Origin of the sequence: Microbacterium sp. NPDC090281 (assembly GCF_044769635.1) — a bacterium.
Lineage (GTDB): Bacteria > Actinomycetota > Actinomycetes > Actinomycetales > Microbacteriaceae > Microbacterium.
In genome coordinates, this window is sequence record NZ_JBIVYH010000002.1 from 761,941 (window position 1) to 876,532 (window position 114,592).

99 protein-coding genes (1 of these 99 cut by a window edge) are annotated in these 114,592 nt (G+C 68.3%); 39 read left to right on the top strand and 60 right to left on the bottom strand.

Annotation, left to right across the window (positions count from 1 at the left end; genetic code table 11):
• Positions 1-150: 150 nt before the first annotated feature.
• The 7 genes from ACIQTX_RS17825 to ACIQTX_RS17855 form a co-directional block, all read right to left on the bottom strand.
• Positions 151-1,197 carry an NAD(P)-dependent alcohol dehydrogenase gene (locus ACIQTX_RS17825; protein WP_402974688.1) on the bottom strand — a complete coding sequence of 349 codons (1,047 nt, stop codon included), beginning with the start codon at positions 1,195-1,197 and terminating at the stop codon, positions 151-153.
• Between the two features lie 182 nt (positions 1,198-1,379).
• On the bottom strand, positions 1,380-3,446 hold the full coding sequence (locus ACIQTX_RS17830) for an acyl-CoA dehydrogenase (protein WP_402974691.1): 2,067 nt from the start codon (positions 3,444-3,446) through the stop codon (positions 1,380-1,382).
• Positions 3,447-3,567: 121 nt separating this feature from the next.
• Positions 3,568-4,806, bottom strand: coding sequence for an HTTM domain-containing protein (locus tag ACIQTX_RS17835; RefSeq protein ID WP_402974694.1), 1,239 nt, complete (start codon positions 4,804-4,806; stop codon positions 3,568-3,570).
• A complete protein-coding gene (locus ACIQTX_RS17840; RefSeq protein ID WP_402974697.1) occupies positions 4,803-5,621 on the bottom strand; it encodes a DUF5819 family protein in 819 nt (272 codons plus the stop codon). Before ACIQTX_RS17840 ends, ACIQTX_RS17835 begins: the two co-directional genes overlap by 4 nt.
• Before the next feature lie 78 nt (positions 5,622-5,699).
• Positions 5,700-10,901 carry a choice-of-anchor G family protein gene (locus tag ACIQTX_RS17845; RefSeq protein ID WP_402974700.1) on the bottom strand — a complete coding sequence of 1,734 codons (5,202 nt, stop codon included), beginning with the start codon at positions 10,899-10,901 and terminating at the stop codon, positions 5,700-5,702.
• Positions 10,902-11,176: 275 nt separating this feature from the next.
• Positions 11,177-12,931: a glycoside hydrolase family 3 protein gene (locus ACIQTX_RS17850; RefSeq protein ID WP_402974703.1), complete on the bottom strand. Its 1,755-nt coding sequence runs from the start codon at positions 12,929-12,931 to the stop codon at positions 11,177-11,179.
• Between the two features lie 2 nt (positions 12,932-12,933).
• A complete protein-coding gene (locus ACIQTX_RS17855; protein ID WP_028503188.1) occupies positions 12,934-14,232 on the bottom strand; it encodes an MFS transporter in 1,299 nt (432 codons plus the stop codon).
• Positions 14,233-14,367: 135 nt separating this feature from the next.
• Between ACIQTX_RS17855 and ACIQTX_RS17860 the strand changes: the two genes are divergently transcribed.
• The gene (locus tag ACIQTX_RS17860) at positions 14,368-15,642 is read left to right on the top strand and encodes a TetR/AcrR family transcriptional regulator (protein ID WP_402974706.1); all 1,275 of its coding nucleotides are present in this window, start codon (positions 14,368-14,370) and stop codon (positions 15,640-15,642) included.
• 14 nt (positions 15,643-15,656) lie between these two features.
• On the opposite strand, the gene recQ is transcribed toward ACIQTX_RS17860, so the two are convergent.
• Positions 15,657-17,714: a DNA helicase RecQ gene (recQ, locus tag ACIQTX_RS17865; protein WP_402974709.1), complete on the bottom strand. Its 2,058-nt coding sequence runs from the start codon at positions 17,712-17,714 to the stop codon at positions 15,657-15,659.
• A 241-nt stretch (positions 17,715-17,955) separates the two neighbouring features.
• Between recQ and ACIQTX_RS17870 the strand changes: the two genes are divergently transcribed.
• A complete protein-coding gene (locus tag ACIQTX_RS17870; RefSeq protein ID WP_402974712.1) occupies positions 17,956-18,300 on the top strand; it encodes a GNAT family N-acetyltransferase in 345 nt (114 codons plus the stop codon).
• Positions 18,297-19,232 carry a pirin family protein gene (locus ACIQTX_RS17875; protein ID WP_402974716.1) on the top strand — a complete coding sequence of 312 codons (936 nt, stop codon included), beginning with the start codon at positions 18,297-18,299 and terminating at the stop codon, positions 19,230-19,232. The genes ACIQTX_RS17870 and ACIQTX_RS17875 overlap by 4 nt, the downstream gene beginning before the upstream one ends.
• Positions 19,233-19,409: 177 nt before the next feature.
• On the opposite strand, the gene ACIQTX_RS17880 is transcribed toward ACIQTX_RS17875, so the two are convergent.
• The 9 genes from ACIQTX_RS17880 to ACIQTX_RS17920 form a co-directional block, all read right to left on the bottom strand.
• Positions 19,410-20,867 carry a cation acetate symporter gene (locus ACIQTX_RS17880; RefSeq protein ID WP_402974719.1) on the bottom strand — a complete coding sequence of 486 codons (1,458 nt, stop codon included), beginning with the start codon at positions 20,865-20,867 and terminating at the stop codon, positions 19,410-19,412.
• The gene (locus tag ACIQTX_RS17885; RefSeq protein ID WP_105527502.1) at positions 20,864-21,238 is read right to left on the bottom strand and encodes a heavy metal transporter; all 375 of its coding nucleotides are present in this window, start codon (positions 21,236-21,238) and stop codon (positions 20,864-20,866) included. The genes ACIQTX_RS17880 and ACIQTX_RS17885 overlap by 4 nt, the downstream gene beginning before the upstream one ends.
• On the bottom strand, positions 21,235-21,972 hold the full coding sequence (locus ACIQTX_RS17890; protein WP_402974722.1) for a LytR/AlgR family response regulator transcription factor: 738 nt from the start codon (positions 21,970-21,972) through the stop codon (positions 21,235-21,237). The genes ACIQTX_RS17885 and ACIQTX_RS17890 overlap by 4 nt, the downstream gene beginning before the upstream one ends.
• A 5-nt stretch (positions 21,973-21,977) precedes the next feature.
• The gene (locus tag ACIQTX_RS17895) at positions 21,978-23,159 is read right to left on the bottom strand and encodes a sensor histidine kinase (RefSeq protein WP_402974725.1); all 1,182 of its coding nucleotides are present in this window, start codon (positions 23,157-23,159) and stop codon (positions 21,978-21,980) included.
• Positions 23,160-23,167: 8 nt separating this feature from the next.
• Positions 23,168-24,403 carry a type II toxin-antitoxin system HipA family toxin gene (locus ACIQTX_RS17900; protein ID WP_402974728.1) on the bottom strand — a complete coding sequence of 412 codons (1,236 nt, stop codon included), beginning with the start codon at positions 24,401-24,403 and terminating at the stop codon, positions 23,168-23,170.
• Positions 24,400-24,687: a helix-turn-helix transcriptional regulator gene (locus tag ACIQTX_RS17905; RefSeq protein WP_028503178.1), complete on the bottom strand. Its 288-nt coding sequence runs from the start codon at positions 24,685-24,687 to the stop codon at positions 24,400-24,402. The genes ACIQTX_RS17900 and ACIQTX_RS17905 overlap by 4 nt, the downstream gene beginning before the upstream one ends.
• 101 nt (positions 24,688-24,788) lie before the next feature.
• Positions 24,789-25,034: a YbdD/YjiX family protein gene (locus tag ACIQTX_RS17910; protein WP_081663144.1), complete on the bottom strand. Its 246-nt coding sequence runs from the start codon at positions 25,032-25,034 to the stop codon at positions 24,789-24,791.
• Positions 25,035-25,050: 16 nt separating this feature from the next.
• Complete coding sequence (locus tag ACIQTX_RS17915) at positions 25,051-27,306, bottom strand: carbon starvation CstA family protein (protein WP_402974732.1); 2,256 nt, start codon at positions 27,304-27,306, stop codon at positions 25,051-25,053.
• A gap of 185 nt (positions 27,307-27,491) precedes the next feature.
• The gene (locus ACIQTX_RS17920; protein ID WP_402974735.1) at positions 27,492-30,713 is read right to left on the bottom strand and encodes a S8 family serine peptidase; all 3,222 of its coding nucleotides are present in this window, start codon (positions 30,711-30,713) and stop codon (positions 27,492-27,494) included.
• 167 nt (positions 30,714-30,880) lie between these two features.
• On the opposite strand from ACIQTX_RS17920, the gene ACIQTX_RS17925 reads away from it, so the two are divergent.
• From ACIQTX_RS17925 to ACIQTX_RS17945, 5 genes are all read left to right on the top strand, one after another.
• Positions 30,881-31,426: an ECF transporter S component gene (locus ACIQTX_RS17925; RefSeq protein ID WP_402974738.1), complete on the top strand. Its 546-nt coding sequence runs from the start codon at positions 30,881-30,883 to the stop codon at positions 31,424-31,426.
• A 77-nt stretch (positions 31,427-31,503) separates the two neighbouring features.
• Positions 31,504-33,204, top strand: coding sequence for an ABC transporter ATP-binding protein (locus ACIQTX_RS17930; protein ID WP_402974741.1), 1,701 nt, complete (start codon positions 31,504-31,506; stop codon positions 33,202-33,204).
• Complete coding sequence (locus ACIQTX_RS17935; RefSeq protein ID WP_402974743.1) at positions 33,201-34,019, top strand: energy-coupling factor transporter transmembrane component T; 819 nt, start codon at positions 33,201-33,203, stop codon at positions 34,017-34,019. Before ACIQTX_RS17930 ends, ACIQTX_RS17935 begins: the two co-directional genes overlap by 4 nt.
• A gap of 10 nt (positions 34,020-34,029) precedes the next feature.
• Entirely contained in the window at positions 34,030-34,905 is an 876-nt protein-coding gene (locus tag ACIQTX_RS17940) for a siderophore-interacting protein (RefSeq protein ID WP_402974746.1), read from the top strand.
• Positions 34,902-35,480 (top strand): ECF transporter S component, encoded by a 579-nt coding sequence (locus ACIQTX_RS17945; protein ID WP_402974748.1) that lies wholly within the window; start codon positions 34,902-34,904, stop codon positions 35,478-35,480. Before ACIQTX_RS17940 ends, ACIQTX_RS17945 begins: the two co-directional genes overlap by 4 nt.
• Before the next feature lie 311 nt (positions 35,481-35,791).
• On the opposite strand, the gene ACIQTX_RS17950 is transcribed toward ACIQTX_RS17945, so the two are convergent.
• The gene (locus ACIQTX_RS17950; RefSeq protein WP_402975583.1) at positions 35,792-36,034 is read right to left on the bottom strand and encodes a DNA translocase FtsK 4TM domain-containing protein; all 243 of its coding nucleotides are present in this window, start codon (positions 36,032-36,034) and stop codon (positions 35,792-35,794) included.
• Positions 36,035-36,040: 6 nt separating this feature from the next.
• Here ACIQTX_RS17950 and ACIQTX_RS17955 point away from each other — a divergent pair, with 6 nt between their 5' ends.
• The gene (locus ACIQTX_RS17955) at positions 36,041-36,835 is read left to right on the top strand and encodes a 2-keto-4-pentenoate hydratase (protein ID WP_402974751.1); all 795 of its coding nucleotides are present in this window, start codon (positions 36,041-36,043) and stop codon (positions 36,833-36,835) included.
• A gap of 10 nt (positions 36,836-36,845) precedes the next feature.
• On the opposite strand, the gene ACIQTX_RS17960 is transcribed toward ACIQTX_RS17955, so the two are convergent.
• The gene (locus tag ACIQTX_RS17960) at positions 36,846-37,253 is read right to left on the bottom strand and encodes a hypothetical protein (RefSeq protein WP_402974754.1); all 408 of its coding nucleotides are present in this window, start codon (positions 37,251-37,253) and stop codon (positions 36,846-36,848) included.
• Between the two features lie 397 nt (positions 37,254-37,650).
• Here ACIQTX_RS17960 and ACIQTX_RS17965 point away from each other — a divergent pair, with 397 nt between their 5' ends.
• Complete coding sequence (locus ACIQTX_RS17965) at positions 37,651-38,343, top strand: GNAT family N-acetyltransferase (RefSeq protein ID WP_402974757.1); 693 nt, start codon at positions 37,651-37,653, stop codon at positions 38,341-38,343.
• Positions 38,274-38,819, top strand: coding sequence for a sterol carrier protein domain-containing protein (locus ACIQTX_RS17970; RefSeq protein ID WP_402974760.1), 546 nt, complete (start codon positions 38,274-38,276; stop codon positions 38,817-38,819). The genes ACIQTX_RS17965 and ACIQTX_RS17970 overlap by 70 nt, the downstream gene beginning before the upstream one ends.
• Before the next feature lie 231 nt (positions 38,820-39,050).
• On the opposite strand, the gene ACIQTX_RS17975 is transcribed toward ACIQTX_RS17970, so the two are convergent.
• The 3 genes from ACIQTX_RS17975 to ACIQTX_RS17985 all read right to left on the bottom strand — a co-directional run bounded on the left by ACIQTX_RS17975 (position 39,051) and on the right by ACIQTX_RS17985 (position 42,506).
• On the bottom strand, positions 39,051-40,148 hold the full coding sequence (locus tag ACIQTX_RS17975) for a serine hydrolase domain-containing protein (protein ID WP_402974763.1): 1,098 nt from the start codon (positions 40,146-40,148) through the stop codon (positions 39,051-39,053).
• Between the two features lie 110 nt (positions 40,149-40,258).
• Positions 40,259-41,422 carry an acyl-CoA dehydrogenase family protein gene (locus tag ACIQTX_RS17980; protein ID WP_402974766.1) on the bottom strand — a complete coding sequence of 388 codons (1,164 nt, stop codon included), beginning with the start codon at positions 41,420-41,422 and terminating at the stop codon, positions 40,259-40,261.
• A gap of 154 nt (positions 41,423-41,576) precedes the next feature.
• A complete protein-coding gene (locus tag ACIQTX_RS17985) occupies positions 41,577-42,506 on the bottom strand; it encodes a M15 family metallopeptidase (protein ID WP_402974769.1) in 930 nt (309 codons plus the stop codon).
• 74 nt (positions 42,507-42,580) lie between these two features.
• On the opposite strand from ACIQTX_RS17985, the gene ACIQTX_RS17990 reads away from it, so the two are divergent.
• Together ACIQTX_RS17990 and ACIQTX_RS17995 are read left to right on the top strand one after the other, a co-directional pair.
• Positions 42,581-43,684 (top strand): Rv2578c family radical SAM protein, encoded by a 1,104-nt coding sequence (locus ACIQTX_RS17990; protein WP_402974772.1) that lies wholly within the window; start codon positions 42,581-42,583, stop codon positions 43,682-43,684.
• Positions 43,685-43,730: 46 nt separating this feature from the next.
• Positions 43,731-44,270, top strand: coding sequence for a YaeQ family protein (locus ACIQTX_RS17995; protein WP_105527517.1), 540 nt, complete (start codon positions 43,731-43,733; stop codon positions 44,268-44,270).
• Between the two features lie 8 nt (positions 44,271-44,278).
• Here ACIQTX_RS17995 and ACIQTX_RS18000 read toward each other — a convergent pair whose 3' ends face one another.
• Both ACIQTX_RS18000 and ACIQTX_RS18005 read right to left on the bottom strand, forming a co-directional pair.
• The gene (locus tag ACIQTX_RS18000; RefSeq protein WP_402974775.1) at positions 44,279-44,932 is read right to left on the bottom strand and encodes a response regulator; all 654 of its coding nucleotides are present in this window, start codon (positions 44,930-44,932) and stop codon (positions 44,279-44,281) included.
• Positions 44,929-45,789 (bottom strand): sensor histidine kinase, encoded by an 861-nt coding sequence (locus ACIQTX_RS18005; protein WP_402974778.1) that lies wholly within the window; start codon positions 45,787-45,789, stop codon positions 44,929-44,931. Before ACIQTX_RS18005 ends, ACIQTX_RS18000 begins: the two co-directional genes overlap by 4 nt.
• Before the next feature lie 131 nt (positions 45,790-45,920).
• Between ACIQTX_RS18005 and ACIQTX_RS18010 the strand changes: the two genes are divergently transcribed.
• The 3 genes from ACIQTX_RS18010 to ACIQTX_RS18020 all read left to right on the top strand — a co-directional run bounded on the left by ACIQTX_RS18010 (position 45,921) and on the right by ACIQTX_RS18020 (position 48,165).
• Positions 45,921-46,652, top strand: a complete 732-nt coding sequence (locus ACIQTX_RS18010; RefSeq protein WP_402974781.1) for an ABC transporter ATP-binding protein — start codon at positions 45,921-45,923, stop codon at positions 46,650-46,652.
• The gene (locus ACIQTX_RS18015; protein WP_402974784.1) at positions 46,649-47,443 is read left to right on the top strand and encodes an ABC transporter permease; all 795 of its coding nucleotides are present in this window, start codon (positions 46,649-46,651) and stop codon (positions 47,441-47,443) included. The genes ACIQTX_RS18010 and ACIQTX_RS18015 overlap by 4 nt, the downstream gene beginning before the upstream one ends.
• A gap of 134 nt (positions 47,444-47,577) precedes the next feature.
• On the top strand, positions 47,578-48,165 hold the full coding sequence (locus ACIQTX_RS18020; RefSeq protein WP_402974787.1) for a hypothetical protein: 588 nt from the start codon (positions 47,578-47,580) through the stop codon (positions 48,163-48,165).
• A 213-nt stretch (positions 48,166-48,378) separates the two neighbouring features.
• On the opposite strand, the gene ACIQTX_RS18025 is transcribed toward ACIQTX_RS18020, so the two are convergent.
• The gene (locus ACIQTX_RS18025) at positions 48,379-50,697 is read right to left on the bottom strand and encodes a DEAD/DEAH box helicase (protein WP_402974790.1); all 2,319 of its coding nucleotides are present in this window, start codon (positions 50,695-50,697) and stop codon (positions 48,379-48,381) included.
• Positions 50,698-50,954: 257 nt separating this feature from the next.
• Between ACIQTX_RS18025 and ACIQTX_RS18030 the strand changes: the two genes are divergently transcribed.
• The gene (locus ACIQTX_RS18030) at positions 50,955-51,851 is read left to right on the top strand and encodes an aldose 1-epimerase family protein (protein ID WP_402974793.1); all 897 of its coding nucleotides are present in this window, start codon (positions 50,955-50,957) and stop codon (positions 51,849-51,851) included.
• A 78-nt stretch (positions 51,852-51,929) separates the two neighbouring features.
• Here the strand turns inward: ACIQTX_RS18030 and ACIQTX_RS18035 are convergent, their stop codons facing one another.
• From ACIQTX_RS18035 to ACIQTX_RS18080, 10 genes are all read right to left on the bottom strand, one after another.
• Positions 51,930-55,142, bottom strand: coding sequence for an efflux RND transporter permease subunit (locus tag ACIQTX_RS18035; RefSeq protein WP_402974796.1), 3,213 nt, complete (start codon positions 55,140-55,142; stop codon positions 51,930-51,932).
• A gap of 16 nt (positions 55,143-55,158) precedes the next feature.
• On the bottom strand, positions 55,159-55,746 hold the full coding sequence (locus ACIQTX_RS18040) for a TetR/AcrR family transcriptional regulator (RefSeq protein WP_402974799.1): 588 nt from the start codon (positions 55,744-55,746) through the stop codon (positions 55,159-55,161).
• Positions 55,747-55,819: 73 nt separating this feature from the next.
• On the bottom strand, positions 55,820-56,794 hold the full coding sequence (locus tag ACIQTX_RS18045) for a DMT family transporter (RefSeq protein WP_402974802.1): 975 nt from the start codon (positions 56,792-56,794) through the stop codon (positions 55,820-55,822).
• Positions 56,791-57,972, bottom strand: coding sequence for a Gfo/Idh/MocA family protein (locus ACIQTX_RS18050; RefSeq protein WP_402974805.1), 1,182 nt, complete (start codon positions 57,970-57,972; stop codon positions 56,791-56,793). The genes ACIQTX_RS18045 and ACIQTX_RS18050 overlap by 4 nt, the downstream gene beginning before the upstream one ends.
• 41 nt (positions 57,973-58,013) lie before the next feature.
• The gene (locus tag ACIQTX_RS18055; RefSeq protein WP_402974808.1) at positions 58,014-59,072 is read right to left on the bottom strand and encodes a LacI family DNA-binding transcriptional regulator; all 1,059 of its coding nucleotides are present in this window, start codon (positions 59,070-59,072) and stop codon (positions 58,014-58,016) included.
• 3 nt (positions 59,073-59,075) lie between these two features.
• Complete coding sequence (locus ACIQTX_RS18060) at positions 59,076-59,969, bottom strand: carbohydrate ABC transporter permease (protein ID WP_402974811.1); 894 nt, start codon at positions 59,967-59,969, stop codon at positions 59,076-59,078.
• Positions 59,962-60,921 (bottom strand): carbohydrate ABC transporter permease, encoded by a 960-nt coding sequence (locus tag ACIQTX_RS18065; RefSeq protein WP_402974814.1) that lies wholly within the window; start codon positions 60,919-60,921, stop codon positions 59,962-59,964. The genes ACIQTX_RS18060 and ACIQTX_RS18065 overlap by 8 nt, the downstream gene beginning before the upstream one ends.
• Positions 60,922-60,925: 4 nt before the next feature.
• The gene (locus ACIQTX_RS18070) at positions 60,926-62,194 is read right to left on the bottom strand and encodes an ABC transporter substrate-binding protein (protein ID WP_402974817.1); all 1,269 of its coding nucleotides are present in this window, start codon (positions 62,192-62,194) and stop codon (positions 60,926-60,928) included.
• 110 nt (positions 62,195-62,304) lie between these two features.
• Positions 62,305-62,664 (bottom strand): fluoride efflux transporter FluC, encoded by a 360-nt coding sequence (locus tag ACIQTX_RS18075; protein WP_402974820.1) that lies wholly within the window; start codon positions 62,662-62,664, stop codon positions 62,305-62,307.
• The gene (locus ACIQTX_RS18080) at positions 62,661-63,035 is read right to left on the bottom strand and encodes a fluoride efflux transporter FluC (RefSeq protein ID WP_402974823.1); all 375 of its coding nucleotides are present in this window, start codon (positions 63,033-63,035) and stop codon (positions 62,661-62,663) included. Before ACIQTX_RS18080 ends, ACIQTX_RS18075 begins: the two co-directional genes overlap by 4 nt.
• 87 nt (positions 63,036-63,122) lie before the next feature.
• Here ACIQTX_RS18080 and ACIQTX_RS18085 point away from each other — a divergent pair, with 87 nt between their 5' ends.
• Positions 63,123-64,649: an FAD-dependent oxidoreductase gene (locus ACIQTX_RS18085; protein ID WP_402974826.1), complete on the top strand. Its 1,527-nt coding sequence runs from the start codon at positions 63,123-63,125 to the stop codon at positions 64,647-64,649.
• Here ACIQTX_RS18085 and ACIQTX_RS18090 read toward each other — a convergent pair.
• The 3 genes from ACIQTX_RS18090 to ACIQTX_RS18100 form a co-directional block, all read right to left on the bottom strand.
• A complete protein-coding gene (locus ACIQTX_RS18090) occupies positions 64,618-65,457 on the bottom strand; it encodes a nitroreductase family protein (protein WP_402974829.1) in 840 nt (279 codons plus the stop codon). The two genes, ACIQTX_RS18085 and ACIQTX_RS18090, sit on opposite strands and share 32 nt — an antisense overlap.
• A gap of 5 nt (positions 65,458-65,462) precedes the next feature.
• Positions 65,463-65,834: a hypothetical protein gene (locus ACIQTX_RS18095; RefSeq protein ID WP_402974832.1), complete on the bottom strand. Its 372-nt coding sequence runs from the start codon at positions 65,832-65,834 to the stop codon at positions 65,463-65,465.
• 145 nt (positions 65,835-65,979) lie between these two features.
• Entirely contained in the window at positions 65,980-66,777 is a 798-nt protein-coding gene (locus ACIQTX_RS18100) for a MerR family transcriptional regulator (RefSeq protein WP_402974835.1), read from the bottom strand.
• A 177-nt stretch (positions 66,778-66,954) separates the two neighbouring features.
• Here ACIQTX_RS18100 and ACIQTX_RS18105 point away from each other — a divergent pair, with 177 nt between their 5' ends.
• Positions 66,955-67,794, top strand: a complete 840-nt coding sequence (locus ACIQTX_RS18105) for a DUF4097 family beta strand repeat-containing protein (protein WP_028503152.1) — start codon at positions 66,955-66,957, stop codon at positions 67,792-67,794.
• Positions 67,791-68,417: a PadR family transcriptional regulator gene (locus ACIQTX_RS18110; RefSeq protein WP_028503151.1), complete on the top strand. Its 627-nt coding sequence runs from the start codon at positions 67,791-67,793 to the stop codon at positions 68,415-68,417. Before ACIQTX_RS18105 ends, ACIQTX_RS18110 begins: the two co-directional genes overlap by 4 nt.
• 78 nt (positions 68,418-68,495) lie before the next feature.
• Here ACIQTX_RS18110 and ACIQTX_RS18115 read toward each other — a convergent pair whose 3' ends face one another.
• Positions 68,496-69,041 (bottom strand): universal stress protein, encoded by a 546-nt coding sequence (locus ACIQTX_RS18115; protein WP_402974839.1) that lies wholly within the window; start codon positions 69,039-69,041, stop codon positions 68,496-68,498.
• A gap of 147 nt (positions 69,042-69,188) precedes the next feature.
• On the opposite strand from ACIQTX_RS18115, the gene ACIQTX_RS18120 reads away from it, so the two are divergent.
• From ACIQTX_RS18120 to ACIQTX_RS18140, 5 genes are all read left to right on the top strand, one after another.
• Positions 69,189-69,374, top strand: a complete 186-nt coding sequence (locus ACIQTX_RS18120; RefSeq protein WP_028503149.1) for a DUF3073 domain-containing protein — start codon at positions 69,189-69,191, stop codon at positions 69,372-69,374.
• 129 nt (positions 69,375-69,503) lie between these two features.
• Complete coding sequence (locus ACIQTX_RS18125; protein ID WP_402974842.1) at positions 69,504-70,325, top strand: MOSC domain-containing protein; 822 nt, start codon at positions 69,504-69,506, stop codon at positions 70,323-70,325.
• Between the two features lie 193 nt (positions 70,326-70,518).
• Positions 70,519-71,832, top strand: a complete 1,314-nt coding sequence (locus ACIQTX_RS18130) for an extracellular solute-binding protein (protein WP_036274517.1) — start codon at positions 70,519-70,521, stop codon at positions 71,830-71,832.
• A gap of 92 nt (positions 71,833-71,924) precedes the next feature.
• Positions 71,925-72,902 (top strand): carbohydrate ABC transporter permease, encoded by a 978-nt coding sequence (locus tag ACIQTX_RS18135; protein ID WP_028503146.1) that lies wholly within the window; start codon positions 71,925-71,927, stop codon positions 72,900-72,902.
• Positions 72,899-73,819 (top strand): carbohydrate ABC transporter permease, encoded by a 921-nt coding sequence (locus tag ACIQTX_RS18140; protein ID WP_402974847.1) that lies wholly within the window; start codon positions 72,899-72,901, stop codon positions 73,817-73,819. The genes ACIQTX_RS18135 and ACIQTX_RS18140 overlap by 4 nt, the downstream gene beginning before the upstream one ends.
• Positions 73,820-73,824: 5 nt before the next feature.
• Here the strand turns inward: ACIQTX_RS18140 and ACIQTX_RS18145 are convergent, their stop codons facing one another.
• The 4 genes from ACIQTX_RS18145 to ACIQTX_RS18160 all read right to left on the bottom strand — a co-directional run bounded on the left by ACIQTX_RS18145 (position 73,825) and on the right by ACIQTX_RS18160 (position 81,900).
• Positions 73,825-74,223, bottom strand: coding sequence for a type II toxin-antitoxin system VapC family toxin (locus tag ACIQTX_RS18145; RefSeq protein ID WP_402974850.1), 399 nt, complete (start codon positions 74,221-74,223; stop codon positions 73,825-73,827).
• Positions 74,220-74,453, bottom strand: a complete 234-nt coding sequence (locus ACIQTX_RS18150; RefSeq protein ID WP_155946126.1) for a FitA-like ribbon-helix-helix domain-containing protein — start codon at positions 74,451-74,453, stop codon at positions 74,220-74,222. Before ACIQTX_RS18150 ends, ACIQTX_RS18145 begins: the two co-directional genes overlap by 4 nt.
• A gap of 205 nt (positions 74,454-74,658) precedes the next feature.
• Positions 74,659-79,851: an endo-alpha-N-acetylgalactosaminidase family protein gene (locus ACIQTX_RS18155; protein WP_402974854.1), complete on the bottom strand. Its 5,193-nt coding sequence runs from the start codon at positions 79,849-79,851 to the stop codon at positions 74,659-74,661.
• A gap of 228 nt (positions 79,852-80,079) precedes the next feature.
• Positions 80,080-81,900 (bottom strand): beta-galactosidase family protein, encoded by a 1,821-nt coding sequence (locus ACIQTX_RS18160; RefSeq protein WP_402974857.1) that lies wholly within the window; start codon positions 81,898-81,900, stop codon positions 80,080-80,082.
• A gap of 94 nt (positions 81,901-81,994) precedes the next feature.
• Here ACIQTX_RS18160 and ACIQTX_RS18165 point away from each other — a divergent pair, with 94 nt between their 5' ends.
• Positions 81,995-83,029, top strand: coding sequence for a substrate-binding domain-containing protein (locus tag ACIQTX_RS18165; RefSeq protein ID WP_028503141.1), 1,035 nt, complete (start codon positions 81,995-81,997; stop codon positions 83,027-83,029).
• A gap of 3 nt (positions 83,030-83,032) precedes the next feature.
• Here ACIQTX_RS18165 and ACIQTX_RS18170 read toward each other — a convergent pair whose 3' ends face one another.
• A complete protein-coding gene (locus ACIQTX_RS18170; protein WP_402974862.1) occupies positions 83,033-83,503 on the bottom strand; it encodes a DUF2231 domain-containing protein in 471 nt (156 codons plus the stop codon).
• A gap of 71 nt (positions 83,504-83,574) precedes the next feature.
• On the opposite strand from ACIQTX_RS18170, the gene ACIQTX_RS18175 reads away from it, so the two are divergent.
• From ACIQTX_RS18175 to ACIQTX_RS18185, 3 genes are read left to right on the top strand one after another with little or no spacing between them, the layout of a single operon-like run.
• Entirely contained in the window at positions 83,575-84,081 is a 507-nt protein-coding gene (locus ACIQTX_RS18175; protein ID WP_105527732.1) for a sigma-70 family RNA polymerase sigma factor, read from the top strand.
• The gene (locus tag ACIQTX_RS18180; protein WP_402974865.1) at positions 84,078-84,770 is read left to right on the top strand and encodes a zf-HC2 domain-containing protein; all 693 of its coding nucleotides are present in this window, start codon (positions 84,078-84,080) and stop codon (positions 84,768-84,770) included. The genes ACIQTX_RS18175 and ACIQTX_RS18180 overlap by 4 nt, the downstream gene beginning before the upstream one ends.
• 29 nt (positions 84,771-84,799) lie before the next feature.
• Positions 84,800-85,360, top strand: coding sequence for a hypothetical protein (locus ACIQTX_RS18185; RefSeq protein WP_402974868.1), 561 nt, complete (start codon positions 84,800-84,802; stop codon positions 85,358-85,360).
• A gap of 15 nt (positions 85,361-85,375) precedes the next feature.
• On the opposite strand, the gene ACIQTX_RS18190 is transcribed toward ACIQTX_RS18185, so the two are convergent.
• The 4 genes from ACIQTX_RS18190 to purM are packed head-to-tail and all read right to left on the bottom strand — an operon-like array spanning position 85,376 to position 90,654.
• Positions 85,376-86,713 (bottom strand): Fic family protein, encoded by a 1,338-nt coding sequence (locus ACIQTX_RS18190; RefSeq protein WP_402974871.1) that lies wholly within the window; start codon positions 86,711-86,713, stop codon positions 85,376-85,378.
• Positions 86,714-86,734: 21 nt separating this feature from the next.
• Positions 86,735-88,048 carry a CynX/NimT family MFS transporter gene (locus ACIQTX_RS18195; protein WP_402974874.1) on the bottom strand — a complete coding sequence of 438 codons (1,314 nt, stop codon included), beginning with the start codon at positions 88,046-88,048 and terminating at the stop codon, positions 86,735-86,737.
• Positions 88,045-89,517 carry an amidophosphoribosyltransferase gene (gene purF, locus ACIQTX_RS18200; protein ID WP_028503134.1) on the bottom strand — a complete coding sequence of 491 codons (1,473 nt, stop codon included), beginning with the start codon at positions 89,515-89,517 and terminating at the stop codon, positions 88,045-88,047. Before purF ends, ACIQTX_RS18195 begins: the two co-directional genes overlap by 4 nt.
• A gap of 6 nt (positions 89,518-89,523) precedes the next feature.
• On the bottom strand, positions 89,524-90,654 hold the full coding sequence (purM, locus tag ACIQTX_RS18205; RefSeq protein ID WP_028503133.1) for a phosphoribosylformylglycinamidine cyclo-ligase: 1,131 nt from the start codon (positions 90,652-90,654) through the stop codon (positions 89,524-89,526).
• Between the two features lie 86 nt (positions 90,655-90,740).
• Here purM and ACIQTX_RS18210 point away from each other — a divergent pair, with 86 nt between their 5' ends.
• On the top strand, positions 90,741-91,346 hold the full coding sequence (locus ACIQTX_RS18210) for a zinc-binding alcohol dehydrogenase (protein ID WP_402974878.1): 606 nt from the start codon (positions 90,741-90,743) through the stop codon (positions 91,344-91,346).
• 128 nt (positions 91,347-91,474) lie between these two features.
• Here ACIQTX_RS18210 and ACIQTX_RS18215 read toward each other — a convergent pair whose 3' ends face one another.
• Together ACIQTX_RS18215 and ACIQTX_RS18220 are read right to left on the bottom strand one after the other, a co-directional pair.
• Positions 91,475-91,789 (bottom strand): potassium transporter Trk, encoded by a 315-nt coding sequence (locus ACIQTX_RS18215; protein ID WP_105527727.1) that lies wholly within the window; start codon positions 91,787-91,789, stop codon positions 91,475-91,477.
• Positions 91,790-91,987: 198 nt separating this feature from the next.
• Positions 91,988-96,139, bottom strand: a complete 4,152-nt coding sequence (locus ACIQTX_RS18220) for an HtaA domain-containing protein (protein ID WP_402974881.1) — start codon at positions 96,137-96,139, stop codon at positions 91,988-91,990.
• Between the two features lie 161 nt (positions 96,140-96,300).
• Here ACIQTX_RS18220 and ACIQTX_RS18225 point away from each other — a divergent pair, with 161 nt between their 5' ends.
• The 3 genes from ACIQTX_RS18225 to ACIQTX_RS18235 are packed head-to-tail and all read left to right on the top strand — an operon-like array spanning position 96,301 to position 99,247.
• Complete coding sequence (locus ACIQTX_RS18225) at positions 96,301-97,407, top strand: hemin ABC transporter substrate-binding protein (RefSeq protein ID WP_402974883.1); 1,107 nt, start codon at positions 96,301-96,303, stop codon at positions 97,405-97,407.
• Positions 97,404-98,477 (top strand): FecCD family ABC transporter permease, encoded by a 1,074-nt coding sequence (locus ACIQTX_RS18230; RefSeq protein WP_402974886.1) that lies wholly within the window; start codon positions 97,404-97,406, stop codon positions 98,475-98,477. The genes ACIQTX_RS18225 and ACIQTX_RS18230 overlap by 4 nt, the downstream gene beginning before the upstream one ends.
• Positions 98,474-99,247: a heme ABC transporter ATP-binding protein gene (locus tag ACIQTX_RS18235; protein WP_402974888.1), complete on the top strand. Its 774-nt coding sequence runs from the start codon at positions 98,474-98,476 to the stop codon at positions 99,245-99,247. The genes ACIQTX_RS18230 and ACIQTX_RS18235 overlap by 4 nt, the downstream gene beginning before the upstream one ends.
• Positions 99,248-99,266: 19 nt before the next feature.
• On the opposite strand, the gene ACIQTX_RS18240 is transcribed toward ACIQTX_RS18235, so the two are convergent.
• Positions 99,267-99,716, bottom strand: a complete 450-nt coding sequence (locus tag ACIQTX_RS18240) for a MarR family winged helix-turn-helix transcriptional regulator (protein ID WP_402974891.1) — start codon at positions 99,714-99,716, stop codon at positions 99,267-99,269.
• Positions 99,717-99,778: 62 nt separating this feature from the next.
• On the opposite strand from ACIQTX_RS18240, the gene ACIQTX_RS18245 reads away from it, so the two are divergent.
• From ACIQTX_RS18245 to ACIQTX_RS18255, 3 genes are all read left to right on the top strand, one after another.
• Entirely contained in the window at positions 99,779-100,147 is a 369-nt protein-coding gene (locus ACIQTX_RS18245) for a VOC family protein (RefSeq protein ID WP_402974894.1), read from the top strand.
• Between the two features lie 78 nt (positions 100,148-100,225).
• Positions 100,226-101,002, top strand: coding sequence for an inositol monophosphatase family protein (locus ACIQTX_RS18250; RefSeq protein WP_402974897.1), 777 nt, complete (start codon positions 100,226-100,228; stop codon positions 101,000-101,002).
• Between the two features lie 101 nt (positions 101,003-101,103).
• The gene (locus ACIQTX_RS18255; RefSeq protein WP_402974900.1) at positions 101,104-101,550 is read left to right on the top strand and encodes a hypothetical protein; all 447 of its coding nucleotides are present in this window, start codon (positions 101,104-101,106) and stop codon (positions 101,548-101,550) included.
• A gap of 10 nt (positions 101,551-101,560) precedes the next feature.
• Here ACIQTX_RS18255 and ACIQTX_RS18260 read toward each other — a convergent pair whose 3' ends face one another.
• From ACIQTX_RS18260 to ACIQTX_RS18295, 8 genes are all read right to left on the bottom strand, one after another.
• A complete protein-coding gene (locus ACIQTX_RS18260; protein ID WP_402974902.1) occupies positions 101,561-103,261 on the bottom strand; it encodes a dihydroxyacetone kinase family protein in 1,701 nt (566 codons plus the stop codon).
• A 1-nt stretch (position 103,262) separates the two neighbouring features.
• Positions 103,263-104,336 carry an aminopeptidase gene (locus ACIQTX_RS18265; RefSeq protein ID WP_402974904.1) on the bottom strand — a complete coding sequence of 358 codons (1,074 nt, stop codon included), beginning with the start codon at positions 104,334-104,336 and terminating at the stop codon, positions 103,263-103,265.
• A complete protein-coding gene (locus ACIQTX_RS18270) occupies positions 104,336-105,823 on the bottom strand; it encodes an FGGY-family carbohydrate kinase (RefSeq protein ID WP_402974906.1) in 1,488 nt (495 codons plus the stop codon). Before ACIQTX_RS18270 ends, ACIQTX_RS18265 begins: the two co-directional genes overlap by 1 nt.
• Before the next feature lie 24 nt (positions 105,824-105,847).
• Positions 105,848-106,945, bottom strand: a complete 1,098-nt coding sequence (locus tag ACIQTX_RS18275; RefSeq protein WP_258131448.1) for an ABC transporter permease — start codon at positions 106,943-106,945, stop codon at positions 105,848-105,850.
• A gap of 2 nt (positions 106,946-106,947) precedes the next feature.
• Complete coding sequence (locus ACIQTX_RS18280; protein WP_402974909.1) at positions 106,948-107,976, bottom strand: ABC transporter permease; 1,029 nt, start codon at positions 107,974-107,976, stop codon at positions 106,948-106,950.
• Entirely contained in the window at positions 107,973-109,511 is a 1,539-nt protein-coding gene (locus ACIQTX_RS18285) for a sugar ABC transporter ATP-binding protein (protein WP_402974912.1), read from the bottom strand. Before ACIQTX_RS18285 ends, ACIQTX_RS18280 begins: the two co-directional genes overlap by 4 nt.
• A 64-nt stretch (positions 109,512-109,575) precedes the next feature.
• Positions 109,576-110,610, bottom strand: a complete 1,035-nt coding sequence (locus ACIQTX_RS18290) for an autoinducer 2 ABC transporter substrate-binding protein (RefSeq protein WP_402974915.1) — start codon at positions 110,608-110,610, stop codon at positions 109,576-109,578.
• A 172-nt stretch (positions 110,611-110,782) separates the two neighbouring features.
• Complete coding sequence (locus ACIQTX_RS18295; RefSeq protein WP_028503122.1) at positions 110,783-111,556, bottom strand: DeoR/GlpR family DNA-binding transcription regulator; 774 nt, start codon at positions 111,554-111,556, stop codon at positions 110,783-110,785.
• Between the two features lie 125 nt (positions 111,557-111,681).
• Here ACIQTX_RS18295 and ACIQTX_RS18300 point away from each other — a divergent pair, with 125 nt between their 5' ends.
• Positions 111,682-112,500 (top strand): BtpA/SgcQ family protein, encoded by an 819-nt coding sequence (locus ACIQTX_RS18300; protein WP_402974919.1) that lies wholly within the window; start codon positions 111,682-111,684, stop codon positions 112,498-112,500.
• Positions 112,501-112,575: 75 nt separating this feature from the next.
• On the opposite strand, the gene ACIQTX_RS18305 is transcribed toward ACIQTX_RS18300, so the two are convergent.
• Positions 112,576-112,944, bottom strand: a complete 369-nt coding sequence (locus ACIQTX_RS18305) for a sterol carrier family protein (protein WP_028503120.1) — start codon at positions 112,942-112,944, stop codon at positions 112,576-112,578.
• Between the two features lie 49 nt (positions 112,945-112,993).
• Between ACIQTX_RS18305 and ACIQTX_RS18310 the strand changes: the two genes are divergently transcribed.
• Positions 112,994-113,668 carry an NUDIX hydrolase gene (locus ACIQTX_RS18310; RefSeq protein ID WP_402974922.1) on the top strand — a complete coding sequence of 225 codons (675 nt, stop codon included), beginning with the start codon at positions 112,994-112,996 and terminating at the stop codon, positions 113,666-113,668.
• Between the two features lie 43 nt (positions 113,669-113,711).
• Positions 113,712-114,592, top strand: the 5' portion of a protein-coding gene (gene purD, locus ACIQTX_RS18315; RefSeq protein WP_402974925.1) for a phosphoribosylamine--glycine ligase. Its footprint extends 397 nt past the window's final position; only the first 881 of its 1,278 coding nucleotides appear in the window; it begins with the start codon at positions 113,712-113,714; its stop codon lies beyond the right edge, outside the window.

A 114,592-nucleotide genomic window follows, 5' to 3' on the forward strand; every position in this document is an offset into this window, starting at 1 on the left:
GCCGGTGTTCTCCACCCCCCCCGGCTCCGGGGGGGGGCCCCCCCGCGGGGGGGGGGGGGGGGGGGGGGTGGGCCCCCCCCCCCCGCGCGGCCCCCCCCCGGGGGGGGGGGGGCGCCCCCCCCGCCCCCCCCCCCCCCCCTCTCTCTGCGTTCAGCCGGCGAAGGTGGACGCGTCGATCACGAAGCGGTACCGCACGTCGGAGGCGAGCACGCGCTCGTAAGCGGCGTTGATGTCAGAAGCCGGGATGGTCTCGATCTCGGCCGCGATACCGTGCTCGGCGCAGAAGTCGAGCATCTCCTGGGTCTCGCGAATGCCGCCGATGTTGCTGCCGGCGAGCGAGCGCCGTCCGCCGATCAGCGACATCACACCGACCTCGAGGGGCTCGCCGGGAGCACCGACACACACCATGGCTCCGCCGACGTCGAGCAGGCTCAGGTAGGAGCGCAGATCGATCACGGCACTCACGGTGTTGAGGATCACGTCGAACGACGACCGCAGCTCGCGGAAGGTCTCCCGGTCGCTCGTGGCGCGGTACTGGTCGGCTCCGAGCCGCAGGCCGTCGTCCTTCTTGCTCAGCGTCTGCGAGAGCACGGTCACCTCGGCGCCGAGCGCGTGCGCGATCTGCACGCCCATGTGCCCGAGGCCGCCGAGACCGACCACGGCCACCCGGGTGCCCGGACCGACGTTCCAGTGCCGCAGCGGCGAGTAGGTCGTGATGCCGGCGCACAGCAGGGGAGCTGCGACGTCGAGCGGCAGGGCGTCGGGGATGCGCAGGACGAAGCCCTCCGTGACGACGACCTGCTCGGAGTAGCCGCCCTGGGTGACGGTGCCGTCGCGGTCCGTGCTGCCGTAGGTGAGCACAGCACCCTGCGTGCAGAACTGCTCTTCGCCGCGCAGACAGTTGCGGCACTCGCCGCACGAGTTCACCAGGCATCCGACGCCGACTCGATCGCCGACCGCATGCCGGGTGACGCCCTCTCCGACCGCAGCGACCGTGCCGGTGATCTCGTGACCGGGAGCGAGCGGGTACTGCTGCGGCCCCCAGTCGCCGCGCACGGTGTGGATGTCGGAGTGGCAGATGCCGGCGAAGGCGACGTCGATCAGCACGTCGAGCGGTCCGAGCTCACGGCGTTCGATGACGGTCTTCTCCAGCGGGGCGGCTTCGCTGGGGGCGGCGTATGCGTTGACACGGGTCACGGGGACTCCTTCTTCCGGGGCTCGGTCCACACTACGCACCCACGCGAAGCCCCGGCCGCGCAGGAGCCGCCTCCGTCGGGTACACCTGTCGGGAGGATGCACGCCCGTCGGGAGAATCGCGCGGATACGGGCGTGCGCTCGACGCGAACTCCCGACAGGTGAGGCTTTTCTCGGACGCGCGCTCAGCGCTGCTTCTTCTTCAGCGCCTTCTCCTGGATCGGAGCCTGGCCGGTCGCTTCGAGGTCTGCGTAGTAGGCACGGGCCTCGTCCTGACGCTGCTTCTCCAGCCCGCTCGCGATGGGCGCACGCACGTGCTCCGGCTCATAGCCGAACGCGTTCACCAGGTCGAGCGAGTACGGGCGCAGTCGCGCGCACAGGCGGTCGATGTAGCTCGACACGGCCGCGGCGCGCTGGGTCGATAGGCGTCCGTTGATCAGGTGCCAGGCGAGGTGCTTCTCGATGAGCTGCAGACCGAACAGGTCGCGCAGCCAGGTGAGCAGCTTCTTGGTGTCGGCATCGTCGATCTGGTGCACGGCGTCGGTGAACGCCTCCCACTGCAGCAGCTCTCCGTGTGCACGGGCGGCTTCGATGAGCTCGGCCTGGTTCTCGTTGAACAGGCGAGCGCCGAGTGCCTTGTCCTTCGCGCCGGGGCGCAGGCGAGAGGCGATGTCGGCCACCATCTGCTGCACGCGGCCGGCGAGCAGATCGTGCTGCTGCTCCTCGCGCAGGCCGCGCTCGACCGAACGGCCCACCTGACCGAAGTCGGAGACGGCCTGACCGAGCTGGCGCAGTCCTGCGCCGTGGAACAGCTTGCCCGCGGTCATGCCGACGGCGAACTTCGCGAGTGCCGCGGCGTCCTTGCCCTGGAACTGCTTGGCGTAGTCGGTCAGCAGACGCTTGCCGACGAGCTGCAGCAGCACGTTGTTGTCGCCCTCGAAGGTCACGTAGATGTCGAGGTCGGCGCGGAGTCCGACCAGACGGTTCTCGAACATGAAGCCGGCGCCGCCGGTGGCCTCGCGGGCCTCCTGCAGCGTGTCGAGCGCGTGCCAGGTCGACAGCGGCTTGAGGGCTGCGGCCAGGGTCTCGAGGTCTTCCCGGTCCGACGGGGTGTCGGTGCGACCGGAGAAGACGCCGTCGAACTTCTGCAGGAACTCGTCGTGCGCGAAGATCTGCGCATACGTGGTCGCAAGTCGCGGGAGCAGACGGCGCTGGTGCTTGCCGTAGTCCATGAGCACGACCTCCTGCCCGTCCGCACCGTCGAACTGGCGGCGCTGGGTGGCGTAGGTGATCGCGATGTGCAGGCCGAGCGCCGAGGCCCAGGATGCCGCGCCGTCGAGCGACACGCGCCCCTGCACCAGGGTGCCGAGCATCGTGAAGAAGCGGCGGCCAGGGCTGTCGATCGCGCTGGAGTAGGTGCCGTCGACCGCAACGTCGCCGTAGCGGTTGAGCAGGTTGGTGCGCGGGATGCGCACGTGGTCGAACGAGAGGCGGCCGTTGTCGATGCCGTTGAGTCCGCCCTTGAGTCCGTCGTCCTCGCGGCCGATGCCGGGGAGGTCGACGCCGTCCTCGCCACGCAGCGGCACATAGAAGCAGTGCACGCCGTGGCTCACTCCGTTCGTGATCAGCTGCGCGAACACGGTCGCTGCGACGCCGTGCAGCGCCGCGTTTCCGAGGTACTCCTTCGTCGCCGCGCGGAACGGGGTGTTGATGACGAATTCCTCCGTCTCGGGGTCGTACGTCGCGGTCGTGCCGACTGCCGCGACGTCGGAGCCGTGCCCGATCTCGGTCATCGCGAAGGCGCCGGGGATGGAGAGGTCCATCACGCCGGGGAGCCACTTCGCGTGGTGCTCCTCGGTGCCCAGCTGCAGGATCGCCGAACCGAAGAGCCCCCACTGCACGCCCGACTTGATCTGCAGGCTGGGGTCGGCCACCACGAGCTCTTCGAAGCCCGCGATGTTCGCGCCGTTGTTCTCCTCGCCGCCGAGCGACTTGGGGAAGGCGCGATGCACGGCCTTGTTCTCGACCAGGAGGTGCAGCTGGCTGAGCACGCGCTCACGGTGCTCGTCTTTGCCGAGCTCGTCCTTGCGCCAGAACGCGGAGTCCTTGATCATCTCGCGCGCCTGACGACGCACATCGCCCCACGTGCCCATCAGGGCGTCGTTGATGCGGGCGACATCGACGTGCAGGTCCGCATCCGCGGCATCGGTGTGGGTTCGAGTCGTCTTGGGACGGACGGCGGCGTCGACCATGAGCGTTCCTCTCAGAGGGAAAGTGGGGATACTGCCATGGTAGGTCTGCCACAACCACAGACGAACTGCTCTGTCTGCATCCTCCAACGACCGGCGGGCACATCTCCCCGCCCCGTTGTCGTCAGACCACAGTCCGGACCGACGACGTCGGTTCCGGCGTCGCCGACGGTGGTGCGGCAGCCGCCTCCCGCCACCGCCGCTTCGTCCCGGCGCTCAGACGCCCCCAGGTCCGGTCGCGGATGAAGATCGAGTCGATCGCGATCATCGTGAGCGAGAACCACGGCAGCCCCATGAGCACGGCGATGCCGATGTGGAAGGAGAGGATGCCCAGCAGGCCGATCAGCCGGGTCGGACGCGTCAGCAGCATCAGCGGGAACGCGACCTGCAGGATGATCGATCCCCAGCTCGCAGCCGTGACCATCGGCCCCCACGTGGTGACGAGATCGCTCAGCACCGGCCACGTTCCGAACCGTGCCGTCTGCAGCGGGTTGTAGACCGCGTACCCCTCTTCCCACGGCGCACCGCCCGCCTTGTACAGCGCGCCGGAGGCGTAGACGAAGCACACCTGCGCGGTGAGGGCGACGAGAGTGAGGTTGTGGAACATCGTCCCCAGCAGCGCCGGTTGGCTGTTCGGGTCGAACCACTCCCCCGACTTCGCCCTTCGCCTCGCGTCCAGCGACCACCGGGCCGCCGGGTCTGCGAAGAACAGGAGAAACAGGGCGATGCGGAACATGTTGTCGCCCTGGTCGCCCACCATGTCGTTGGCCTCGATGAAGCCCACCCAGAGGCAGAAGAAGATCGGGAGCACGATCCGGAATCGCCAGCCGAGGACGAACAGCACCGCGAGCACCCCGAGGAGCAGATAGAGCGCCGTGTAGAGGGCATCGTTCCCCATCGCGGCGTGGAACGCGCTGAACACCCAGATCTTCGGGAACTCGCTCACCGGCTCCGCGAGCTCGCCGTTCCAGGCCGAGCCGGATCCGAAGGTGTAGAGACGGGTGGTGAAGTTGGAGACGAGCAGACCGATCGCGGTGACGCCGAAGAGGATGCGCGTGACGGCGAGCCCGTAGAGCGCCTTCTTGCCGTTGAAGAGCCAGTCGCCGACGAATGCCGAGATGCGGTCGACGGCCGAGAGCACCATCGCCCAGAGGCCGCCGATCATCGACGAGACGAACGTCAGCAGTCGGGTGACGAATGATCGCGGAGGCACAGTGCTCGCCGGGGTCGGGACAGGTTCGCGAGGAGGAGCGGGAGGGGTCGACACCGGGGAGGGCGCCGTCGTCGTCGTGCTCCGCGGCGCAGCATCCTTCCTCTTCTTCGCCTCCGCCTTCGGCGCCGCGGTCTTGATCGGGGCGCTCACGGCTGGATCCTCTCGAACTGCCCGCGGAAGGTGTTCGCGAAGTTCTCGCGGCTCTGGCCTTCCTCTTCTATGGGGAGGCGCCATCCGGTGGTCGAGAACGTGGGATCGGGACGCTGTGCGCTCGGATCGTTGCGGTCAGCGTAGGGGACGACGTTCTGACGACTCACGCGGTACTGCACCTTGACCACGGCATCGGCTCCCCAGATCGCGTAGGCCACCTGGGTCGCGTATGCGGTGGAGAGGTGCTCCTCGGCCATGTACTTCTCGGTCGACGGGTTGTCGCCCTCGAGCTCGTCGAAGGAGCGCACCATCCACTCTTCCCAGTCGTCTTCGGCGAAGTCGAGTCCGGCCACGGCCTGCTGGTCGGCGTTCAACTTGTTGTAGGCGTTCATCTGTCCGCTCGCCACTTCACTCGACTGGATGCCGGCGCGCGGCGGGAACAGGTTGTAGCGGATCATCGAGAGTTCGACATCGGTGGCACTCACCCAGCCGGTCTCGACCTGCTCACCGTCTTTCTCGATGACGGCGCGGACGTTGAAGTGGTAGTCGCCGTTGATGGGCTCCGGCGCGAAGACGCTCCACGACTGCCCGAACATCGGCAGCATGTAGCCGGCCAGCACCTCCTGCGTGGGGATCTCCCGGAGCGCCGAGTACGGGGCGATCCACAGGAACGAGGCGCCTATGTGCCACAGCGTCAGGAGGCAGGCCGCGAAGGCGATGAGCTTCACCCACCAGGTCGGACGCGGACGCACGGCGGCCGCTGCCTTCGATGCAGACACATCGAGCTCCGGTGAGGACTCGGGTTTCGTGCTCATTCACTTCCCTCCGTACCGCCGAGGGTCGGGACCGCCGTGGGGAAACGGTCCCGACCACTCAGCGTTCTTGCATCGCGATCACTCCGTCTGAACCAGTCGTCGTCGGGATCTCGCGAGTCTCATCGCCCCCAGGCCGAGCATCAGAAGCAGCGCGGCCAGAGCGATCCATCCGCTCTGCACCTGTCCGCCGGTCGTGGCCAGGCCCGATGCCACCACCTGGAACGAGGCCGACACGCTGCCGGAGCTCGCACCGGTCAGCGTCACGGCGTGCGTTCCGAGATCGGTGGCGGACGGGATCGTCCAGGTGAAGGTGACCGTGCCCTGCGCGTTCGCGACCTGGCTGCCCAGCGCGATCGGGTCGGAGGCCATCACGCCGGTGACCCTCTCACCGGGCTGGAAGCCCGTGCCGACCGCGGTCTGCTGCTTGCCCCGCTCCAGCACCGGGGACTTGAGCGCGATGGCGATGTTCCCGGTCGGATCGGCCGCTGCGTCGGCAGATGCCGATGCCGTGGCCGAAGCGGATGCCGCAGCCGTCGCCTCGGCCGAGGCATCAGCGGCTGCCGATGCGGAGGCCGTGGCCGACGACGAGGCGTTGGCCGCCGCAGCCGCCGAGGCGTTCGGGTCAGCGTCGGCCGAAGCCGAGGCATCAGCCGCACTCGTGGAGGTCGCGTCGTTCTGCGCCGCAGCCTGCGCCGCCGCAGCGGCCGAGGCGTTGGCGGCCGTGGTGGCGGTCGTCGAAGCATCCGTCGAGGCGTCGGTGGTAGCCGCGGCCTGAGCGGCAGCAGTGGCCGACACATCCGCCGCAGCAGATGCCTGACTGGTCGCGTCCGCGAGAGCCGCCGCCACAGCCGCCGCCTCAGCTGAGGCGTTGCTGTCGTCATCGGCCTGCGCAGAAGCCGATGCCGACGCCGAGGCGTTCGTGTTGATCTCCGCAGATGCGTCCGCAGAAGCGACCGCATCCGAAGACGCATCGGTCGAGGCGTTCGCGATGGCTGCCGCGCTCGAATTCGAGGCCGCACTCGTGCTGGCATCCGACGTCGCCGAAGCCTCGGCCGCAGTGTTCGTCGTCGCGTCGGCCAGTGCCGCCGCCTGGGCTGCGATCGCCGCACCGGCGTTCGCCTCCGAGGTGGCATCCGCCGTCGCCGCCGTCGACGACGTCGCCGTCGCCGTCGCCGCCGATTGCGACGCGGCCTCAGCAGCCGGATCAGCAGCAGCCGATCCCTCGGCCGTCGCATCTGCGAATGCCGCCGCCTGGGCCGAGGCCTCAGCGACCGCATCGGTGGAGGCGTCGGCGTTCGCCGAGGCGGAGGCGGATGCGGCGGCGTTCGTGTTGGCTGCGGCCTCGGAAGAAGCATCCGTGGACGAATCCGTGGTCGCTGCCGATTCCGACGAAGCCGACGAGTTCGCGTTCGCCACGGCCGAGGCCGCGGCATTCGTGTCATCCGAGGCATCCGCCTGCGCTGCCGCCTGAGCAGCCACTGCCGCCGACGCGTTCGCCGTCGAGGTCGCATCCGTCGACGCTGTCGTCGAGGCGTCGGTCGTCGCCGCCGCCTGAGCGGCCGCCGTGGCATCGGCCGTCGCTGCGGCAGAGGCGGAGGAGGTCGCATCGGCGAGAGCCGCAGCTTCCGCAGCAGCCTGCGCCGACGGGTCGCCGTCAGCGGTGGCATCAGCCGAAGCGGATGCCGAGGCTGCCGCGTTCGTGTTGACGTCGCCGGGAGTGCCCGCAGTCACCTCGGTGGTGTCCGATCCGGTGACCGCCCCCGCTGTCGCGGTGAGCGTGTACCCCGTGCCGGGCGTCGTGCCGATCGGGACCGGATAGCTCGCCGTGAAGGCGCCGGACGCGTCGGTGGACGCGGTCACCGGACCGCCGACGTTCGCGCCGCTGCCTGGTGCCGTCAACTGCAGCGACACCGTGGAACTCACCGGCCAGCCCGTGCCTGTGACGGCGAGGTTGGTTCCCGCAGGAACCGTCGGTGCCGCATCGACCACGACCGGAGCCGCGGTGACCTCCGTCGTGTCGGTCGCCGTCTGGGTGCCCACAGAGGCCGTGACCGTGTAGCCGGTCCCCGCAGGGGTGCCGGCCGGTACCGGGTAGTCGAGCGTGAACGCTCCGAGCCCACCCGTCGTGGCCGTCCGAGGTGTGCCGATGACGGCGCCACCGGGAGCGGTCAGTTGCACCGATACCTCGGTGTCCGCCGGCCAGTTCGTCCCCGCGACGGGCAGATCGCTACCCGCCTGCACGGTCGCCGCCGCATCGACGGTCGCCGCCGCGGTCACTGCCGTCGTGTCGGTCGCCGTCTGCGCGCCGACGTTCGCGGTCACCGTGTACCCGGTGCCGGGCGTGGCTGATGCCGGCACCGGGTAGTCGAGCGTGAACCCACCGGATGCGTCGGTCGTGACGGTCTCGGGACCTCCGACGTTCCCGCCGCCGGGAGCCGTAAGCTGCACCGACACTTCGGTGGTCGCCGGCCAGTTCGTGCCCGTGACCGGAAGGCTTGCACCCGCCTGGACCGTCGCCGCCGCATCGATCGCCGCCGCGGCCATGACCTCGGTCGTGTCCGTGGCGATCTGAGTGCCCACGGTCGCCGTCACGGTGTAACCCGTGCCCGGTGTCGCGGATGCGGGAACCGGATAGTCGACGGTGAAACCGCCGGAGGCGTCTGTCGTGACCGTCACCGGGCCACCGATGTTCCCACCGCCGGGAGCCGTGAGCTGCACCGAGACCTGCGTCGTCGCCGGCCAGTTCGTCCCCGTCACCGGAAGACTCGTCCCCGCCTGCACGGTTGCCGCCGCATCGACGGCCGCAGCGGCCGTCACCTCGGTGGTGTCGATCGCCGTGATCGCACCGGCCGTGCCCGTGACCGTGTAGGCGGTGCCGGGCGCAGCGGATGCCGGAACCGGGTAGTCGAGCGTGAACGCACCGGATGCGTTCGTCGTCACGGTCTCCGGACCGCCGATGTTCGCGCCGCCACCGGGTGCGGTCAGTTGCACCGACACTTGCGTTGTCGCCGGCCAGTTCGCGCCCGTGACCGGGAGGGTCGTGCCTGCCTGAACTGTCGCCGCCGCATCGATCGCCGCGACCGGCGCATCCGTCACCTCGGTGGTGTCGGTGGCCGTCTGGGTCCCGACCGTCGCGGTGACCGTGTAGCCGGTGGCGGCGGGGGTTCCTGCCGGGACCGGGTACGCGAGGGTGAACGTGCCAGACGCGTCGGTGGTCACGAGCTCAGGGCCGCCGATGTTCGCGCCGCCGCCGGGAGCCGTCAGCTGCACCGACACCTGGGTGGTGGCGGGCCAATTCGTTCCCGAGACCGCGAGGTCGGTGCCTGCCTGCACAGCGGGCGCGGCGTCGATCGCCGCGGCGGCCGTGACTTCGGTCGTGTCGGTCGCCGTGACCGCCCCGGCGGTCGCCGTGGCCGTGTAGCCCGTGCCCGGTACCGCCGATGCGGGAACCGGGTAGGAGAGCGTGAGCCCACCGGACGCATCCGTGGTCGCCGTCACCGGATCACCGACCGCTGCACCCCCCGGCGCCGTCAGCTGCACCGTGACGTCGGTGGTCGCCGGCCAGCCGGATCCGATGATGGGGAGACTGGTACCCGCCTGAACCGTGGCGGCCGCATCGATCGCGGCGACCGCGGCGGCTGCCGCCTTCACCGTCGAAGACCCGAGGTCGAGAGAGACTCCACCGCCGACGGCAGGGAGCAGATTCACTCCGAGGGCCCGAACGGTGAAGCTGCCCCCGGGGATGTCGCCCGTCGCCGGCTGTTCGTTGATCGTGATGGTCGCGACCCCCGCCAGCACTCCCTGGAGCACGGGGTCGAGCGTCGTGAGCACGGGACCCGTCAGCGCGGCGAGCGCCGGCTGCACGAGCGGGATCACGCTGTTCAAAGCGGTGTTCACGAGCGGACCCGTCGTGGTGGCGACCGCATTCGTGACCGCGGCGACCACGGGGTTGAGGAGCAGCCCGATGTTGAGGCCTGCGAGGGTGATGTCGGTCGTGACCACGGGGACCGGAGTGGCGGTGCCGGCGAACTGCGCGAGCGAGCCCTTGACGGTCACGTCACCCGAGACGAGCGGAGTTCCGGTGAGCGGAACCGTGAGGTCGACCCCCACGGTCAGCGTCACCTGGAGAGCGTCGAGCGTCGACTTCAGGATCGTGGAGACCTTGCCGTTGAGGCTGTTCGGGTGGGTACCGGTGAGGGCAGAGGTGATTCCCTGCTGGATCGCGGAGATCGTCGTGGCCGAGAGCACCGGGGTGTTCGCCGGCAGGGAGTTGAGGTCGGCGCCCGCCCCGGTCTCGACGAGGATCTTGGCGAGGTCGACGGAGACCGTCCCGGTGCTCAGGTCGACGAGCACCGAACCCGTGGTGTTCTCGAGCGGGGTCTGCAACACCTGGGTCGTCACGGTCTGCCCGACCGTGTCGAGTCCGGCGATCCCGACCGTTCCTCCGGTCGCGGTGAAGGCCGCGAGGAGCGGCACATCCGGGATCGCGTTGATCGTGTTCACGAGGGTCGTGACGAGTGCCGTCAGAGCCCCGCCGGGACCGGCGAGGTTGCTCACGGGTGTCACCGTGCCCTGGATCGCCGCGGCGAGCGTGCCCGAGAGCCCGGCGACCAGGTTGCTGTGCAGATCGAGGTTCAGATCGGCGATGCGGTACTCGGACGTGACGGTGCCGGCGTTCGACTCGGCGCGCGATGCGAGCGCGCCGATGCCGACCGAGGCCTGATCGAGGACCGCGTCGGTGAGGCCGGCCACGTTGAGCTGGTCGAAGAGATCGGTGAGTTCGAGGGTGCCGGGGTTCACGCTGCCGTCGATGGCGCCGGTGTCGATCGCTCCACCCGAGGTGATGGTTCCCGAGGATGCGATCGACTGCGTCTGCGTCGGCGACGAGCTGAAGCTCTGCGCAGCCCCCAGGTCACCGAGCTGCAGCAGACCGGGCGTGGTGCCGTCGGTCAGTAGCGCGATGTTCAGTGTCCCGACGTCGATGTTGAGCGCTTCGAGCAGCCCGACATCCAGCCCGCCGAGCTCGGAGCCCGGGGCCGCGGGGTTGCTGGTCAACGTGTGACCGAGCGCCGCGATGTCGAGTCCGCCGAGCAGTGCGGCGGGCAGCTGGATGATCTGCCCCTGCGCGACCGACGGATCATTCGGATTCGCCGCGTCCAGCGCATTCGCCGCAGTCGGCACCAGTGCACTCGCGAGGATCACCGCGCCGACCGTGACGCCGGCGAGGCCTCCTCCGATGGCTCTGCGCCTGCGCAGAGTCGTCTTGTCCTGCTGTTCCATTCGCTACTCCCGTGTGATGCGATCTTCCGCGTCACATGGCCCCCCCACGGGTCGACACCTGTCGGCCGAGCGATGTTGCGGTTATTCTTACGGGATCGCGAATGAGAAGTCCAGCATTCGTCCAGAAATCATTCGGCGACCGCCATCGCGGGAGACATTTCGAAACTCGGCGACCGCCCGGCCGCGCGGAGTGCGGCCCTCGAGCCGTCCCGGGGACGACGAAACCGCCCCGCACGCCGAAGCGTGCGGGGCGGTTCTTGAACGTGCTCCGCGGGCTACAGCGAGAGCCCGTGGCCGAAGCGGAACAGCGGGTCGGCGGTGTCGAACGGCACGTCGGGACGCGAGGCCTCGACGGCGGCCATCGACCGCGGCAGGTCGAAGGGCAGCTTGCCTCGAGCCGCCACCGTGCCGCTCAGGACGTCGAGCAGAGCTGCGCCCGATGCACCCCAGTTCACGGTCACTGCGGCTGCGACCTCGGCGATCGGTGTCAGGATCGGCGGGCGGTCGGCGAGCACGTCGACCACGGTCGGCACGGCGGCTGCGACTTCGCGAACATGCGCGATCACCTCGTCCGAGAACGCGAGCGAGCCCGCATGGAAGAAGTTCTCGAACATCGTCGCGCGCTCCTCGAAAGGAGCTTGCAGGCGGATGATCGCCAGGTCTGCCTCGCTCGGCGTCTCGACGATCTCCCCGAAGGACGCAGCCACCTCGGCGTCGATGCCTTCGATGTAGATCTTCCGGCCGCGGGCGAACGGCAGAGCACCGTCGTTCGCGAGCACCGTGATCGATGCGCGCTGGGCGTCTTCGCCGGCGGTGCGGAACTCGGCGCGACCGACGATGTCGTCGGCGGCGTCCTCGTCCACAAACGGGTTCTCGAACAGTCCGAGCTCGAACTTCTCGCGCAGGATGCGTCGCGCCGAGACGTCGAGACGGGCCTCGGTCACCTCGCCGTCAGCGATGAGCTCGAGAAGCAGCTCCGGGTTCGCCTCGCCGCCGAACTGATCGGCACCGGCATCCAGCACCTTCTTCATCCGCTCACGCGGCGTGAGGTCTTCGACGCCCCAGGCACGTGCCGGGAAGGGCTGGCCGAAGATCTCGGAGTCGCTGATCAGACCCCAGTCGGTGCACACGAGACCGTCGAAGCCGTAGCGCTCACGCAGCAGGCCGGTGATCACGGACTTGTTGAACCCGAATCCCACCTCCTCATACTCGGTGCCGACGGGCATCCCGTAGTACGGCATCATCTGCCTGGTGCCCGCGGCGAGCGCGTCTTCGAACGGCTTCAGGTGAAGCTCGAACTCGCCGCCAGGATAGACCTGCTCCCGGCCGTAGGGGAAGTGCGGGTCTTCGCCGTCCTTCTGCGGTCCACCCCCGGGAAAGTGCTTGGTCATGGTCGACACCGAGCCGGGGCCGAACGATGCGCCCTGGAATCCCCGGATGTAGGCCGCGCCGAGCTTGCCCGACAGCTCCGCGTCTTCGCCGAAGGTCGCCGTCTGCCGCGCCCAGCGTGGCTCGGTCGCGAGGTCGACCTGCGGGTGCAGAGCGACCCGCAGCCCGACCGCCGTGTACTCCTGACGGGCGATGTCCGCGAAGCGCTCGACGAGCTCCTCGTCACGGGTCGCGGCGAGGCCGAGAGTCTCCGGCCACTGCGAGAACGGGCCGGCCAGGATCGACGCGCCGGGGTTCTCACTGAACGAGTGCCGCGGATCGGTCGACAGCGTGACGGGGATGCCGAGGCGCGTGGATGCCGCGAGCCGCTGCAGCGCGTTCTGCCATGCCGCGATCTCCCGGCCGGTCGGCGCCGCACCGAGCAGGTTGAAGTGCGTCATCCGCTTGGTCTCGAGGAACTCGCGGGCGGAGGGCGTCGCGAAGATCGGGTTGGGCTCTTCGAGGTCGCCGATCGCGATCATGGTGTGGAAGAAGAGCCCGGCCTTCTCCTCGATCGTCATGGCGTCGAGCAGCAGCTGCACCCGCTCGTCGACGGAGAGGTCGGCGTCGAGCCAGGGGCGCGCGGTGGTGGTGTCGGTCATGGTCACTTGACTCCCTTGATGCGGTAGACGAGAACGGCGCCGGCCAGCGCGACGACAGCGCCGAACAGGTACCAGGTGGTGTATCCCCCGAGCGGGGTGGCGGCGCCGATGGCGATGATGCCGGGAGCGATGGCGGGGGCGATCGACTGCGGCAGGGCGTTGGCGATGTTCAGCACACCGAGGTCCTTCGCCACGTCGTCGGGGTTGGGCAGCACCTCGGTGGCGAGGGCGAGGTCGACCGAGAGGAAGGATCCGGCTCCGAGGCCGATGATCGCCTGCGCGATGATGACGGTCGTGACGTCGGGAGCGACGGCGAGGATGACGAGGCCCACGACCATGATCACGCCGGCGATCGCGACGAACGGACGACGCTTGCCGATCTTGTCGGAGAGGAATCCGCCCAGCGGCGACGAGATCGCCATCGCGGCCATCGAGGCGAGGTTGGCGGCCAGGATGATGCCGACCGCGCCCTGCTCGTCGAGACCGAACTTGGTGATGAGGTACAGCGGCAGGAATGTGGCGATGCCGGCATAGCCGAACATCACGAAGAACTTGGTCAGCCAGGTCCAGCCGAAGTCGGGGTGCTTGCGCGGGTTGAACACGAAGGAGCCGAAGAACATCGCGACCGTGAACTTCTCGGCGGGCTTCTCGGTGAGCCGGCGGTCCTTGAGGGTGAGCACGAACACGATCACGAGGATCAGCGCGATCACGCCGGGCACGACGAAGCGCTCGAAGTCGCCGGGCAGGAAGTTGACCAGGAGACTGCCGGCGAGGATGCCGATCGGGGTCGTGATGCCGATGATGCCCGACACCTTGCCACGGCTGGTGACCGGCACCTGATCGGGCAGGGTGGCGTTGGCCGCGGCGAGCACGGCGTTCATCGAGGTCTGCACGAGGCACCAGGCGAGCAGCACCATCCAGACCGAGGTCGCAGAGCCGATGAGGACGAATCCACCGACACCCACGATCGCGCCGCCGAGGATCCACGGGCGACGCATACCCCACCGCGAGGTGGTGCGGTCGGAGAGTCGGCCCACGAGCGGGTTCGCGATGAGGGCGAAGATCGCGCCGACGCCCATCACGAGCCCGAGGCTGCCCTCGGTGTTGACCGGGTCGATGTGCTGGATCTTGAACGCCATCGAGACCATGACGGGCGTGAGAAGGGCGAGATAGACGCCGAAGTTCACGGCGGCGAGGCCCGGCGTGTAGCCGCGCGGGGTCTTCGGCGGCGTGGTTCCGGGGGCCTTGAACCCGGTGGTGCCGACCGCGGCCGCAGCGGCGGCGGATGACAGCTCTGTCATGACAGTCCTTTCGATTCACCGCACGTCTTCGGGCGACGCGGTTCTGGGATGACGATACACCAATATCGACCATCTGGTAACTGAAAGTAGACCGGTTGGTAATGAGCGAGGATAGGATGCAGAAAGGAGGATGCGATGACGACGACGACAGCGACCGGCTCACGGCATGATCGCGCCGCAGCGACACGGCAGCGCATCCTCTCCGCCGCGCATGACCTGTTCGTCACCCGCGGCTACCGCTCGACCTCGCTGCGCGACATCGCCGCAGCCGCATCCGTCAGCCACCCCGGCCTCCTCGGCCACTTCGCCTCGAAGGACGATCTGCTCGCCGAGGTCGTCGCGGGACTCGAGGCCGACAACGAGACGGTCTTCAGCGCGATCGCCGCGGCATCCGAACCAGGCGAGCTGGTCTTCGCCGGCATCGCCGAGCGCAACGCACACACCGAGGGCTACCTCGAACTCTTCGCTGCGCTCACGGGCGAGGCCTCGGCCCCCGGCCACCCCGCGCACGAGCGGATGCGCGATCGGTACTGCCGCCTGCGTGCACTGAGCATCGACGTCCTGGAAGACGCGAAGTACCACGGTGTGATCGCGGCGGACCGCGACGTCGATGGCGAGACGGTGCGGCACACGGCAGGCTGGGATGGGCTGCAGCTGCTCTCGCAGTACCTTCCGGATCGGGTCGACGTGGTGGAGATGCTCCAGGAGCGCGAGAACCTGTGGGCTCTGCCGCTCGCCTGGCGCGACCCGGACGACGAGACCGGATCCGATGCCCCGTCAGGGCCCATTCCCGAGCTGCGCACCGCCGTCGCACCGGACACCGACCCGGGATACGCGGTCGGCCGGCGTCGCCGCGCGCAGATCCTCGCCGACGCGATGCGCTTGTTCTCTCGCGACGGCTACGGCGACACCAGCCTGCAGGACATCGCGACGGCGGTCGGCGTCTCGAAGTCGACGCTGCTGCACCACTACCCCTCGAAGGAGGTGCTGCTCAGCGCCGTCCTCACCGAACGCGACAGCGCCATCAACGAGAACAAGGGGTTCACCGGCGCCGCCTCCGCTGGCGAGGTGCTCCGCGGAATCCCGGACGGCGCCGAGCTCGGCGCACTCGAGCAGCCCGGCCTGATCGAGGTCTACGCCGTGCTGTCGTGCGAAGCCGTGCCCTCGACGCACCCTGCGCACGAGTACTTCGCCACGCGGTTCGCGAACGCTCTCGAGTACTTCACCGAGCTCTTCCGCCTCGCGCAGATCGATGGCGACCTGCCTGCGCACCGCGACCCCGCGCACGAGGCCACCTGGCTCATCGCGATGTGGGACGGCCTGCAATACCAGTGGTTGTACGACAGGGAACGGCTCGACATCGCCGCCCAGCTGCGCGCACACCTCGAAGACGTGCTGCCCCAGCACTGACTCGGCAGGGAGGCTCAGGCGGCGGCGATGACCGCCAGCACGCCTTCGCCATAGGCCTGGCGCTTCTTCTCGCCGATGCCGGTGATGCCCTCGAGGTCGGCGAGCGAGGCCGGACGATGCTCCGCGAGCGCACGCAGCGTGGCATCTCCGAACACGATGTACGCCGGAACGCCCTGCTCCTTCGAGGTCTCGGCCCGCCAGGCGCGCAGCGCCTCGAACAGACCGCGATCCCCCGCATCCAGAGAGTCGGCGGCGCTGGCCTTGCGAGCCCGCGTCGACGAGGCCGGGCGCCCGATCGTGTCCTTGCGCAGCGGGACCGCGGTCTCGCCGCGCAGCACTCCGGCCGCCTGCTCACCGGGAGCGAGAGTGCCGTAGTCGCCCTGCGCCACCAGGATGCCCCGGGCGAGGAGCTGCCGCACGACGCTGCGCCAGTCCTGGTCGGAGAGGTCATTGCCGATGCCATAGGTCGCGAGCTTGTCGTGCCCCTGCTGCCGGATGCGCTCGGTCGAGCCGCCGCGGAGGATGTCGATCAGATGACCGGCGCCGAACGACTGGTTGCGCTCGCGCTTCAGACGCACGATCGTCGAGAGCAGCTTCTGCGCCGGGACGAGTCCGTCGAAGGTCTCGGTGTCTTCGAGACACGTGTCGCAGTTGCCGCACGGCTGCGACTCCTGTCCGAAGTAGCCGAGCAGGTTCTGCCGGCGGCACTCCACGGTCTCGCACAGCGCGAGCATCGCGTCGAGGTGCTGCCCCATCCGCATCTTGAAGGTGCGGTCGCCGGGGCTCTGGTCGATCAGGCGGCGCTGCTGCACGACGTCACCGAGGCCGTATGCCATCCACGCCACCGCAGGCTCGCCGTCTCGACCCGCACGACCGGTCTCCTGGTAGTACCCCTCGACCGACTTCGGCAGATCGATGTGCGCGACGAAGCGCACGTCGGGCTTGTCGATGCCCATGCCGAACGCGATGGTCGCGACCATGACCACGCCGTCTTCACGGAGGAAACGCGACTGGTTGGCCGCACGCACTTCGGCGGGCAGACCCGCGTGATACGGCAGCGCGTCGAGCCCCTGCGCCGCGAGATAGGTCGCGGTCTGCTCGACCGACTTACGACTGAGCGCATACACGATGCCAGCGGGCTGCGCGCCGTCGTCGGTCACCGGGGTCTGCGACTTGATGAAGGTCACCAGCTGCTTGCGCGGATCGACCTTCGGTACGATGCGGTACTGGATGTTCGGGCGATCGAAGCTCGCGACGAAGTGCTTCGCTGCCGCTCTTCCCCCCGCACCGTCGAGGCGCAGTCGTTCGGTGATCTCCTTGTGCGTCGCGGCGGTCGCGGTGGCCGTGAGCGCCATGCGCGGAACACCGGGGAACCGCTCGCCGAGGTCGCCGAGCGCGAGGTAGTCGGGCCGGAAGTCGTGCCCCCACTGCGACACGCAGTGCGCCTCGTCGATCGCGATCACGCTGAGAGTGCCGCGCTGCAGCAGCGCCGTGGTCTGCGCGTTCGACAGCCGCTCTGGGGCGACATAGATGAGGTCGAGCTCGCCGGCGACGTAAGCCCGCTCGACTTCGCGACGCTCATCGATCGCCTGCGTGGAGTTGAGGTACGCGGCGTTGACACCATTGGCCCGCAGCGCGTCGACCTGGTCGTGCATCAGTGCGATGAGCGGGCTGATCACCAGCCCCGTGCCCTCGCGCACGAGCGCCGGCACCTGGTACGTGATGCTCTTTCCGCCACCGGTCGGCATCAAGACGACGGCGTCTCCGCCCGCGATGACCTGCTCGACGATGTCGGCCTGATCGCCGCGGAACTCGTCGTAGCCGAAGACCGTGTGCAGGGCCTCGCGCGCGGTCGGGTAGCGGCTCGGCGTCGCTCGGCGCACGGTCGATGCCGCGGCCGCGGGCGTCACCGGCGTGACCGGCCCCTGGCCCCAGTCGAGCGGTGGTTCGAAGCCCGCGCCCTGCGGTTCCCAGTCCATCGGCTCCGGCGGGACGGAAGACTCCCAGCCGTCGTCGTAGGGCTCGTCGGCGTACGGCAGGTCCGCGTACGGGTCACGGGGAGTCTGCGGCATCCCTCCAGCGTAACGACCCCCGCAGACGCGGGAGGCGCTTCATCCACAGGCCGCCCTAAAGTGGGCAGCGTGAGAGGTGAGCGGGCGAAGGTCTCGGAATCGGGCATCTCTCTCGTGCTGATCGGGGCGGCCGTCGCGTTCCAGGTGAGCAACATCGCCCTGCCCGTGCCGTAGCCCCGCGCTCGCCCCACCCTTTGCACGCGGGCGTAGGTTGGAGGCATCCCGTTCGAAGGAGCATCCGATGACCGACATCACCGTGACCCGCAACGACGAAGAGTCGCGCTACGAGATCCGCTCCGACGACGTGCTCGCCGGTTTCGCGGCGTACGATCTGCGGCCCGGCTCCATCCGGTTCATCCATACCGAAGTCGACCCTGCCTTCCAGGGTCAGGGACTGGCGGGGAAGCTGGCATCGGCTGCGCTGGCGGATGCCGCTGGTCGTGGTGACGCGATCGTCCCGCTATGCCCGTACATCGCGAAGTACCTCGAGACGCACGAGGTCCCGGGCGCCGAGATCCGCTGGCCGAAGACCCCGTCGGGACCCGACGGCGCCGCGGACGAGGACCCGACGGGCCGAGCGGAATGATCGGGCAGCACCGCCTCATCCTCGAGCCGCGCGAGGTGCCGCTGGGCGGAGTGCGCGGCATGAACGTGCTGCGCGCACTGCCGCATCGCAACCTGCCGACGATCGGCGCCTGGTGCTTCCTCGACCGATTCGGTCCTGCTGACACCCGGATGCGTGTCGAACCGCATCCGCACATCGGTCTGCAGACCGTGACCTGGCCCCTCGTCGGCGAGATCCGTCACCGCGACTCGCTCGGCAGCGACGCCGACCTGCGCCGCGGGCAGCTGAACCTGATGACCGCCGGCAACGGCATCTCGCACTCGGAGTACTCGATCGGCGAGGATCCCATCCCCCTCGATGCGCTGCAGTTCTGGGTGGTGCTGCCCGATTCCGCCCGCCACGGTGCCCCCGGTTTCGAACGGCACACCGAGCTGCCCGCGCTCGCACTCCCCGCCGACGAGGGAGCGGATGCCGAGGCCACGGTCGTGCTCGGCGAACTCGCGGGCGTGCGCTCGCCCGCCACGGTGCACACCCCGATCGTCGGCGCCGAGATCGTCCTCGCCCCCGGTTCGCGCGTGCGCCTGCCGCTGCGTTCCGACTGGGAGCACGCACTGATGCTCGTCGAGGGCGATGCCGTGGTGGCCGAGCATCCACTCGACCGGAACGGACTTCTCTATCTCGGCGACTCCCGCGACGTCGTCGAGGTGTCGAGCACCGAGGGCGCCCTGCTGTTCCTGCTCGGCGGCGAGCCGTTCGAGGACGACATCGTGATGTGGTGGAACTTCGCCGGCCGCACGCACGACGAGATCGTCGAGGCGCGCGAGGAGTGGGAGGCGGAATCCGCGACGGGCACGGCGCCCACGCGCTTCGGCGCGGTCGAGGGTCACGACGTGCGCATCCCCGCCCCGCCGCTGCCGCCCGTGCGGCTCATGCCCCGCAGCCGGAAGCTCTGACGCCCGGTCCCTGATCGGTTGCGGTCGCAGTTCCTGCCGCGCCGAACGCGTTCCGGACGGCAGCAAGTGCGACCGGAACGAGGTTGGCGGGGGTGGGGCGGGTGGGGGCGGAACGGACGGACGGGCGGGCGACGGGCGGAGCGGACCGGAGCGGACGGACGGGGCAGGAGCGGGGGCTCAGCCACGCTCGGGCGTATGCACCCGGGCGAGGAAGCGGTCGGTGCGCGGCGACGGACCTCGCGGGTCGAGGAGCGAGACGATCACGGTCACTGCCGTCGCGAGCGGGATGGTCCACGCGGCCGGCTGCGCGAGGTAGGGAGCCGCGACCCCGACGCCCCCGACCGCCGCATGCACCAGCAGTGCGAGTCCGGCGGCGAGTCCACCCGACACCATTCCGGCCACGGCGCCGCGAGCGGTGAGCCCGCGCCACCACACCCCGAGCAGCACGACCGGCGACAGCGTCGACGCCGCCACCACGAACACCACGCCGACACTCGATCCGAGTCCCGCAGGCGCCGTGAGCAGCGCCACCGCGAGGGGTACCAGCGCGCAGAGCACCGCCGACAGTCGGAACGAGCGCACGGACCCTGAGAACACGTCCTGGCTGATCACGCCGGCGAGCGACACCACGAGGCCCGCCGAGGTCGCGAGGAAGGCCGCGAACGCTCCGGCGACGATCAACGCGGTCAGCAGTTCGCCGAGCACTCCGGGGAAGACGCGCGACGGCAGCAGCAGCACCACCGTGTCGGCGACGCCGGGCACCGCCAGGTCGGGAGCGGCGATGCGCGCCAGCAGCCCCATGGTGCTCGACACGGCGTAGAACGCGCTGACCATGCCGATCACGATCACGGTCGTACGCCGTGCGGACACCCCGGTCGGGCTCGTATAGAAGCGCACCAGCACATGCGGCAGGCCCATGGTGCCCAGCAGGAGCGCGAGCAGGAGCGATGCCGTCTCGTAAGCGTCGAAGCCTGCGGGGCCGGCTTCGACCGGGAAGACGAGTGCGGGGTCGAAGTCGTGCGGACCCCCGCTGAGCGCGAACGCGATGAACACCACGGGCACGAGGAGTGCGGTGAGCTTGAGCCAGTACTGGAACGCCTGCACGTAGGTGATCGCCCGCATGCCGCCCGCGGCGACAGCAGCGGCCACGAGAACCGCGACGGTGACGGCACCCACCCATTCCGGCAGACCGGCCACGACCAGGAGGGTCAGCCCTGCACCGTGCAGCTGCGGCACGATGTACAGCCAGCCGATCACCAGCACCGCGATGCTCGTGACCCGCCGGGCCGAGGTCGACTCCAGCCGCGCCTCGATGAAGTCGGGGATCGTGTACGCACCGCTGCGTCGGAGCGGTGCGGCGACGAAGGCGAGGACCAGGAGGTAGCCGGCCGCGTATCCGATCGGGAACCAGAAGCCGCGGGCGCCGTCGAGCAGCACGAGTCCGGACAGGCCGAGGAAGGTGCCGGCCGAGAGGTACTCGCCGCTGATCGCCGACGCGTTCCACACCGGCCGCACCGTGCGCGACGCCACGAAGAAGTCGCCGGTCGTGCGCGAGATGCGCAACCCGTAGACGCCGATCAGCAGGGTCGCCACGATGACGAGCGCGACGCCGATGAGGTCGAGCACGGCGTTCATTCGCGGTCCCGGAGTGCCCGATAGCGACGCTCGTTGCGGGCGGCCGTGCGCACGTAGAGCACCGCGAACACGAGGATGATCGGATAGAACGCGTATGCCTGCAGCAGCCACGACAGCGGCAGGCCCCAGACCACGACCTGGCCGATCTCGGGGATGAGCGCGATCGCCAGGGTGAGCGCGATCACGACGACGACGAACCCGGCGACGGTTCCGAGTGCGAGTCGGAGCTGGCTGCGCATCAGGGCCCGCGCGTAGACGGCATCCGCCTCGTCCACGGGAGCGCCGGGCAGCGCGATGCCGCGGGTGAAGGTCGCCGGCCGGCGGTCGGGCAGATCGGCCGTCACGCGCACGCGCTTGGGCTTCTCGGTCATCCGGCGCCCTCTCCGCGCATCAGGGCATCGCGCACCGCGGGCACCAGCCGTCGACTGACCGGAAGCGAGACCGCGCCGATCGACACGGCGGGCTCCGCACCCGAGAGACGCGCCTCGGTCACCGCCGACGTGCGCACGAGCGAGGAGCGATGGATGCGCAGGAACCCGGCATCCGTCCACCGCGTCTCGAGCTCGGAGATCGGGATCCGCACCAGATGCCCCGAGCCGTCGCCCGTGTGCAGCCGCGAGTAGTCCCCCTGCGCCTGCACCCAGCGCACGTCGCTGCGACGCACGAACCGTACGACGGATCCCACCGTGACCGGCAGCATCTCGTCGTCTCCTGGCGCTGCGGTATCGCCGAGCTCGACCACCCGGTCGACCGCCTGGCGCAGCCGCTCGGCGCGCACGGGCTTGAGCAGGTAGTCGGCGGCCCTCAGTTCGAACGCCTCGACGGCTTTGGCGTCGTCGGCCGTGACGAACACGACCGCCGGCGGTTCGGCGAGGGTCAACAGGGCCCGCGCGAGCTCGGTGCCGCTGAGCCCCGGCATGTGGATGTCGAGGAACGCGATCCGCACCGCCCGCTCGGACAGCAGCCGCAGCGCCTCCGCACCTGATGACGCCGAGAGGATCTCGCCGATACGGGCATCGGTGCGCAGCAGGTGGACCAGCTCGTCCAGAGCGGGCTTCTCGTCATCCGCGACGAGCACATCGATCGGGGGCGCACTGTTCGTCATGATCGTCAGTCGTTGTCCGGGTCGTGCTGCGGCTGGGATTTCGGGACCCGCATGCGCACCAGGGTACCGGCGCCGGTGTTCGTCTCGACGACCAGGCCTCCATCCGCACCGTAGAGCTGGCGAAGGCGGGTGTCGACGTTGCGGAGGCCGACGTGAACGCCGTCATCGCCCGCGGTGAGGGTCGCCCGCAGGCCTTCGGGGTCCATGCCCACGCCGTCGTCTTCGACCGTGATCTCGGTGTGGGTGCCGTCGTCGCGTGAGACGATGCGGATCTCCCCTCCGCCGACGCCGGGCTCGAGGCCGTGACGGACCGCGTTCTCGACCAGCGGCTGCACCGAGAGGAACGGGATGACCGTCGCGAGCGTCTCCGGCGCGATCTGCAGTGTGACCCGCAGCCGGTCGCCGAAGCGCGCACGTTCAAGTTCGAGGTACGAGTGGATGCTGCCCAGCTCCTCGGCGATGGTGGTGAACTCCCCCTGGCGGCGGAAGGAGTAGCGGGTGAAGTCGGCGAACTCGAGCACCAGCTCCCGCGCACGCGTGGGGTCGGTGAGCACGAACGAGGCGATCGCCGTGAGGGCGTTGTAGATGAAGTGCGGGGAGATCTGCGCCCGCAGCGATCGCAGCTCCGCCTCGGCGAGCTGCGTCCTCGACGCATCGAGTCCGCCGAGTTCGACCTGCGCCGCGCACCAGTCGGCCACCTCTTCCGCCGCACGCACGAGCGCGGCCCTGACGGGGGCGGCGAAGGCCACGACGACCCCCACCACCCGGCCGTCGACGAGGATCGGAGCCCCGACGGCCTCCAGGTCGTCGTCCCTCCCCGGCGCCGGGAACACCTGCCTCCGACCCGAGCCGCTGACCTGGGCGGCGATGCGGCGGGCCGCGGATTCCAGTCCGTCGGAAGGCCCGTCGAACGACACCGCGCCCTCGACACTCACGATCGCGACGGCAGCACTGCCCAACAGCACCCGCAGGTGCCGTGCAGCCTTCACGACGTCGGGGGCGGAGAGTCCGGCCCGCAGGTGCGGTGCCGCCAGGCTCGCCTGGTGCAGCGCGGTGAGAGCTGCCTGTTCGGCGTCGCTTCCGAGGTCGGCGGCCCCGCGCGCGAGTCGGCGTGCGAGCAGGAGGAGCACCGAGAGGACGATGCCGCCGAGCACGCCGAGGATCGCAGCGAGAACGACGTCGGTCATGCTTTCAGCTACTTTCGCCCGGCCGCGGCCACGAGATCCAGCCTGGGAGCGATCGACTCGCCCATGCGTGAAATCTCCTTCTCGGCTATGCGATTGCGTCGCGCGCGATCCGGCCACGAGGAGAGCGTCTCGGAAATGCTCGCCATGCGCTCTCGCGCCCGGCTCTGCGTGAGGTCGCAGTCGTCTGCGAGCGCGAGGAGGCCCTCGATCTCCGTGTCGTAGGTGTCGGCTCCGGCGATCGATGTCGACCGGCTCCTGGCGAGATCAGGATTCGGATTGACGTCGAAAGCGGGGCTGAGTGTCCAGGCGTTGCCATCGCGGAGAAGACCATGGTTGCGCAGATGGTCGTCCGTGTTGCCGAGCGCGACGTTGACGATCACTCGGTCGTAGAGGTCGGCGAGCGCGGCACGAGGGGAGCGAGCGATGTCGCGGATGGCATCGGCGATCTCGACATAGTCGTGATGCTCGCCGTCCGTGGCCCCGATCGCGGTCATGGCACTGATGTATCCGACACGCTGCTGCTTCGCGTCCCGGTCGAAGCGACGCAGGATGAGAACGCAGCGCTCCCCCAGGCGTGTGAGACGGAACTCCGGCACGGCGATTCCACAGTCCGACAACAGACCGAGACTGGTCGCCTCCCACGCCATGACGTCCCATCCGTCGCTGGGATGCGGGAACTTGGCGAACCCGAGGGCTCCGTCCTCGAGACGCACGGACGCCTTCGGTCGCGCACCCCCGAGGCCGGTGGTTCCGGTGTCGAGCAGTTGCTTGACCGCCTCGGTGTAGTCATCGTCGCCGGCGAGTTCATCGCTTCGACGCAGGAGATTCGGAAGTTCGACGATCGCAGGGACATGGGCCTCGGCACCGAGGAAATCCTCGGCACCGAGGGCACGGAAGCGCAGCGCGCCCTGGCGGGTGTCGTCGCTGACGCCCAGAAGGTAGCTGACCTCGTCGAGGCTCCTCGCCCCGCGACCAGCCTCGCGGGCGGCTATCCGCTCACCCTTGCCGATGAGATTGCGGCCCCAACGGTCCGGCGAGCTGTCGGAGAACGCCCGCAGCATCCCGGATTGGTACTGGGGACCGGGGACGAGCTGCAGCGACGGATCGATGTTCACGCCGCCGCCGGCGAGATACGCGGCGTCATAGAGGAAGGTGGTGGCAAACGACCTGCCGCTGATGAAATGCGCCTGCCCCACCAGCTGCATCTCGCCACGGTCGTCACCGTAGACCTCGTAGTCACTCATCGAGCGCGCGTCTTCTCGAGGCTCGAGGCTCGGAGCCGGCCGATGTCGGTGCGCAGTGGATCGGCGGCGTTCACGACTGCCTCGAGGATGCCGAGCGCCCGCAGCACCTGAGCGACGTTCTCGAACGTCACCGACGCATTGCCGTTCTCGATCCGGCGCAACGTGTCACGCGAGATGTTCGCTCGCTCCGCCACTTGCTGAGCCGTCAACCCCAGCACCATGCGCCATCCGCGGATGTGATCGCCGAACGTCTCGATGTCCCGTGTGATTCGATATCCGGCCATGCGTGCCACCTCCACAACCTCGTTATGACGAACACGCTAGCCATAACGCATCATTATGACTAGCCTACTCGTCATAGTGGCCCCGCAGGCTGACCCTGCGATCAGCAGCAGCGGGCACCGGGGTTGCGATCCTGGTCGTCCATCCGCTGCCGCCAGAACTGCCGCTCGGTCAGCGGCTCATCCTCCGGATGCTGGCGACGGTGATGAGCGACGTAGGTCGCATAGGCGGTGTCGCCCATCAGCGTCGTCACGTACCAGCGGATGCCGCGGCCAACCCGCCCCGCGGCGCCGAAGAGCGTCCGCAGGAGGGTGGTCGCGGCATCCGTCCGACTCATGGTGTCGGCCATCTCAGTGCGATCGACATCAGTGCGACGACGCCTTGCGCTCGTCGGCGAGGATCGGCTCCCACTGCTTCTCGAGCTCGCGTTCCTCGGCGCTCGGCAGGAATCCGGCCGGCGCGAAGCGGCGCGAGGCCACGGGCGGATCCTCGGTGTTCTCGCCGCCACCGTTGCGGATGGCCTTGCTCGTGACGATCACGGCCATGACCATCACGATGATCGCGAGGGTCACGAAGATGATCGACAGCGTGCCCTGCACGGCGGTGTTGCGGATGACCGCATCGAGCACCTCCGGGTCGCCGAGCGAGGTGTCTCCGCTGTCGCGGGCGGCGACGTACTTGAAGTGGTTCGCCCAGTAGCCGATCGCCGGCACCGGCGAGGCGATCTTGTAGAGCGACGCCGTGATGGTGACGACCGCGGTGAACGCGAGCGGCAGAGCGATGATCCACAGCCACTTGAAGTAGCTCCGGCCGCGCTTGGCGACGATCGCCAGCACCACGGCGAGCGCGATCGCGGCGAGCAGCTGGTTCGCGATGCCGAACAGCGGGAAGAAGGTGTTGATGCCGCCCAGCGGGTCGGTGACACCGAGGATGAGGATCGCTCCCCAACCGGCCACCATGATCGCGGTGCAGATCCAGACGCCGGGGCGCCACGAGACGTCGCGGAACTTGGGGAACCAGGCTCCGATCGAGTCCTGCAGCATGAAGCGGGCGACACGCGTGCCGGCATCGACCGCGGTGAGGATGAACAGCGCCTCGAACATGATCGCGAAGTGGTACCAGAACGCCATGAGCGCCTGCCCGCCGAGTGCCTGCTGCATGATGTGCGCGAGGCCGAGCGCGAGTGTCGGAGCCCCACCCGTGCGCGACACGATCGACTCCTCGCCGACTGCGGCCGCCGTGCTCGTGAGCATCTCCGGTGTGAGGTTCACCCCCGTCAGCCCCAGCGAGTTCACGAAGGCCACCGCACCTTCGACCGTGCCCCCTGTCGCGGCAGCCGGTGCATTCATGGCGAAGTAGATGCCCTGGTCGATCGAGATCGCGGCGACGAGGGCCATGATCGCGACGAACGACTCCATGAGCATGCCGCCGTAGCCGATGAAGCGCGTCTGGCGCTCCTTCTCGATGAGCTTCGGCGTGGTCCCGGAGGCGATCAGTGCATGGAACCCGGAGAGCGCCCCGCACGCGATCGTCACGAACAGGAAGGGGAAGAGAGGACCTGCGAACACCGGGCCCATGCCGTTCTCGCCGAAGATGCTGACCGCCGGGACCGTGATCTCGGGGCGCACCAGGATGATGGCGCCGGCGAGCATGACGATCACGCCGATCTTCATGAAGGTCGAGAGGTAGTCGCGCGGGGCGAGCAGCAGCCAGACCGGGAGCACAGCAGCGATGAAGCCGTAGATGATGATGCCCCACGCGATGGTGGTGCGGTCGAGGTGGAAGATCGCCTGACCCCAGTCGGTGCCGGCGACCCAGCCGCCGCCGATGATGGCAGCCATCAGCAGCACGAAGCCGATGATCGAGACCTCGGTGACCTTGCCGGGACGGAGGTAGCGCAGGTAGACGCCCATGAAGAGCGCGATCGGGATGGTCATCGCGACCGAGAAGACACCCCAAGGGCTCTCGCCGAGTGCGTTGACCACGACGAGGGCGAGGATCGCGACGATGATGAGCATGATCAGCAGCGAGGCGATGATGGCCGCGGTGCCGCCGATCTTGCCGAGCTCCTGACGCGCCATCTGGCCGATCGTGCGTCCGCCACGGCGCATCGAGAAGAAGAGGACGGTGTAGTCCTGCACGGCCCCGGCGAGCACGACGCCCACGATGATCCAGATCGTGCCAGGCAGGTAGCCCATCTGCGCGGCGAGCACCGGACCGACGAGGGGTCCGGCACCGGCGATGGCCGCGAAGTGGTGACCGTAGAGCACGCGGCGGTCAGTGGGGACGTAGTCCTTGCCGTCTTGCTTGACCTCGGCGGGGGTGGCCCGGCGGTCGTCCGGCCGGGTGATGTACTTCTCGATCACCTTCGAGTAGAAGCGGTAGCCGATCAGGTACGTGCAGACCGCCGCGAACACGAACCAGATCGCGTTGACGGTCTCGCCGCGGACGATCGCGAGCATGGTCCAGGCGACGGCGCCCAGCAGGGCGATCGCGGCCCACAGGATGATCTTCGGCAGGGTCCAGCGGTTCGACTTCTCGTGGTGCTCCTCGGAGAGCGCGACGGAGGGGAGTCTCGGATCGGTGACGATGACGGGTTCGGTGCTGCCCGGTGCGGTCATGGGGGTCTCCTCGGGATACGCGACGTTGCGTTCCCCCACGTTAGGAAGCCGGCGCCGCGGGAAGGAGCCGAGAGAGGGGGTGCTGCGACGAGCGGCGCCGATCACGCGATGAACGGATGGGCGCACACAGCACAGCACCCCGCGGTCATGCGACCACGGGGTGCTGTGCTGTCGTGCTTCCGGGGCTACGGCCGCTTCTCCCCTCGGGGCGCCGGAGTCTCCGGTGCCGGCGTCTGAGGCGCGGGCGTGGCCGGCGCGCTCGACTCGGGTGCCGGAGTCTGGGGCGCCGGGGTCTCGGGTGCCGAGGTCTCCGGTGCCGGTGTCTCCGGTGCCGGGGTCTCGGGTGCCTTCGTCTCCGGTGCCTTCGCCTTCGGCACGTCGACCGTCAGGACGGTGCGGACGTCGGACTCGCCGTACTGCACGAGACCGAGGTAGCGGGTGCCGGCGGTCAAGCCGGTCCAGCTGAGGTCGAACGACGTCTGCTTGCCGCGGACGGCGGCGAGCGGGTTCGGCGTGGCGGTGAGCTCCCCCTCGCCGTCAGGCAGCACGTTGGCGTAGGTCATGTCCCACGTCATCGGACCCGTCGTCGAGTAGATGTTCGCCACCACGAGGTACGTACCCGCCGTCGGCGAGGGGATCGTGACCTGCTCGTCTGCCGAGCCGGTCGCCGAACGCCACCGCTGGTAGTACTGCAGGTCGTCCGGGCTCACCACGCGGTACACGGTGAGGTCGAGGTCGCTGCCCTTGTCGTCGGACGAATCGAGGTCGAACCGCGAGAGCGTCGTGCCCTCCGGAACGTTCACGATCCACGACACGTCCTTGTTCGCATCTCCCGACTTCTCGTCACCCGAGTGGCCCTCGACGGGGTTGTCCGCATCGGCGAGCAACTCGAACGGAGTCAGGCCCGAGAGCCCGAGCGCCAGGTCACCGGTGAGACCGGGGGTGATGTCCACCGACGTGCTGCCGTCGACACCGGTGCCCGTGACCTCTGCCGGAGCATCTGCCGTGACCGGGAACAGTGCGATCGGAGAACGCACCGTGTTCTTCGCGCTCGTCCACGTCAGCGAACCGGTGGCCCACGTCTCCACCGGGGCGCTGGCGTTGTCGAACGTCACCGTGAAGGTCTTCGTCTGACCGGGGCGGTCGAACTTGAGCTGCTGAGGGGTGACCTTGATGTTCACTCCCGGCACGGAGGCCTTGGCGGTGAAAGTGCCCTTCTCTGTCGAGGTGACCGAGCGGGTGACGGTCTGCGTGCTGGTCAGTGAGCCGATCGAGATCGAAGCCTGGTTCAGATCGCTGCCGTCGATCGGGTCGATGCCGGGGAAGTCCGACAGGCCCTTCCCGTCGAGGAACGCAGCCCAGTCCTTCACACCGTTGAGGTAGAGCAGACCCGGGTTCAGGTACCGCTTCGGGTCGACCTGACCCGCACCCTGCTCGAACGGGTTCGTATTCTTCGATCCGTCGGGCAGCACGGTGTCGTAGGCGGTGGTCATCATCGCCGACTTGATTTCGGCAGGTGTCGCCTTGGGGCGCTCGCCGAGGTAGAGAGCCGCGAGGCCCGCGACATGCGGCGACGCCATGGACGTGCCGGAGAGGATGCCGAAGGTCGGCTTCTCACCCGGGGCGTTCTCGGTCGCCGCGAGGATCGCGACACCGGGAGCCGCGACATCCGGCTTCATCACGTCACTGCCGTCCGCCAGCATCGGCCCGCGGCTCGAGAAGCCCGCGATCTGCGGCGTCGGGGTGGTCACGCCCGTGGTGTTCTCACCGACGAGGGTGATCGGACGATCCACACCGCCCTGCACGTAGGCGAGCACGGCCGCGCGGTGCACGGCGTTCAGGTGCACGGTCGGCACCGAGTGGAAGTCGTTGTCGAGCGAGTCGGCGCCACCGGGCACGTTCACGAGGACCATGCCCATACCGCCGGCGTCCTTGACCACCTGCGACTTCTCGGCACGAGCGTTGCCACCGCGATCGCAGACCACGATGTGTCCGGCGACCTTGGCCGGGTCGAGAGCGCCCGGCGTGCAGAGCTGCGGGTCGACTGCTCCGGCGGCCGCGGCATCCACCGCAGCGATCGACGGGCCGGTGACCTCCGTGCCGAACGGCACACTCACCGAAGCTCCGGCCTGCTGGAACCCGTCGAACTGCACGGTGCCCTCCCAGGTCGGGATGGTGGATGCGGCGACGGTCGTGTACCAGGGCGAAGCGTGGTCGGCCGTGACCGGGTCGGGGCCGTCGTTGCCCGCGCTGGTCGCGACGAAGACGCCGGCGGCTGCGGCGTTGAAGAACGCGAGGTCCTCCGGTGCCATCACGGTGCTGGCGGCTCCTCCACCGATGGAGTAGTTGATCACGTCGACGCCGTCAGCGACGGCCTGATCGATCGCGGCGATGAGGTCGCTCTGCGCGCAGACGTCGTCGGTGGTGACCGTCGTGTCAGGGCCGACGTAGCAAGCCTTGTAGGCCGAGATCTTCGCACCGGGCGCGACGCCCGAGATGGTCCCGAAGTCGACGTCTTCGATGGCCGCCTTGACCTTGAAGTTGCCGGCAGCGGTGCTCGCGGTGTGCGATCCGTGCCCGTCGCCGTCACGTGGTGAGAGGTAGTCGTACTGGAAGTCGAAGCCTGAGGCCTCGGCTCCGGAGTAGAAGTACTGTCCACCGATGAGCTTCGTGGAGTAGTCGCTCGCGTCCCAGTCCTGGCCTTCGACCATCGCGGCCTGGAATCGACTGCCGTCCGACTTGTCGAAGTAGACGTACGTGCCGTCAGTGTAGGGCTGGCCGCTCTTCTGCTTCTTCTGCTTCTTGAGCTTCTTGCCCTCGAATGAGGGGTGCTCGGGCGCGATCCCGGTGTCGATGACGCCCACCACGACGCCCTCACCGGCCTTCTCGACCCCTCCGGTCTGCTGCCAGACGCCGCCGCGTCCCTTGCGGTCATCGCCGAGTCCGAGGTAGTCGGTCGAGGTCTGTGCATCGGGGTGACGGATCTCATCCGGGTACACGCCGAGGACATCTTTCGAGGCCCGAAGCGCGTCGACCTGCTCGCCGCTGAGGTCGGCGCTGAACCCGTTCAGCGCGACCTGATAGGTCGTGTCCGGGGTGACGCCGAGATCACTGACGAGGTCGGTCTGCTCGGTCTGGAGGTGCTCCACATACCGCTGCGAGTCCTGCGACTGCGCCTCGAGCTGCTCGCCCTCTGCGGGTTTCGTCGCCTTCAGTCCCTTGACATCGCCTTCGTAGGTGGCGAGCGGATCCGCCTTCATGACCACGATGTAGTGACCTGGGGTGCCGGCGACGGGGACGGGAGTTGTCACCTCCTCCGTCGCTGCGTAGCCGGTGGTTGCCGTCGATGCGATGAACAGCGTAGCCAGGGTGGTGGCCGCTGCCATCCGGAGGGGTGTTCGACCCATGTGGTGCTCCCGATGATCACGGTGCAACCGCGTTGCTGCACCGCGGCCAACATAGCCCCGCCCTCGGCGCTCGACGCGAGATCTGGCCGATCGACCAATCGGCCTTCGCCGATCGGCCAGGGTTATCCACGGCCTGCCTCCCGATAGGTCGACAGTAAGCTGGAGAGGTGGCCCGTACCTCCATCCTGTCGACGCGAGTACTGCTCGTCTGCGCAGCGATCGGAGTCGCGACCGGAATCCTCGCGGGCATCGCCGGGTGGATCACTCCCGTCCTGTTGGCAAGCCCGCTGCTGTTCCTCTACGGACTCGTGCTCGGCTCGCACGTCCTGCCGGGGATCATCGCCCAAGAGGTGCTGCGCCTTCCCCTCGTCGCGCTGATCACGCACCTGTTCGCCGCCTTGATCGCAAGCGCCTTCAACCCGGCGTGGTCGCTGCGCTTCATCGGCACGGCTCTGCTGTTCGGCCTGATCCAGGAGGGCGTCGCTGCTCTCACCCGCTATCGCTCCTGGGGGCCGCTGCGCTTCTTCATCTCGGCGGCAGTGATCGGTGTTCTCGTCGCCGTCGTGGTGTTCTTCGCCGCCCACCTCGCGGTCATGCCGCTGTGGGCGCAGATCCTGTACCTCGCGATCTCGGTGCTCGGGCCGATCGCGTGGACCGCAGTGGGCCTCGCGATCGGCTCCGCACTCAGGCGTGCCGGCGTCGCCCGTCGGTAGTTGAATCTCACGCGTGGCGAATCAGGTAAGGCTCAGCTAAGTTAGACGGGTACGATCCGCCGACCCGGGACTCCGCCGTGCGCCCATCCGCGCCCCTGCTCCGCGTGCGTGAGCTCTCTCTCACCCACGCCGATGCCGCGCACCCCTCGCCTCGCGATGTGACGTTCGACATCGATGCCGGCGAGGTCGTTCTGCTGCTCGGGCCTTCCGGTTCCGGCAAGTCGACGCTCACTCTCGCGCTCAACGGGTTGATTCCGCACGCCCTGCCCGCGAGCATGGTCGGCACGGTCGAGGCCGGCGGCATCGACACGGCGAGCGCGCAGACGGCCACGCTGAGCACGCAGGTCGCGATGGTGTTCCAAGACCCGGATGCGCAGATCGTCACCGGCAGCATCTACGACGAGGTCGCGTTCGGCCCTGAGAACCTGCTGCTGTCGCTCGACGACGTCCAGGGTCGCGTCGAGGAGGCGCTGCGCCGGGTCGGACTCTGGGAACGACGAGACGAGAACCCCGACCACCTGTCCGGCGGCGGACGGCAGCGACTCGCGATCGCGTGCGCCCTCGCGATGGGCTCTCCGCTGATCGTGCTCGATGAGCCGACGGCCAACCTCGACCCCCAGGGCATCGACGACGTCTACGCCGCGCTCGCCGAGGTCGTCGCCACCGGCGACCGTGCCATCCTGCTCGTCGAGCACAACCTCGATGCGGCGATGGACTTCGTCACGCGGACGATCGTGCTCGACCGCGAGGGCCGAGTCGTCTTCGACGGACCAGCGGCCGAGGTGATCCGAGAGCACGCTGATGAGCTGGTCCGGATGGGGGTGTGGCTTCCGGCAGCGACGCTGGCGGCCCTCCGTCTTCGGGATCAGGGACTCTCCCTCGTGCCGTTGCCGCTGACGCCGCAGGAACTCGGCCATGCTCTCGAACAGGAAGATGTCTCGTCTCGCACCGCTCGCTCGACGCCCGAAGGCACCCCGTCGTCGGGCCGGGAACGCGACGACGAGACGAAAAGTGGCGAGCCGATCATCCGGGCCCGTGGGCTGATCGTCCGTCGGCGTCGCACCGAGATCCTGCACGGCATCGATCTCGACCTCGACGCCGGCAGTCTCACCGCGATCGTCGGCGCGAACGGTGCGGGGAAGACGACCCTGATCCAGGCACTCGCGGGCGTCGTACCGCCGCCACGTGGTCAGGTGTCCGTCGACGGCATCGACCCGGGAACGGCCTCGCCCCGCGACCTCGCCGCACGCATCGGTTTCGTCTTCCAGAACCCGGAGCATCAGTTCATCGCTCCGACCGTGTTCGACGAGCTCGCGCACGGTCTGCGGCTGCGTCATGTGCCGGATGCCGAGATCTCGACACGTGTCGACGAGATGCTCACCCGCTTCGGACTCGATCACAAGGCGGACGTGCATCCGTTCCTCCTTTCCGGCGGCGAGAAGCGACGCCTGTCGGTGGGCACGGCCCTGATCACCCGGCCGCGGGTGCTCGCCCTCGACGAACCCACGTTCGGGCAGGACCGCGCGAGGGCAGCCGAACTCCTCGACCTGCTGCGGAACCTGCGCGCCGAGGGCACGACGATCGTGATAGTCACCCACGACCTCCAGCTCGTCGCCGAACACACCACCCATGTCGTGGTGCTCGCCGACGGACGCGTGCGCGCGGTCGGCCCCACCGCCTCCCTGTTCCAGGACGAGCAGCTGTTCGCAGATGCGGGGCTGCGTCTGCCGGCACTGCAGCGAGTGCTGGCCTCCGCCGGGCTCGGGGTGACCTCATGACGGCCACCGTGTTCGACCCGTACGCACGGATGACGGTGACGTCGCGACGACAGTTCCTCTACTCCTTGAACCCACTCGCGAAGGTCGCCGGCTTCGTCCCGGCGATGCTGCTGCTCGTCTTCGTACGGGATCTGGCGACTCCGACGGCCTTCCTCGTGCTCGCCTACGCCCTGATCCTCGTCGGCGCGCGACTCACGGGGCGACTCCTCGCCCTGCTGCTTCTCGCGCTCCCGGCGGGGATGCTGCTGATCGGGGTGGGCTTCTCCCTGTGGGTCGATTCCGCGCTCGTCGATGACAGCAAACCGGTCGTGCAGATCGGCGACTGGACGATCTACAGCGGGGCTCTGCTGATCGGTTTCGCGACCGCACTGCGGCTCGGCTCGATCATCGCCCTCGCGCTCGTCGGCGGGCTCACCACCAGCGGGCCCGATCTCGTGCGGGCCAGCGTTCAGCAGCTGCGGGTGCCCTACCGCATCGGCTACACGGCACTCGCGGCATTCCGATTCGTGCCGCGGTTCGGGCACGAGCTCGCGGTGATCCGTGCGGCCCACCGCGTGCGCGGCTACCACGGCGGGCGCGGGCCCTTCGCGCGCATCGCCCGCGGGTGGGGGTACATCGTGCCGCTCCTCGCCGGAGCCATCCGGCATGCCGAACGCGTTGCTCTGGCGATGGACTCCCGCGCCTTCGGCGCCCACTCGACCCGCACCGAGCGGCATCTCGTTCCGTTCCGCACCCGGGACACCGTCTTCACCGTCGCGACGCTGCTGGCCTCCGCTGCCATCTTCGTCGCGTTCTTCCCCTGGCAGCTTCCCTGAAAGGCACCCGATGGCATTCAGCAAGATGGTCAAGCCCGAGACGACCGAGCTCATCCACCTGGTGGTGCTGCGCACGGAACGGCTGTCGGCGCACTGGATCAGGGTGACGCTCGGCGGTGGCGAGATCGAGAAGTTCCGGCCGATGGGGTTCGATCAATGGTTCCGACTGTTCCTGCCGATCGGCGGTGACGCGGGCCTGGATCGGGTGCCCGCGAAGGCGAACAAGATGTTCGGGTATCTGAAGTTCCTGCGCATCCCCGACGGCGAGCGGCCGGTGATGCGCAACTACAGCGTGCGCGCCTACCGTGCGGCGACCGCGGATGCCGGCGCCGAGATCGACGTGGACTTCGTGCTGCACGGCTCGGCAGCCGACGGCACGGCAGGTCCGGCGTCGCGGTGGGCCGAGACGTGCCAGCCCGGCGAGCACGTGCTCATCATCGATGAAGGGCTCACGTTCAATCCGCAGCGCGGCACTGACCGCGTCCTGCTGGTCGGCGACGAGACAGCGCTGCCGGCGATCGCCTCCATCTGCGCCTCGCTGCCCACGGATGCCGTCGGCAGCGTGATCATCGAGGTGCCGAGCGAAGAGGACGCGCTCGAGTTCGCGCATCCGTCCGGTATCGAGGTCGCGTGGATCGTGCGCCCTGACGACGTCGCGCCCGGCATCTTCGCGCTGGAGGTGCTGGGAGGCACCGAACTGCCGGATGCGCCCTTCCACGCGTATGCAGCGGGCGAGCAGGCACTGGCATCGGGCGTCCGCAAGCACCTCGTCGGCGAGCGCGGGGTGGACAAGAACGCCGTGAGCTTCTGCGGATACTGGAAGATCGGTGCGGCCTCCCCCGCGTCGAAGGCCGCTCGCGAGAGCGCAGCGGAGCCCCTCGCATGAGTGGGACGGATGCGCCGGCCCGGAAGCCCCGCACCGGCGGACGGTTCCGCTTCCCCACCGCGATCCTCCTGACCTGTGCGGCGCTCGGCGTGGCGGGCGGCCTGCTTCTCGCTCCCGCGAACTGGGTGTCGACGATCCTGTTTCCCGGACTGCCGTTCGTGAGCGTCGCGCTGGCCGGGCTCTGGCTGCTGCCCTCGGTCGTCGCTCTCCGGCTGCTGCGTCGACCGATGGTCGGAATGCTCGTCGGCCTGCTCGCCGGTCTCGTGATCGTTCCGTTCTCCGGCTATGGGTTCGGCAGCGTCGCGACCAACCTCTGGTGGGCGGCGTTCACCGAGCTCCCGTTCCTCTTCGTGCTGTGGCGGTACTGGGGCACCTGGATGCACTACGTCGGTGCCGTGGTCGTCGGCCTCGTGTACCCGGCGCTGGCCTGGGCCTCCTTCAATCTCGGCGACTTCACGCTCGCAGTCCAGGTGCTGTTCTTCGTCATCACGATGGCCAGCTGCGTCGGTGCCACGGCCCTCGGAATCCTGATCGCTGACCGCCTCCGGAAGGCCGGTGTCGGCGGACGCCGCTGACCTCTGAAGCCCCGTCGTCTCTTCAGAGCAGGATCGACGTCCTTCACACCGATGTCAGGCCGTCGAACGCCGCTTCTCAGGCCCTGACGTGCGTCGCGCTCAGGAGCCGAGGGGTGCTGCTCGCGCCGATAAACTGGCTATCGCCTCTCTCCAAGCGCACCGAACCCGTTCATCGCAAGGGTGCCATGACGAGCCAGCCGCAGCGAGCACCCGAGCGCTGTTCCAATCTCCTCGACTCCGCCCGGCTCATCTTTGCGTAGCACGTTGGGGGCGCCTGACATAAAAGCTCGAGGACCGAACTTCGCAACGCATCAAGGCGTAGGCGACTCTTGATCCATCCGAATTGGGCACGCACGGTCGCGGACCAAACGCCAAAGAGGGATTGAGCAGGCCACCAGAACCGCAGCGGCAAACAGCAGGCACGCGGTCGTTCCGAGAAAACTAATGAGAATCCCCGCCAATGTCGCTCCCAGGACCCCCGCGGCACCCGAGGCAAAGGACCTGATCGTCGAGGTCGCCCAGGCTCTACACGTACGCTCACGTTCGCATCGGATTGTCTCGTGACTTCAGAGTTCCATATCGGGGATTTCGCGAGGCGGCTACGGACGGCTCGGAGCGAACTCCGCGCAATCGACCATCTTTCGACCCAGCAGCCGAATCTCTCACTTGACGATGCCTATCTGATTCAGTCCGAGATTCGACGCCTAGATGTTGAAAGCGGAGCAGTGATTCGAGGGCACAAGATCGGGGCGACGAGCCTAGCGATTCAAGAGATGTTCAACATCTCCCACCCGGATTCTGGGTACATCACAGATCGAATGCTGCTCGCAGACGGTGACGAGCTCGAACTATCCTTGTTGATCTCGCCACTCCTCGAGGGGGAGATCGCTTTCATCATGGATGAAGACCTTGCCGGGCATCGCGTCGACGAAGGTGACGTCCTAGCAGCAGCTTCAACTGTTATGCCTGCGTTTGAGGTGCTTGATACCCGATTTCGAGATTGGGAGCTAACAATCGTGGACACAGTCGCAGACAATGCCTCATGCGCCTTGGTCGTTTGCGGTGCCCCCGTTTCACACCTGGGAATGGACCTCGCCTCGGTGCGCTTGGAGTTCGATACACCGGAAGAAAAGCTCACAGCGACAGGGGCGGTCGTCATGGGGCATCCCGCAGAGGCCGTGGCCCACCTGGTGAGGTTGCTCGCTGAGCGAGGCGAGGGGTTGAATGCCGGGGAAATCATACTTGCGGGTGCGTGGACGCGGGCTGTACCGATCGCCGAAGGGAGGACGTACAGAGCGGACTTCGGTGGGATCGGGAGTGTGTCCCTTCGAGTGAGCGATAACCAGGCGAACTGAGGTGCACACCTTACGGGGTTCCGTATTCGCGAACCAAAGCATCAAGGTACTCGGGGCAGCGTTTTTGTGCTGCAAGATCCCCGATCTGTCGGGCCGTCAGCAGGAACAGTCGATCGAACTCTTGAAGGTGGCTTTCGGTCGCAGTCAGACTAGCGGGGGTCGTCGGCCGGTGCACGGAGAGGAGAGTCTCGTTGAGTCGAGGCGCTTTGAAGAAGAAGCCAAGGTTTCCGTTCGAGACTTGGTACGCGGACAGCGCTTCAAGCGCTCCCGCTTGAACCCGAACCCCCGTTTCCTCCCACAACTCGATGGCAGCGTGGTTTTGCAGGAACTCTACGGAGATGTCGGCACCATCCGCGGGCGGCTCGACGACGCCGCCCGGAAACTGAATATTGTTTGGGGAGCTGGTCCAGCTGGCCATTCTCCCAGCCAAGAAACGTCCGTCGACGGCGGGTTGCATCACGCAAACGAAGATAGACGCGACAGGTGGGGCCCCCGGGAGATCGCGAAGAGTGCGATACCTATACGTTGCGCGGGACCAACGCACTTCCAGTGCATTCGACGTGTTAACGTCGCAACCTCCGAAGAGGGCGACAGGTCCGTCGAAAGCAGCCGGATTGCGCGCGACATGCCGATGCCACATTCGATCCATCGCATGTCGCATCTCGGCGGTGAGCTCAGGGGGCGGCACTTCTCGGAAGACGACTTGATGCGCGTTCAACGAGTAACTAGCGACATACCGTCCGGTCGGACTCATCCGCCCATCTTAGAGTCAGTAACTGAGTGTTAGCTTGAGCCAGATCCGACGAAGGGTGAGAATGCAATCTTTCAGTTTCGAGAAGGCCGTTGGTGCGGTCATAGATGAATACGCGGCGCTAGCGGAGCGCAGCTATGGGCACCCGGTACGTGATCTCACAGATCTGCGCGAGGTGGCAGACATACGAGTGGCTCTCCGTTCGGGGAGCGTGGTCGCTGGCGGGTTGGGGCTGCTCGTTCCCCAGTTCTTTGGTGGTTCCCCCGTTCTGAGCGCGTGCCTTGGCGCTGGGGCCGTTGCACCTGAGGAGCGGGGCGACAGGCTTGCGAGTCGGTTGGCGGGAGAGCGCGTGCAAGCTCTTCAAGATCAAGGAGCGGTCATTTCGTCGATGTGGACTGCATCCACCGGATATGCACGCTTTCTCGGGTGGGAGGCTCCAGTGGGAACACTTGCATGGTCGGTACCGGCTGAAGCGCTAAAGCGCTCGTTTGGCGCGGATGGCTCCGACCATGAGATCCGTTTTGGACTCACTGAAGCTGGGCGTGAACTCCAGCGGCTCATGGCCCGGCGGTGGAACGGACCTGTCGATCGCCCGTCATGGTGGATCGATTGGAAGCGTCGCAAGGCCAACCTGATGTACTACGAGTTCGTCGATCAGGGAGAAACAGTGGGCCTGCTCGGCTGCGTATGCGCAAGCACGAAGTTCACGGCATGGAGCTCTTTGTCGAAGATTTCTGGTGCGGATCTAGTCAAGTAGAGAGGGCGATGCTCGCCTTCCTCGGGGCTCACAGCACGCGGCTGCGCACAGTGCAGTTTCGACGCGCTTCGATGCCACCAGGAGGCTTCCCCGCTCGATACCTGCACCGTTTCGACGCGCAAGCGGAAGCATGGCATCCATGGATGCTTCGCCTGCTCTCGGTCAAAGGTGCGCTCGAGGCTCGAGGCTGGGGCGAGGAAGTCGCGCTCGTCACGCATGTGGGACTCCTCGAAAACGGCCGGACCCAGAACGTGTACATGATCGAGATCTCCTCAGGGCATGCACAGGTCACTCCATCACCGAAAGAGCCCGATGTTTGCCTGAGTCAGGGGCAATTGGCGGTCTGGTATGCCGGCGGTTATCGGTCCGCCAACAGCGCGCGCTCCGCCGGTGTTTACTCGCGAACCGAGCAGGCCCTCAGGGCCTTCGTAGCGGCAACATCAGCGTCCGAGCCGTGGATACCTGACCTCTTCTAATAGCGCTGACACGGGGCGCGCACGATCTGGCGCCCAACTGACCGCGCGTCATCAAGGCGGGACTTCGCCTCACGCAGCGCGGTCGTTCGCGACATACTCGATTTTCACCGCGCGAGCGCGACATTCGGAGAGTCGTTCCAGCCAATGTCGGGGAGACCAGCAAGTCGAAAACACTGAGCGGCACCGCGTAAGCGACCGTATCTGTGGCGGGAGCCGCATATGGCACGACCGTCATTGAGTATCGGCGAACAGCCCCATGACCTCGGGGCCCATCTCGACCTGACTCAGCACGATCCCGAAGGAGCCGTCGGGGTCGATCCAGAAGTCCGTACCCTGCCCACCCGACCAGCCGTGGCGGCCGGCGTGCTCCCCCTCGGTCTGAACCGCGACGCCGAAACCCCACCCCGTGCCCTCCCAGAATCCCGGGAAGAAGCTGTCATCGGTCTTCGCGGTGGACGGCACCTGGTCGGAGCGCAGCAGCGCGAGCAGCTCGGGGTCGACGATGACGTTCCCATCGTGCCGTCCTCCTGCGGCCAGCATCCCCGCGAAGGCGGCATAGTCGGCAGCGGTCGAGACGAGTTCCGAGTGGCTGAGGTCGAACGGAGCGGGCGCGACGGAGAAACCTCCGGCGGCCGGCTCGATCTCGACCAGCGTCCCGCCATCGTGGCGATAGGCGGCGGGCAGCCGGTGCGCCTGGTCGAGGGGCACCGTGTACCCGGTATCGACCATGCCGAGCGGGCCGAGGAGATCGCGTTGCAGGTGCTCCTCCAGCGCCCCGTCGACCACTCGCGAGAGCAGGATGCCGAGGATGCCGAAGGAGTGGTGGTATCGCCAGCCGGTGCCGGGTTCGAATGCGAGCGGCAACGCGGCGAGTGCGTCCAGCCACTCCTGAGCCCCCATCGCGACCGGCTCCTGTCCCGCGGCCGTCCGGTTCACGATCATCGCCTCCGCCAGCGGCGACGGGACGACCTGCACGCCGTACCCGGAGGTGTTGGTGAGCAGGTGCCGCAGCGTGATCGGCGTCGTTGCGGGCTCGACGTCATCGAGCGCGGCATCCGGCGAGCGCAGTACCCGGCGGTCGGCGATCTCCGGCAGCCACCTCTCCACGGGATCGTCGAGATCGAGGTGTCCGTCCTGCACGAGCCGAAGGGCGGCGACCGCGAGGATCGGCTTCGTCATCGACTGGATGCGCACGATCGCATCCGCCGGCAGGTCGCCGGACGTGACGACCTCGACCCTCCCGCCTGGAGCGCCGCGCACTCCGATGATGCCGGGTGCGGTGCCCTGCGCGACGTGGTCATCCAGGATCTGCGGGAGCGTGGGCGTCATGCCCTCGATTCAACCGGGCAGCAGCACCGCTGTCCAGGCCTCGATGGCGATCGGGCAGAGACGAGAGGAGGCCCAGGAAATGCATCCGGGGCCTCCTCGAGAGCAGAGCGTCAGCGCTTGCCGGCGATCTGACGGCCGACGAGATCGCGCATGATCTCGTTCGTGCCGCCGTAGATGCGGTGCACCCGAGCATCGGTGAACGCGCGGGCGATCGGGTACTCCATGATGTAGCCATAGCCACCGTGCAGCTGCACGCCCACGTCGAGCACCTCCCACTCGCGCTCGGTGGCCCAGAACTTGACCTTCGCGGCGTCTTCGGCAGTGAGCGTGCTGTTCTTGTAGGCGAGCAGCGCGCGGTCGATGTATGCCCACATCGCATCAGTGGTCGCCGCCATGTCGGCGAGCCGGAAGCGGGTGTTCTGGAAGTCGGCGATGCGCTCGCCGAACGCCTCGCGGTCCTTCGTGTAGGCGACTGTCCAGTCGAAAGCGGCCTGCGCGGCTGCGGCTGCGGCGACACCGATCGAGAGACGTTCGAGCGGCAGGTTCAGCATCAACTGGATGAAACCCTGACCCTCCTTGCCGCTGATGAGGTTCTCGTCGGGGACGAACACGTCGGTGAAGCTGAGCTCGGCCGTGTCCCAGCCGTGGAAGCCCATCTTGCTGAGCTTCTTGCCCTGGTCGAAGCCCTCCATGCCCTTCTCGACGAGCAGCAGGCTGAACGCGTCTGGACGGTTGCCCTCACCGGTCTTGACGAAGGTCACCACGACGTCGGCGGTCGTGCCCGAGGAGATGAACGTCTTCGCGCCGTTGAGGATGTAGCCGCCGTCGACCTTCTTGGCGTTGGTCTTGATGCCACGCAGATCAGACCCCGCGCCCGGGTCGGTCATGGCGAGCGCGCCGAGCACTTCGCCCGTGGCCATGCGAGGCAGCCACTTCTCCTTCTGCTCCTGCGTCCCCATGTGCACGAGGTAGGGCACGGCCAGGTCGTCCTGGATGCCGAAGGCACCGGCCAGCGAACCGGCCCCTGCGGCGATGACCTCTTCCATCACGATCGTGCGGAAGCGGTAGTCCTGCAGCATCCCGGCGCCACCGAACTCCTCGGGGACCGACAGTCCGATCAGACCCGACTCGCCGGCAGCCAGCATGGTCGCCCGGTCGATCTCACCCGCGGCATCCCACCGCTCGATCGCCTCGCCCGTCACGTGGCGCTTGACGAAGTCCTTGACCAGGTCTCGGAATGCCTCGTGATCCTCGTCGTAGATGTCGCGTTCCATGCCGTCCTCCTGAACGTCTCATGCATCATTGCTCCGGCGATTCTACGTCGCCGGAGAGGGAGGGGACAGGACGTTGTGAGAATGCATCCCATAATCCGTGACACTGGGTACCGCGGTTGTCGGATGCCGCAACCGGGGCGTTCCTCCCCCCGATTCAGTGCGAGTAATCGGGGGCGGCAGGCAGCGCGAAAAACTCCTCGAGCGTGTGGAATCCGCCCTCGTGATACGCCGCGGCGAGGTCGACTCCGACGTAGCGGAGGTGCCACGGCTCCGGCGCGTAGCCCGTGACCGGAGTGCCGACCTGCTCGTAGCGCACGATGAATCCGTACTCCCAGGCGTGAGCTGCGACCCAATCGCTCTGCGCCGTCCCACCGAAGCCGTCGAGGCCCCCGCAGCCCGTGCCGCACGCCACCACATCGAGCGCGAGACCCGTCTGATGCTCGCTGTGACCGGGACGCGCGGAGCCCGCATCCGCATCCGCCTGCCCCTGCGAGCGCACGTGGGAGCCGTAGGTCGTGACCTGCAGTCCGTAGGAGCGGTAGCCGTTGTTCGCGCCGATCCGTCCCACGCCGGCAGCAGCCGCAGCATCCGCCATCTGACCGACGGCACCGGCGACATCGGAGCGCACCCGCCCCGACGGTGTCGTCAGCTGCAACGGTATCGAGGCGAGGTTCGCCGGTTCGTACTCGGGCGGGTTCAACGGCAGCGATTTGTTCACCACGACCCAGAGGCGCGCAGGATCAGTGAGCGAGATACAGGGAGCATTCCCCGCGACGACCGCGTCGCGGAAAGCCGCACCGCCGCCGAAGCCCGCGATCGTGCCCGCATCGTCACCGTTCGCGATCGCCTGCTGCACCGACGGCTCGGCGCACGGGTCGGCCGCGGTCGTCGCAGCGACCTTGACCGACGGCACCTGCATGACGGCTACGGGCACGGGCATGGGATCGGCACCCGGAGAGGGCATCGGACCGGACCCGATCGAGAGCAGGATCCCTACGGCGGTCAGGGCGACGCCGATCGGCAATGCGGGCCCGCGGATCGGGGACCGCGGAGCCGCATGCTGAGCGTGCGGCAGGAAGGGCATTGGTCCATCTTCTCATTCGAAGATAAGTAGCAGTCTCGCTTGCGTTAAGATCGTCCTTCTGTTCGAATGGTCGAGTGAGGTGGCAAGGACAGAAGCTCGGAGAGACAGACACGGCGGCACTGCCCGGTCTGGAAGATCGGTCGAGCGTGCTGCGCTCGGTGACGACCCCCGAGTTCGCGGGCATGACGTTCCACGAGGTGCTGTCGAAGTCGGCGCTGAATCATGTTCCCGGCGCCTCCCGCATGCCGTTCGCGTGGACGATCAACCCCTACCGTGGGTGCTCGCATGCCTGCGTCTACTGCTTCGCCCGCGGCACGCACGAGTACCTCGACCTCGACGGCGGGTCCGACTTCGACTCGCAGATCGTCGTGAAGGTGAACGTCGTCGAAGTACTCGAACGCGAGCTGCGCAAGGGCAGCTGGGAGCACGAGACCGTGGCGTTGGGCACGAACACCGATCCGTATCAGCGGGCCGAGGGGCGCTACAAGCTCATGCCCGGCATCATCGAGACGCTCGCGGCATCCGGCACCCCGATCTCGATCCTCACGAAGGGCACGCTGATCCGCCGAGACATCCCGCTGCTCGTGAAGGCCGCGAAGCGGGTGCCGATCGATGTGCAGATGTCGATCGCGATGTACGACGATGAACTGCAGAAGGCGATCGAGCCCGGGGCGCCGACGACGCAGGCCCGGCTCGACACCGTGCGGGCACTGGCCGATGCCGGATTCCCCGCGACGGTGTTCCTCATGCCGATCATGCCGCACATGACCGACTCGCTCGCCGCGATCGACAGCGCCCTCGTTCGCATCAAAGAGGCGGGGGCGCGCAACGTCATCTACGGAGCCCTGCACCTGCGACCGGGTGTGAAGCCGTGGTTCTTCCAATGGCTCGACGCGAATCGCCCCGACCTCGTCTCGTCGTACCGGGGGCTGTATCCGGGGGCTTCGGCCGAGGCACCCAAGGGGTACCGCCAGTGGCTCGCCAAGCGGACCCGCCCGCTCATCCGCACGCACGGACTGGATGGCCGCCACGAAGATGATTACTCCCGCCGCGGGTTCCGACCGGGGCAGGGCCACGTGCAGACGAGTGCCGCGACCGCAGCAGCGGCGGCAGCAGCGGTGAGATTCACACCCAGTGCCCGAGCCGAGGCACCGCCCGCGCAGCCGATGCTCTTCTGACCGGACGGTCGGGCTCCCCTCCCGCGGCCGCGTAGGCTCGGGGATCATGGCGATCGGTTCCACAGTCCACACATTCGAAGTGCAGCTCGCTGACACCGATCGCGGCGTCTACGAGGACTACTCGCTGCGCGTGGCGCGGCATCCGTCCGAGACCGATGCCTACATGCTCACCCGCGTGCTGGCCTACGGGCTCGAGTTCGCCGAGGGAATCGCGTTCGGCGGCAGCATCTCGTCGACCGAAGAACCCGCGGTTCTCGTGCGCGACCTCACCGGACTCATCACGGCCTGGGTCGAGATCGGGGCGCCCGACGCCGAGCGACTGCACTACGGCAGCAGACTCGCCGAACGCACCGTGGTCTACACCCACCGCGACCCCGCCAAGGTGATGGCGCAGTGGACCGACAAGCGCATCCACCGCCGCGAGGACATCCGCGTCTACAGCTTCGACCCCGGGTTCATCGAGACCGCGGCCGCCCTGATCGAGCGCCGCAACACGATGACCCTCACCGTGACCGAGAGCGTGATCTACCTCGACCTCAACGGCACGAACCTGACTTCCGCCGTGCACGTGCACGAGCTGGCCTGACCCGACCGTCAGCCGCCCACAAGCCCCTGCTCGTACGCCGCGATCACGAGCTGCGCCCGGTCCCGAGCAGCGAGCTTCGACAGCAGACTGCCGATGTGGGTCTTCACCGTCGCCATCGAGATCGTGAGCGCCACGGCGATCTCGGAATTCGCGAGGCCCCGACCGACGAGGGTGAGCACCTCGGTCTCCCTCGCCGTGAGTACCGCGAGCGGGCGGCCCGCCGGTCGATTCACGCCATCCAGGAAGTGCTCGACGAGACGGACGAGGATGCTCGGCGCGAACAGCGACTCCCCCTCGTGCGTACGGCGGATCGCCTCGACCAGCTGCTCGGGACGCACGTCCTTGAGCAGGAAACCGCTGGCTCCGGCGCGCAGGGCGCCGTCGACGTACTCGTCGAGCTCCAGCATGCTGAGCACGAGGACGCGTGTGCTCGGGAAGGTCGTCGTGATGGCACGCGTCGCGCTGATGCCGTCGAGCCCCGGCATCCGGATGTCCATCAGCACGACATCCGGCCTGATGGCACGAGCCAGCTCGACCGCCCCCGCGCCGTCAGCGGCCTCGCCGACCACCGCGAGCCCATCGGCGCCGGCGATGATCAGCGCGAGGCTGTGTCGCAGGAGAGCCTGATCGTCCGCGATCAACACGCGGATGCCGTCGCTCATGACCCCGCCTCGAATGGCAGTCGCGCCTCGACCCGGAAGCCCGCGCCCAGGCGCTCACCCCTCAGTGTTCCTCCGAGCGCGTGCACGCGCTCCCGCGCACCCTGCAGGCCGTGGCCCGCTCCGGGCTGCGGCACCCATCCCGTGGCAGGGCCCTCGTCGACGATGATCACGCGGACGTCGTCTGCGTCTCGCTCGACCACGACGACCGCCGGCACCGGGCCGGCGTGACGACCGATGTTCGACAGCGCCTCGCGGATCGTGGCGCAGACCGCTGCCTGCACCGCGAGAGGCACCTCGCCCAGATCGTCCACCCGCAGAGACGCGCGCACGCCGAATGCCTCGGCGGCGGCGGCGATCCCCGGCACATCGGCGAGTCGCGCCGGCGGATGCAGGGGCACCTCGTCTCCCGGCTCGCGCAGCACGGTCAACATGCGCCGCAGCTCGGACATCGCGGAACGGCCGGCCTCCTCGATGTCGACCAGCGCGCTTCGGCGCTCGGCATCTCCCGCGGTGCCGGTGAGCCCGGCGACCGCGGCCGCACGCATCGTGATCAATCCGAGCCCGTGCGATGCGAGATCGTGCAGCTCGCGGGCGATCCGGAGCCTCTCCTGCTGCGCGGCCCTGTCCGCCGCCCACTCCGTGAGGCTGCGTTCGTACTCCCGACGTTGTCGCTGCGACCTCACCGTCGCCCAGCCGAGCACGCCCAGCACGACGGCCCCCGCACACGCCAGCACGACCGTGAGGCTCTGCGGCCCGTCGAGTCCGAGCATGCTCAACAGCGCCACCAGCAGCGCGATCATCCCCGCGGCGGCGATCCATGTGCGCGAACGCCAGGTCGGGCGGGGCGAAGCATCCATCCGCCCGAGTCTAGGCATCCGCGCCCCGGCGCACATCAGACCACGGGCTGAGGGACTCGGGACGGAGGACCCTACCGGGTTCCCTCCTGAGGACCGATGCCCCGCACGCTCCGGACGGCTGGGATCGAGGGATGCTGAAGATCGAATCACTCACGAAACGGCGGGGCGCCCGAACCGTGCTCGACGCCGTCGCCTTCGAGGCGCGGCCAGGGCGTGTGACGGCCTTCCTCGGCGCGAACGGAGCGGGGAAGTCGTCGACCCTGCGCATCCTTCTCGGACTCGACCGCCCGTCAGGAGGGCGTGCGCTGATCGACGGCCGCCCCTACCGCGAACTGCGCGATCCTCTGCGCACCGCGGGGGCGATGCTCGACGGTTCCGGCGCGCACCGCTCGCGTACGGCCCGCGGCCACCTGGGCTGGATCGCCACGGCGGGCGGCATCGCACGCCATCGCGTCGACGAGGTGCTCGAACAGGTCGGGCTGACCGACGCCGCGCGCACGAAGGTGGGCCGCCTGTCGCTCGGGATGGGGCAGCGGCTAGGCCTCGGGGCCGCGCTTCTGGGCGAGCCGCCGACGCTGATCCTCGACGAGCCCGTGAACGGACTCGACCCCGAGGGCATCCGGTGGATGCGGGAGCTGCTGCGCGGGCAGGCGGATGCCGGAGGGACCGTGCTCCTCTCGAGCCACCTCATGGGAGAGGTCGCCGGAGTCGCCGACGACCTCGTCGTGATCGCCCAGGGCAGGATCGTCGCCACCGGCACCGTGGATGAGGTCACGCACGGGCACGCGGATCTCGAAGCGGCATTCTTCGCCCTGACGCGCGGAGACGGCTCCACCCCGGCGGACGGCGGGCAGACCCGATGAGGTTCCTCCGAGCCACCGCCGCCGAGACGGGCAAGATCCTCACCCTCCCGGGCGTGTGGGCGGGGATCATCGCGAGCGTCCTCGGCACCATCGCGATCACGGCGATGAACGCGGTGCAGGCCGCATCCGCCCTGGACGAGGGAGAGGCCGACCTCTTCGGCCCGATCTCGGTGTTCGAGACCGCGTTCGCCGCCGCACCGCTGGGCACGATCGGCGCGATCGTCGTAGGCGTGCTCGCCGTCAGCAGCGAGTACGCCCCGAACAGCCCGGACGCGGGAGGCTCGCGTCAGATCACCAGCACCCTCGTCGCGATCCCCGGGCGCATCAGGATCGTCCTGGCGAAGACCACCGCCGTGGTGGCGATCACGATCCTCACGGCCTTCGTGGCCTTCCCCTCGTGCCTCGCTGTCGCGCAGCTGCTCCTCGGCGACCGTGCGCCGGAGTCCGTCGACGGCGAGCAGGCGCTCTGGCGCCTCGCCGGTGCCACGATCTACTGGACGCTCACCGCCCTCTTGGCGCTCGGGATCACCCTGATCACCCGCAGTGCCGCGCTCCCGCTGATCATCCTCATCCTTAACAGCTCCGTCGTCTCGATCTCCCTCCTGCTCACCAAAGTGACCTCGCTCGCGCACTGGCTTCCCGACATGGCCGGACGCAATCTGTTCGGGTTCGACGCGGAGCTCGTCCTCCCCGGAGGGCTCGACGCCGTAACCGGCGGGCTCATCATGGCCGCGTGGGCGGCGGCCTCCGTCGTCGCGGGAGCCATCGTCTTCGCGCGGAGAGATGCCTGATGACGCGGGCCTGGAGAGCCGAGCTCTCGAAGCTGCTCACGCTTCCGCTCGTGGCATATGCCGCCGGGGGCATAGTGGCTCTCGGTGCAGTCCTCGCAATGACTTTCGCGGCGCTCCGCCCGAATGGAGGGGACGTGGTGTCTCCCGTCGCCGCCGCACTCGGCGCCGTGCCCTACGTCCAGGCCGGCGCGATCCTGCTCGGGGTGCTGCCCGTGTCGCAGGAGTACGCAGGACGACAGCTCAGCACGACGCTCACGGCGGTTCCGCATCGTCTGCGGATCGTCGTCGCGAAGACGTTCGCCGCGGTGGTGCTGCTCGCCCTCGCCGCGGTGGCGACCGTCGCCGCCGCCTGGCTCGTCGCCGAGGCGACGCTCCGCGCCACGGATACGCGCGTCGCCTCGGCAGTGACGGAGGATCTGAGCCGACTCGGCGGCGCGGTCCTCTACCTCGTGCTGATCGGGCTGCTCGCCCATGCCGTGACGCTCGTGCTCCGACACCTGGTCGCAGCCCTGGTGTCGATGCTCGTGCTGGTGTTCATCCTGCCGTTCGCGGTCACCGCGCTCGGGGAGCACGCCCGATGGCTGCCCACCCGCGCCGGGGTGCAGCTGTTCGCGCACGATGACGCGGTCCTCACGGCTGTCACCGGCGGCTTCGTGCTGCTCGGCTGGGCGGTCGTGATCGGCGCCGCCGGTGCGGTGCGCTTCGCACGCGCCGACGCCTGATCGCCCCCATCTCCACCCGCACCCCCTCTCCACCGCCGCCGAGTGCACGGGTTCTCGCCGAACGCACGGCTTCCACACGCACACATCCCGTGCACTCGACGGCATCCCGTGCACTCGACGGCAAGAGAGGCGAGGGGGCCTCGACGCGAGGGCGCGCGGGGACGCGAAAGGCCCCGCCCGCAGAAGCGGACGGGGCCTTCATCACGAGAGCGCTCAGGCGGTCAGGTCGGCCGCGGTCGGCACGCGACCGGCGATCTCCTCGATCACGTCGTCGTCGAGACGCGCATTCTCGAACGGTGCGTCGATCTCGGCACGCTCGAGCAGCTCGGTCATGCGACGCTGGCGCTGACGCGTGATCAGCGTGACGACACGGCCCGAACGGCCTGCGCGACCTGTGCGACCCGAACGGTGCAGGTACGTCTTGTACTCGTCGGGGGCGTCGGCCTGGACGACCAGGTCGATGTCGTCGACGTGGATGCCGCGGGCTGCGACATCGGTGGCGACGAGCACGCTCACGCGGCCCGAGGTCAGACGCTCGAGGTTGCGCGTGCGCTTGGCCTGGTTCAGGTCACCGTGCAGCGAGACGGCCGGGATGCCGGCATCGTCGAACTGCTCGGCGAGCATGTCGGCGTAGGCACGGGTGCGAGCGAAGACCAGAGTCTTGCCTGCACGGTCGACGAGCGAGGTGAGGATGTCGGCCTTGTCGCGGTGCTCGATCACGAGCACGCGGTGCTCGATCGTGCTGGAGTCCTGGTCTTCACCGGCGACCTCGTAGACGGCCGGGTCGACGAGGAACTCATCGACGAGCGCCGCGACCTCACGGTCGAGCGTGGCCGAGAACAGCAGCTTCTGGCTGCCGTCTGCGGTGTGGCGCAGGATGCGCTGCACGGGCTCGACGAATCCGAGCTCGCACATGTGGTCGGCCTCGTCGAGCACCGCGATGCGGCAGTCAGAGAGGTCGAGCTTGCCCTGGTTGATGAGGTCTTCGACGCGGCCGGGGGTGCCGATCACGATGTCGACGCCCTTCTTGAGCGCACCGACCTGACGACCCTGCGGCACACCACCGTAGATCTGCGTGGTGAACAGGCCGACGCTGCGGGCGATCGGCTGGATGGTGCGGTCGATCTGCAGCGCGAGCTCACGCGTCGGAGCGAGGATGATCGCGCGCGGCGACCGACCGAACTCACGGCGCTTGCCGGCCTGCGACTGCAGCACGCGCTCGACGAGCGGGGCGCCGAAGGCGATGGTCTTGCCGGAGCCGGTGCGGCCGCGGGCGAGCACGTCGCGTCCGGCGAGGACGGCCGGGATGCTGGCGGCCTGGATCGCGAACGGCGAAGCGGCGCCCATTCCGACGAGGGTCTCGACGATGTTGGAGCCGAGACCGAGGTCGCCGAACGTCACGCCATCGACCTCGACGGCCGCGACGGACTTCGCCTCGAGGCGCTCGTGCACGACGTCGTCACCGGGTGCGAACTTCGCTCCTGTCGAGGCGGGACGGCTGGTGGCGTTCCAGTCATTGCGACTCGGACGCTCGTTGCGGGCCGGACGACCGCGGGTGTCGGAGGTCAGCGGACGGGGACGCTCGGTGCGGTACGCGCCACCGGTCGACGGGCGCGAACGCTCGTCGCGGCCGCCCTCGAAGGAGCGCTGCGTGCGATCGCGGTCGAAAGCACGGCGGGCGCGGTCGGCGTCGAACGAACGCTCCGGACGGTCTGCGCCACGGCTCGGTGCGCCGGCGCCACGGTCGTCACGGTCGTCACGACGCGGACGCTCGTCACGGTCGAAGCGCTGTCCGCCACGGTCGTCACGGTATCCACCGGTGCCCGAGGGACGCTGACCACGACGGTCGTCGCGCACGGGGCGTCCACCGTCACGGTGGTCGTTGTCGCGGAAGCCCTGACGCTGGGTGCCCGCACCGCGGTCGTCACGGCGCGGACGCTCGTCGCGCTGGCCACCGCGCTCGTCGCGGTAGGTGCCGGGGCCGGTCGGCCGCTGGCCGCCACGGTCGTCACGACGCGGGCGGTCATCGCGATCGAAGCGAGGACGCTCGGCGCCGCGGTCGAAGGAACGGGGACGCTCATCGCGGCCACCCGAACGGGCCGGGCGCTCGTCGAAGCGGCGCGCACCGGTGGAGGGGCGGTCGTTGAAGCGCGGGCGCTCGGTGCGCTCGTCGCTGCGGTGGTGCGGAGCCTCGCGGCGTCCCGACTCTGCACGGTTGCGGATGCCGCGGGCCTCGTCACGGCCGGCGCGCTCCTGCGCGTTCCAACGCTGCTTGGGGGCACCCGTCTCGGCCTCGGCCGGGCGGTATCCGCGGTGGCTCGCGCTGCGGCTCCCGGGACGACGGTCGTAGCCGCCTGCTGCGGGGGCTGCACGGCGGTCGCCGGCATCCGATCGTCCACCGCGCTCGTCGCGCGCACCGTCACGGGCAGGCGCACTGTGGTGACGGTCATGGAAGGAAGTCTTGTTCGCGCCGTATCGCGGCTCGAAATTGCGGGCGGGTCGACCGCCCTGGGGCTTCTTGCTCTTCGGCATGGAGGTATCTGCTTTCGTTCTCGCACGAGAACAGCACTGCGCGCACAGGCGCACCGTGAGCTTTGCTCAGGGGGCCGGTTGGGACGAGCCGGGGCTATTCATGTGATGGTTCATGTGCGTCGATGGACGCTCACCATCGGCCCCTGGACTCACACTTCACACACATAAAACGTCCGCGCCTTGCGCGGGTGTCCGAAGCCGACCGCACAAGTGTAGCCGACGCACCTGAGAGAGTGCCCAGCCCCTACGCTGATGGAGTGATCTCCGTCTCCCCCACCGGCACCCAGATCGTCCTGCAGCTCGGCGACCTCACCGCGCAGATCGCACAGGTCGGCGCATCGCTGCGCGCCCTGCGCATCGGGGGTGTCGACCTCGTCCCGCCCTACCCTGCCGACTCCGCGACGCCCGCCTGCTCCGGTGTCGTGCTCGCGCCGTGGCCGAACCGGGTGCGCGACGGCGAGTGGGACGACGACGGCACCACCAGACAGCTCGCGATCACCGAGCCGAAGCTCCACAACGCCAGCCACGGGCTGCTGCGCTTCACCGCCTACGAGATCGCTCAGACCGAGACGGCAGCCGTGCTGCGGGCGACGATCGTGCCGCAGACCGGGTACCCGTACCTGATCGAGACCTCGGTCACATACACCCTGACCGCCGACGGTATCGATGTCGCACATTCGCTCACGAACCGTTCGCCGAAGCCTGCACCTGTCGCCCTCGGCACGCATCCCTTCGTCACGATCGGCGACGTCGACCCGCACGATCTGGTGCTGCAGGTGCCCGCTGAGACCGCGTTCGAGACCGACGAGCGGATGCTGCCGACCGGCACCCGTCCGGCCGATGCAGCGCTGCGTGCCGGCGTGCGCCTGGGCGATATCGAGCTCGACACCGGATTCACCGAACTCGCACGCGACCCCGACGGGCTCGTGCGGCACTCACTCACCGCGCCTGATGGCCGCCGGGTCACGCTCTGGCAGGGTGAGGGTTTCGACTACGTGCAGGTGTACACGACGCCCGCCTATCCGGGGCAGACCCTCGCGGTGGCGATCGAGCCGATGACCGCGCCGGCCGATGCGCTCAACAGCGGCCTCGGCGTCCGGCGCCTGGCCCCCGACGAGACCTGGACCCTGCACTGGGGCATCACGCTGAGCTGATCCTCTCCTTCGAATCGCGCAGATGGCCCCATTTCCTTCCAGAAAGGGGCCATTCGCGCGATTCGACGCAGCGTGCGGCTACTCCCCGCGGTCGCGGAGCTCGCGCCGCGTGAGCTGCGGGGCATGCGGCAGGCCCGAGGCGTCGATCAGCACCGGCTGAGCCGACGCCACGGCGGCACCGGACGCAGGAGGGCCGACCGGGGCATTCGGCTTCGGCGTCTCGCCGGCACCCGAGCCACCGGCCTTGCGCGCTGCACGCCGCTCCTTGGCGCCTTCGACGAGGTTGTAGAGCGTCGGCAGCACGATCAGCGTCAGCACGGTCGAGGAGATCAGCCCGCCGATCACGACGATCGCCAACGGCTGCGAGATGAACCCGCCGTGGCCCGTGATGCCGAGGGCCATCGGAGTGAGCGCGAGGATCGTCGCGAGCGCGGTCATCAAGATCGGCCGCAGACGCTTCTCGCCACCGGCCTTCACCGCCTCGATGGTCGACAGACCCTTCTCCCGATACTGGTTCACGAGGTCGACGAGAACGATCGCGTTCGTCACCACGATGCCGATGAGCATCAGCACACCGATCAGCGACGCGACACCGAGCGGCACCCCCGTCGCGATCTGCAGCAGGATCGCACCGGTCGCCGCGAACGGCACCGACACGAGCAGCAGCAGCGGCTGGCGCAGCGACTTGAACGTCGCGACCATGACCACGTACACGATCAGGATGGCCGCGAGCATCGCGAGGCCGAGCTGCGAGAACGAGTCAGCCTGCTGTGACGCGACACCGCCGACCTCTGCGGATGCGCCGTCCGGCAGGTCGACCGCCGCGAGCGCTTCGTTCACCGACTGCGTGGCCGTGGCCAGGTTGTCGGATGCCGGCGGCACCGTGATGGTCGAGGTGCGCCGCCCCTGCTCGGTGGTGATCGAGGTGGGTCCGTTCTGCTGCTCGACGGTCGCGATGTCCTGCAGTTGCACGATGCCGGCCGGGGTCGGGATCGAGAGCGCCTTGAGCGCGTCGACCGTGGTCGGCGGGTTCGGGGTGACGATGTAGACGGTCAGCGCGGTGTCGTCGATCTCGACCGAGCCGGCCTGCTGCGGGCGCATGGTGCCGGAGACGATCGAACCGACTGCGACCTCGGAGAGTCCGCGCTCGGCGGCGGCTTCCCGGTTGACCACGACGGCGATGTACGGCAGCGAAGCCGCGAGGTTGTCGGTGACCTGGCCCACACCATCGCGCCCGTCGAGCTCCTTAACGAGAGAGTCCGTCGCGGTCTGGAGATCGTCGGCGTTCGACGCGCTGACCGTGATCTCGATGTCGCTGGATCCGAAGCCGGCCGATGCCGACACGGCCACGTCGCCCACCTCGTCGCCGAGGCCGTCGATCGCATCCTGCACATCGGCGCGGAGCTTCTCCTGGTCGGCATCCCCATCGGTCAGCACGGAATACGTGACACCCGCACCGCCGGAGAAAGCGTCGCTGAGAGCCGAGCCGCTGGTGCCGATCGAGGCCTGCACGTGCTCGATGCCGTCGACGTCGAGCAGTGCGTCTTCCACGGCGACCGCGGCATCCGACTTCGCCTGCAGGCTCGCTGTCGGGCCGAGGTCCTGCGTGATGGTCATGGTGTTCTGACCCGAGTCGCCGAGGAAGTTGACCTTCATCAGGGGCGCCGCGGCGAGGGTGGCGCCGAGCACGACGACCGCGAGGATCACGGTGATGCCGGAGTGCTTGAGCGTCCACCCCAGGATCGGACGGTACTGCCGCTGCAGCCACGTGGGCGGGGCGTCAGGGTGCTCGGGGTCGATCGCGTTGCCGTGCTCGTCGAGCAGGGGCTTGCCGGGCTTAAGGAACCAGTACGCCAGCACCGGCACGATCGTCAGGGCGACCAGGAGCGAAGCGACCATGGCGATGGTCACGGTCATCGCGAACGGACGGAACAGCTCCCCGACCATGTCGCCGACGAACATGATCGGCAGGAACACCGCGACCGTGGTGATGGTCGATGCGGTGATGGCCGTGGCGACCTCGCGCACGGCGAGACGGATCGCATCGCCCTTGTCGGCGTCACCGACGTAATGTCGCTTGATGTTCTCGATCACGACGATGGAGTCGTCGACCACTCGACCGATCGCGATCGTGAGCGCGCCGAGAGTGAGCACGTTGAGCGAGTAGCCGAACGCCTGCAGCCCGATGAACGTGATGAGCACGCTGGTCGGGATCGAGATCGCGGTCACGAGTGTCGAACGGACCGACAGCAGGAACAGCAGGATCACGAGCACCGCGAACACCAGCCCGAGCAGACCCTCGGTGGCCAGGGTCTCGATCGACTGCACGATGAACGGCGCCTGGTCGAAGATCACCGTGAATTCGGCGTCGGGGAAGGCCTTGCCGATCGTGTCGAGGGCGGCGATCACGCCGTTCGACACCTCGACCGTGTTCGCAGCCGGAAGCTTGGTGATCGAGATCGAGAGCGCATCCTTGCCGTCGACCCTCGAGATGGAGGTGACAGGGTCGGACTCTTGCACGACCGTCGCCACGTCGCCGATGGTGACGTCGGTGCCGACCAGCGGAAGCGCGGCGATCTCCTCGACGGACGTGATCTTCGCTCCGGTCTGCACCGTGAGCGTCTGACCGTCCTGGGTGATGTCACCGCCGGGGAAGAGCGTGCCGTTCTGCTCCAGCGCATCGCTGATCGCCTTCGTGCTCTCGCCGGCGGCTGCGAGTTTCGCCACGTCAGGCGTGATGCTGATGCGCTGCCCCACCCCACCGACGATCTCGGCCGCGTTGACACCGTCGACGTCTTCGAGTTCGGGGATCGCGACGGATTCGAGTTCGGCCTGCGCGTTGTCGGCATCCTCGAACCCTGTGACGGCGACCTGGATCACCGGGAAGTCGTCGATGGAGACCGACAGCACCTGCGGGGTCACATCCTCCGGCAGCTGCGACGAGATGCGGTTGATCGCCTGCTGGATCTTCTGCTCGGCCGTGGCGAGATTCGTGCCGTAGGCGAACATCGCCTGCACGATCGACGCGTTCGTGGTGCTCGTCGCCGTGGTGGACTCGAGCCCAGGCACACCCTGGATCGCCGCCTCGACCGGCGTGGACACGTCGTTCTCGACCACCTCGGGAGAGGCCCCGGGGTAGGTCGTCATGACGACGAGCGCCGGCAGCTCCAGCGACGGGATCAGCTCCTGCTTGAGGTTCGTGAGCGCGAGCCCACCGAACACCGCCGCGACGATGGTGATGAGGGCGATGAGCGCACGGTTCTTGAGGCTCAGGATGGCGAGTTTCGACAAGGCGGTTTCCTCGGTGTCAGGGTGTGGCTGTCGCTGCGGAGGGAGTGGAGACGGAATCTCCGAGGATCCGCGCCAGTGCGGTCTCGATGAAGGACTGTTCGAGGCGGGCATCGCGGATCTGCATGCTCCACATGACACCGTCGATGAAGATCATCGCCGCTTGAGCACGATCTGCGCCATAGGTCGGCTGGAGAAGTTCGACAAGTCGATCAGACATGTGGCGCGCGAGATCCCGCAGGCGGGGGTCGTGCACGGCGGCGGTGACCACGGCACGGTCGGCCTGCACTGCATGGTGGTCGTCCAAGCTCTCGAAAACGAGTGCGGCGATCACGTCGGGGCTGTCACCGCGTTCGGCGATGGTCTGCCGGACGCCGTCGAGACGTGCGTCGACCTCTTCGGCGAGCGCCCGGAAGGCCGCGGCACGGAGGTCGTCGAGGGTGTCGAAGTACTGGGTCGTTGCGCCGAGGGGCACTCCTGCGCGAGCGGCGACCATGCGATGGGTGACGGCATCGGCGCCCACTTCGACGATGAGCTCGGCGGCGGCGGTCACGATCTCCCGACGGCGCGCTTCAGGGTCACGTCGACGACGCGCACCTTCCCCCATCGAGCACCTCCTGGACATCCGTACATGTACGTTTGTACATTTCCGGATTGTGAGGATGCTGGGAGTGCTCCCCTCAGCCCTTCGCCATGGGGCTCCGAAGCTTCATCCGGATCACGACGAGCATCCCCGCGAGCGTGAGCGCGATGCCCCACACCTGCATCGGCCCTGGCGGCACAGAGAGCCCGAGGACTGCGGAGGCGACGCCGACGAGCGGCGGGACCGCAAGCCCCAGGAGCGCGGCGAACGAGGGCCCGGCTGACAGTATGACGCGGTGCTGCAACAGGTATGCGGGCATGTAGACGCCGAGACCGAGCAGCGCGAGCACCCCGATCGTCACGAGGTCGACCTGCGTGCCGGAGCTCGACTCGACGACCGCCCAGAGCACCAGCGGAACACTCCCGAGGGCGAAGATAGGCAGGATGCGCGGCGTCATCGGCCCGCGGTATCCCCGGTTGACGTGCGCGAAGAGCAGTCCGTAGCCGGCCATCGAGAGCATCGCCGCGACCGCGGCGAGCACGCCCCAGCCGGCACTGGCCCCCGATGCGCCACCGACACGAGGAACGATGTAGAGCGCGGTGCCGGCGATCGCCACTCCCGTCGCGAGGAGAACGAGTGGCGGCACTCGCACTTTCGTCAGAGCGCTCTCGAGCAGCAGGACGACGACCGGAGACAGCGCGAGGATCAGGCTCGGGATCGCGGGACCGGCGAGTGCGATCGCGACGGTCGAGAGCAGGGTGTACCCCGCGACGCCGGTGACCGAGAGCACGCCCAGTTGCCACCATCGGTAGCGTCGGACAGTGACCGGCGGATAGACCGGAACGGAACGTGTTCCCGGGCGATGCGAGAGCACCACCAGCAGGAACAGTCCGAGCGCCGCGAAGCCCGTGCGCCCCGCTGACACCACGCCGACGCCAGCGCCCTGCAGCGCGATCCCTGCGATCACCCACGTCGCGGCGAGCAGCACCACGAGCACGAGCGACTCCAGCGCGAGCCGCCGGCGCCCGGTCTTCGACGAGACCGACGACGCGGCACCCCGCGAGGAGTTCATACCAGCGCGGCCTCGACCTGCCCGCGCTCGAAGTAGGCCACGAGCTCGGGATCGAGCGGCGGGATCTCGATCGCCGAACCGTCACCCCGCAGCGAAGCGGTGGCGAGGATTCCGGCGGCCACGGCCTCACGCGCAGCGACCGGCGACGTCTCGGTCAAGCCGCCGTCCTTCACGAAGCGCAGGAACTCGGCCACGAGCAGTGCGTCGGCACCGTCATGTCCGGCATCCGGCACCTCCGGCACGATGAAGGTCTCGTCGGCCGCCGCGGCTCCCGCATGCCGCCGATTCCACAGCCCGACCTCGCTGCCGGCCACGTCGCCGAAGTTCTCGATGCGCCCCTCGGTGCCGATCACCGTGTAGTTGCGCCAGTAGTCGGGGGTGAAGTGACACTGCTGGTACGACGCGAAGATCCCGCCCTCCAGCTGCATGTTCACCATCGAGATGTCCTCGACGTCGACCACCGGGTGCAGCCCCGTGAGCGCGGTCGGCGGCCAGTTGTCCATGCTGAACCAGTCCGGCATCCGCTCCCCCGTCCGGTCACGCCGGTCGGTGATGTCGCCGTACACGCTCAGCGCTCCCATCGCGGAGACCCGCTCGCTGTAGGCACCGGCGAGCCAGTGGATGATGTCGATGTCATGGGCGCCCTTCTGCAGCAGCAGCCCCGTGGTGCGGCGACGATCGGCGTGCCAGTCCTTGAAGTAGAAGTCGCCGCCGTGGCCGACGAAGTGCCGCACCCAGACCGCCTTGACCTGGCCGATGCGTCCGCTCTGGATCAGACCGCGCATCAGCGTGATCACGGGCATGTGTCGCATGTTGTGGCCGATGTAGAGGCCGGTGCCGGTGCGCCGGGCGGTCTCGAGCATCGCGTCGGCATCGGCGAGATCGATCGCGAGCGGCTTCTCGCAGAACACCGGCACGCCTGCTTCGAGGGCGCGGATGCTGAGCGCTGCGTGCGTGTCATCGGGTGTGAGCACCATGACGGCGTCGACGCCCGAAGCCAGCAGCTCGTCGAGCGAGTCGGTGATGAGCGCGTCCGGCACGAGGGCGCGGGCGTCTTCCCGAGCGCGCGGAGCGAGGTCGCACACGGCGCTGATGCGCGATCCGTGCCCCGGACGATGCACCTCTTCCTGGAGGGTCGAGCGCGCGCCGAAGCCGATGATGCCGATCTGGAGATCCACGATGGTCCTTCTGTGTGATGAGTCTGTGCGGGATGCCGAGGTCAACGGGCCCGCGGTGCGGGGGCGTCGAGGTCGGTCGAACCGCCGGGGAAGAGCGTCCACGCGAAGTCGTGCAGGCGCCCGGGGGTGGGGTCGGTCTCGAGGGCGCGGTCGACGATGATGCGCGCCTGTCGCTCGTAGAAGTCGGTCGGACCGACGGTCGTGAGGGTGGGCGCGATCAGGCGGGCGTCCGGGGTGTTGCCGACGCCCACCACCGCGACATCGTGCGGCACCCTGAGGCCGAGCATGTGCGCGGCGTTGATCGCGGCGATGGCGGCGAAGTCGGTCGTGGCGTACACCGCTCGGGGCCGGTTCTCGCCCGACAGCAGCTCGACCGCGGCGGTGAAGGCGCTCGCCTGGGTGTCGGCGTACGTCACCGTCCAGCTCGGGTCGGGCTCGATGCCGGCGGCCGCCAGCTTCTCGACGTAGGGCGTGTAGCGCGTGACCTGCTCGCCGGCGAGGCGCACGGCTCCCTCTGCGGCGATGCATCCGATCGCGCTGTGCCTCTCCAGCAGGTGATCCATCGCGATCTCGCATCCGGGGATCGCGTCGGAGCGGATCACATCGAAGCCCTCGGGCTCGAGGTGCTCGGAGAACACGACGAGGCGCTGTCCACGGCGCACGAGGTCGGCGAGGTTCTGCCGCGCCGCATCGTCGAGCCCCACACCGTCGAGGTAAGCCACATCGCTCTCGACCCGGTCGAGGGCGGCGTGCCAGTCACCGTCGGCGAGGATCAGCGTGGTGAGCCCGTGCTTGTTTGCCTCGGCGTTCACCGCATCGGCGACGGCAAGTGACCACGGGTCACTGAGCATGTGCAGCGACAACTGCACCATGCCGCTGCGTCCGGTGCGGATCGCGCGCGCCGCGCTGTTCGGCCGGTAATTCAACTCGTCAGCGGCTGCCAGCACACGCGCGGCCGTGGCCTCGGCGACCCCGGCACCTGATGCCGCACCCGCCCGCCCGGAGAACACGTACGAGACGGTCGCCGTCGACACGCCGGCCCGTTCGGCCACCATGCGCAGGGTGGGGCGCCGGGGCACCTGGTGCTCGCTCTTCGCCATGACTCAGCCCTTCGATCCGCTGAAGGCGATGCCCTGGATGAACTGCCGCTGCAGGACCATGAAGGTCACCAGCATCGGCAGCGTCGCCAGCAGCGCGCCCGCCATCAGCACCGGGTAGTCGGTGCCGTGGATGCCGACCAGCTGCGAGAGCCCGACCGACAGCGGCATCTTCGCGGGGTCGGTCGTCACGATCAACGGCCAGAGCAGATCGTTCCAGGACCACAGCACGGTGAACACCACAAGTGCGATGATGCCAGGCTTCGCGAGTGGAACCATGATCCGCCAGAAGGTCTGCCACGGATTGGCTCCGTCGATGCGGGCGGCCTCCTCGAGTTCGGCGGGCATCGACATGAAGAACTGCCGCATCAGGAAGGTGCCGAACGCGCTGAAGATGCCGGGGACGATGAGCGCCTGCAGCGTGTTCAGCCAGCCGAGCGACTGGATGATCTCGTACTGCGGCAGCAGGTAGAGCTGCGAGGGCACCATGAGCACCGACAGGAACACCACGAACAGGGCGTTGCGGCCGGGGAACGGGATGCGTGCGAACGCGTAGCCCGCCATGGTGCACAGCACCACCTGGCCGACCGTGCGTCCGACCGTGAGCCAGACGGAGTTCAAGAACATCTGCGCGAACGGCATCGAGTCGAACACCTCGGCGAAGTTCGTGAACACCCACTCGCGCGGCAGGAACGACGGCGGCACCTGCACAGAGTCGGAGAGCGTCTTGAACGAGGTCAGCAGCTGCCAGACGAAGGGGAAGACCATCAGCACCGCACCGAGGGCGAGCACGAGATGCACGATCCAGAGTCCGCGGTTCTTCGGCTTCCCCGCCCTCGTGCCGGAGCGGCCGGCCGGGGCGCCGACCACGGCGCGCGTGTCGAGCGAGACGTCACTCATAGTGCACCCACTTCTTCTGCAGACGGAACTGCACGACTGTGAGGATCAGGATGATCACGAGCAGCAGGAAGGCGATGGCGGCCGCATAGCCGCGATCGTTGTCGAGGAAGCCCGCTTCGTAGAAGAGATAGACGACCGTGCGAGTGTTCGGCATCGCGGGGTTGCTGCGGCCGAGCATCATGTAGATGAGGTCGAACACCTGCAACGCACCGATCACGCTGATCACGCTGACGAAGAAGATCGACGGCGACAACAGGGGGATCGTGATGGAGAAGAACTTGCGCACGGGGCCCGCGCCGTCGAGGTCGGCGGCCTCCATGATCGTGTCGGGGATGCCCTGGAGCCCGGCGAGGAAGATGACGATGTTGGTGCCGAGGCCTGCCCAGATGCCGACGACGGCGATCGCGATCAGTGCGGTGTTCGGGTCGGTGAGCCAGCTGCGGCCGTCGATTCCGATCGCACCGAGTGCGGCGTTGAGCACCCCGTAGTCGCCGTTGTAGATCATGCGCCAGACCAGTGCGATCGCGGCGGGCATGGTGACGACGGGGATGAAGTAGAGCGTGCGGTAGGCGCTGCGGCCTTTGAGCCCTGCGGTGTTCAACAGAGCGGCGATCCCGACCGCGAGCGGGATGCCGATGAGGGCGATGATCGTGTAGATCGCGGTGTTGCGGAGGGCCCCGATCAACTCCGGGTCCTGGAACAGGCGCGTGTAGTTCTCGATGCCGACCCACTCGGATCCGCCGAACGGGCCGGACTTCGTGAACGAGATGATGAGGGTGCGGACGGTCGGCCAGAGGTAGAAGACGGCGATGCCCAGTGCGGTCGGTCCGAGGAAGACCAGCGCCCACAAGGGTGAGGCTCCTGGACTCCGCCGGCGGCGACGGATGCCGGGGCTCTTCGCCTCCGGCATCCGCTCCGCCGTCTCGACCGCGCGCGGCGCGATGACGGTCATGCGATCACTCCTGCTCGGCGTCCAGTGCCGCCTGCATCTGGTCGGCGAGGTCCTGGAGGCCGTCCTTCGGGGCAACCGCTCCCGACCACACCTGGGAGAGCACCTCGCTCTCGATGCTCGTCCACGCCGAGGTGTTCTTCGACACCGGGTACGGCACGGCACCCTCGAGCGCGTCGATGTAGACCTGCAGGTCGTACTGCGGCAGAGCATCGACCCATTCCTGCTGCGTGCCGTCGAATGCGGGGATCACGGTGCCGGTCTCGGCCTGGATCTTCGCTGCCTGCTCGCCTGAGGCGAACTCGGCGAATTCCTTGGCCTCGGCGAGGTGCGCACTCTTCGCGTTGGCGACGTTTCCGACGCCGTGGATCACGCTCTGGTTGCCCTCTGCTCCCGCGGGAAGCGGGGCCACGTCGACGCTGCCGCCGATGTCGGCGTTGTCGGCGTAGGCGATGGCCGCCCACGACCCGTTCTGGAACATGGCGACCTTGCCGGAGAGGAAGAAGTCCTCGGGGTTGGTGTCGGTCATCTGCTGCGCCGTAGGCGAGGAGCCTGCCGCGATCAGGTCGGTCCACAGCTCGATGCCGGCGAGCGCCTCGGGCGAACCGTATCCGCTCTTCGTGCCGTCGGCGGAGATCACCTCACCGCCCGCCTGAGCGATCGAGTTGTAGAAGTTCTCCTGGCCGTACTGGCTGGCCGCCACCCCGAACTGCCCCTTCGAGGGGTCGGTGAGCTTCGCGGCTGCCGCGGTGAAGTCGTCCCACGTCCAGTCCGCGGAGGGGTATTCCACCCCGGCCGCGTCGAACAGCGCCTTGTTGTACCAGAGGGCGACGGTGTCGAAGTCCTTCGGAGCGCCGTAGAGCTTTCCGTCGTAGGTGTACAGGTCGATCAGGCCCTGCGGGTAGTCGGCGGCATCGATCCCGCCGTCATCGAGCGGCGCGAGCTGCCCGTTGGAGGCGTACAGCTGGAAGTTCGGGCCGTTCATCCAGAAGACGTCTGCCGCCGAGCCGCCGGTCGCGGCGGTCTGCAGCTTGGTGAAGTACTCCTTGTACGGGGTGACCTGGATGTCGATCGTGACGTTCGGGTTCTCCTTCGTGAACGCCGCGGCGATGTCTTCCATCGCCGGCTTCTGGTTCTCGTCCCAGATGGCGTAGCTGAGGGTGACGTCGCCGTCGGAGCTGCCGCCGCCCGTCGAGGAGGAGCAGGCGCTGAGGGCGAGGACGGCGACCGCTGATGCGGCGAGTGCGCCGAGAGCGCGGCGGGTCGTACGGGGCATCGGTGTCTCCTTCGACAGGTGCACGAGTGCGGGATTTCGAGTGTTAATCGTTTAGCGTTAATCGATTAGCAAGGAGAGTAACCCGAGAGACTCGCTTCTCGCAACCCCGATTACAGGACGGAGCCGAGAGCCAGGCCGAGCCCCACCGCGAACAGACCGAGCAGCAGCATCCCGATCGCGTTGAACGCCGACGCCGGGCGCTCTCCGTCACGCCACAGCGCCACCGTGTCGAGCATCGCCGTACTGAACGTCGTGTACCCGCCCAGCAGCCCCGCCCCCAGCAGGAAGGCGGCATCCGGCAGCGCGGTCGTCACGATTCCGAGCGCGAACGAGCCCGTGAGGTTCACCAGCAGGATCCCCCAGGGGAAGCGGCGGCCTGCAAAGCGGGCGACCCCGAGATCGACGAGGTATCGCAGCACCGCACCGAGCCCGCCGGCGAGCGCGGCACCGAGGAACAGCAGCGGGCTCACGATGCTCCTCCGGTCCGGGGTCGACCGAGACGCAGCCCCAGGGCAGCGGCACCGAGTCCGAGCACGAGGCTTCCGGCGGCATAAGCGGCGGCGAGCAGCGGGGCGTCCGCCCACAGGCTGAGCGTGCCGGTCATGAACGCGCTGTAGGTCGTGAAGCCGCCGAGCACCCCGGTGCCGAGCATCAGCCGCAGCTCCGCGGTGGCGGGAAGACGCGCGGCCAGCACCCCGATCAGCAACGCGCCGAGGAGATTGGCCACGAGCACCGCGAGCGGGAACCCTCCGACATCAGGGAGCGCGAGCCCCAGGCCGAGCCTGGCCGCCGTGCCGATCGTGCCACCGACGGCGACGAGGAGGATACGGCGGAGGCTCACGTCCGCCACTGTAGTCGCCTGCTGGCAGTGCGCCGTGCGGATGTCAAGGCAGTGGATACCTGGTGGCGAACGGCGTTGACTGACGACATGAATCCCCTGTGGAAGCACGACCGGACCCTGCCCGGCGGATCGCCGTTCGAACCGGGCGCCCACCACGACGTCGTCATCGTCGGAGCCGGCATCACCGGCCTCTCGACCGCGGTGATGCTCACGAGGGCAGGTCTCGACGTGGCCGTGATCGATGCGGGCGGCATCGCCGAACTCGCGACGGGTGCGAACACAGGCAAGCTGTCGCTCCTGCAGGGCGGGCAGCTCGCAAAGATCCGCAGCCACCACCCGGCCTCGCTCGTGAGGGCGTACGTCGATGCCAACCGCTCGGGGATGGAGTGGCTGCTCGCGTTCGCCGAGCTCGCGGGGGTTCCGTTCACCCGCCACACCGACCACTCCTACGCCCAGGGCCCTGAGGGACTCGGCGCCGTGGAGGACCAGCACGCGGCCGCGCGCGAGGCCGGACTGCCGTCGAGGATGCTGTCGCCCACCGCGTCTCCGTCGACTCCGTTCCCGGTGGCGGCGGCCGTCGCCCTCGATGACCAGGTCGCGATCGACCCCGTCTCCGTCGCCGTCGCACTGACCGACGAGCTGCTCACTGCGGGAGGCACGCTGCACACCGGAGTCAGAGCGACGGAGACGCATGCACTCGCCGGCCGCGTGGACACCACGTCCGGCCCGCTCTTCGCCGACCACATCGTGCTCGCGACGGGCACTCCGATCACAGACCGCGGACTCTACTTCGCCAAGACACGGGGACTGCGGTCGTACTGCGTGTCGTTCCGGGTGCCGGGCGACGTTCCAGAAGGCACGTTCCTCTCGGTCGACGGCCCGACGCGCTCCCTCCGCCCCGTGACCGACGCAGACGGCCCCGGTGGTGACGCGCAGCTCGTGGTCGGCGGCAACGGCCACCCGGTCGGCCGGTCCGACAGCGAGACGGCTGCGGTCGACGACCTCGTCGCCTGGACGCAGCTGCACTTCCCCGGCGCCGAGGAGACGCATCGGTGGTCGGCACAGGACTACGAATCGCACGACCTCATCCCGTTCGTCGGCGCGATGCCCCGGGGCCTCGGTCGCATCCGCTTCGCGACGGGCTACGGCAAGTGGGGACTGTCGAACGCCCCGGCGGCCGCGCAGCGCCTCACCTCCGAGATCCTCGGCACTCCCCGACGGGATCGCCCGACCTGGATCACCACGATCGGCACGCGCCTGACGGTTCCCGCCGACCTTGCACGCGGGGCCGTGGAGGGCGGCAAGGTCGCGACTGCGCTCGCTTCCGGATGGGTGGACGCAGAGCGCCGCGGCACGCCGGTTCCGCAGCCCGCCGAGGGAGAAGGCGTGGTGGCGAACCGGGCAGGACGACCGGTTGCGATCTCGACAGTGGGCGGTGTCACCCGCGCGGTGAGTGCGGTGTGCACACACCTGGGCGGGGTGCTCACCTGGAACGACGCGGAGTGCTCGTGGGACTGCCCGCTGCACGCCTCGCGCTTCGGGCCGGACGGCACGCGCATCGAGGGCCCGGCGCTTCGGGACCTCACTCCCCTTTCGCCGGCGGACCCGGAGTGATGTCGCCCTGGGGCGGACCGGCATCCCACCCCGACTGCGGCGTCTCACCGTTCTCGCGGAACACGTACTGCGAGACGAGCTTGCGCTGACTGCTCGACCAGTCGATCGCGGGACGACGCTGCTCCGGCGGCAGGTAGCCCAGCCGGTAGACGGCCATGAGCTCGAGGTCGTCTGGCACGCGCAGCAGCTGCACGATCTCGTCCCAGCGCCCCGGCACCTCCATCGGGAACGAGATGAACTGGATGCCCATGCCGAGTTCGACCGTGCTGAGCCAGACGTTCTCCATGGCCGCGCCCATGCTGAACACCGAGTAGAACGATGAGAGCTGCCCCGGCCGATACTCGCTGCGGTCGAGCATCACACCCAGCAGCAGCGGCGACCCCGCGACGAGCTTCCGGTTCTCGCCGCCCAGGGTCTTCGGCACTCCGAAGGTGTTCATGAGCGTCTGCCCGCGCTTGGTGAACACCTGGCTCGTGAACGGGCGGAGCGCCGCGGGCAGCTTGTCGAACAGCATCCCGCTGCGCTTCTCGTCCATCTCGGCCTGACTGAAGCGGAAGTACGGCTTGTAACGCTCGAAGAAGGTGCCGTTCGACATCGCCTCCGTCATGCTCTCGCCCGAGATGCGGGCGATCTGCTCGATCGTGTCGCGGTTCTCGATCACGACGAACCGCCAGGGCTGACTGTTCAACTGCGACGGCGCGCGCCCTGCGGCCTCGAGGAGGATGCGCTGATGATCCTCCGAGACGGGGTCGGGCAGGAAGGCACCGTTGGTTGTCTTGCGGCGGCGGATGGCGTCGAGCAGTTCCATGCGTTTCACTTCCGGTCGGCAGCGGATCGCGAGAGCACCAGCCCCGCGACGATGAAGGGGGCTGCGGCGAGCGCGACCAGCGGATGCCGCCGGCTGTGGGTGCCGAGGTAGGGGATCGCCGCGAGCGGTGCGGCGGCGGGGAGCAGTGCCACGGCGGCGTGACGGCCGGCGGTGCGGGGCCCTCGGGACCAGCCCGCCACGACAGCGAAGGCCGAGGTCGCGCACGTCGCGATATACAGCGCGTGGTGCAGCCAGCGGAAGCGGCTGGTGTCGATCAGGCGCGCGGCGACCGATGCACCGAGCGCGCAGTTCACGGCATACGCGGTGGCGGCAGCGGCGAACAGCGCAGTCGCTCCCGTGTCGTCGCGACGTCTCATGGCATGACCCTACGCCCGCCCCCTCGGCCGAGGACTCCCCCTTGCAGGCGAACGCGTCGGTCGGGTAAGACGCAGCCCACGAACGCGAACGGCCCCTTCGGGTGCGAGAGTCACACCCGAAGGGGCCGTCAGAACGCGAGTCGAGCTACAGGTTGCCCTCCGCGTAGACGCGAAGCGCGTCGCGGACGAACTCCGCACCGTGTGTGCCGCCGGACGACGTCGCGTAGTTCGCGCCGAAGCGCGGATCCGCGACGTACATCTCGCCGAGACCGATGACGTACGCCTTGACGTCGCCACCGGAGACTGCTGCGGGAGTACCGGGGATGCCCGTGAGCCACTCGACGTGACGTCGCGCGATCTCCTGGGCCTCGGTGGAAGCCGGGTCGATGCCGCTCTCCGCGGCGGCGATCCAGTCGCGCCCGAGGTCGGACACGCGCTGCTGCCATTCGGCGCGCTGGGCATCGGTCATCCCGCGCCACCAGCTGTCGCTGTCGGCGTAGGCCTTCTTTCCCCAGCGCTGCTCGACCTCCTCCTTGTGTGTGGTGTGGTCGAAGCCGTCGAACATGTTCTCTGCCATGAGGTTCTCACCTCCTCTCAATGCCGTGATGGTGGATTCGACCGACGCGATCTGACGCGCCAGCCTGGTCTGCTCCTCGCGCAGCAGCGCGAGATGGGTTTCGAGCGCCGATGACTCGCTCACGGCGGCATCGCGGTCGCGCGAAGAACCCAGCACGTCGGCGATCTGAGGCAGTCCGAGCCCGAGCTCCCTCAGCAGCAGGATGCGCTGCAGGCGCACGAGCGCCTGCCCGTCGTAGTGCCGGTAGCCGTTGCTCGCGATGCGTGACGGCGGCAGCAGACCGATGTCGTCGTAGTGCCGCAGCGTGCGGCTCGTCGTGCCGGCGAGGCGGGCGATCTCCTGGATCGACCAGTCACTCGTCTCCATCGCTCCTCCTTCTCGTCGTGGTCGTGCGGTGATGTCTTGAACTCTAGAAGTTGACGTTGCGTCAAGGTCAAGAACTCTCAGCGAACGCTCACCCTGAACTCTTGGCAGCATCGAGATATATCGTGTTATCGTTGCAACACACGATATATCGTGACCACCGACACAGGAGAAGCACACATGACCGAGAAGTGGCTCATCGCCCCCGGCGAGGAACGCGTCATCGACATCGAATCCGTCACCCGCCTCAAGGTGGGCCTGGTCGGCGGACAGGTCGACATCATCGCCCACGACGAACCGGGCATCCGCATCGAGGTGCACGGCGTCACAGCCAAAGACCTGCGCATCGAGTCCCACGACGGCGAGGTCGAGATCGACCACCCGCAGCTCGGCTGGGACAACTTCCTCGAGGTGTTCCGCAACTTCGGCTCCGGCGGCCCCCGCGCCGAGGTGAGCGTCGCGGTACCCCGTGCGATCGCCCTGAACCTCGGCGTCGTCAGCGCCGGGGCACTGGTCTCCGGACTCCGCAACGACGCCCGCCTCAACACCGTGTCCGGCGACATCATCGTCGACACGCTGATCGGCGACCTGACCGTCAACTCCGTCTCGGGCGACGTGCAGGTGCGCGGCCTCACCGGCTCGATCACCGCCAACAGCGTCTCGGGCGACGTGGCTGTCACGGGCGCCGTCCGCCGCGCGACCGTCGACATCGTCTCCGGCGCCACCCTGGTGGATGCAGCAGGAGATGTGAACACCATCAACGTCAACTCGGTCTCGGGCGGCACCACCGTGCGCCTCGACGAGTCGCTCGCCGCGAACTACGTGATCCGCTCCCTGACCGGCCGGCTGCTGATCGACGGCATCGAGCGCAACTCAACCGGCCCCAGCAATTACACCGGTACGACGGGAGAGCTCGCCGGACGCTTCGTCGACCTGCGCGCGAACTCCGTCTCCGGTGGGGTCACGGTCCTCCGCCGCACCCCCGCATCGATCACGGAAGACGCGGAGTGGGAAGCATGAGCCCCGCAGTCTTCTCTCACGGCGACCTGCGCCTGTACCTGCTGTCACTCCTCGCCGAGGCGCCGCAGCACGGCTACGGCATCATCCAGTCGCTCACCGATCGCACGGGAGGCACGTACACACCCAGCGCCGGAACCATCTACCCGCGGCTCGCGAAGCTCGAGGAGGAGGGCCTGGTCTCCAAGACGGTCGACGGCCGCACCACGATCTATGCGATCACCGAGGCCGGTCGGGCCGAGCTCGCATCGCGCGAGGGCGACCTCGCCGGTATCGAGGCGGGGCTCACCGACTCCGTAAGACTGATCGCGAGCGAGGTCCGGCAGAGCGTGCAGGACGCGATGAAGAGCCTTCGCGCCGACCTCGCAGCAGCAGAGAAGGGCGAGCGCACCGCGGCGAAGAACCGTCCTCGCACGGCGACCGACGATTCCCGCCTCGTCAGCCGTGAGGAGATGCACCGCGCGGATGCCGTGATCAACGCCTTCCGCGCCAGGGTGCGCACCGACCTGCGTACCCACATCGCGAAGGGCGGCATCCTCACGCCGGCTGTCGTCACCGAACTCGAGACGACTCTCGACACGGCCGCCCGCGGCGTGACGGTCGCCCTGAGCACACCCAGATCGTGACCTCCCGGGAGTGACCCATAGAAGAGGCCCCGTCGGCGAACTGCCGACGGGGCCTCTTCTGCGTTCGGGGATCGGCTGCTACTGCTCCGGCCAGATCTCCTTCTGCTCGTCGGGCACAGGCTCGCCCAGCGGCACCACCAGGATCGAACGATGCTGTCGGTGCGCAAGCCGCGCCGCGACCGACCCGGTGAAGAACTCCCTGATCGACTCGCCGATACCGCGCTTGCGGGTGCCGACGACGATCAGCTGGGCATCGAGCTTGTGGGCGAGCTGCTTGATCGCCAGCGCCGGATCCCCGACGAGCTGACGCGCGGTCCAGGTGACGTCGGTCCCGGCCAGCATCTTCGCCGCCGCAGCCTCGACGGCCTCGAACTCCGCAGCGCCGGCATCGAAGTTGATGTCGATCGGAGCCGAATGGACGTAGCCGTCCGGGTCTTCGTACGTCACGAAACGAGTGACGTCGACATGCGCCACCACGAGCGGCGCACTCAGCAATCGCGCATAGCGCACAGCCTCGTCGATCACGTGTCGATCCTGGTCCAACTGCATGCCGACGATGACGGCCTTCTGCAGCGCCGCGTTCTGTGCGGCCTCATCGGACGGAGTGGAGGTGTTCTCGGTCATGAAGATCGTTCCCTTCACCAGCCTGGCTTCAGCCAGAGGGTCTTACCCGCGTGCTATTCTGAATGCTACTCTTACCGGCTTCTCGCCGGTGTCGTGAATGCCTCGGGTCTCACAGCCCGCAGCTTAACTCGTGAGGGGGTCTCGCGCATGGGCCGTGGCCGTCAGAAGGCGAAACACACCAAGATCGCCCGCGAACTCAAGGCGTACAGTCCGTCGGTGAACTACTCAGCGCTCGAGCGCGAGCTGGGTCACCCGACCGACGAAGACGCCTATGTCGACAAATGGGCCGACGAGTACGAGGACGAAGACGAAGACGAGCTAGAGAAGGCCTGACCGCCTGACCTGCTTCGTGACACCCGCACTACGTGCGGGTGTTTCGTCGTGCCCGGATGAGGATCCCCGTCAGGGATGCCGGATCCTCATCCGTCATGAGCGAGCATCAGCAGCTGAGAGGATCTCCTCATGGCTCGTGTCGTCGCCCTCTACCGCCACCCGATCAAGGGGCTCACACCCGAGCGTCGCGATTCGCTCACGGTGCAGCCCGACGGCAGGATCGCCGGCGACCGGGTCCTGGCATTCCGATTCGCGGATGCCGTGGAGCCTGAGAACCGCGACGGCTTCGACTACTGGCCGAAGGCCAAGGGCCTCGCCCTCCAGGATTTCCCCGCGCTCGCTGCGCTGCACACGAGCTACGACGACCGGGCACGGCGGATCCGCATCGAACATGCCGGTGCTGTGCTCGTGGAAGCGGTGCTCGACGCCGACGGGCGCGACGAGCTGACGGAAGCCGTCACCGAGTTCGTCCTCGCAACCCCCGAAGGACGACGTCTTCGGCGTCCCGGCCGACTCCCCCTCGTACTCGTCGGCGACGGGGAGACCGCCCGATTCCAGGATCGTTCCCGCGGATACGTCTCGGTGCACGGTCGAGGCAGCGTGCGCGCATTGGGCGAAGCCCTCGGGATGAAGATCGATGACCGGCGATTCCGCTCCAACGTGGTGGTCGACGGCGTGGCCCCCTGGAACGAACTCACCTGGACCGGCGACGTTCGCATCGGCGAGCTGGAGTTCCGAGCAGCCGGCCCCATCGTGCGATGTCTCGCGACCCACGCGAACCCCGACACCGGTGTACGGGACGCGAAGGTGCTCACGACCCTCACCGGAGCTCTCGCGCAGCAGGAGCCGACTCTCGGACGCCTCCTGCTCCCCGGCTGGGCATCGGAAGATGGCAGCGGCCGACAGCACGGCGGCACGATTCGTGTCGACGACGAAGTCCACGCACACTGACCACGCCCTCCGACCGCGGACATCGCAATGTCAGCGCTCCCTTTGCCTGCCGCCGATGCGGCTGAGTCGTCGTATCCTCAGGCTTGTGAGCGCAAACATTTTCTGATTTGATGTGGATGTGATCGACGATGCTTCGGCGTCATCCCCCGCACAGGACGATCCGCAGGAACATGACCTCAAAGAGGAGAACAGCATGGCAATCACCCCTCGCTTCACCCGTACCGCCGCAATCGTCGCGGTCGGCGCGGTGTCGGCCTTCGGCCTCGCGGCCTGCTCATCCGGTGACTCCGGTGACAGCGGAGCCAGCGGCGAACCCATCACGATCGAGTACCTGCACCGTCTCCCCGACGGCGAGGGCATGACCCCGGCCTCCGAGATCGTCGATCGCTGGAATGCGGAGCACCCCGACATCCAGGTGAAGGCGACGAAGTTCGACGGCAAGTCGAGCGACATGATCCTCAAGCTCGAGACCGACGTGAAAGCCGGCAACGGACCCTGCCTCGCGCAGACGGGCTACTCCGAGGTCCCCCAGCTGTTCGTCAAGGGGCTGCTGCAGGATGTCGCGGACGAGGCCAAGAAGTACGAGGACGACTTCTCGGCCGGAGCCTTCAGCGGCATGAAGGTCGGCGACGCGATCGTGGGCCTTCCGCAGGACACCGGCCCCCTCGTGTACTTCTACAACGAGGCCGAGTTCCAGGCGCTGGGCCTGGATGTGCCGAAGACACTCGATGACCTCACGGCCGACTCCGCCACTGCAGCCGCCGCCGGCAAGTACGTGACCGCCTTCACGCCCGACGAAGCGCAGAACTGGCTCTCCGCCCAGTCCGCGGCTGCGGGCGACACCTGGTTCACCACCGAGGGCGACGAGTGGAAGGTCGACGCCGAGGGCGCAGGCTCCGAACGAGTCGCCGGGTTCTGGCAGGGCCTCCTCGACAACAAGCAGACTCTCGCGACCGAGCGCTGGGGTGAGGGCTTCACCGCCGCACTCAACGACGGCAGCCTCATCGGCCACGTCGGTGCCGCATGGGAGGCCGGTTTCCTCCTCGACTCACTCGACGGCACTCCGGCCGAGGGACAGTGGCGCGTCGCCCAGCTCCCCGATCTCGGCGCCGGCGCCATGAGCGGCCCCGACGGCGGCTCCGGCGTCTCGGTGATGAAGGACTGCAAGTACCCCGCCGAGGCGATGGAGTTCAACGACTGGTTCAACACGCAGGTCGACGACCTCGCCTCACAGGGCCTCGTCGTCGCCGCCAAGGGCGACGTGGAGACCCCCGAGAAGATGCTCCGCCAGTTCGGCGGACAGGATGTGCTCGCCGAGCTCGGCACGGCGACCGAGAACCTGAACCCGGACTTCCCCTACGCACCGGGCTTCTCGACGCTGTCGAAGATGAATGAGACCGCCGCAGGCGCCGTCGCCGGTACCGCAACGGTCGCCGACATCTTCACCACCGCACAGGACACCGCAGTGGCCTCTCTGAAGGACCTCGGCCTCCCGGTCGCAGAGTGAGTCGACGAGAAGGCATCATCGGATGATCGACGGCGGAGTGCACGCGCAATCGTGCACTCCGCCGTCGTCGTGATAGATCGAGAGGCGACACCATGGTCACAGTGACCGAAACGCGGGGCGCGGTGCCTGCACCGGCACCGCGCATCCCGGCGGATCCCACCCGGAGGCGCCGGTTCGGCACGCGACATGAGGGCCTCACGGGCTGGCTTTTCATGGCGCCGTTCGCCGTGCTGTTCATCGTGGTCTTCCTCGTGCCGATCATCGTGTCGGTACGGTCCTCGTTCTTCGCGCAGGTTCCTGCGGGCGACGGCCTCTACGGCGGCGGCGAGCTCGTCGACACGTTCGTCGGTCTCGAGAACTTCGTCATGGCCGCTACCAACGGAGCCTTCTGGACCGGGATGGGACGCGTAGTCCTCTACGCCGCGTTGCAGATCCCGGTGATGATCGTCGTCGCCCTCGGACTCGCCCTGCTGCTGGACTCGTTCATCGTGCGCCGCCCGACGCTCTTCCGGCTCTCCTTCTTCCTCCCCTACGCGGTCCCCGGCATCATCGCGGCCATGATGTGGCTCTACCTCTACACGCCGGAGGTGTCGCCCTTCCTGCCGTTCCTCCCCGAGGGCACCGACTTCATGGCGCCGGGGACGATCCTCTTCTCGATGGCGAACATGACGACCTGGACCTACACGGGCTACAACATGCTCATCTTCCTCTCGGCGCTGCAGGCCGTGCCCCGCGACCTGTACGAGGCCGCCCGCCTCGACGGAGCATCCGGCTTCCAGATCTCGATGCGCATCAAGGTGCCCCTGGTGCGGGGTGCGGCTCTCCTCGCCGTGCTGCTCTCGATCATCGGCACCATCCAGCTGTTCAACGAGCCGGTGGTCCTGCAGGCCGCGAACTCCTGGATGGGCAAGGACTTCACTCCGATGATGCTCACCTACAACACGATGATGGGCGAGATCTCGCCGTCCGGCAGCGGCCCGGCATCCGCATACTCCCTGCTCATGGCTCTGATCGCCGGAGTGCTCGCGATCGTTTACGCGCTGCTGCAGCGACGAAAGGGCGACGCATGACCACCACGCGCCTCATCACCACCGAGTCATCCACGCGTCGACGCCCCCGTCGTCCGCGCGATGTGGATGCTCCGCCGCCCTCGATCGCACCGAGCCCGCTCACGCGTGTGTTCGGGATCATCGCACTGGTCGTGGCGACGCTGTACTTCCTCGTGCCGGTGTACTGGTTGATCGTCGCATCGACGAAGAACAACACCGACCTCACGTCGACCTTCGGCTTCTGGTTCGCCGACTGGAACCTCGACACCAACTACGACAGCCTGATGAACTGGACCCAGGGACTGTTCTGGCGGTGGGTCGGAAACTCGATGCTGTACTCCGTGAGTGCAGGTGTCATCGGCACTCTGTTCGCGGTGATGGCCGGCTACGCGATCGCGAAGTTCGCGTTCCCCGGCAAGAAGATCGCGGTCGGGGTGATCATGGCAGGTCTCCTGCTCCCCGTGGCCCTGCTGACGGTACCGCTGTACATCGAGTTCCAGGCCCTGGGGCTGACGAACACGATGTGGGCGATCATCATCCCCTCGGCCGTGTCTCCGTTCGGCGTCTTCCTCGGCATGGTCTACGCCCAGTCCTCTGTGCCGACCGAGCTGTTGGAGGCCGCCCGCATCGACGGCGCCGGGGAGGCACGCATCTTCTTCACGATCGTGATGCGTCTGCTCGGCCCCGCGATGGTGACGATCTTCCTGTTCATCTTCGTGGCGACGTGGAACAACTTCCTGCTGCCGCTCATGATGATCTCGAGTCAGGATCTGAAGCCCGTGACCCTCGGCCTCTACGGCATGGTGAGCTACTTCGCCCCGGACAAGGGCGCGGTCATGCTCGGCGCCCTGCTCGGAGTCATCCCGCTCGTGCTGTTGTTCTTCGCCCTGCAGAAGTACTGGCGTTCCGGCCTCGCCGCCGGCGCCGTGAAGGGCTGATCCCGTCAGCCTGAAGTGACAGGCACCTCGACTGCGCAGTGACCGGAGGCTGCACGCGCGAGCCTTCGGTCATGCGTGATCAGTGGACACCCGAACACACTCGCAAGCGCGACATAGGCCGCGTCGTAGGCCGTCACATTCTGGCGGAGCGCCAGGATGCGCGGAATGAGCGGCAGCGTGGGATGCAGCTCGACGCGTAGCCGGGCGAGGTCGACGGCTGCGGCCTCGAGCGCGGCATCGGTCAGTCCACCCCCTAGGTTCAAGCCGCGCAGCGCGGACGCGACCTCGACGGGCAGCAGGTCAGGCGCGAGCAGCACTTCGTCGGTCAGGCGCCGATGGAGGGCAGCGGTGGAACCGACATTGCAGACGACGTCGACCACGATGGATGCGTCGACGACGATCATCGATCGGCTCGCCCCTCCCGGATCGCCGCGACGATCGCCTCCGGCGAGATGGCCGGCGAGACAGGTCGCTCCGCGAGCGCGGCCAAGAGTTCCGGAACAGTGGGGCGGGACGCGATGAGCGCCAGCTCAGACGTCAGGTACTGCTGTAGTGACTGCCCGCGTGACTCCGCGCGTGCCGCAAGGACCGAGTGGATGCTCGGATCGAGGTCGCGGATCAGCACGTTGGGCATGCTTACAGTATGCATGCGTTCCTTTCGCTCGGCTACGGGAACCATCTTGATTCCTCACGCGTTCTCGCCGCACAGCGCGAACACAGGGCACCGAAGGATCGGGAGAACCCGATACCGACCCCTGTCGTGCAGGGAAGCCGCTTCCGCCGCACAGCACGAAACGGCCCGGAGGGGATGAGCCTCCGGGCCGTTCGTGTCAGTGCGGTCAGATGTGGCGGCGCCTGCGCAGCCAGAGCGCCAGGCCGAGGCCCATCGCGGCAAGCGCCGCGAACGCCGCCCCCGCCCAGATCGCTCCGTCAGCACCGGTCGTCGCGAGGTTTCCACCGCTGACGCTTCCGACCGCCGCGGTGACTGCGAGGTCGCCCCGAGCCAGCTCGACGCCCTGGGCATCAGTCGCGACGAGGGCGTGTGCTCCAGCCGGCGTCGCCGCAGGGATCGTGACCGTGGCCACCGCATCGCCCTCGGCCGACACCGTCACCTCGCCGATGCGCACCGGCTCGGAGTGCAGCCAGAGCTGCACCAGGGCGTCAGGCTCGAAACCGCTCAGTTGCACGGTCACGCTCGCTCCGGCGACGACCGAACCGATGGATGCCGTGACGGTCGCCTCCTTCCCCGGCTTCGCCTTCTTGACCTTCAACGGTGCGCTGGCGAGCTCGGCGCCAGCCGAGTCCTGCACGATGACGCGGTGCTTTCCGACCGCGGCGTTCGCCGGGATCAGCAGTCGCGTCGTCAGGGAGCCCTTCGCATCGACCGCGGCATCCGTCAGCTTGACGTTGTCGAGCCAGACCGAAACCGTCGAGCGCGGCGCGAAGCCCGTGAGCACCGTGCCGACGGTCTCACCGGCACGCACCGAATCCGAGTCGAGTCCGAGCTTCGGATCCGTCACCGGGTTGCACTCGCTCAGGTCGTCGGCCGGTCGTGTCTTCGGCGCGCTGCCGCTCTTCGGCGACGACGTGCCGTAGATCGCCATCTCGGCGACGGCCGCGAACTGCGTGCCCGAGATCGACGATGTGGCCGTGACCCGGACATACCGAGCCGTGGTCGCCGCGAAGTCCACGTCCTGCCACTCCGGGACGTTCTTCCATTCACCGGTGGTGACGGGCGTGAACGTCTGCCCGTCGGTCGACACCGCTACCTCGTACCCCTTGATCGGGCCGTTCTGGTTGGCTCCGCGGCGCAGGTACGAGATACCGTCGATCTCCTGGGCAGCGCCGAGGTCGAACGTCATCACATGCGGGTACGACGTCGCCGCCGAACTCCACCGGCTGTGCCAGAACGTGCCGGCGTCGCCGTCGAGCATGTTCGCGGCCGCACCGTCTTCGCCTTCCGTCTCCTCGGAGCTCGCCGTCACGGAGATCTGCGCGTTGGGGATGCGGGCCCGCGAGGACACCGACACCTCCTGCGTCGTGCCGACCGTGCGCACATCGCAGTCCGCGAGGTAGGTCGCCGCGATCCCGATGCCGACCGTCGCGCCCGCAGCCGCCGCCGGCGCGGTGACCAGCCAGGTGGTCTTCACGCTGTCGCCGGCCGCGACCTCATCGAACAGGTTCGACGAGCCGTCGGCGACCTCGACCAGATACCCCTCCGGTACCTCGAGCTGCACACCGATGTTGTCGACGGAGATCGACTCGCTGTTGGTGAAGGTGGTCGTGAATGCGGTCTGTGCACCGGGGCTCAGGACGCCTGCGTCGCCGGACACCGTCGCGCAGGGCGTGCCGCCCGTCGTCGGGCCGAGGTCGGTGACGGTGAAGTCATCGAGTATGAAGTCGACCTCCGGTCCGCCGACACGCTCGAGTCCCACCCAGGTGTAGTCGCCGCACCCGACGATCACGTCCTGCGAGAACTCTGCCGTCTCGTGCGCCTGCGCGATCCCGGTGCGGCTGAGCGTTGTCGATGTGACCTTGCCACCCGCCACGGCATCGGTGCCGGTCAGCCAGCGATACGCCCCGCTCGCCCCGACCTGGTAGTCGAACCCGATGCGGTAGGAGTGTCCTGCCTGCAGCGGCACGAGCGTGGGGTCGGTGCGGTAGACGACCCCGTTGTTCTCGGAGTGCGACATCAGCGAGTGGTCGCCGTTGAGCGTCGTGTCCACCGCGAGCCCGGCGAGGGGCCCCGCATCGAACGGCTTGGCGGTGTTGCGCCAGTCGCTGCTCGTGTACGGGTCGTGACGGCGCGAGATGCTCGTGCGCGGATCTTCGACACCGCCGGCGTCGCCCTTCACGAACGGTCCCCAGCCCGCCTCGTTGCCCTCGAAGTCGTTCGAGTACACCGTGCCGGCCGCGAACGGCGACGTGGTGTCGGCCGAGACGCGGGCGTTGTCGATGCGGACCTTCGCGTCACCCGCGACGGCACCGACCGACACGGTGACCTCACCGGAGGCCGGTGCGAGGAACGACGTCGAGCCGCGTTGGTAGTACTGGCCCGCCTTGGAGTCGGCCCGCATGTAGTTGTACGTCGGCGAGAGGTTCCACGTGCGGGTCACCGCGCCGGAGCCGGTGTCGACCGAGACGCTCACGTCGCGGGTCGCCGTGGGATCGATCTGCACCTGTGCCGAGAACGCGTACCGCTGCCCGGGGGTGAGCCCGGTCACGGTCTGCGAGATCGACGAAGCGGCCGCCCCGAGCACGGCGATGTTGTCGCCACGGGACTCGTTCTTCGCACTGCCGAAGTCGGTGCGCTCGATCGTCACATCGCCCTGGGGGTTCCAGGCGTCGAGCGAACCGGAGTTGAACCCCGGGTCGTCGAGGCCGGCGTCGTGATACTCGACGGCTGCGCGCTGTGCGCCGCCTTGCGGAACCACGACGTACGCCGCGCCCTTGTCACCGCTGAGCGTGAGCTCGCCGTCGGTCGCATTCACCGTGCCGATCTTGACGCGGCCCTGGTCGCCGAGCTTGAAGACATCGAAGGCGGTGTTGCCGCGGAAGGCGTCGGTGAGACCGAACGTCTTCTCGCCACCGGATGCGGAATAGAAGTACATCTTGTCGGCGTCGACCGGCGAGCCTGCGTCCTGATTCGACGCCAGCGACTGCCACGGCAGCAGATACGAGTCGCCTCGCAGCACCGTCGCCCCGTCCATCGTGACGACCCTGGTGGTCCCGTCCATGCGGACCGCCACGTCGTCCGTCAGCGTCGCCGCGGTGCCTGCCTCGTAGGTGAGCAGATCGAAGTGCTGCAGGAACTTGGTCGGCAGACTCTGCTTCCAGATGTTGTCGACGAAGCTGTCCCAGTTGCGGTTGCCCTGCCAACCCTCGGCGTCGATCAGCCGCTGCTGGCCGAGCAGAGGGTCGTCGTTCCAGACGTCGGCCTGACCGTTCTGGATGAAGCGCACCATCGTGGAGTTGATGCCCTTGTTGTCCTTGCCGCCGTAGGCCAGATCGTTGGGCCAGTGCGACCAGACCGTGCTGTCGACGAACTTGTCGCCCCATTCGGTCGCGACCTCGAGGTCCATGCCGTTCAGCTCGTCGGCGAGCTCTTCGGCGACCCAGCCGTTGGAGTAGTAGACGTCGATGTAGACGCCGCTGAGGCCGGGAACCTCATCGCGCAGCTGCTGGAAGCGGTCGAGCACGCGGCCCGTGCCGAGGTCGGCCTGCTGGTTGATGTAGTACGACTGGTCGAGCCAGTTCCAGCCCGGCTTGTACGGGGCCGTGCCGTCGATGATCGCGGGGTCGAAGGCGTTGGCCTGCGGATACATCTCGGTGGCGTTGACGTGCACGCTCATGTCGGCGTTGAGCTTGGCGCCTTCGTCGACGAGGTTGTTGAGGTCGGTGAGACCGCCGGCGCGCTCGTTGTAGTTTCCGCCGTAGTCGGTGTTCGCGGAGTCGTGGCCTTCGCTGCCGTAGCCCTTGTTGAGCACCCACTGGCCGAGACCGTCGGTCTGGTTCGCGATGCGCTTGGTGTTGTCGAGCGTGAGGTCGAAGTAGTTCGTCGCACTGGAGGCGAAGTTGAACGGGATGCGGCTGACCACGCGCTCGGCGACCCGGTCGGCGCCGAGCCGCGGGGTGTCGACCTCGCGATAGCGGATCGCCGCATCCTGCCAGTCGACCTTCGCGTCGCCGTTGCGGTCGGCGGCGAGCAGCACCGTGACCTTCGGCAGCGCGTATGTGGTCACCCGGTCATCGACGGCGGTGGTCGGATGGATCAGCCAGGTGCTGGAGCCGATCTCGGCCGTGCGCCCTGCCGCCTCGGTCACGCGCGTGGTCAGGCGACCGTTCCACGATGCGGTGCCGCCGGAGGCCTGTGTGGTCGCGTTGGTGATCACACTGCCCACGAGCGAGCCGTTGCCGAGGAACGCGAAGGCCGCCCCCTTCTGACCGGTCGCCGTCGCGCCGTTCACGGCGATGTGCTCGTCTGCGTTCTTCGTGCTGTCCGGGCTGATCACGGTGCGGTCGAGCGCCGACCCCGCATCTGCGGCACTCGCGGAGAGGAACGCGTTGTCAGGCAGGCCGAGGGTGGTCACGGTCGCCGTGCCGTCGACGGCGGTGACCTCGAACCCGACGGTCCCGTCCTTCGCGACGCGGATGCTGCTGCGCACGGTGACGTCGATCCCCTTCAGCTTCGACACGTAGTCGACTCCTGTGGCCGAGGGCGTCGAAGTGGTCTCCGCCGCGTAGGCCGTACCGTTCACCGACCAGGTCTTCGCCGAGGTGCGCTGTCCGGCGATCTTCTCGCCGCCCACCTGGTAGCCGGTGATCCGAGGGAACTCGGTCGAGACGAAGGCGGTCGTACCGCCGTCGGTGATCTCTACGGTCTCATCGGTATCCGGAACCTCCGGCTCGGTGACGATCGGCGGGAGCTCCTCGTCGGAGAAGACCTCGATCTCTCCCGCGCCGGCGCCGTTGCCTGCCATGTCCTGCGCGTCGACGATCAACAGTGCGACGTAGCGGCCCTCCTTCGCCGTGTCCAGGCTGATTCGCTGCTTCTCTCCGTTGGCCGTCGGCGCATGCAGAGTCGCCGTCGCCGCCGCTGCTCCCCAACCACCATCGGCAGGAGAGAGGGCTGCGGCCTGTGCGTCATCGGTGACGTAGACCTCGACGGTCTTCGCGTCGATCCGCTGGCCGACCTTGCCCGAATAGTCGAGAGCCTTCACCGAGAGGGCGCGTTGCAGGTCGATGGAGACCCAATGCGGGAATGGATCCTTCTGCGTGTAGCGGGACACCCATTGGGTGCCGTAGTCGCCGTCGAAGGCAGCAAGCGCCGTGCCGTCGAGCGCCGGTGGCGCGGGGTAGGGATCCGATTCGCTCGATACCCCGTGCAGCCGGTAGTCGGTCTTGGGGACGGAGATCAGGTCGGCTGCCTGCGCGGATGGCGCCTGGGCGAACACGCCGCCGAACGCGAGCGCCGTCACCAGCAGCGAGCTGACGGCGACGGCGGTGCGGGGCGGTCGGGAAGGTTTCGACACGTCTTGCCTCTCGATCGGAGCGTCGACCGGGAGGAAGACGCCCCGATGCGCCGCAGATGGATGACATCGGCTCTCACCAATGTTTGCGCTATCACAATAGGCATGTGAAGAGCGGTATATCAAGCGTTTGCTGATAGCGAGCGCAAACATTGGCCAAAAGTAGCCCCGCTCAAACGAGAAGAGCCGTCCCGCACACGAAGTGCAGGACGGCTCTCGCGGCATCCTGGATCAGGAGCCGATGAACTCCTCGGTCTCGCCGAAGGACGGCTGTTCGCGGATCTCGACCGTCGGACCGAGACCGTCGGTGTCGAGCACCACGATCTCGTTGCGCCCGGCCTTCCACAGCGGCGCCGGCGCATAGAGCGTCTCCTGCGGTCCGACCTTCCAGTACCGACCGAGGAGGAAGCCGTTCAGCCAGACCATGCCCTTAGATCCGCCGGGGAAGGCGAGCCAGGCGTCGAGCGGCTCGACGATGTCGAGCGAGGCGACGGCGACGCCGTCGGCGGCCTCAGCGGCCGACCCGGAGGCCGGATCCGGAGCGTCCTGCGGAACCAGGCGATGCGTCCATCCGTTGACCAGCCGCCGACCGATCATCACGCCACGCATGATGCCCTTGCCCTCGCCCGTGTACGGACCGTAGTTGATGCGCCCGAGGCTCTCGACGACGATGGCGAGCCGGCCCGCTCCCCCGTCGGCAGGCATCGCGAGAGACGTCTCGCCGTCGCGCTCGAGCACTCCGAGAGCCTGGCTGTCGAGGAACACCACGGCACGGTCGTGCAGCCCGTCGATCATGAGCATCGCGTCGGCGGGGAAGGACACATCCGCCTCGTAGGCGACCAGGCCGTCTTCGGCGCCGAGCTCTTCGAACGTGCGCGGTCTAGGCGAGACGTCGCCGGTCACCGGGAGAGCAGCGATCAACTCCAGCAGAGAGGCGCGCGGGGTGAGTGCCGCGGACGCCGCGGCCTGTCGCCGCGGGGATGCGGGGACGGGTGGGAGCTCGCGCGCATGGAACGGCGCGAACATCGCGCGCAGTGCGTGGAACTTCTCATTGAGCGTGCCGTCTTCACCGATGGGCGCATCCGAGTCGTAGCTGGTGACGGTCGGCTGCAGCACCTGGTCGTGGTTCGCACCGTTCCAGAGGCCGAAGTTGGTGCCACCATGCGCCATGTAAAGGCTCACGGATCCGCCGGCAGCCAGCAGCTCCTCGATCGTGCCCCCGGTGCTCGCGGGTGAGCGCACGTGGTGCCGCTCGCCCCAGTGGTCGAACCAGCCGCCCCACAGCTCGCTGCACATGAGCGCATCGCCCTCGCGTCGCAGTTCCACGGCCCTCGCGACACCTGTGCCGAAGGTGAACGTCGCCATGGCACCTGGCACACTGCCGTGCTCGATCATGTCACCCGTGATGCCGTCGGCGGTCGTGAGCATCTCGACCATTCCACGTGCACGGAGACCGTCGCGCAGGTGGGCGAGGTAGCCGGCGTCGCTGGCGAATGAGCCGTACTCGTTCTCGATCTGGACCGCGACGATCGGTCCGCCATGCGAGGCCTGGAGAGGGACGAGCCGGGGGATCAGCTCGTCGTACCAGACGTCGACCGCGGCCAGGAAGTCCGGATCGCTGGTGCGCAGCGCGGCGACGCGCCCCGACAGCCAGAACGGGATGCCGCCGTTGGACCACTCCGCGCAGATGTAGGGACTGGGCCGGAGGAACACATCGAGTCCGATGTCGCCGGCGAGGCGGATGAAGCGCTCGAGGTCGCGCCAGCCGTCGAAGCGCACGTCGCCCTCGACGCGCTCGTGGAAGTTCCATGCGACATACGTGTCGACCGTGTTCGCGCCCATCGCGGCGAGCCTGCGCAGGCGGTCTTCCCACTGGTCGGGGTGCACCCGGAAGTAGTGGATCGAGCCCGCGAGGATGCGGTGCGAGACACCGTCGCGGAGGATCTCTCCATCGCGCCAGGTCAGGGTGGGCGCGCCGATCGGCGACGCGGCGGCCGAGGCGTCGACGGCAACGGAAGAGCCGTCGAAAGCCGAGGCGAGAAGGTCAGGCATAGCGCTCCAAGCACGAGTGTTTGCGTTCACATTATCGCATCACACGACTCGCCGCCTCCTGGATTTACGCCGATTGATCGCTACCATTGAGCACATGTCACCTCGTCGCCCGAGAGACGACCGCGCCCCCAGCCAGGTCGATGTCGCCCAGCTCGCCGGAGTCTCCACGCAGACCGTCTCGCGCGTCATGTCCGGGCAGGACAACGTGCGTCCGGATACCGCCAGACGAGTGCTCGCCGCGGTCGAAGAGCTCGGCTACCGCGTGCACGCCGCCGCCGCCTCTCTCGCCTCCGGCCGCACCCGCGTGCTGGGCGTGATCGTGGTCTCGACCGACCGGTACTCCTCGGCCGCGCTCGGCGTCGGCATCCAGCAGGCGGCCGCGGCGAACGGATACACCGTGTCGACGGCGGCCGTGGCCGACCATGCGTCGGCCGAGGCGTTCCTGGAGGCCTTCGACCGCCTGGAGCGTCAGGGAGCCGAAGGCATCATCCTCGGTGTGCCGGTCGAGCTCGAGAGCCCGGCGATGCGGGCGCGCACCGAACGCACCCCCGCGACCCGCAGCGAGCGCACCTCCCTCGACGAAGACGCTCCACTCGCCGTCGACCAGCGTGCGATCGCCCGTCTCGCCGTCGAGCACCTGCTCGACCTCGGGCACAAGACCGTATGGCATGTCTCGGGCGACGACTACTGGACCGAGACGCAGCAGCGCAGCGAGGCCTGGGAGCAGACGCTCCGCGACCGCGGAATCGTGCCCCCGCCGCTGATCCCCGCCGACTGGACGCCCGAGTCGGGCTACCGCGCCGGTCGCACGATCGCGGCCATCCCCGAGGCCACCGCCGTGTTCGTCAGCAGCGACGAGATGGCATTCGGCCTGATCCGCGCGCTGCACGAGGCCGGTCGCAGCGTTCCCGACGACGTCTCGGTGGTGAGCGTCGACGACATCGCCCTCGCCGCCTACGCCTCCCCCGCACTCACGACGGTCCGCCAGCCCTTCGAGGCGATGGGCCGCGCGGCTGCACTCCGGGTGATCGCGCAGATCGAGGGACACGATGCGGTCGGCGAGATGCCCTCCACCGATCCTCAGCTCATCGTGCGCTCGTCGACCGCACCGCCGCGCTCCGCGCGGTAGCCCTCACCCGCCCCACACCGCCCGGGCGCCGGCCTCGCCGATGAGCACGACCATGACCGTGCTCCCCGCGCCGCTCACCACGGCCAGTACGGCCAGGATCATGCGCGCCGTCTTGCGAGGCCCCTCGCCGAAGCGGTACCAGCACCACTGCACCGCGGCGACGACGAACATCGCCAGCACCCACGGCCACAGGAGCCCGCCGAGAGCCGCGTGATGAACGACGGCCGGCACCGGTCCGACCTGCTGCGCCAGTGCTTGACCGGCGAGCATGGTGATGGGCACGAGCACCAGCACGACCAGCGCGGCGATCGGCGTGACGATGCCGAGCCTCTTGCGCGCTGCGGGGAGGAGGGCGCCGAGGATAAGTGCCAGCGCGGTGAGCGGCACGAGGATGACCACCGCGTGCACGATGAGCGGATGCAGCGGGAGGCCGGCGATCTCGAAGAGGTCCATACTCAGGACACGGGATGACATCGCGCGAGGTTCAGATGAACTTCTCGCGGCCCTGTCTCGTGTCTTCGGAGAGGAACCGAAGGAGGTGGCGGATGCCGAAGGATGATGCGGCACGACTGGGCGCACTCTACGACGCGCATGCCGCGCCGATCTGGCGCTACGTCGTGCACCTCACCGGAGATCGGGCGGGAGCCGACGACGTGGTCCAGGAGACCCTGCTGCGCGCCTGGCGGACCCCGCGCATCCTCGCCGACGATCCGGAGTCGACCCGTTCCTGGATGTACACCGTCGCTCGCCACCTGGTGGTGGACGAGGTGCGCAGTGCCCACCATCGCCGGGAGATCACGACAGACGAACCTCCCGAGTCCGCCGTGCGAGACGCCACCGACGCGATCTTCGATGCGATCCTCATCGAGGAGGCACTCTCTGCCCTCTCCGAGGCGCATCGCGAGGTCGTGGTCCGCGCGTACTACCGAGGCCTCACCGTGTCGGAGATCTCCGACGAGCTGACGATCCCCGAGGGAACCGTGAAGTCGAGGCTGCACTATGGCCTGCGCGCCCTCCGACTCGGGCTGCAGGAGAAGGGAGTGACGCGATGAACGCCGACCACGCGCGCTATGCCGACTGGGACGCCGCCTACGTGCTCGGAGCTCTCAGCGCCGCCGACCGCGCCGAGTACGAAGCGCATCTCGCGCAGTGCACCGAGTGCCGTACCGCCATCGCGGAGATCGCACCGATGCCCGGCCTGCTCTCCCGCGTCACCCCAGAGCGGGCGGAATCGCTGCTGCGGGCACCGGATGCCGAGACTCCGACCCCCGAGCACCGCGCTCGAGTGCTCTCCCTCGCCACCGAGCGCGCCCGCCGCCGTCGTCGCGCGTGGATCGCGGGCATCGCCGCGGCCGCGGCGATCGTCGTCGCCGCCGTGGCGGTGCCCGTGATCGCTACCCAGCTGCGTCCACCGTCGACCACGATCGCACTCGAGCAGCTTCGAGACGCGCCATTGACTGCCTCCGTCAGTCTCACCGATGTCGCCTGGGGCACCCGACTCGACATGATCTGCGACTACGGCAGCGAAGGCGACGCTCCCGCTGACGGGTGGGCGTACGCACTGGTGGTGGTGAGCGACGACGGCACCGAGAGCGTGCTGTCGACCTGGCGGGCGCACCCGGGCACCACCGCGCGCCTAAGCGCCGGCACCGAGCTGCCGGCATCCGATATCGCCGCCGTCGAGATCCGTGCCGTCGACTCCGGAACGGTGCTGATGCGCTCCTCGCTCGACGGATCGTGAACCTTTCCCGTCTTCTTCTCGTGTCTTCCATGACCGCACCCGCGGTCCTGCACAGGAGGTTCACCATGCTCTCGAGAGTCTCGAAGACCGCGGCCGTCGCCGCACTGCTCATGACGTTCGCCGTCGCCGGATGCACGTCGACCGGCGGAGGTTCCGGTGGCACCACGGACGACACGGGCGGCGCCTACGGCCAGTCCTCGGAGTCGAGCGCCCCGACCTCGGGATCGGAGTCCGGCTCAGGAACGCTGATGACCGCGGACTCGGATCTCGGCGAGATCGTCGTCGACGCCGACGGGAAGACGCTCTACATGTTCGACAACGACACCCAGGGTTCGGGCAAGAGCTCGTGCACCGGCGAATGCCTCACGAACTGGCCGCCGCTGACGGTTGCGAGCGACGCCCCCGCCGTGAAGGGAGTGACCGGCGAGCTCGGCACCATCACGACCGCCGACGGCTCCACGCAGGTGACTCTCAACGGCTGGCCGCTGTATTACTTCGCGGGAGACGCCGCCGCGGGAGACGTCAACGGCCAGGGCGTCGGCGGCATCTGGTGGGTGCTCTCCCCCGCCGGGGAACGCATGGGCGAGTGAGCAGCCATCTCGTCCTCACCTTCGGCGCATGCCGGCTTGGATTCGTCGGTCGAGGTCATCGAGTTCCGCGATCAGCTCCGACGCGACCCATACGCGATCGCGGATGCGCCCGGTGATCTCGCGCAGGATTCCGACAGCGACCATGTCCTCCACTGCCGCGTATATCCGGGAGCTGCTTCCCAGATCAAGCCGCTCGATATCGTCCATGCTCATGACCGGATGATCGTAGAACGCCTCGATCAGAGCAGCTCCGGCCGATCCCGTCCGCGGACGATAGGTTTCACGCCATTCACTCGGAAGTACCTTGATGGCTGCGATGGAGTCGCGCGACTCCACCGCGGCCACCCTGGCCGATTTTGCAAAGAGCGAGATGATCGGACCGGCTTCGCCTCGGCGGTAGGCGGTGAGCGCGTCGAAGTAACCCTCACGCTGGGCGAGAAGCCCACTGGCAAGCGGTACGACGGCGTTCCGGGTGACACCACGCCGACGCAGGGAAGCACTGACGAGCGCGCGACCTATTCGTCCGTTGCCGTCTGTGAAGGCATGGATCGATTCGAACTGCGCGTGAGCGATCGCCGCCTGCACAATCACCGGCACGTCGTCTCGGTTCAGATAGTCGATCAAGTCGCTCATCAGCTCGGCGACGCGTTCAGGCGCCGGCGGCACGTAGAGCGCGCCACGCGGAGAGTGATCGCTGCCACCGATCCAGTTCTGCATGTCACGCAGGCGGCCTGCGTAATTCGCTTCGCGCGGGTCGTCGTTCATCAGCGCCTGGTGCGCCGACAGCACTCCCTCGAGCGTGAATGCGTTCTGGTCGCCCACGCCGGTGACCAGTGCGTGTAGAGCTCGGCTGGCGGCGACCATGCTCGTCGCACTGGAGTTGCTCCGGTTCCCCGCAATCGCCTTGGCATAGTCTTCGGCCGATGCGGCGATGCGCTCGATCTTCGACGACGCCACCGACTCACTCCGGATCATGAAACGCGACACCGCGACGCTGTGCCCCTCTGCATCCGCGTCCGCTCGGGTGATCGACATCAGCGCCGTTTCCAGCTCTCCGATGAGCGAGAGCGGCGGTGAGTAGTCGAGCGCAGCGATGAAGGGTGGGATCGCGGCATCGACATGACTGAGCATTCGATCCGCCTTGGTCCCGCTGCGAAACTGTTGGCGCCAGGGACGCGTCTCGACGACATGAGCCGGCCACGCCGTCACTGCCGCAGACGCGTCGGGCGTGTGCTCCATCGGGTACCTCGTTCCGCTTCGCTCACCGAGCATGTGGGAACAAGTCTGTGCGTATTCCCACTTATAGTCAATAAACAGGACTAAAGTGCGCGGTGTTCCTGCATTCGACGCCACGCCAAGGCTCGGCCCACGGACTCACCAGCGGCCGTGCCGGTGCTCCCACTCGTCCTCGACCGTGCGACGACGACCCGCGACGATGCCGGCGGGGATCGCGACGATCAGGACACCAGCGATGACGAGCAGCGGGATCTGCCAGCCCGCGGTCGTCTCGTGCAGCAGCCCGATCAGCAGGGGGAAGGTCGCCGCGATCGCATAGCCGATGCTCTGCACGAACCCGCTCAACGCCACAGCGCTCTCGGGTGTGCGGGCACGGATGCTGAGCAGCACGAGGCTGAGCGGGAACATGATGGCCGTGAGACCGAAGATGCTCACCCACAGCGGCAGGGCGACGGTCGGCACGAGCAGGAGACCCGCGAGCCCGACCAGTCCGCCGCCGACGGCCACGAAGAAGAGCGGACGTGTGGCCTGGAAGCGGACGACCAGGATCGGCACGAGCAGTGAGCACGGCAGACCGATCAGCGCGAACAGGGAGAGCAGGAAACCCGCGGTCGCCGGAGTGACGCCGCCGATGTCGACGAGCATGGTCGGCATCCACGCGAAGGAGACATAGGCCATCGTCGACGAGGCTCCGAAGACGATCGCGAGCGCCCAGGCGAGGGGGAGGCGCCAGAGGCGGGCGAAGTACCGACGGTTCGCCGGAGAAGTCGAGATCGGACCGGTCGCGACGGCCACCGCATCCTGCATGTCATTGACGCCGTCGGTGGGATCGGGGACGAGCAGTTCCGTCTTCACCGGCTCGCCCGCCCGCGAACCGTTCTTCAGCAGCAGTGCCACCCACGGCACGAGCGCAATCCCCGCGACAATTCCCCACATGCCCAGCGACACCCGCCAGCCGAGCGAGTCGGCCACCGGCACCGCGACCAGCGGAGGCAGGAAGGTCGACACCGCCATGGTGGTCGAGTAGATGGTCATCATGATCCCGAGGCGATCGGGGAAGTACTTCTTGACCAGTGGCGGCAGCAGCACGTTGCCGGAGCCGACACCCGCGAACACGACCGCCGTCGCCGCGAGCAGCGTCGTCGAGTCGACGGCGAAGCCGCGCAGCAGCAGGCCGAGGGCCATCAGCGCGATGGCTGCCACGGCCATCCGTTCCAGCCCGAATCGACGCTCGAACAGCGGTGTGAGCAGACCGAAGATCGCGAAGCACACCGGCGGTGCGGCACCGATCAGGCCGACGACGACCGGAGACACCGGGAAGTCCTCGGCGACATGGTCGATCACCGGAGACAGGGAGGCGACCGCCGAGCGCAGCGAGAACGCCACCAGGACGATCCCCACGAGTGCGAGAGCCCGACCCTGCCACAGCGGTCGTGCGCTCGGCATCGTCATGAGGTCTGTGACCCCTCCACCCAGGCCAGGTATTCATCCGAGACGGTGCCGGTCACGTACCGGCCGTCGAAGCAGCTCATGTCGAGATCGGTGAGCACCGAGCCCTCGATGATCGCGGCCTTGAGGTCTTCGACCTCCTGGTAGACGAGGTGGTCGCAGCCGAGCACCTCGGCGATCTCGGGGATCGTCCGCCCGTGTGCGATGAGCTCCTGGCGCGACGGCATGTTGATGCCGTACACGTGCGGGTGCCGAACGGGAGGGGCTGCAGAGGCGAAGGTGACCGAGGCAGCGCCGGCATCCCGCGCCATCTGGATGATCTCCTTCGAGGTCGTCCCCCGCACGATCGAGTCGTCGATGAGCAGCACGTTCTTGCCCTGGAACTCGGTGGACATGGCGTTGAGCTTCTGGCGCACGCTCTTCTTGCGCACGGCCTGCCCCGGCATGATGAAGGTGCGACCGACGTAGCGGTTCTTGTAGAAGCCCTCGCGGTACTCGATGCCGAGCTTACGGGCGACCTCCATCGCGGCGGGGCGCGAGGAGTCGGGGATGGGCATCACGACGTCGATCTTGTCCATCGGCACGTGCTTGGCGATCGTGTCGGCGAGGCGGTCACCCATGCGCAGACGTGACTCATACACCGAGATGCCGTTCATGACGGAGTCGGGGCGGGCGAGGTAGACGTACTCGAAGGCGCAGGGCGCGAGCGTCGCCGCCGTGGCGCACTGCTTGGAATGCAGCTCGCCTTCGGTGGTGATGAAGATCGCCTCGCCGGGCTCGACCTCGCGGACGACCTCGTAGTCGCCGTTCTCGAGCACGAGCGACTCACTGGCGACGACCCACTCGTCGCGCCCTTCGGAACCGGGCACCGTCGAGGGACGACGGCCGAGGATGAGGGGACGGATGCCGAACGGGTCGCGGAAGGCGAGCAGACCGTAGCCGGAGATCACGGCGATCACGGCGTACGCGCCCTCGATGCGCTCGTGCGTGCGGGCCACGGCCTCGAAGACACGCTCGGGGTCGAGGTCGACCGTCGAGGTCGTGTTCTGCAGTTCGCCCGCGAGCACGTTGAGCAGCAGCTCGGTGTCGCTCGAGGAGTTCAGGTGGCGGCGGTCGCGCTTGGCCATGTCGGCCGTGAGCTCACGCGTGTTGGTGAGGTTGCCGTTGTGGATGAGGATGATGCCGTAGGGCGCGTTCACGTAGAACGGCTGCATCTCCTCTTCGTTCGATGCCGTGCCCTTGGTCGCGTAGCGCACGTGTCCGAGCCCGACGTTGCCGAGCAGCGCTCGCATGTCGCGGGTGCGGAATGCCTCGCGGACCATGCCCTGCGCCTTGGCGTTGTGCATCACCCCGTTCGACTCCGCCGTCGCGATGCCCGTCGCATCCTGGCCGCGATGCTGCAGCAGCAGGAGTGCGTCGTAGATGTCCTGATTGACCGGGGCAGAGCCCACCATTCCGACGATGCCGCACATGGGCTCTTACTTCGCTCCGTCCGCGTAGGCGCCGACCAGGCGCACTGCTCCACCGTCGACGCCCTTGGCGCCCTGTTCGAATTCGCCGGCCGGACGCGGCCCGAAGCCGACGGTCCCGACCTGCCAGGAGGGCATGCCCTCGGCGTTCAGCGCAGCGATCGCGGCATCCTTCTTCTCCGCGGCGACCACCGCGAGGAATCCGATGCCGAGGTTCCAGGTGCCCTCGGCCGACTCCAGCGTGGAGCCGGCGATGTCGCTGAGCACACGGAAGACGGGGCTCGGCGACCAACTGCTGCGGTCGACCTCTACCCAGCTGCCCTGCGGGAGCACGCGGGCGAGGTTCGCCGCGATGCCGCCGCCGGTGACGTGGCTGAGTGCATGCACGCCGCCGGTGCCGGCGGAGGAGCCGAGTTGTTCGATGAGGCGCAGTAGCGGAAGCGTGTAGAGCCGCGTCGGCTCGAGGAGGGCTTCGCCCCAGGTGGTGCCGAAGTCGGCGGCGTTGTCGCCGTAGCCGATGCCGGCGCGGGTCACGATGTGACGCACGAGCGAGTAGCCGTTGGAGTGCAGTCCGCTGGACGAGACCGCGATCACGGCATCGCCGTCCTGCACACGATCGGCGCCCAGGATCGCGTCGGCCTCGACCACGCCCGTCGCAGCTCCCGCCACGTCGTAGTCGCGAGGACCGAGCAGACCGGGGTGCTCGGCCGTCTCGCCGCCGACGAGGGCGGTGCCGGTGGCGGAGCACGCTTCGGCGATTCCGCGCACGATGTCGGCGATGCGCTGCGGGAAGACCTTGCCGCAGGCGATGTAGTCGGTCATGAAGAGCGGCTTCGCGCCCACCACGACGATGTCGTCGACGACCATGCCGACGAGGTCTTGCCCGATCGTGTCGTGCTTGTCGATCGCCTGCGCGATCGCGACCTTGGTGCCGACGCCGTCGGTACTGGTCGCAAGCAGCGGGCGACGGAAATCGCGCAGCGCACTGGCATCGAACAGGCCGGCGAACCCGCCGACACCACCGAGCACTTCGGGACCGTGCGTCGCGCGCACGGAAGACTTCATCAGCTCGACGGCGAGATCACCTGCAGCGGTGTCGACGCCGGCTTCGGAATAGGGATTGGTGGGGGAGGCAGCCACGTCACCAGCCTACCGCCCGCAGCAGGCCCGACTCTCCGCGAAGACAGACCTCGGATCCGGACCCCCGACCCGCCTACGATGGGGCCATGTCCGACAAGCCGCAGTGGCTCATCCGCGAAGACGCGAGCGTTCCGGTGCTCGTCGCGCTCGCCCTGCGGCAGAGTCTCGGGATCCGTGTCCCTGAAGACCTCCCGTCGCTCCGCGAGCTGGCCGTGCGCGCACCGGATGCTGTGGACGCCTCTCCCGAGGTCGAGTCGCAGTGGCGGGACTACTGGGACATGACGGTCGAGCCCCGCGCGCATCCCTCCGAGGTGCCGTTGGAACTCATCGACGGGTTCGACACCCTGGTCGCGCTGCCCGCCTCAGGGGCCGAAGAGCTGTCTGCGGCGATCGCTCCGCAGGCGACATCCGCTCTGCTTTACGCACGCGCCGCGCACGACCGCTACGTGAACTCGATGAAGAGCCACACCGGCGGCGACGCCTACCGCGCCTATGCGAGCGCGATCGCGGAGTTCGAGCGCGAGGTCGGACGGCGCGCCCACTCGTTCGAGTTGAACGTGCAGGTGCTGCCGTTCTCGCAGCGCGGCATCTGGTGGATCGGCGCGCTCACGGTCGCGGTGACCGACGGCCTGCGCCGAGACGTGGTGGCCTTCGACGCCGCCATCCGCCCGGTGATCGCCGAACTGGCGTAGCCCCCGCAGCTTCCAGGGGATTACCGTCCCCGCCGAGTGCACGGCTTGCTTGCGAATGCACGGGATACCTGCGCAAAGAGGCCGTGCACTCGGCGACAAGCCGTGCACTCGGCGGCAGGTGGAGGGGGTCAGTCCTCGTCGACGACGGTCTCGCGGTCGACCCGGACGACCCGGTCGTGACGGCGGGCGATGCGCTCCATGATGAGGCCGACGACGCCTCCGAGCGCGATTCCGATCGGCACCGTCCACAGCAGGAGGAAGCCGAACACCTGGCCGGGCGGGTAGACGACGTCGAGCGCCTGCGACTCGTCGAAGCTGCCGGCCCAGGTGAGGATGCCGGCCGCGATGACGCCGACCACGACGCCGATGCCCATGAGCACGCCGTACCGCGGCACACGGCGCACGGTCGCCTCGACGGTCTGGTGGGAATCGGTGGGGGCCATGCCTCCATTGTCCCACCACCGACGGATGCTGTGTGCCGGGGTCTGCGTACGCATCGGTCGGGAGATCGGAGGGATGCAGGCTCGCGCAGGCCGATTCCTCCCTGCATCCGTTCATCGTCCCGACATCCGTACACCGGAGACGCAGAACGGCCCTCCCCGCGTCCGCCGCAGGGAGGGCCGTTCCGTGTTGCGCCTCGACTAGACCTCGGTCGTCGTCTCGGCGGTCTCGTCCTTCCGGTTGCGGCGGACGAGCAACACGCCGCCGGTCGCGGCCAGCGCCACGACCACCAGGCCGCCGATGATCCACGGCCACACCGGAGCGTCTTCGGACGCAGCGGGCTCGTTCGCGGTGGTGACCGATGCTGTGACCTCGGAGTCGGTCTCGGGCTTCTCCTCGGCGACGCCGCAGTCCGCGCCGACCGGGATCACGGCTGTGACCGGATCGAGCTCCTCGCCGGCGGCGTAGGTGCCGAACGCGGCCGCACCGGCCTCGGTCAGGGTGGTCGGAAGCGCGTCGAGTGTCAGCGCACCGTCGACGACTGCCGCATCTCCGAGTGCGAACTCCGCGAGGCGGACGTTCTTCTGGTCGATGCTCTCGCCGCCCTGCGTCGTGCCCGTCACATCGAAGACGATGTAGCCCTTGTCTCCGGCGAGCTCGATGCGTGCACCGGCGAGGGTCGTGTTCAACGCACCGTCGTGACCTGTGAAGGTGATGCTGCCGCCGTAGGTGACGAGCCCGGTGAGCGTCTTGTCGTCGAACGATCCGGTGCCGTTCTCCCACACGTAGTCGGGGTACTGGTAAGTCACGTCGGTCAGCGTCCAGCCACCCTTCGCGATGCCCTCGATGTAGGTACGGAACGACTCCTTGTAGCCCCACTTGAGCGTGGCGCCCTCGACGGTACAGACACCTACCACCGTCGTCGCCCGGCTCAGCGTGAACGCGAGGCCGCGGTTCACCGACCCCTGGAACGTGAGGGTGTGCTCGCCGTCCTCGAGGCTCGCGGGCAGCGCACCCGACCAGGTCGCGACGCCGTTCGCGTCGGCCGTCACCGTCTCCAGCAGCACGGGCGTCGAGTACACGACGACCTTGATGCCCTGCTCGTTCGCCCGGAATCCGGATGCCGACACCGTGGCCGGCTGGCCCGCTCCGAGGGCTGCGAGGTTGGCCTCATCGGCCTCGATGCCCTCGGTCGCCGGAGGGGTGGCCGGGAGGGTGGTCTTCGGCTTCACGACAGCGGCAGCCACTGTTCCGCTCGAACCGGCCGGCGCCGCCGCGACGGACCCGATCGTGAATGTCACCGGGTTCAGCGCGGTCCCGTAGCCGGCGAGCACGCGGTCACGTCCGGCATCCGTCAGCGTCGCGGGTGCCGCCGTGTAGGTCACGGCGCCGTTGGCCGCGATGCGCGCCGCGTTGGAGAGGTCGAGCGTCGCGAACGGCACCTGTGCGCCGCCGCTCGTGACGTACAGTGTCGCCGCCGATGCCGAGGTGATGCGGATCTGCGGGTTCGACACGGTCACATCGAGCACGCCCTGGTGACCGGTGAAGCGCACCGAGCCGCGGTAGACGACGCTGCCGAGGCCGGTGTTCACGTCGAAGTCCCCGCCGACGGTCTGACCGAACTGGAACTGTCCACCCGAACGGGTCGCGCCGTCGGAGACCGCGATGGAGCCCTTCGCGATGTCGCCCGTGATGTAGTTCGTGAACGACGACGAGATCGCCCAGCGGAGTGATCCGCCAGGGACGTTCGCGGGCGGATTCGTCGGGGTGACGGGCGTCTCCGGCACCTCCGGCACCTTCACGTCGAGCAGTGCGTCCCACTGCTGCGGGGTGATCGTCACGGTCGAGCGGGCGTAGATCGTGCTCGCGTCCGGATTCGAGTGCTGCTTCCACACGATCACCTCATACGACTTCGTGCGGTCGAGGTTCTTCGCCGCAGTCGTGAGATCGACCGCGAAGGCCCCGAACGTGACCTTCTGCACATACTGCATCGCGAGGAACCCGCCATCGGCACTCACCTTGCCCTCGGTGCCGGCTTCGATCAGGGCGACATAGGCGCCAGGGATCTCGCCGAGGTTCGTGGCCGCTGCTGTGACGGTCAGGCCGTCCTTCGCGGTCGCAGCCTTGACCGTCGTGCTCACGGTCGGCCCCGCCGGGAAGAGCGTGTCCCATTGCGCGTCACTGACGGTGACGGCGCCTCGGGCGTAGATCGTGTTCGCATCGGGCATCGAGTGCTGCTTCCAGACGATCACCTCATACGCCTTCGTGCGGTCGAGCTTGTCGGCCGCGGCCGTCAGATCCACCGTGAACGTGCCGCCCGTGATCTTCTGCACGTACTGCATCGCGAGGAACCCACCGCCGGCGGTGACGCTCCCCTCGGTGCCCTTCTCGATCACCGCGACGTAGGCGCCAGTGATCGCACCGAGCTTCGAAGCCGCAGCGGTGACGGTCAGGCCGTCCTTCACGCTCGCCGATTTCACCGTGGACGTGATGACCGAGGCGTCACCGTAGTTCAGGGCGACGCTGCGCTCCTGGTCGGCGTTCGCGACGCCACCGGCGCCGTAGGTGTACACGCCGTAGGATCCGGGGGTCGCGGCGGCATCCTTCAGTGTCAGCGTCGCCTGGAACGTGCCGTCGGCGGCGATGTCCACCCACTGCGCACGGATCGCGCCCTGGAACTGCGCCGGCACCTGGTTCAGCACACCCTCGGCCAGAGCCCAGACCTGCGCGCCCACCGAGCGGGTCGACGATGCCGCACCCGTCGAGGGCTGCCACGCCGAGCCGAAGTTGCCGAAGACCACGTAGGTGCCCTGCGGGAGGTGTGCCGGGATCGGCATCCCGCGTCCGCCGACATTCGCGGTCGGGTCATAGCCCGAGCCCTTCACGACGACCTTGTCGCCTGCGTTGAGCGCGACACCTGCGGCGGGTGTCGTGCCGTCGGCGAGGAACACCTCGATCGCCGCCGAGACCGGAGCCGGCTTCAGGGCCTCCCACTGCGCGTCGGTGACGGAGATGGTCGAGCGCGCATAGATCGTGCTCGCATCGGGGTTCGAGTGCTGCTTCCACGCGATGACCTCGTACGACTTGGTGCGGTCGAGCTTGTCGGCCACGGCGGTCAGGTCGACCGTGAAGACGCCGCCGGAGATCGGGCGCACGTACTGCATCGCGAGGAACCCGCCGCCGCCGGTGACGTTCGCCTCGGTGCCCTTCTCGATCACCGCGACGTAGGCGCCGGTGATCGCACCCAGCTTCGAGCCGGATGCCGTGACCGTCAGGCCGTCCTTCGCAGTCGCCGACTTCACGACCGTGGAGACGGCCGGAGCCTCGGTGTAGTTCAGGGCGACGCTGCGCTCCTGATCGGCGTTGATCACGCCACCGGCGGCATACGTGTAGATCCCGTACGACCCCGGTGACGTCGCCGCATCCTTCAGGGTCACCGTCGCCTGGAACGTGCCGTCGGCGGCGATGTCGACCCACTGCGCACGGATCGCGCTCTGGTATTGCGCGGGCACCTGGTTCAGCACACCCTCGGCCAGAGCCCAGACCTGCGATCCGGAGGACCGCGTCGCCGGTGCAGCGCCGGCCGACGGCTGCCATGCCGAAGCGAAGTTGCCGAAGACCACGTAGGTGCCCTGCGGGAGGTGCTTCGGAATGGGCACGCCACGCCCCTCGGTACCGAGGTTCGCCGTCGGGTCGTAGCCGGATCCCTTCACGACGACCTTGTCGCCGGCCTTGAGTGCGGCGCCTGCGGCCGGCGTGGTGCCGTCGGCGAGGAAGACCTCGATCGCGGCGGAGGCGGGCGGGGTCACGCCGGGGTCGGTGCCCGGGTCGGTCCCAGGCTCGGTTCCAGGATCGGTGCCCGGGTCCGTTCCCGGGTCGGTGGGGACCGGGCCGAACACGGCATCCCACTGCCCAGCCGAGATGGCGACGTCGCCCCGGCCGTAGATCGTGGTCTCGTTCGGGTTCGAGTGCTTCTGCCACACGAGCACCTCGTACGTCTTCGTGCGGTCCAGCGAGCCGGCCGGCGCGACGAGTGTGAACGTACTCGCCCCTCCGGCGACGGTCGGCATCACGAATGCGGCGTACCCGCCCCCACCGGTGAGACCTGACTCCGTGCCCTTCACGATGAGAGCCGCGTATGCGCCTTCGACCTCGGGCAGACCGCTCGCCTGCACCTGAACGCTCGCACCGGAAGTGTCGGCGGAGGCGATCGCGGCCGTCACCGTCGCGCCGGCGGCATGCGCAGGCGGGACGATCACCGCGCCGGCCGCGATGAGGAGGAAAGAGACGAAGGCGGCGAGCAGCACGCGTATGCGGCCGCCCCCTGAGGATGCTGTGGCTGTGGCGTTCACGATTCTCCACGGCTCCGGGCGCGCGAAAGACACGTGCCTGCGGTGCCGCAATGCAGTCGGGTGAAGGGAGGGGTTTTGGTTAGGCTTAGCTAAGCAAGCCGCCGTTCCTGAGCGTAGAGGTGCGAATCAGCGCGCGTCAAGTTTTAGGATAGCCTTGCCTAATGCGTCGCGTTCTCGCTCTCTTCTTCGTCGCCGCTCTTGCCGTCGGACTCACCGCGTGCGCAGAGCCGGGAGCCACCGCCGCACCGCCAGCCGCTGTGGACGCCACCTGCCCACAGGCCTCCGCCTCACTCGCCTCGCTCGATCTGATCGACGATGTGCGCGGCCACACAGGGCCGTCCACCGCCTGCCTCTCGAGCCATGCGATCGAGCCCGTCGACGACGACACCGCGCCGAAGCTGCCCGTGGCAGTGACCGACAGTGAAGGCCACGAGGTCGAGATCACCGACGTCGACCGCATCCTCCCGATCGACATCTCGGGCACTATCGCATCGACCGTCTTCGCTCTGGGACTCGGCGACCAGGTCGTCGGCCGCGACGCCTCCACGGTCTTCGCCGGGACCGAAGACCTCCCGGTCGTCACCAAGACCGGCCACACGCTCAACGCCGAGGCGATTCTCGAACTGGCCCCCACCGTGGTGCTCACCGACACCACGATCGGCCCGAAAGAGGTCCGTCAGCAGTTGCGCGACGCCGGGATCGCCGTCGTCGTGATCTCCAGCGACCGGCGCCTCGACACCACCGACGAGCTGGTGACCGAGATCGCCACCGCGCTCGGCGTGCCCGGTCGGGGTGAAGCGCTCATCGCACGGCTCGACACCTCGGTCGACGAGACGCTCGCGGAGATCGCCGAGGTCGTGCCCGCCGCCGAAGCCGATCGCGCGCGGATGCTCTTCCTCTACGTGCGCGGCAGCGCCAACGTCTACTACATCTTCGGCGAGGACTCAGGCGCCGACTCGCTGATCGACGCGGTGGGCGGCGTCGATGTGGCGGCCGAGATCGGCTGGGAGGGCATGAAGCCGATGACCGCTGAGGCCCTCGTCGCCGCGCAGCCGGACGTGCTGGTGATGATGACCGATGGACTCGAATCCGTCGGCGGCATCGACGGTCTCATCGAGCGGGTCCCCGCCGTGGCCGAGACCCCCGCCGGAGCGAATCGTCGGGTGATCGACATGGCCGACAGCGAGATCCTCAGCTTCGGCCCGCGCACCGCCGACGTGATCGGCGCTCTGGCCCGCGCCCTGTACGCACCCGAGCCCGCGAAGTGACCGGCGAGGTCGTCACCCCGACACCGAGCAGGCACCGGGGCCTGCGCTTCGCGCTGGTGACGGTCGGCCTGATCGTCGCGCTCGTGACCACCTGCATCGTGTCGATCACGAGCGGACAGTACGACCTCTCCCCCACCTCCCTCATCGGGGTGCTGCTGCACGGCGTCGGTATCGACACGGGCTGGGCACCCGCGGCATCCACCGACTACGGCGTGATCTTCAACCTGCGGATGCCGCGCATCGTGCTCGGGCTCCTCGTCGGCGCCGCCCTCGCCGTCTCCGGCGTGCTCATGCAGGCGATCTTCGGCAACCCGCTCGCGGATGCCGGTGTGGTCGGCGTCTCCTCGGGAGCAGCGCTCGGTGCAGCCGCGAGCATCACGTTCGGACTCGCCACCTTCGGGATGTGGACGACGCCGGCATTCGCGTTCATCGGCGGCCTGGTCGCGGTGTTCTCGGTGTACCTCATCAGTCGCTCGGGCGGCCGCACCGAAGTGGTGACTCTTCTCCTCACCGGCATCGCGATCAATGCGATCGCCGGCGCCGGCATGGCCTTCTTCACCTTCCTCGGCACCACATCGACCCGCGAGCAGATCGTGTTCTGGCAGCTGGGTTCGCTCAACGGCGCGCTGTGGTCGAACATCCAGCTGGTAGCACCCCTCGTGTTGATCGGCGTGGTCGTCGCCCTGATCGTCGCGCCCAGTCTCGACCTCTTCGCCCTGGGCGAGCGCACCGCACGACACCTCGGCATCAACGTCGAGCTGCTGCGGATCGTAGTCATCGTCACGGTCGCGCTGCTGGTGTGCGCGGCGGTCGCGTTCGCCGGGATCATCGGGTTCGCCGGGCTCGTCGTGCCGCACCTGATGCGCATGATGATCGGTCCCGCCCACCTGCCACTCGTGATCGCCTCGGCGCTCGGCGGCGCGCTGCTCATCGCCGTCGCCGACCTCGTCGCGCGCACCGCCGTCCCACTCGCCGACCTGCCGATCGGGATGATCACCTCGCTCGTGGGCGGGCCGTTCTTCCTGTGGCTGCTCGTGCGCACGCGCCGTCGTTTGGGAGGATGGGCATGACCGTGCGGCTCCGCGGCGCAGGGCTCACCGTGCGCGTCGGCGAAGGGCGCACGATCCTCGACGATGCCTCCATCGAGATCCACGAGGGAGAGATCCATGCCCTGGTCGGGCCCAACGGAGCGGGCAAGTCCACCCTGTTCGGGGTGCTCTCCGGCGACGTCGCCGCGCAGGCGGGAAAGGTCGAGCTCGACGGCCGGCCGATCGACCGCGTCAAGCCGCGCATTCTCGCCCAGCAGCGGGCTGTGCTGCTGCAGGAGAACACCGTCACGTTCCCGTTCAGCGCAGAGCAGGTCGTGCGCATGGGGCGGACTCCCTGGGCGCGCACCCCGGCGGCCGAGGACGACGACGAGCTGGTATCAGCGGCGATGGCCCAGACCGAGGTCACAGCGCTCAAGGCCCGCGCAGTTCCCTCGCTCTCCGGCGGCGAGCGCGCACGTGTCGCCCTGGCACGCGTGATCGCGCAGAGCACCGGCATCCTGCTGCTCGACGAGCCGACCGCGGCGCTCGACCTCAAGCATCATGAAGACGTCATGCGGCTGATCCGAGGGCGTGCGGATGCCGGGATCGCAGTGGCCATCGTGCTGCACGACCTCAATGCCGCGCTCGCGCACGCCGACCGAGTGACCCTGCTCGCCGATGGCAGGGTCGCGGCGACCGGCACCGCGGCGGACGTGCTGACGGCAGAGCGGATCGAGCAGGTCTACGGCCAGGCGGTCGATGTGTTCCCACACCCGGTGACGGGGATTCCTTTGGTGGTCGCCCGGCGCTGAACCAAGGGTCGGCGGAGGACTATGCGTCTCCGCGCAGCGAGCGGATCATGCTCCGCAGGTTGTGCAGGGCACCCGCCTGCTCTTCCTCGGTCATACCGGAGAGCATCCGGACCTCGACCGAGCGCACAGCGGTGGTCGCCGCCGAGAGACTCTGCCGGCCCCGGTCGGTGAGGCTGGCCGGAAGCGCCTTGCCGACCGGGGCGGCGGCGGGCCTGGTCACGAACCCGTCCCGCTCCAGCGCCTGCAGCAGCACGTTCATCGACTGCCGCGTGACGAATGCACCTCGCGCGAGCTCGGAGTTCGACAACCCGGGGCGCTGCGCGAGCAGCTCGAGGCAGGAGTAGTGAGTGATGGTCATGCCGAGCGGACGGAGCACCTCCTCCATCGCAGCGCGGAGCGCGCTGGACGCCTCCTTCAGCAGGTAGCCCAACGACGTGTCCAGGTCGATCCCGACTCGGTCTTGACTCATGTCAGTATTCTGACATACAGTTGCCCATATCAGAAAACTGACACCTACCGAAGGAACACCACATGCCCGTCACCGGCCCCGACTTCATCTCCCTCCAGGCACGCGACCTCGCCGCCTCCCAGTCTTTCTACGAGCAGTACCTCGGCCTCGTCCGCTCTCCGGCCGGCCCTCCGCACGCCGTCGTCTTCGAGACGACTCCGATCGCGTTCGCCCTCCGGGACATCGCCCCGGGCACCGACCTGACCGGCGTCGCCCAGCCCGGTATCGGCGCAGCGATCTGGCTTCACGCCACCGATGTCCAGGCCATCCACGATGCGCTCCTCGCCGACGGACACACCATCGTCGCGGACCCGATCGACGGGCCGTTCGGCCGCACCTTCACCTTCGCCGACCCCGACGGCTACCGGATCACCCTCCACGACCGCGCCTGACCTGGCGGCCCCTCCTCCGGGTCGGCCGCCCGCCCGCCGCTACGCTGGAGGATCGCCCACCGGAGGTCCGATATCAGAATGCCGTCTGCATCCGAACTGCTCGACATCGCCCTCTCCGCCGCAGCCGCCGGCGCCGCAGTGCTCGCCGAGGCCGCGCGCGAGCGCGACGCATCACCCGAGGCACTCGGCCTCCGCACGAAGGGTGCATCGGGTGACGTGGTCACCGAGATCGACCTGCGCGCCGAACGCGCGATCCGCGCGGTGCTCGCCGAGCACCGCCCCGACGACGAGGTATCGGGCGAGGAGTACGCGACCACCGGTACCGGCTCCGCGCTCCGCTGGTCGATCGACCCGCTCGACGGCACCTCGAACTTCGTGCGCGGATTGCCGCACTACGGGTCATCCGTCGCCGTGCAGGACGTACGCTCCGGTGCCTGGCTCGCCGGCGTCGTGCATGCCCCCGAACTCGATCACGTCTACTCCGCGGGCGCGGGGCTCGGCGCATACCGTGAGTCCCGCGGCATCCGACGACGGCTGCACGGGCCTGCGGTCGATGCCACCCCGGTGCTGCTCGCCGTCGGGTTCTCCTACGATCCCGAGCAGCGGGCCAGGCAGCTCACCGACCTCCCGGCGAGGATGTCGGCGTTCACGGATCTCCGCAGCATCGGGTCGGCCGCGCTCGGACTGTGCCTCGCGGCTGAGGGCAGCGTCGACGCCTTCATCGAGACCGACCTGTACGAGTTCGACTGGGCAGCGGGTGCGCTGATCGCCGAAGAGGCAGGGCTCATCGTGAAGCGTCCGGCGACGATGCGAGGCGGCATCGTCGCCCATCCACCGCACCTGCCGGTCGAGTAGGCATCCGACACCGGACGGAGGGCCGACCCGCCCCCGTACAATCGCGATGAAACGCGGAGCGCCAGGCACAGTCCTCGGCGCTGAGGTGAGGGAGGGTGAGGATGTTCGGTTCGAAGAAGAAGAAGCAGCGCCTCAACGATCTGATGGAACAGCTCAGGCCCGATCTGAGTCGGGAATCGCTCGGCGTCGGACCCGATTTCCCCGGCGTCGCCCCGAACCCGCTTCTGAGCGGTGAGGCACGCACTCGCACTGCGGAACTGCGCACGGGCGAGCTTGCGCTCGGCGTTCTCGTCGACTGGCGCGAGGTCAACAGCAACCCCCGTGTGGTCCTGCTCCTCGATGTGGAGACCGCCGACGGGATCTCGTTCCGCGGTATCGCAGACGAAGACCTCACGATCACCGAGCTCACCCGGCTCGCGCCAGGACAGACGATGCCCGTGCGCTACCGGCCGGCCGTCATGGACCACTACGTCGCCCTCGCCCGCGACGCGGACCCGGCCCGCGTGCAGCAACTCGCGGACGAGATCGCGCGACGCAGACGGGCCTGATCCGCAGACCCTAGGAGCCGGTCTGACCGGTGTCGTCCTGAACCCGCACGATCTCCTCGACGAGGCGCGCGACGGCGACCGAGCCGGGATCCGCGTGACCGACCGAGCGCTCCTGCTGCCAACCGGCACGACCGCGTCGCGACTGCCACCCGGTGCTCTCGGCGACCGCGGCGAGCGCTACCTGCGACACTTCGGCCGCCTCCGCTCCGGCCTCCAGCGCTTCGGCGATGGGCACGAGCACGTCGATCACGGTCTTGTCGCCCCGCACGGCCCCACCCTGCGCGGCGATCTTCGCCGCCACCGTCTGGACCACATCGACGAGGCCCGCCCGATCGACGTGCACACCCGGTGGCACCTCGTCGGACGCAGCGAGCAGACCGCTGCCGATCAGGGCCGCGAACGTCGAGGGGTTCGCTGCGGCGAATGCGTCACCCGCCGTGCGCAGGATGCTGCGCGCGTCGAGGCCATCCGGAAGTTGCCGCAGTGCATCCGCGACCGCCGCGCTGCCGACCGCGACCGTGACGCCGAGGTCTCCGTCGCCGAGTGCGGCATCCAGGGCGCGCAGCTCTTCGCGGTGCCGCTCCATCCGCGGCAGCACACTCAGGAGCAGGTCGCGCAGGTCGCTGCGGGATCCGGCCACCGTCGCCTCGACGATGACTGCATCTTCGTCCACGACCGCGCCTGCGGTGAACGTCTCCCCCACCGCAGCGGCGCCCTGACGGAAGAACGGCGACCCCGCCGGGTCGTGCAGCAGCTCCTCCAACTCATCATCGAGCTGCATGATCGACAGCGAGGCTCCGGCCATCTCCAAGCTCGTGACGTACTCGCCGATGAGTCGGTAGCCGATGGCGACCCCGGCGTCCGCGAGCGTGTGGTGCACTCGCCGGTAGATCACGTAGAGCTCTTCGAGGGGTGTCGAGCCCAGCCCGTTCACGAGCACGGCCACCCGGCGGCCCTCGGTCAGGTCGAGCTCCGTCCCGATCTCGGCCAGGAACCGATCCGTGATCGCATCCGCCGTCTCCAACGGGCCGCGGTGACTGCCGCGCTCTCCGTGGATGCCGACGCCGATCTCCATCTCGCCCGCATCGAGCGTGAAGGTCTCCTCACCCGCCGCCGGGAGCACGGTCGGCGACAGGCCGACGCCCATGGTGCGGGTCGCATCCGCCGCCTTGCGGGTCACGCGCTCGACCTCGTCGAGGGAGGCACCGCGATCGGCCATCGCCCCCGCGACCTTGTAGACGAGCACGAGCCCGGCGACACCGCGGCGCGAATCCGCACGGTCGCTCGGGGCGGACTGGATGTCGTCCGCACCCAGCACCGTGCGCACCTCGATGCCCTCCGCCCGGCAGCGCTCTGCCGCGATGTCGAAGTTCAGCACATCGCCACCGTAGTTGCCGTAGAGGTAGAGGAGTCCGGCGTCGGAGTGCACGGCCACGGATGCGGCATGGATCTGGGCGGAGCTCGGCGAGGAGAACACGTTGCCCACGGCGACCGCCGAGCACAGACCGCGACCGACGTAGCCGAGGAAGAACGGCAGGTGACCGGAGCCGCCGCCGGTCACGATGCCGACGCGCCCCGGTGCCGGAGCATCCGTCCGCGCCAGAGCGCGCCGGTCCGCGGTGACGGCCCGCAGCTCGTCGGGGTGGGCGAGGAGAATCCCCTCCAGCGTCTCGTCGACGAACGCCTGAGGGTCGTTGATGATCTTGCGCATGTCAGTGCTCCTGTCCGGAGAGGATCGGATCGTATGTCGTGCGGTCGATGAGTACCCGCCCGTCGGCCTCGAGCCTGCCGGAGGACCGCAGGTCCTTCACGATGTCCCAGTGGATGGCCGACTCGTTCTTGCCCCCGCACTGCGGGTACGAGCGGCCGAGCGCGATGTGCACCGTGCCGAGGATCTTCTCGTCGATCAGAAGATCGCCGGTCATCGTCTGCACATGCGGGTTGGTGCCGATGCCGAGCTCACCCACTCGGCGAGCGCCGTCTGCCTCGAGGATGCGCTCCACGAGGTCGAGGCCGCGGGTGGCAGACAACTTCTCCACCCGCCCAGCGACGAAGTCGAGTCGGAGGTCGGTGATGGTCGCGCCGCCGAACCAGAACGATCCGGGGAACGTGATGTGCCCCTCGACGCCGTCTTCCACCGGTGCGGTCGCGACCTCGCCGTCCGGCAGGTTCGCCTCCCCCGCGAACGGCACCCAGATGCGGCCGGCGCAGTTCAGGCGCAGATCGGTGTCGTCATCGAGGATGCGGACCATCGAGGTGCGGTTCAGCTCGGCGCACAGCCGGTCGAGGTGTGCGCGATGCGCTGTCCAGTCGGCGAGCGTGCCGGCGAAGAACTCCTGCTCCAGCTGCTCCCGGGGCACCCCGATGAGCGTCGCCCACTCGGGCGTGGGGATGCGCACGAGCGTCCACTTGGTGCCCTGCCACCGTGCGGTCGACACGAGGCCCTTGCCCTCGCGTTGCAGGCTGAGCCTGGCGCCGTCGATCTCGTCGGCCGGCGGCTCCATACCCCGGAACGAGACGTGCACGTCGGCCCATTCCATCGAGGCCAGCTCGAGCGGGGCCGCCTCACGCAGCAGGGCTTCGCTGGCATGCGTCAGAGCGAAGCGATCGTACTTCTCCTCGACGAGCAGCACCTGGGGCATCCCGCCACGGCGGTACACCTCTTCGACGAAGGCGTCGACCGCATCGAGCACCGAGGAGGTCGTCGCGAACACCGAGACCCTGGTCCCCTGCCCGACCTCGTTCACCTCAGCCAGATGCGAGGCCAGTTCCTGCCACCTGCTCATCAGTCCACCTCTCTCAGCGCGCGCAGTGCGCGGTATGTCTCCGGGAAACGTTCGTAGCTCGCCCGCAGCTGCCGGGCGGCATTCTCCTGCGGCGCGACCTCACCGGAGAAGGCGACCCAGCCCGCGGCCTGCCCCTCCGTCACGACACCGAGGCCGATCGCCGCGAGCATCGCATCGCCGTAGGCCGCACCGAGGGTCGCGGCGGTTCGCTGGTGAAGGCCCGTCAGGTCGCTGACCGTCTGCACCAGCACCTCGTTGTGCGTTCCGCCGCCGATCGCGACCACGCGCGGTTCGCCAGCACCGGCATCGAGCAGCGCAGAGACGGCGAGCGCGATCGACTGTCCGACCCCCTCGACCACCGCCCTGGCGAGATCTGCGCGACCGGTCGAGAGCGTGAGCCCACTGAAGGATGCCCGGGCGTCTGGGTCGTGCAACGGCGTGCGCTCCCCGCTGAAATGCGGCAGGTGCAGCACGCCGTTCGCACCGGGCGGGGCCGAGCGCACGAGCTCCATCAGCCGCCCGAACATCGCGGAGTCGCCATCACCGTGGTCGAGTCCGAGCAGGTCGGCGATCCACCTCGTCGCCGTGCCGGCGGTCGACGTTCCCGCGGCGAGCACGTAGCGCCCTTGCAGCGCGAATGGCGCGGCCCACAGCCGCGGATCCGCATGCGGCTCGTCGGTCACGCGGATGAAGTACCCGCTCGATCCGTACATGAGCATCAGGTCGTCGGTCGCCACGACCGAGGCACCGACCGCCTCGGCGACGGCATCCGTCGTGCCCACCAGCACCGGGGTGCCCTCGGGGATACCGGTCGCCATGGCCGCTTCGGCGGTGACCGTGCCGGCGACATCCGTCGACCACCCGAGCCGGGGCAGCGTCTCCGGGCGGATCAGGTCGTCGATCCCGTCGTGGTTCCAGTCGAGCCGAGCGAGGTCGTAGCAGGGGTGGAAGTACCCGGCCGTCGCGTGGTCGATCACGACGTCGCCGGTGAGGCGCGCGACCAGGTAGCTCTGACTCGTGAGGTACCACCGGGTGCGTGCGGCGACCGCGGGTTCGTTGCGCTCGATCCACAGGATCTTCGGGCCCGCAGACTGACTCGTCAGCGCATTTCCCGCCCGCCGGAAGATCTCCTCCCGCCCGAGCCGTGCATCGAGCAGATCGATCTCCTCCGTGGCCCTGGTGTCGACGCCGTAGAGGATGGCCGGGCGCAGCGGACGCAGCTCGGCATCGACCGGCAGCACGCACGGACCGATCGCACTGCACGCGACCGCGGCGATCACGGCATCCGGCATCGCCTTCCGCAGCGCCGAGGCCACCTCGACGACATCGTGCCACCACACGGCATCGGCATCCTGCTCGACCATGCCGGGCTCGGGTGTGCTGATGCCGTGCCGCGCACGCGCCTCGGCGTGCACGTGACCTGTGGCATCGACCAGCACGCCCTTGGTCTCGTAGGTTCCGACATCGATGCCGAGGAACAGTTCCATCAGGATGCCTTTCGGATGCGCGGGTCAGGCCCGGGGGATCTCGGCGAGCGCGATCGTCTCGGTCTGACTGCTGGGTGCGGGGCGCGGCCTTCGCCTGACCCTCACCTGATCGAACACCATCACCGCGATCAGGATCACCCCCTGCGCGATCGCGTACTCGTAGGCCGAGAGCCGGATCGCCGTGAAGCCGGACTGCACGACCTGCAGCACGAGCGTCGCGAGGACCACTCCGGTGATGGTCGCGAACCCACCGGTGGGGTTCGTGCCGCCGAGCACCGCGATCACGATCACGAGCAGCACGTACGACGTGCCGTAGTCGGCGCTCGCCGTCGGGTTGCGGGAGAGGAACACCAGCCCCGCGATCCCGCCGAGCACACCCGTCGTCACGTAGGTGCCGTAGAGCACGCTCGTGCTGCGGATGCCGGAGTACATCGCCGCCGTCGGGTTCGCCCCCTGCAGCTGTGTACGTCGTCCGAACGGCGTACGCGTGATCAGCACCCCGATCAGAACGGCGACCACGAGGAACTCGAGGAACAGAAGAGGGATGCCGCCGACCGTCGCCTGACCGACCGAGGAGAGCACCGCCGGGGCGCCGTAGAGCGTGGTGCCCCCGGTCCAGACGATCGCGATGCCGTTGAAGATCTGCATCGTGGCCAGCGTCGCGAGGATGGGTGTGATGCCTACCGTCGCGATCAGGAAGCCGTTGACGGCTCCCGCGAGCGCGCCGACCAGGACTCCGACCAAGGCGATGAGGCCACCCATCGACTCCGCGGTCGCCGGGTCACTGCTGGCGATCGCGGTGAACATCGTGCTGACAGTGATCGCCGAGAGGTTCGCGATCGCCACCAGCGACAGGTCGATCCCACCGGTGAGCATGGCGAGAGCCATGGCGATGGCGAGGATGCCGACTTCGGGCGATGCGACCATCATGTTCTGCAGGTTGATCGGATTGAGGAAGACCCTCGGGTTCAGGATCGCGAACAGTCCGAATGCGAGCGCGAACAGCACCAGCATCCGACCTACGCCGCGATTCACGTGGATACGGCCGAGCAGAGAACGCACCGACCGATCGACCTGGTCGTTCATCCGGGCGAACTGCCCGGGAGGGGTCGTCTGAGGCATTGTCACTCCTTCACCGTGTCGAGGACGAATGTCCGACGGGAGGCGCGGCGGGCCATGACGGCCTGGATCCCCACGCCGATCACCAGAAGGAACCCGACGGCGGCACGCTGCCAGGCCGTGGGCACGCCCATCAGGATGAGACTGTTGTTGATGATCTGGACCAGCAGCACGCCGAGCACGGTGCCGGTGACGGTGCCGCGACCGCCGAAGATCGAGGCCCCGCCGAGGACGACCGCGGCGATCACATCGAGCTCGGTGCCGACCAGGTCTTGCGGGTTGGCGCTGCGCCCGAGCACGACGTGGATGAGTCCGCCGATCGCGGCGACCGCCCCGACGAGCACGTAGAGCATGACCTGCAGGCGCACGACCGGGAAGCCGGCGCGTCGCGCCCCCTCCAGGTCGCCACCCATGGCGTAGATGCCGCGGCCGAACATCGTGCGGCGCAGCACGAACGCGGCACCGATCACGAGCAGCACGACCGGCACGATCAGCATCGGCAGGTAGGCGCGGGTCGATTCGATCGAGATCAGGTTCGCGGTCGACAGCCAGGAGATGCCGTCCGGCAGCTCGGCGATGTACTTGGAGCCGATGTAGGCGAGCAGCACCCCCTTGAAGATGCCCTGCGTCGCGAGCGTCACGATCAGGGTGGGGAGCCGGAACCGGGCGATCACGATGCCGTTGACGAACCCGAGGGCGCCGCCGATCACGATCGCGAAGGCGAGGATGCCGATCAGGCCGAAATCGAGCGGTCCTCCCTGAGCGAGCGACACCGTCGTGTACGCGGCGAAGATGCCGATCGCCGCGAACGATACATCGATGCCGCCGGAGATGATCACGAAGAGCACCGCGAGCGCGAAGACCATCGGGACCAGAGCCGATCGCAGGATCGAGAACAGCGTGTGCACGCTGAAGAACGCGGGATTCACGGCGCACATCACGATCACCAGGACGAGGATGATGCTCGCGAGCACCAGCTCGTTCGACATGCGTCCGATACGGGGAAGGCGGATGCGGGTGTCGGTGGCGCTCACGCGGCCATCACCTCCTGGATTCGGGGCGCGGCGATCTCATCGCCGGCCAGTCGCGAGACGATCTCGCCGCGGCGCACCACGAGCACGCGGTTGCAGAGCGAGACGAGTTCGGGCACGTCGTCGGAGATCATGATCACGCCCATCCCGTCGTTCGCTGCCTCGCGGAGGATCTGCAGGATCTCTTCCTTCGAACCCACGTCGACGCCGACCGTGGGTCCGTTCAGGATCAGCACCCGCGGCTTGGTCGCGAGCCACTTGGCCAGCACGACGCGCTGCGCGTTGCCGCCGGACAGCGATCGCACGGGAGCCTCGACGCTCGGCGCCTTGATGCGCAGGCGGGAGAAGAGACGGGAGATGGTTTCGGCGGTGCGCTTTCGACTCAGCAGCACCTTGCCGACCGCGTGCTCGCTGAGGGAGCCCGCGATGATGTTGTCGGAGATCGACTTGTCGAGGAACAGGCCCTGGGTGAGCCGATCTTCCGGCACATAGCCGATTCCCGCGTCGACGGATGCCCGGATGCTGCCCGGTCGCACGGCGCGACCACCGACGGTCACGGTTCCGGACTGCGGGGTGAGCAGGCCGAACAGCGCATCGGCGATCTCACCACGGCCCGAGCCGAGCAGCCCGGTGAGACCGAGGATCTCGCCCGGCTGCAGGTCGAAGGAGACATCGGTGAAGGCACCGGGAAGATCGAGGTGCTCCACACGCAGCAGCGGCTCAGCCTCCTCGTCGACCTCGACGACGACGCGCGAGTCATCCACCGCACGGCCGGTCATGGCGTGGGTGAGGGAGGCCACGTCGAACTCGGCGGCCGGACCGTTCGCGACCAGGCGCCCTGAGCGCAGCACCGTGATGTCCTGCGACACCTGCAGCACCTCGTCGAGCTTGTGGCTGACGAACACCAGGGCGACACCGCGCAGCTGCAGCCGCCGCACGAGCGCGAACAGCCGCTCGACCTCGGAGTGCGTGAGCGCGGTGGTCGGCTCGTCCATGAAGATGACCCGTGCGTCCTGCACGAGAGCCCGGCAGATCGCGGTGAGCTGCCGGTCGGCGACGGAGAGTCGTTCGACATCGGAGTCGAGGTCGAGGGTCAGGCCCAGCTCCTCGACGATGCGCTGCGCCTCGGGCCGCCGGTTCTTCGCGCTGTAGAGCTTGCGTCGCGCGGCGATCGCGGCCGGGAGCACGATGTTCTCCGCCACAGTCAGGTTGGGAAAGAGCGAGAAGTCCTGGTAGATGACCTGGATGCCGGCTCGAAGGGCCTGCGTCGGCGAGAGGTGTGTCAGGGGTTCACCGTCGAGCAGGATCTCGCCTGCTTCCGGCTTCTCGACCCCGCTGATGATCTTGATGAGAGTGGACTTGCCGCACCCGTTCTCGCCAGCCAGGCAGTGCACCCGTCCGGGGTAGAGGGTGATGCCGACGTCATCGAGGGCGACGACACCGCCGAACACCTTCCGCACCCCTCTGACCTCGAGAACGGGGCTGGCCTCGGGAGTGGGCTCGGCCTCGGGCGCCGGCTGCGCCTGTTCTGCGTTCATGTTCTTCCTCCGGGGCGGGGTCGCGCGGGGGCGACCCCGCCCTGAGTCGTGGCGGACGTCGGGATCAGAAGTCGTAGTCGTCGACGTTGTCCTTGTCGACGATGACGGCGGCGTCACCCACGTACACGTTGTCGAAGCCGTCGAGCTTCTTCAGGGAGTTGTAGCCCTCGATGCCGAGGTCGGTGCCGTCGGTGATCTTCTCGCCGTCGACGAGCAGCTGCGCGATCTTGAGCTGCGCCTTGCCGGCCATCGCCGGGTCCCAGAAGAAGATCTTGTCGATCGAGCCGTCGACGATGTACTTCTTCGCCACCGAGGGGATGCTGGTGCCCATCACGCAGACCTGGTCCTCCAGGCCCGCTTCCTGCACGGCACGGGCGATACCGGCGACATCCGTGCCGGCCGAACCCTGGAAGCCCTTGATGTCGGGGTACTTCGCGAGCAGCTCCTTCGCCCGCTGGTAGGCGACGTTCTCGTCTTCCTTGCTCTCGACCGGCTCCTCGACGCGGGTCAGGTCGGGGTACTCGGCCTGCTGCTGGTCGTAGGCGCCGCCGACCCAGTCCATGTGAGTCTTGGCCGTGAGGCCACCGACGAACGAGACGTACTGTCCGGAGTCGCCCATGCACTCGGCGAGGTTGTCCATGATCTTCGCGCCGTAGGCCCGGTTGTCGAACGCCTCGATGTCGATGTCGGCGTTCTCGATGCCCGCGGCCTCATGGGCGACGACGATGATCCCCTGGTCCCTGGCCTGCTTGAGCACGGACTCCAGCGCCTCGGGCGAGTTGGGGACGACGGTGATCGCGGCCGGCGACTGCGCGATCAGGTCCTGGATGATCTGGATCTGCTTCTCGGGGCTCGCGTCGTCCGCGCCCTCCTGGCGGGCGTCGATCCCGGTCTCCTCGGCGAACTCCTTGACGCCGACCTCCATACGGTCGAACCAGCCGACACCCGAGATCTTGACCACGGTGACCATCGCGCCGTCTTCGGCACTCCCGCCGGTCTCGCCACCGCCCGTGGATCCGCCGACTTGACCGCAACCGGCCAGGGCCAGCATCGCCACCGCACCGAATCCGACACCTGCAAGCAACTTCGTCTTACGCATGTTCCACTCCTTCGTGTGTGAGCCAGTGTTAGTTTCCACCACCCCCAGGGAGGAATGGGAAGAAATCTCATCGCTGTGGAACAGTAAAACGTCAAACCGTCGCTTGTCAATGCGAAATCTCACACCCGTTGCGCAACCGTTGCGCAACGGGTCGGGCGCAGAGCGCGGGCTCCTAGAGCGCTGCGACGGCTTCGATCTGCACACCGGCCGCCCGCAGACCGACGAGCGCGGGGTGATCCACCGCGCCATCGGTCACCAGCAGGTCGATCTCGCCGGGGCCGGCGACATTCGTCAGGTGCACACGGCCGAGCTTCGACGCATCGGCGACGACGATGACCCGGTCGCACGCATCGATCGCGGCGCGCTTCACCGCGCCCTCTTCATTGCTGTAGTCGGAGAGACCGCGCTTGCCGTCCACGCCGGAGACGCCCATGACGTAGACATCGCAGTTGTAGCGCTTGAACGCCTCGATCGACTCGGCGCCGACCAGGCTGAGCTCGCCGGGACGCACCCGCCCACCCGTGACGAGGATCGTGGTGTTGGGCTCGTCGTGGAGCTCGAGCGCGACGAGGATGCTGGGCGTCACGACCGTGAGCCCGAGGCCCTTGCCGACGATCGCGCGGGCCACGGCGAGCGCGGTGCTGCCGCTGTCGAGCACGACGGTCTCGCCGTGGTTGAGGTGGGCGACGGCCGCCGCGGCGATGTTGATCTTCTCGCGTGCGCCCATCAGTGCCCGGGAGTTGAATCCCGGCTCCACCGCTGTCCCGTGCGCGGCGATCACACCACCGGTCACCCGGCGCACGCTGCCGCGCTCCTCGAGGAGTTCGAGGTCGCGTCGGATGGTCATCTCGGAGACGTCGAACTCCAGGGCGAGGGCCTTGAATTCGGCCTCCCCGTCAGAGAGAACCCGCTGTTCGATCAGCGCGCGGCGCTCGTGGGCTTCCATCCCTACCTCCTCGTGTGGCAGATCCCACCCTAGGCGAGAAGCTTGTGTGAATGAGTAACTTGTGCTTTGCTCAACGTGAATCTTTCACAGAACCTGTGATCCATTCCGAAGAAACGAGGAAAGACATGCCCAACTGGCTCCCCGAGGTGTTCGGCACGCAGAAGCCGATCGTGGCGATGCTGCACCTGGCCCCGCTCCCCGGCGACCCCGGTTACGACACCGCCGGCGGAGTCGCCGCGATCGTGAACCGCGCCCGCGGCGAACTCGACGCCCTGCAGAGCGGCGGCGTCGACGCCGTGATGATCTCGAACGAGTTCAGCCTCCCCTACCTCACGAAGACCGAGCCGATCACCGCGATCACGATGGCCCGCATCCTCGGCGAGCTGCAGCGCGATCTCGCCGTCCCCTTCGGCGTGAACGTGCTGTGGGACGGACGGGCTTCGATCGACCTCGCCACCGCCACCGATGCCGCCTTCGTCCGCGAGATCTTCACGGGCGTCTACGCCAGCGACTTCGGGCTGTGGAACACCAACGTCGGCGAGGTCGCCCGGCACCGCCACCGGGTCGGGGCCGGGAACGTGAAGCTGCTGTTCAACATCGTCCCCGAGTCGGCCGCCTACCTCGCGGAGCGCGACCTCGGCTCCATCGCCCGCACCACGGTGTTCGCGACCAACCCCGACGCCCTCTGCGTCTCCGGACTCACCGCCGGAGCTCCCACCGACACGCAGTCGCTCGCCATCGTGAAGGAGAACGCCGGAGACGTCCCGGTGTTCGTCAACACCGGAGTCCGCGCATCGAACGTCGCCGACCAGCTCGCCGTCGCCGACGGCGCCGTGGTCGGCACGTACTTCAAGCAGGACGGCAAGTTCGAGAACCGCGCCGACCGCGCGAGGGTCGAAGAGCTCATGGGCGCCGCCAAGGCGTTCCGGTCGCAGCTCGTCTAACCCGCGACCCCTGCAACGCCAGCGCCGCTCCCGATCCTCGTGATCGCGGGGCGGCCCTGTGCGTCTCGGGCACCGTTACGGTCGTACCGGCAGGACGTCGCTGAGATCTGCGCGGGTACCGGAGGCGTGGATACGGCCGGATGCCGCAGCATCCGCCCACCGCTCCGTCCCGGTGGAGACGGCGATCCAGGTCGCGGCATCCATCTCGACCACGTTGGGCGGGGTGCCTCGGGTGTGGCGCGGTCCTTGGATGACCTGAACGGCCCCGAACGGCGGCACCCGCACCTCGACGCTGTTGCCGGGCGCCTTCTCGTCGAGCAGCTGCAGGAGGTAGCGCACAGCGGTGGCGAGGTCGGTGCGCTGCGGCTTCGCGTCGGCAGACTCGGCAACGCGAACCGCGTCGAGAGCCGTCCGTCCGTCGACGATGTCGATCTTCCTGACCATTGCTCCAGACTACGACCGCGACCGCACGGCGAGTCCTAAGCTCGGACGCATGAGCATGCATCCCCAGGGCGCCCGCGCCGAGCTGCTCGCGGCCGCGGCCGATCACTCCTGGGGCGTGCGGATCCCCCCGCTCGCCGATCCGCAGAGCGCCCACGATGCCGCGGTGCTCATCCTGTTCGGCGTGCTCGACCGCATCCCCGCCCCGACGACCGATGCCGCCGTCGCCCGCGATCTCGACGTGCTGCTGCAACGGCGAGCGCCCACCCTCTCCTCTCACCCCGGCCAGGTGTCGTTCCCCGGCGGCCGCGTCGAGGCGGACGATGCCGACCTCGTCGCCACGGCGCTGCGCGAGGCCGAAGAGGAGACCGGGCTCGATCCGACCGGTGTCGAGATCCTCTCCACGCTGCCTGTGATCCCCCTCGCCGCGAGCAATCATCTGGTCACCCCGGTACTGGCGTGGTGGCAGTCGCCGTCGCGGGTCGTGGCGGTCGACCACGCCGAGACGGTCGAGGTGTTCCGCGTTCCCGTCGCGCAGCTGCTCGACCCCGATACCCGGTTCACCTCGACCATCACCCGCATGGGGCACACGTTCCGCGGCCCGGCTTTCGACGTCGACGGGACCATCGTCTGGGGCTTCACCGCGATGGTTCTCGATGCCCTCTTCGATGCGGCCGACTGGACCGTGCCGTGGGATGCCTCCGTGGAGCGGACCGTCGACCTCTGACCCCCGCCGAAATCCGGAGCGTCACCCTCGGTAGTCTGGACGGGTGAAGATTCTCGTCCTCGGTTCCGGTGCCCGTGAGCACGCGATCATCCTCGCCCTGCGGGCCGAGCAGACGGAGCACGAGATCTTCGTCGCTCCCGGCAATGCCGGCATCGCGCAGGATGCGACCCCCGTCTCAGTCGATCCCCTCGACGGCGGTGCGGTCACCGCGTTCGCCCATGAGCATGCGATCGACCTGGTCATCGTCGGCCCGGAGGCCCCGCTCGTCGCCGGAGTCGCCGATGCCCTGCGCGTGCGCGGCATCCCCGTGTTCGGCCCCGGGAAGGCGGCAGCACAGCTAGAGGGCTCGAAGTCGTTCGCGAAGCGGGTCATGGATGCCGCCGGCGTGCCGACCGGCCGCGCCGTCCGTGCCGCCACCACCGCCGACGTCGAGCGCGCGTTCGACGAACTCGGCGCCCCCTACGTCGTCAAGGCCGACGGCCTGGCCGCGGGCAAGGGCGTCATCGTCACGTCCGACCGCGCCGAAGCGCTCGCGCACGCCGAGCAGTATCTTCCCGCAGGCCCCGTGCTGATCGAGGAGTTCCTCTCCGGCCCCGAGGTCTCCCTGTTCTTCCTGAGCGACGGCGACACCGTGCGCGCGCTCAGCCCCGCGCAGGACTTCAAGCGCGCGCTCGACGGCGACGCCGGACCCAATACAGGTGGCATGGGCGCCTACTCGCCGCTGCCGTGGCTGGCCGAGCAGTTCGGCAGTGAACAGGCTTTCGTCGAAGAGGTCACCCGCGACGTGGCACTCCCCGTGGTGCGGCAGCTCGACGCCGAGGGCACACCGTTCATCGGTCTGCTCTACGCCGGCCTGATCCTGACCCCGGCGGGTGTGCGCGTGATCGAATTCAACGCCCGCTTCGGCGACCCCGAGACGCAGAT

Excerpts from the sequence above, each read along its gene's own strand:
- ACIQTX_RS17830 (WP_402974691.1), bottom strand. The coding sequence starts at position 3,446 with ATGGTCGACGCCGCCGTCCGTCCCAAGACGACTCGAACCCACACCGAT.
- ACIQTX_RS17840 (WP_402974697.1), bottom strand. The coding sequence starts at position 5,621 with ATGAGCACGAAACCCGAGTCCTCACCGGAGCTCGATGTGTCTGCATCG.
- ACIQTX_RS17845 (WP_402974700.1), bottom strand. The coding sequence starts at position 10,901 with ATGGAACAGCAGGACAAGACGACTCTGCGCAGGCGCAGAGCCATCGGA.
- ACIQTX_RS17850 (WP_402974703.1), bottom strand. The coding sequence starts at position 12,931 with ATGACCGACACCACCACCGCGCGCCCCTGGCTCGACGCCGACCTCTCC.
- ACIQTX_RS17855 (WP_028503188.1), bottom strand. The coding sequence starts at position 14,232 with ATGACAGAGCTGTCATCCGCCGCCGCTGCGGCCGCGGTCGGCACCACC.
- ACIQTX_RS17860 (WP_402974706.1), top strand. The coding sequence starts at position 14,368 with ATGACGACGACGACAGCGACCGGCTCACGGCATGATCGCGCCGCAGCG.
- recQ (WP_402974709.1), bottom strand. The coding sequence starts at position 17,714 with ATGCCGCAGACTCCCCGTGACCCGTACGCGGACCTGCCGTACGCCGAC.
- ACIQTX_RS17870 (WP_402974712.1), top strand. The coding sequence starts at position 17,956 with ATGACCGACATCACCGTGACCCGCAACGACGAAGAGTCGCGCTACGAG.
- ACIQTX_RS17875 (WP_402974716.1), top strand. The coding sequence starts at position 18,297 with ATGATCGGGCAGCACCGCCTCATCCTCGAGCCGCGCGAGGTGCCGCTG.
- ACIQTX_RS17880 (WP_402974719.1), bottom strand. The coding sequence starts at position 20,867 with ATGAACGCCGTGCTCGACCTCATCGGCGTCGCGCTCGTCATCGTGGCG.
- ACIQTX_RS17885 (WP_105527502.1), bottom strand. The coding sequence starts at position 21,238 with ATGACCGAGAAGCCCAAGCGCGTGCGCGTGACGGCCGATCTGCCCGAC.
- ACIQTX_RS17890 (WP_402974722.1), bottom strand. The coding sequence starts at position 21,972 with ATGACGAACAGTGCGCCCCCGATCGATGTGCTCGTCGCGGATGACGAG.
- ACIQTX_RS17895 (WP_402974725.1), bottom strand. The coding sequence starts at position 23,159 with ATGACCGACGTCGTTCTCGCTGCGATCCTCGGCGTGCTCGGCGGCATC.
- ACIQTX_RS17900 (WP_402974728.1), bottom strand. The coding sequence starts at position 24,403 with ATGAGTGACTACGAGGTCTACGGTGACGACCGTGGCGAGATGCAGCTG.
- ACIQTX_RS17905 (WP_028503178.1), bottom strand. The coding sequence starts at position 24,687 with ATGGCCGGATATCGAATCACACGGGACATCGAGACGTTCGGCGATCAC.
- ACIQTX_RS17910 (WP_081663144.1), bottom strand. The coding sequence starts at position 25,034 with ATGGCCGACACCATGAGTCGGACGGATGCCGCGACCACCCTCCTGCGG.
- ACIQTX_RS17915 (WP_402974732.1), bottom strand. The coding sequence starts at position 27,306 with ATGACCGCACCGGGCAGCACCGAACCCGTCATCGTCACCGATCCGAGA.
- ACIQTX_RS17920 (WP_402974735.1), bottom strand. The coding sequence starts at position 30,713 with ATGGGTCGAACACCCCTCCGGATGGCAGCGGCCACCACCCTGGCTACG.
- ACIQTX_RS17935 (WP_402974743.1), top strand. The coding sequence starts at position 33,201 with ATGACGGCCACCGTGTTCGACCCGTACGCACGGATGACGGTGACGTCG.
- ACIQTX_RS17940 (WP_402974746.1), top strand. The coding sequence starts at position 34,030 with ATGGCATTCAGCAAGATGGTCAAGCCCGAGACGACCGAGCTCATCCAC.
- ACIQTX_RS17945 (WP_402974748.1), top strand. The coding sequence starts at position 34,902 with ATGAGTGGGACGGATGCGCCGGCCCGGAAGCCCCGCACCGGCGGACGG.
- ACIQTX_RS17960 (WP_402974754.1), bottom strand. The coding sequence starts at position 37,253 with ATGGCCAGCTGGACCAGCTCCCCAAACAATATTCAGTTTCCGGGCGGC.
- ACIQTX_RS17965 (WP_402974757.1), top strand. The coding sequence starts at position 37,651 with ATGCAATCTTTCAGTTTCGAGAAGGCCGTTGGTGCGGTCATAGATGAA.
- ACIQTX_RS17970 (WP_402974760.1), top strand. The coding sequence starts at position 38,274 with ATGCGCAAGCACGAAGTTCACGGCATGGAGCTCTTTGTCGAAGATTTC.
- ACIQTX_RS17975 (WP_402974763.1), bottom strand. The coding sequence starts at position 40,148 with ATGACGCCCACGCTCCCGCAGATCCTGGATGACCACGTCGCGCAGGGC.
- ACIQTX_RS17980 (WP_402974766.1), bottom strand. The coding sequence starts at position 41,422 with ATGGAACGCGACATCTACGACGAGGATCACGAGGCATTCCGAGACCTG.
- ACIQTX_RS17985 (WP_402974769.1), bottom strand. The coding sequence starts at position 42,506 with ATGCCCTTCCTGCCGCACGCTCAGCATGCGGCTCCGCGGTCCCCGATC.
- ACIQTX_RS17995 (WP_105527517.1), top strand. The coding sequence starts at position 43,731 with ATGGCGATCGGTTCCACAGTCCACACATTCGAAGTGCAGCTCGCTGAC.
- ACIQTX_RS18000 (WP_402974775.1), bottom strand. The coding sequence starts at position 44,932 with ATGAGCGACGGCATCCGCGTGTTGATCGCGGACGATCAGGCTCTCCTG.
- ACIQTX_RS18005 (WP_402974778.1), bottom strand. The coding sequence starts at position 45,789 with ATGGATGCTTCGCCCCGCCCGACCTGGCGTTCGCGCACATGGATCGCC.
- ACIQTX_RS18010 (WP_402974781.1), top strand. The coding sequence starts at position 45,921 with ATGCTGAAGATCGAATCACTCACGAAACGGCGGGGCGCCCGAACCGTG.
- ACIQTX_RS18015 (WP_402974784.1), top strand. The coding sequence starts at position 46,649 with ATGAGGTTCCTCCGAGCCACCGCCGCCGAGACGGGCAAGATCCTCACC.
- ACIQTX_RS18025 (WP_402974790.1), bottom strand. The coding sequence starts at position 50,697 with ATGCCGAAGAGCAAGAAGCCCCAGGGCGGTCGACCCGCCCGCAATTTC.
- ACIQTX_RS18040 (WP_402974799.1), bottom strand. The coding sequence starts at position 55,746 with ATGGGGGAAGGTGCGCGTCGTCGACGTGACCCTGAAGCGCGCCGTCGG.
- ACIQTX_RS18045 (WP_402974802.1), bottom strand. The coding sequence starts at position 56,794 with ATGAACTCCTCGCGGGGTGCCGCGTCGTCGGTCTCGTCGAAGACCGGG.
- ACIQTX_RS18055 (WP_402974808.1), bottom strand. The coding sequence starts at position 59,072 with ATGGCGAAGAGCGAGCACCAGGTGCCCCGGCGCCCCACCCTGCGCATG.
- ACIQTX_RS18060 (WP_402974811.1), bottom strand. The coding sequence starts at position 59,969 with ATGAGTGACGTCTCGCTCGACACGCGCGCCGTGGTCGGCGCCCCGGCC.
- ACIQTX_RS18065 (WP_402974814.1), bottom strand. The coding sequence starts at position 60,921 with ATGACCGTCATCGCGCCGCGCGCGGTCGAGACGGCGGAGCGGATGCCG.
- ACIQTX_RS18070 (WP_402974817.1), bottom strand. The coding sequence starts at position 62,194 with ATGCCCCGTACGACCCGCCGCGCTCTCGGCGCACTCGCCGCATCAGCG.
- ACIQTX_RS18085 (WP_402974826.1), top strand. The coding sequence starts at position 63,123 with ATGAATCCCCTGTGGAAGCACGACCGGACCCTGCCCGGCGGATCGCCG.
- ACIQTX_RS18090 (WP_402974829.1), bottom strand. The coding sequence starts at position 65,457 with ATGGAACTGCTCGACGCCATCCGCCGCCGCAAGACAACCAACGGTGCC.
- ACIQTX_RS18095 (WP_402974832.1), bottom strand. The coding sequence starts at position 65,834 with ATGAGACGTCGCGACGACACGGGAGCGACTGCGCTGTTCGCCGCTGCC.
- ACIQTX_RS18100 (WP_402974835.1), bottom strand. The coding sequence starts at position 66,777 with ATGGAGACGAGTGACTGGTCGATCCAGGAGATCGCCCGCCTCGCCGGC.
- ACIQTX_RS18105 (WP_028503152.1), top strand. The coding sequence starts at position 66,955 with ATGACCGAGAAGTGGCTCATCGCCCCCGGCGAGGAACGCGTCATCGAC.
- ACIQTX_RS18110 (WP_028503151.1), top strand. The coding sequence starts at position 67,791 with ATGAGCCCCGCAGTCTTCTCTCACGGCGACCTGCGCCTGTACCTGCTG.
- ACIQTX_RS18115 (WP_402974839.1), bottom strand. The coding sequence starts at position 69,041 with ATGACCGAGAACACCTCCACTCCGTCCGATGAGGCCGCACAGAACGCG.
- ACIQTX_RS18120 (WP_028503149.1), top strand. The coding sequence starts at position 69,189 with ATGGGCCGTGGCCGTCAGAAGGCGAAACACACCAAGATCGCCCGCGAA.
- ACIQTX_RS18125 (WP_402974842.1), top strand. The coding sequence starts at position 69,504 with ATGGCTCGTGTCGTCGCCCTCTACCGCCACCCGATCAAGGGGCTCACA.
- ACIQTX_RS18130 (WP_036274517.1), top strand. The coding sequence starts at position 70,519 with ATGGCAATCACCCCTCGCTTCACCCGTACCGCCGCAATCGTCGCGGTC.
- ACIQTX_RS18135 (WP_028503146.1), top strand. The coding sequence starts at position 71,925 with ATGGTCACAGTGACCGAAACGCGGGGCGCGGTGCCTGCACCGGCACCG.
- ACIQTX_RS18140 (WP_402974847.1), top strand. The coding sequence starts at position 72,899 with ATGACCACCACGCGCCTCATCACCACCGAGTCATCCACGCGTCGACGC.
- ACIQTX_RS18145 (WP_402974850.1), bottom strand. The coding sequence starts at position 74,223 with ATGATCGTCGTCGACGCATCCATCGTGGTCGACGTCGTCTGCAATGTC.
- ACIQTX_RS18150 (WP_155946126.1), bottom strand. The coding sequence starts at position 74,453 with ATGCCCAACGTGCTGATCCGCGACCTCGATCCGAGCATCCACTCGGTC.
- ACIQTX_RS18160 (WP_402974857.1), bottom strand. The coding sequence starts at position 81,900 with ATGCCTGACCTTCTCGCCTCGGCTTTCGACGGCTCTTCCGTTGCCGTC.
- ACIQTX_RS18165 (WP_028503141.1), top strand. The coding sequence starts at position 81,995 with ATGTCACCTCGTCGCCCGAGAGACGACCGCGCCCCCAGCCAGGTCGAT.
- ACIQTX_RS18170 (WP_402974862.1), bottom strand. The coding sequence starts at position 83,503 with ATGTCATCCCGTGTCCTGAGTATGGACCTCTTCGAGATCGCCGGCCTC.
- ACIQTX_RS18175 (WP_105527732.1), top strand. The coding sequence starts at position 83,575 with ATGCCGAAGGATGATGCGGCACGACTGGGCGCACTCTACGACGCGCAT.
- ACIQTX_RS18180 (WP_402974865.1), top strand. The coding sequence starts at position 84,078 with ATGAACGCCGACCACGCGCGCTATGCCGACTGGGACGCCGCCTACGTG.
- ACIQTX_RS18185 (WP_402974868.1), top strand. The coding sequence starts at position 84,800 with ATGACCGCACCCGCGGTCCTGCACAGGAGGTTCACCATGCTCTCGAGA.
- ACIQTX_RS18195 (WP_402974874.1), bottom strand. The coding sequence starts at position 88,048 with ATGACGATGCCGAGCGCACGACCGCTGTGGCAGGGTCGGGCTCTCGCA.
- purF (WP_028503134.1), bottom strand. The coding sequence starts at position 89,517 with ATGTGCGGCATCGTCGGAATGGTGGGCTCTGCCCCGGTCAATCAGGAC.
- ACIQTX_RS18210 (WP_402974878.1), top strand. The coding sequence starts at position 90,741 with ATGTCCGACAAGCCGCAGTGGCTCATCCGCGAAGACGCGAGCGTTCCG.
- ACIQTX_RS18215 (WP_105527727.1), bottom strand. The coding sequence starts at position 91,789 with ATGGCCCCCACCGATTCCCACCAGACCGTCGAGGCGACCGTGCGCCGT.
- ACIQTX_RS18225 (WP_402974883.1), top strand. The coding sequence starts at position 96,301 with ATGCGTCGCGTTCTCGCTCTCTTCTTCGTCGCCGCTCTTGCCGTCGGA.
- ACIQTX_RS18235 (WP_402974888.1), top strand. The coding sequence starts at position 98,474 with ATGACCGTGCGGCTCCGCGGCGCAGGGCTCACCGTGCGCGTCGGCGAA.
- ACIQTX_RS18240 (WP_402974891.1), bottom strand. The coding sequence starts at position 99,716 with ATGAGTCAAGACCGAGTCGGGATCGACCTGGACACGTCGTTGGGCTAC.
- ACIQTX_RS18245 (WP_402974894.1), top strand. The coding sequence starts at position 99,779 with ATGCCCGTCACCGGCCCCGACTTCATCTCCCTCCAGGCACGCGACCTC.
- ACIQTX_RS18250 (WP_402974897.1), top strand. The coding sequence starts at position 100,226 with ATGCCGTCTGCATCCGAACTGCTCGACATCGCCCTCTCCGCCGCAGCC.
- ACIQTX_RS18255 (WP_402974900.1), top strand. The coding sequence starts at position 101,104 with ATGTTCGGTTCGAAGAAGAAGAAGCAGCGCCTCAACGATCTGATGGAA.
- ACIQTX_RS18260 (WP_402974902.1), bottom strand. The coding sequence starts at position 103,261 with ATGCGCAAGATCATCAACGACCCTCAGGCGTTCGTCGACGAGACGCTG.
- ACIQTX_RS18265 (WP_402974904.1), bottom strand. The coding sequence starts at position 104,336 with ATGAGCAGGTGGCAGGAACTGGCCTCGCATCTGGCTGAGGTGAACGAG.
- ACIQTX_RS18270 (WP_402974906.1), bottom strand. The coding sequence starts at position 105,823 with ATGGAACTGTTCCTCGGCATCGATGTCGGAACCTACGAGACCAAGGGC.
- ACIQTX_RS18275 (WP_258131448.1), bottom strand. The coding sequence starts at position 106,945 with ATGCCTCAGACGACCCCTCCCGGGCAGTTCGCCCGGATGAACGACCAG.
- ACIQTX_RS18285 (WP_402974912.1), bottom strand. The coding sequence starts at position 109,511 with ATGAACGCAGAACAGGCGCAGCCGGCGCCCGAGGCCGAGCCCACTCCC.
- ACIQTX_RS18290 (WP_402974915.1), bottom strand. The coding sequence starts at position 110,610 with ATGCGTAAGACGAAGTTGCTTGCAGGTGTCGGATTCGGTGCGGTGGCG.
- ACIQTX_RS18295 (WP_028503122.1), bottom strand. The coding sequence starts at position 111,556 with ATGGAAGCCCACGAGCGCCGCGCGCTGATCGAACAGCGGGTTCTCTCT.
- ACIQTX_RS18300 (WP_402974919.1), top strand. The coding sequence starts at position 111,682 with ATGCCCAACTGGCTCCCCGAGGTGTTCGGCACGCAGAAGCCGATCGTG.
- ACIQTX_RS18305 (WP_028503120.1), bottom strand. The coding sequence starts at position 112,944 with ATGGTCAGGAAGATCGACATCGTCGACGGACGGACGGCTCTCGACGCG.
- ACIQTX_RS18310 (WP_402974922.1), top strand. The coding sequence starts at position 112,994 with ATGAGCATGCATCCCCAGGGCGCCCGCGCCGAGCTGCTCGCGGCCGCG.